The following is a 112,914-nucleotide window of genomic DNA, read 5'->3' as shown; positions in this document are numbered from 1 at the left end:
GAGGCCCGCGGCGATCATGGCGGCGGTGCCGCCGCTCGATCCGCCGGTGGTGAGCCCGGGATGCGCGGGGTTCGCGATGCGGCCCCAGTGCGTGTTCTCGCCCGTGACGCCCCACGCGAACTCGTCGAGGTTCGCCTTGCCCACCACGCGGGCTCCGGCCGCGACGAGCGCCGTGACGACGGAGGCGCTGGTCGGAGCGGGTGCGGGGTCGTAGGCGCGGGAGCCGTAGGTGGTGATGTAGCCGGCGACGTCGATGTTGTCCTTCACGACGAGGCGCGCGCCGGCGAGGGCGCCGCTCGGCTCGGTGTCTGCGGCCGGGTCGAGCCCGCCGCTCGCGAGGGGCGGTTCGCTGATGGTCATGTTGCCGGGAGCCCGGCGCTGGCCGGGCAGGGCGATGGCGAGGTCACGCATGGATCGGGCTCCCCTGATGGCTGCGGACGAGGGCTTCGGCGGCGAGCGTCAGCGGGTCGAGCACGGGCAGACCCGCGAACTCGGCGCCGAGCACCGAGGGCAGCTCGGTGCAGGCTGCGAGCAGTGCTCCGGCGCCGGTCTCGCGCAGCTCCGCCGCGGCGCCGAGGAGCAGTGCGGTCGCGGCGTCGAGGTCGCCGGCCTTCACTGCGCGGATCGCCTGCATGATGCGCGGCTGCACCGGCTCCGGCGGCACGAACGCGGGCACGCCCGCGGCGGCGAAGGCCTCCTGGTAGACGCCGGAGGCGATGGTGCCGTCGGTGGCGAGGATCGCGACGCCCTCGCCTCCGACTCCGCGCTCCGCGGCGACGCGCACGGTTTCGTCGACGAGGCTGAGGAGGGGCACGTCGATGCCCGCCAGGGCGCGGTCAAGGAAGATGTGCGCGGTGTTGCAGGCGACCACGAGCTGCTCGGCGCCCGCGGCGACGAGGGCGAGCGCGGCGGAGCGGATCGCCTCGGTCGGGTCGGCCCCGCCGGCGGTGAGGGCGTCGCTGCGGTCGGGGATGCGGGGGTCGCCCCAGATGATGAGGGGCAGGTGGTCCTGGTCGCGCGAGGCCGGGCTCGCGGCGATGATGTCCCGGTAGAAGTCGGCGGTCGCGAGCGGCCCCATGCCGCCGATGACGCCCACGAGCCCGGTGCCCGACGGCGTCGGGGTGCCGGGGGAGGTGCGACTGGTCATGCTCGCCTCCTTGCGATCACGGAAACCAATATATCGGATTCAATGTATTGAATCTTGGCAGACTCCGAGCGTCGTCGCAAGCGGGCGGGCGAACTGCGTTACATTAAGGCACCATGGAGCAGTTGCGAACCGTCGAACGCCGCCGTCTGAGCGACGTGGCCTTCGAGCGTCTGCTCGACGCGATCATCCGCGAAGACCTGCCTCCGGGCGCGCGCATCCGCGACGCCGAACTGGCCTCCCAGCTGGGTCTCTCGCGCACCCCGGTGCGGGAAGCGGTGAACCGTCTCGTCGATCTCGGGCTCGCCGAATCGAAGCCGAGCGCGCACACGCGCGTCACCGTGCTCACGGCGCGATCGGTCGAGCGCACGCTCGAGATCCTGCAGTCGCTCGACCGGCTCGCCGTCGAGCAGGCGGTGGCGAACATCGGGCCGGGCGAGCTCGCCGAACTGCAGCGGATGAACGACCGCTTCGCGGAGGCCATCCGATCGGGGTCGGCCGCAGCGGTGCTCGAGGCCGACGTCACCTTCCACCAGGCCCTGCGCGAGTACGCCGAGAACCCCGTGCTCATGCGCGTGATGTCGCAGCTCGACCCGCACGTGCAGCGCATCCTCTTCCGCAAGTTCAGCTCCCGCCTCGGCGCGCCGAATACGGTGCACCACCATGTGGCGCTGCTCGATCTCATCGCCGCGGGCGACGCCGCAGGCGCTGCCTCGTCGTCGGCTCAGCAGTGGCGCGAGCTGGGCGGCCAGATCGGCGAACTCTTCGCCGACTGACTGCCGGCAGGCTTCGCCGCGGCCCGGTTCAGCGCAGTTCACACCGTGGATCACAGCTCAGGCGGAGGAAATCCGTGATTTCCTCCGCCTGAGCTGCGATCCACGCCCTGAGCTGCGGCCGTGGTCAGGGCCGCAGGGCGCTGCAGCGCAGGGGTGCGCTCAGTCGAAGATGTCGCCGAGGAAGTCGAAGGGCTTCTTCTTCTTGTAGCGCGGATCGCGGTGGCGGTCGTCGACCCGACGGTCGCCGTACGAGGAGTCGTAGCGCGGGGTGTCGTAGCGGGGCGCGTCGTAGCGCGGTGCATCGTGCCGGGGCGCACCGTATCCGGGATCCGGCGCGACCTGAGGCTGCTGCGGATACCCCGGCTGCTGCGGTGCCGCAGCGGGCGCCGACGAGGCGAGCAGCGCCTCGGCCTCGGCCTGCGCCCGCTCGAGGATCTTGTCGAGCTCGCCGCGGTCGAGCCAGACCCCGCGGCACTGGGGGCAGTAGTCGATCTCCACGCCCTGACGCTCGCTCATGAGCAGGGTGGTTCCGTCGCTGGGGCAGTTCATGCTCCGACAGTACTGGCGATCGCGGGCCGTCGCCTCGCTGCGGGCCCGACTCGCGGCAGATTCAGAGGTGGTGGGACGCTCGGGGCACGGTTTCCCTGCAGCCGGCTTCGGCGGGCTGCCAGCCCGAACCCGTATTCTCTCGGTATGTCCGACCCCTACGCCGGCGACGCGGAGCGCGCCAGACGGCTGAGCAAGCGCTTCGGACGCTTCATGGAGCGGTGGCGCGCGATCATCCGCCGTAACCCCTGGCTGAACACCACCTACAAGGTCATCGTCACCGTGCTGGGCGTGCTCGTCGTGATCGTGGGACTGATCCTCGTGCCGTTGCCCGGCCCCGGCTGGCTCATCGTGTTCATCGGCCTCACCATCCTCGGCACCGAGTACCACTGGGCGCGCCGACTGCTCGGGTGGCTGCGCAGGACCCTCGCGCGCTTCTGGGAGCGCTGGAACGCGTGGAGGGCGGCCCGCCGGGCCCGCAAGGCCGAAGCCCGCGAATCCGGTGGACCGCCCTCCGAGGCGACGCCGCTTACTTGACGAATGCGATGTTGAAGATGAACGGCGGCTGCTCGTTGCGGCGGTAGGCCTCGGGGGCCTTCGCCGCAGCGATGATGTGGAACACGAAGAACACGATCTGCGCGATCCACGCGAGCGGCACCACGATGAAGTTCAGGTACGGGATCCACGCGCAGATGATGGCGATGGCGTAGATGCCGGTGCGGATCAGCGAGAAGTTCAGGTTGTCGCGGTGGAACGCGTAAGCCTTCGCATCGCCCTTGTCCTTCTCGATGAGGAAGAAGATGAGCGCCGGGATCCAGGTGAAGAACACCGACAGCCAGTAGTTCAGCGTGACGTTGTTCAGCGGATCCGCGACCGGCTGCTGATAAGCCGGGCCCGGCTGCTGGTAGCCGCCGGGCGGCGGTGCCTGACCTGCTGCCGGCGGTGCCTGGTACTGGGGCTGCGGCGGAGCGTACTGCGGCGCCGGAGGCGGCTGCGGCGCCTCGTACTGCGGCGACGCCGACTCGGCGGGGTTCGCAGGGGGTGCGGGCGGGGCCGTCGGGGGCTCGCCCGGGGCGCCGGTCGGCGGGATGCTCGTGGGTTCGCCGCCGGTGGGCTGCTCGCCCTGACCTTCGGGAGGAAGCGTGGACATAGTCGGTTTCTCCTTCGAACTGCGGGTGTGTAACGACGTTACCGCAGGCCGACCCGCGGCGGGAAGCATCGGAGCGCGCGGATGCGTGCGGGTCTCGCGATCGGCAGCGGGCTTTCAGGGGCCTTGGCGGCTCGCGCCGGGCTCAGAACGCGTCGGGGCTCGGCGCCGCGGTGTGCAGGATCGAGACGTCCGCGTGACGGTCGAAGCGGTAGCCGGTGCCGCGCACCGTGCGCACGATGTCCTGGTACTGAGCCAGCTTCACCCGCAGGCGCCGCACGTGCACGTCGATGGTGCGCTCGCTCGGCACCTCGGCGGCGGGGGCGTCGCTCCAGAGTCCGGTGATGAGCTCCTCGCGGCTGATGGTGCGGCCTTCGCGCAGCACAAGGTACTGCAGCAGCTCGAACTCGCGGAAGGTGAGGGCGGCGGGCACGTTGTCGAGCAGCACCCGCTTGCGGGAGAGATCGAGCACGACGCCGGCGGCGACGCGGTCCTCGGTGTCGGCCTCGTGCTGCTTCTGGCGGGCGTGCGCGGCCGGATCGCCCAGGGCGAGCCGCACCACGTCGACGTCGCGGCCGCCCGTGCCCACGGGTGCGAGCGCCACCGCGGCGTAGGTGTCGGCCGCCGGGGCGAGCTCGGCGACGAGCTGCTTGATGCGGGTGACGATGGCGCCGAGCCGGGGATCGCCGTCGGCGATCTTGTCGTCAGCGAGGCCCACGTACAGGGCGAAGCCCCGCACCTCGGTGCCCTCGGGCACGTTGCGCTCGGGCGCGGCCTGCACGGGGAGGTCGGCGGTGAGATCGGGGCGGGCCGAGCGGAGGGTCTGGGCGGTGGTGGCGTTCATGATGATGTCCTTCGAGGCTGTCGTGCCGCGCGCGGGTGAGCGGTGCTCGGGAGTGGAGCGCGGCGGTGCGGCCCGTGGGCCGCGAGGTGCGATGCTGCGAGCCGGCCGTGGGGCGCGGTGCTCGCGGGGTGCGAATCGAGCAGCGGATCCGGGGATCGACGCGGGGCTCGTGGATTCACGCGGGTGCCGGACGGACCGGCGGGGCGAACGAGGTTCAGCAGTCGTTCACATGCACATTCGACAGCGCATGACACCGCGACCGGCCATCATCATGCCGGTCAGCCCAAAGTTCACCTCGAAGGCGGACTGGGTGCGAATGGTCTCATGCATGAGGCACAGTTAAGCAAAGTGCGACCCTGTGTGTCAAGACATGACGCCAGGTTACGGGAGACATTCGGTGGCGCACGGAGTGCGAAGCGACCGCGCGGCCCTGTCGGGACTCGCGCGGTCGCCGCTACTGCAGCGCCGAGGTGAGTCGCATCGCGGACTCGGTGTAGCGTCTCGCGAGCGAGCGCGAGCCCCAGCTCTCGAGGTCGAGCTCGGTGCTCTGGGCGGCGTAGCCGTCGATGAGATCGCGAACCTGCGTGACAAGGTCGCCGCCGGTCGCGAGCAGGCTGATCTCGTAGTTCAGCCCGAAGGAGCGCATGTCCATGTTCGACGAGCCGAGCACGGCGCACTCGTCGTCGACGAGGAAGCACTTCGTGTGGAGCACCGCCGGGGCCGGGTAGCGGAGGATCCGCACGCCGGCGTCGAGGAGGGTGGCGTAGTACGACGACTGCGCGCGATCCACCATGAACTGATCGGCGGCCTCGCTGACGTAGAGCTCGACGTCGACGCCGCGCTGCGCGGCCGTGGTGATCGCGGCGAGCAGCGATTCGTCGGGCACGAAGTACGGGCTGACGATCGCGAGTCTGCGCTTCGCGAGGTACATGAGCGAGGTGAAGACGCGGAGGTTCGGCTCGGTGCGGAAGCCCGGCCCCGAGGGGACGAGCTGCACCGCGTTCACCGGGCCGCCGATCTCGCCCGCGGTCTCGTGCACGGAGGGGAGGAGTCGCGGATGCGTGGCGTCGTGGGCGCCGCGGTAGGCGTGCACCTCGATGTACTCGCCGCTCTCCGTGTACCAGTCGACCGCGAACACCGCTTCGAGCGACGACACGATCTCCCCGCTGAGCTCGACGGTGATGTCGTGCCAGAGCCGCCCGGCGGCGAGGTTCTTCGGCGAGCCGTAGTGCGCCTCGATCATGTTCTGCGAGCCCATGACGGCCCTGACGCCGTCGACGACGAGCAGCTTGCGGTGGTTGCGGAGGTCGATGCGCCGCATCCGCCGTTCGAGCGGGAGGAAGGGCAGCATGAGGTGCCACTCGATGCCGGCCTCGGTCATGCGGGCGAGCATGCGGCGGAAGCCGGCGTACTTCCGGGAACCGATGTGGTCGAGGAGCACCCGCACCTGCACGCCTCGCGCAGCGGCGGCTTCGAGTGCGCGGAAGAACCCCTCCGTCGTCTCGTCCCGCGCCATGATGTAGATCTCGACGTGCACCGATTCCGTCGCCGACTCGACGAGGTCGGTCATGCGGTCGATGCTCTCCCGGTAGTCCGTGAGCACGCCGTGGTTTACGCCGGTGACCATCGGCAGCGCGGTGAGCACGCGCGAAAGCTCGACGACTGCGGCGAGCGGCTCCGAGACCGTCGCCGACTCCGGCACGCGCGGCACGCGCTCGGTGCCCTCGGCGAGGAGCAGATTGGCCTGGGCCTGGATGCGGGCCCGGCGGCCGCCGACGTACGGGCTGCCGATGATGAGGAAGAGCGGCACGCCAACGAGCGGCACGAAGAGGATGAGCAGCAGCCACGCGGTCGAGGAGGACGGCTTCCGGTTCGTGGGCACGACGCCGATGGCGACGACCTTCACGATGTACTCGACGATGACGAACGCCGTGGTCGCGATTGCCAGCGCGCTCATGCGTGCAGCGCTCCGAGAGAGTTGGACCGCAATGCTCTATCCCTTCGTTCCGGCCGCGGCGCCGGAGTGCAGCCGTGCGGGGATCTGCTCATCAATATACCGAGGTCGCAGTCTCCGAGACCGGGCACGGGTGCGGCATCCCGCGTGCCCGCCGCCCGCATAGCGATATCGTAGATGCGCGGTGCCAGCGCGATCGCGAGACGACCGGGCTCGCGACGCCGGGCGGCACGACGATGTGACCGCAGCGCAGGGAGCAGAGCCATGGCCGACAAGACCGAGCGGACGGACTCCGGGCTGCTGCAGCAGCTCGCGGCGGCGGAGGCCGAGAACCGGGCGCTCCGCGCGCGACTCGACGCGGCGGAGCACGTTGCCGAGCACCCTGCCGATGCCGCCAGCGGCACCGCTGCGGCCGAAGCGGCACCGCCGCGCACCGCTCGCTTCTGGCGCGCCTTCGTCTCGGGCTCCTCATCGTCATCGCCGCGATCCTCGCGCCGATCGCGGTGGTCGGCGCCTCCGCGCACGCGCAGCTCACCGACACCGAGGTCTTCGTCGCCAGGTACGCACCGCTCGCCGAGGACCCCGAAGTGCAGGCGCTCGTCACCGACCAGCTCGTGGCGGCGATCGAGCGCGAGATCGACATCCCGGCGCTGACCGCCTCGCTCATCGACGGCATCGCGTCGCTCGACGTGAACGACCGAGCTGTCGCGGCGCTGCGCCTGTTCGAAGCACCGATCAACGCGGGGCTCTCGAACCTGGTGCGCACCACGGTGACTGACCTCGTCGAGTCGCAGGCCTTCATCAACCTCTGGCGTTCGGCGCTGCGCCTCACCCACTCCGAACTCGTCAGGACCCTCGCCGGCGAGGAGGGAGCGTCGCTCACCATCGGGCGCGACGGATCGCTCGGCGTGCATCTCGCGCCCGTGCTCGCCGAGGTGAAGCGCGCGCTGCTCGCCCAGGGCTTCTCGCTCGCGGCGCAGATCCCGGAGGTGGACGTGGTCGTGCCGATCGCCGCCGACGTCGACCTCCGCAACGCCCAACTCGGCTATCGCGCTGCGGTCACCGGCACCGCCTGGCTGCCCTGGGCGGCCATCGCACTGCTCGCAACCGGGGTGCTCGTCGCCCGCAACCGGCGCCGCGCGGTGCTCGGCGCGGCACTCGGGCTCACGATCGGCATGGGCGTCCTCCTCACCGGCTTCGGTGCAACGGGGGTGCTCCTCCCCGCGGCGACCGAGCTGTCGTCGGGTGCGGTCGGCGCGGTAGTGACCGCCGTCCTCGATCCGATCTCCCAGATCGCCGTCGCGGTGCTCACGGTCGCGATCTCGCTCATCGTCGTGAGCTGGTTCGCCGGTCCGGGCGGCCTGCCGACGAAGCTGCGGGGGCTCGCCGTCTCCGGCGCGGGGGCGGCGCGCGGCGTCGCTGCCCGTCACGCCCTCACCACGGGGCGGTTCGGGGTCTGGGTCGAGCGCTGGCAGCAGGCGCTGCGCTGGGGTGTGGCGCTGGCCGCCGGGCTCGTCGTGTGCCTGGTGCGCCCGCTCACGACCGGAGTCGTCGTCGCTGCGCTCGTCGGCGGGCTCGCCGTGCTGCTCGTGATCGAGCTCGTGCGGCGCCCCGAAGCTGCAGTCGACTGAGCGCCCCGGTTGCGCGGTCGCGCGGGCTGATGCTGTTGGTGCGCGGGGCCGGATCCGGGTAGCGGCCGAACCGGCCGCGCCACCGACCCGCTAGTGGTCGACGGTGCCGTAGAGGCGGTCACCGGCGTCGCCGAGACCGGGCACGATGTAGGCGTGCTCATCGAGGCCCTCGTCGAGTGCGCCCAGCACGAGCGTCACCTGACGGTCGCCCGCGGCCTTGCGGATCACCTCGACCCCCTCGGGGGTGCCGAGCACGCAGATCGCCGTCACATCGTCGGCGCCGCGCTCGAACAGGAACTCGATCGCGGCGGCGAGCGATCCGCCCGTCGCCAGCATGGGATCGAGCACGAAGCACTGGCGGCCCGCGAGCGACTCGGGCAGGCGCTCGGCGTAGGTGGTGGGCTCGAGCGTCTGCTCATCGCGCACCATGCCTAGGAAGCCGACTTCGGCCGTGGGCACGAGCTTCACCATGCCCTCGAGCATGCCGAGGCCGGCGCGCAGGATGGGCACGATGAGAGGTAGCGGCTCGCTGAGGCGCACGCCCGTGGTCGGGGAGACGGGGGTCTCGATCGCGTGCGGTTCGACGCGCACCTCGCGGGTCGCCTCGTACGCGAGCAGCGTCATCAGCTCCTCGATGAGCAGCCGGAAGGTGGGCTGCGGAGTGTTCTTGTCGCGCAGCACCGTCAGCTTGTGGGTGATCAGGGGGTGGTCCGCAACGAAGACTCGCATGCGCCTATTCTATTGCCGTGACCACCATCCCTCCATCACAGCGCGACGTCGCCACGATGGATCTCGCGCTCGCCGAGGCGCGGCGCGCGGCCGACGCCGGCGAGATCCCGGTGGGAGCGGTGGTGCTGGACGCGGACGGCGCGGTGCTCGCCACGGGCCGCAACGCCCGCGAGAGCGATCCGGATCCGACGGGCCACGCCGAGATCATTGCCATCCGCGAGGCCGCGCGCCTGCGCGGCGACCGGATGCTCGACGGCTGCACGCTCGTGGTCACGCTCGAACCCTGCGCGATGTGCGCGGGCGTGATCCTCGCCGCGCGCGTGCCGCGCGTCGTGTTCGGCGCGTGGGACGAGAAGGCGGGCGCCGCGGGCAGCGTCTACGATCTGCTGCGCGACGGCCGCCTGCCGCACCCGGTGCCGGAGGTTGTCGCGGGGGTACGGGCCGAGCAGAGCGTCGCGCTGCTGCGCGGCTTCTTCGAGCAGCGCCGGTGAGGGATCCGGCTCCGGTGCGACCGCGGAGTTCCGAGGTCGCACCGGAGCCGCACCCGCACCGCGGGCGCGCGGCGCATCGATCAGCTCCGCGGCGCCACCGTCACGGGCTCCGCGGCGAACGACACCCGCACCCGGTCGCCCGCCCCGTAGGCCGCCTCGGCGCCGTGCTGCACTGCGAGCGTGTCACCGTCTGCGAACTGCACGATGGTGCGGCGGATCGGCCCGAGGAATCCGCTCGACACCACCACTGCGTCGAGCTGCCCCGCGCCCCGCTGGGAGCCGGCCCCGAGCCGCACGTGCTCCGGGCGCACGTAGACCCGCACCTCGGCGCCGCCGGTCGCGGGCGTCCCCACGACGGGGAGTTCGGCGCCGCGCACGATCACCCGGTCGCCCTCGAGCCGGCCGTCGACCTGGTTCGAGAGCCCCACGAAGTCGGCCACGAAGGGCGACGCGGGGCGGCGGTAGAGCTCTTCGGGCGTGCCGAGCTGCGCGATCCGACCGCCCTCCATCACGGCGACCCGGTCCGAGACGGCGAGCGCCTCCTCCTGATCGTGGGTGACGAACACGGTCGTGATGCCGAGCTCGGTCTGGATGAGCCGGATCTGCTCGCGCAGCCGCACGCGCACCTTGGCGTCGAGCGCCGAGAGCGGCTCATCGAGCAGCAGGGCCCGCGGCCGGGTGACGAGTGCGCGGGCGAGCGCCACGCGCTGCTGCTGGCCGCCCGACAGCTCATGCGGAAAGCGCTCGGCGAGGTGCGAGAGGCCCACGATGTCGAGCATGTCGGCGCTGCGCGCCGACCGCTCGGCCCTCGGTACGCGCCGCATCTCAAGGCCGAATTCGACGTTGCGCGCCACCGTGAGGTGGGGGAAGAGCGAGTACTGCTGGAAGACCATGCCGATGTCGCGGCGGTTCACGGGCACCCCCGTGACGTCGTCGTCGCCGATGAGCACACGGCCGCCCGAGACCGACTCGAGCCCGGCGATGCAGCGAAGCGCGGTCGTCTTGCCGCAGCCCGAGGGGCCGAGCAGGCAGATCAGCTCGCCGGGGGCGAGCTCGAGGTCGACGCCGTGCAGCACCGTGGTGGAACCGTAGGACTTGGCGACCCGCTCCAGGCGGACCGAGGAACCGGTGTTCGAGGGATCGGTGGGCACGTCAGGACTCCTTGGCGGTGGCGGAAACTGGGGCTGGCGCGGCCAGGGCGCCGGGTGCGGCGAGCGCGCCCGCGACGGGGCCGCCGACGCGTCGCGCGCGTCGCCGCGTCGCCGAGCCGGTGCTGCTCACCGCGAGCAGCACGGCGAAGGCGCCGATGAGCGAGAGCAGCGAGACGATGACGGCCGCGAACGGGTCGGACTTCGACACCTGCAGCAGCGCGACCTGCAGGGTCGTGCGGTTGAGCAGCGACGAGACGGTGAACTCGCCGAGCACGATCGCGATGGTGAGCAGCGATGCCGCGAGCAGGCCTCGCCGCACCCCCGGCGCGATGACCCGCACGAGCACGGTGCCCCAGCCCGCGCCGAGCGACCGCGCGGCCTCGGCGCGGGTGCGGGCGTCCATGCCCTGCAGATCGGCCACGATGGCGCGGTACGCGAACGGCAGCACGAGCACGCCGTAGGCGAGGCCCAGCGTCCAGACCCCCGACCCGAGCAGCTGCCCGATCACCCGGTAGACGGGTGCGAAACCCACGACGAGCACGATCGCGGGGATCGCGATCGGCAGCACGGTGAGCAGGTCGAGCGCGCGCTCGAGGCGCGGGAAGCGCAGGTGCACCAGCACGATCGTGGGGAAGAACAGCACGAGCACGATCATGAGTGCGATGGCTGCGAGCGCGAAGGAGTTGCCGATGCCCTGAAACAGCGTGCGGTACCTGCGCGCGTTCTCGGGATCGAACAGCGCCGCCCAGTGCTCGAGGCCGTAGCCGCCGGCGGTCTGCCGCAGGGTGAACTCGAGCATGGCGACCAGCGGGATCAGGAAGAGGCCGCCGACGACCGCGACGACGATGCGGGCGGCGACGGGCGAGGGGCGCCCGGGCACTCGCGCGCTCATCGCTGCCACCTCGCGGCGCGCGCCATAAGCCGCCCGTAGACGAGCATCACCGCGGTCATCACGACGATCATGCCGAGCGCGAGGGCGCCCGCCGTGCTCGCGCTGCTGCCGCCGGTCTCGCCGATGAGGGCGGCGCGGATCTGCAGCGGCACGATCTGCGAGCCCTGGCTGATGAGCGCCGCCGCGGTCGCGTACGACGAGAACGCGTTGGCGAACAGCAGCAGCAGCGAGCCGAGGAACGCGGGCGCGAGCACCGGCAGGCCGACCCGCAGCCAGTACGCGCCGCTCGATCCGCCCAGGGTGGCGACCGCCTCCGCCCAACCCGGCCGCAGTGCGCTGACGGCGGGCAGGAAGGTGATGACCATGAGGGGCACCTGGAAGTAGAGATAGGGCAGGATGAGGCCGGGCAACTCGTAGAGCCAGACGCCGCCCGAATAGATGTCGACCCCGCCCCGCTCGCGCAGCAGCACCGTGACGATGCCCTGGATGCCGATGGTCGCGATGAACGCGAACGCGAGCATGACGCCGCCGAACTGCGCCAGCACGGAGCTGGCGGAGTCGACGACCCGGCGCAGCGGCCCCGTCTCGGGCAGAGCCGCGAGGGCCCAGCAGAGCACCGCTCCCACGACCGCGCCGATGGCGGCGGTGAGGGCGCTCACCCAGATGCTGGCGCCGAACGCCTCGAGCGTGGCGGGGGCGAGCAGCGCGCCCAGGTTGTCGAGGGTGAACCCCTCGTCGTCGAAGAACCCGCTGCCGATGGCGAGCAGCGTGGGCACGGCGAGGAACAGCAGCACGTAGGCCGCGAACGGGGCGAGCCCGAGTGCCGGGAGGATGAGCGACTTCATGAGGGAAGCGGAGCGGCGCCCCGCGCGACCCGGCTCGACCGGGAGGTGCGGGGCGCCGCGAGCCGTCACTTGATCGTCGCGGCCCAGCGCTCGGCGAGCACCGCGTTCGCGGCCTCGGTCTGCGCCTGGTCGGGCGAGATCCAGTCGTCGCCCTCCGTTCCGAAGGTCGCGGCCTCGATGAGACCCTCGTCGGCGGCGCCCGAGGCCTTCAGGGCGTCGACGCGCACGGGCACGGCGTTCCCCTCGAGGAACAGGGCCTGCGCCTCGTCAGAGAAGATCCACTCCTGCCAGAGGCGGGCGGCCGCCGGGTGCGGGGCGTCGGCATTGATGGCCTCGTTGTAGAAGCTGACGTACGCGGCGCCGGGGATGACCGTGGTCTTCCAGCTCGGCTTGTCGGCCGCGGCCGCGACGTTGTTGAACGACCAGTCGAACACGGCCGGGGTCTCGCCCGACGCGATGGTCGCGGGAGTGGGGTCGAGGGTGAGGAAGTTCCCCGCTCCGCGCAGCTGCCCCACGAAGTCGATGCCGGGGCCGAAGTCGTCGACGCCGCCGCCGTTCAGCGCCGCGATCCAGCCCACCGCGGCGAACGCCGCACCGGCCTGCGTCGGGTCGCCGTTCAGCGCGACCGCACCGCGGTAGTCGTCGCTCAGCAGATCGTCGAGCGAGGTGGGCTCGGGCAGTTTGTCGCTGTCGTAGCCGATCGACATGACGCCCGAGTAGTTGTTCACCCACAGCCCTTCGGGGTGCTTGTTCTCGTCGGGGATGTCGTCCCAGGTCTCGACCTTGTAGGGCGCGAACTTGTCGGTGTTCTCGAGCGCGACGGCCGCGCCGAGGTCGAAGACGTCGGGGGCGGTGTCCTGGCCCTTGAGGTTCTCGGCGGCCTGGATCTCCTCGGCGCTCGACGCGTCGGGCGACGCGGAGTTGACCGTGATGCCGTACTCCTCCTCGAAGCCGGCGATGATCGCGCCGTAGTTGGCCCAGTCCTCGGGCAGCGCGATCACGTTGAGCTCGCCCTCGGCCTGAGCGGCCGCGACGAGCGCGTCGAAGCCGCCGAGATCGGCTGCGCTGGTGGAGGTCGAGGCGTCGACGACGTTCCCCGAAGCGGTGTCGTCGCCGCCGTTCGAGGAGCAGGCCGCGAGGGTGCCGCCCAGCAGGAGGGCGGTGGTGACCAGGGCTGCGGAGCGCAGGAGTGCGCGAGAATTCACGTGGATTCCCTTTCGTGACGTGGGTGCGGATCGCCGGGTCGGCGCTCGCGGCACCGCCCGGGGCGGTGCCGATCCGACACCACGCTAGGGAGCGCGGATGTCCTCGTGGGGCTCGGCGCGTGACGCGCCGGTGAACTCTCGGTGCGCGATGGGTCAGTCGTACGACAGCGTGACGATGGAGCTGGTCGACGGCGTCGCCGCGTTCGGGTCGAGGTAGACGTCGGGCTCGAGGTAGATCACGGCGACCTCGGCGACCGCGGCCTGCACCCGGCGCTTGGCCTGGTGCAGCACGAACGAGACCTCGCGCATCGTGAGATCGGGATCGAGGTCCACCTTCGCCGCGACCATGAGTTCGCCGTCGGCCTCTCCGAGGTCGAGGCTGATCACCCGGGAGATCCTCGCGCCGTCCAGCAGCGCCTCTTCGATGTGTGCCCGGTGCTCGCTACCCGCGGTCATCTCGATCCCTTCGTCGCTTGCCCACATTCTACGGGGGAGGCCTCCGGATCGGGTCATAGAAGCGCGACTGCGCGGAGATGCGCGAGTCGGTGCTCGCGCGGCGTGCGACCGTAAGTCGACTTGAAGAGCTTGCTGAAGTGGCTGAGGTCGACGAAGCCCCCGGCCTGCGCGATCTGCAGCACCGTGCGCTCCTGCAGCGCGGAGTCCTCGAGGTCGATGCGGCAGCGCTCGAGGCGCCGCGACCGGATGTAGCCGGAGACGGTGAGCCCCTCCTCCTGGAACAGGTACTGCAGCTGACGGGTGGAGATGAAGTGGGTCTTCGCGATGGAGTCGGTGTTGAGATCGGGATCGCAGAGGTGCGAATCGATGTGCATGCGCACCGACTCGAACGCCACGCCGTGCTCGTCGCGCGTCGACGTCGCCTGGATCTCGGACGAGAGCAGCGCCGTGATGAGCTCGAAGGCGCTGTGCATGATGCGCGAGCCGTTCACGCCCTCGAGCTGGTCGAGGTTCTCGGCCATGTGCTGCATGAAGGGGCAGATCACGCGGCCGATCCCCGTGTCGCCCGCGAGTCGCGCCGCGGTGACCGTGTGCACCATGCTCGCCGAGAGCCCCAGCATGGAGTGGGGAAAGAGCATGACGAGCGATCGCATGGGCCCGCCGTACTCGAGGGTGTAGGGGCGCGACGTGTCGTAGATGGCGGCGTCGCCAGGGTTGAGGTGGGCGCTGCGACCGTCCTGCATCACGAGACCGGTGCCCTCGAGCTGCATGCTCAGCTTGAGGTGGTCGTTCTTGTCGCGGCGGATGGCGTTCGAAAGCCGGTGCACGCTGTGCGAGGACGCGGCGATGTCGGTGACGCAGATGCCGCCGATGGTGCGGGTGCGGATCGTGCCCGTGAAGGTCTCGGGCGAGCCGGTCGACAGTGCGAGCGGTACGAAGCGGTTGCCGACCAGTCGCACCCATTCGTCGAATCCGACCGACTCGTGCGACTCCATCGAATATTGGGGATCGTGCGCCGACATCGGCATGCCTCCTTGCCCGTTGAACATCATCGTCCGTGTGCAAGAGTACGACCAACCGGCCGCCGCTTCCAGCCCGGGCGGCTGGCTGCGCGACGGGCTGCGCGATCTGCCAGCGGGACTGCGGCAGCGGACAAGTGGCGTGCCCGCCGCCTCGGGCACACTGATGAGCAGCGCGGCGACGCGGCCGCGGCGAATCTTCGAAGGAGTGGATCGTGATCCGAGACGAGCTGTACGACGTCGGCCTGCGTCAGCGACGCACCATGTTCGGGCCCGAGGGGGCGGAGGGCCAGGTGGAGCACACCACCGACCTCAACGACAAGCTGCAGGACTTCGTCACCCGGTACTGCTTCGGCGACATCTGGCAGCGCGACGGGCTCTCGTACGCCGAGCGCAGCCGCGTCACGTTCGCGATGCTGATCGCGCAGGGCAAGTCGCATGAGCTGCGGGTGCACGCGCGCGGTGCGCTGGCCAATGGCGTCTCCCCGATCGAGCTGCGCGAGGTCGTTGTGCACTCGATCCTCTACTGCGGCATCCCCGCCGCGGTCGAGGGGCTGCGCGCGCTCGAGGAGATCCTCGAGGAGCGGGGTATCGCGCTGGATCTCGACGGGGAAGCGGAGCGCCCCTAGCGGGCGCGGGAGAGGAGCAACGACATGAACGAGCGGATCACACGGGTCGGCTTCATCGGTCTGGGCACGATGGGCGACCCCATGTCCAGCAACATCGCGGCGTCGGGGGAGTTCGACCTGGCCCTGTTCGACGTCGATCACAACCGTGCGCGAGAGCTCGCGGGCCGCGTCGGCGCGTCGGCCGTGGAGCGCGTCGCGGACCTCGCCGATCGCGAGGTGATCGTCTTGATGCTGCCGACCAGCGCCATCGTGCGCGAGGCACTGCTCGACGGCGACGGCGCCCCCCGCATCCCGGCCCGCCCCGGCACGGTCTTCGTCGACATGAGCTCATCGGATCCGACCGAGACCGTGGAGACGGGCGAGGCGCTGCACCGCGCGGGCTACGCGCTGGTCGACGCCCCCGTGTCGGGTGCGCGGGAACGAGCGGTCGACGGGACCCTCTCGATCATGCTCGGCGCCGACGACGACGCCGCGGCCGAGCGGGCGATCCCCGTGATCGAGACGATGAGCTCGCGCATCTTCCGCACCGGCAGGCTGGGCACCGGGCACGCGATGAAGGCCCTCAACAACTTCGTGGCCGCGGCGGCGTTCACCGCGGCCTCCGAGGCGCTCGCAGCGGGCGCCGACTTCGGCCTCGACCCCGAAGTGATGGTCGAGGTGTTCAACGCCTCGACCGGGCAGAGCTTCGTCACCACCCATGTGCTGCCCGCGCACGTCGTGGGCGAGCAGTACGCGAGCGGCTTCGCGCTGCCGCTCTTCACGAAGGACGTGAGGATCGCGCAGCGGGTGCAGCAGGCCGCCGGCCGCGAGGCGCCCGTCTGCGACGCCGTGACCCGCGTCATGGGCGAGGCGCTGGATGCCCTCGGCAACGTGGACCACACGCGCGCCTTCGAGTTCTGGCGGGACCGCTAGGACGCGCCATGGAGACCTCGGCAGAACCCGGCGGATCGGCCTTCGACCGCTGGCTGAAGCGGTGCAGCGCCGCGCTCGGCGTCATCGCGGCGGGTGCCCTCGTGGTGCTCATGCTCGCGACCGTGATCGACGTGCTCGTGCGCTGGACCACCCGCGCGAGCCTGCCCGGCATGATGGAGATCGCCGAGACGGCGCTCGTCGCGTCGGTGTTCCTCGGCCTCGCGTGGACCTCGATCCAGGGCGGCCACGTAGCCGTCACCATCGTCACCGACCGCCTGAAGCCCGGCCTCGCGCGGGCGGCGTCGGTGCTCATCTGGGCGCTCAACGCCGTGATCCTCGGCTGGATGACCGCCGCCCTCCTCGCGCGCGCAGTGCAGTCGACGAGCATGAGCGAGACCCGCTTCGGCCTCGTGCAGTGGCCGATCTGGCCGCTGCGCTGGATCATCGCGGCCGGCGTGCTGTTCTGGGCGATCGTCGCGCTCGTCAACCTGGTGCGCGTGATCCGCGGCCGCACCGCCTACGGAGAAGACGCGGAGGTGGTGCTCGATGCGTAGCGCCCGCCCCCGTTCCACACCTCGGACAGGAGACCCGTCATGCTCGTCACAGTGATCGTGCTCACGATCGTCGTGCTGCTGCTCGTGCTGCTGATGCTGCGTATGCCGGTCGCCCTTTCGCTCGCCCTCTCGGGTGCGCTGGGCCTCGGCATCCTGCAGGGCACCGGCTACACCACGAACGTGCTCGGCTCCGTGCCCTTCAGTGCGACCGCGAGCTTCTCGTTGACGATCATCCCCATGTTCATACTCATGGGCATGTTCGCCATGCGGGCCCGGATCGCGGAGCACGTGTTCGCGGTCGCGAACCACATGGTCAGCCGCTTCCCGGGAGGCCTCGGCGTCGCCACCGTCATGGCGTGCGCGGGCTTCTCGGCAGTCTCAGGTTCGAGCATCGGCACGGCCGCCACCATGTCGAAGCTGTCAGTCGGGCAGATGCGGGCCTACGGCTACCCCGCGGCGCTCGCGACGGGCATCGTGGCCATCGCCGGCACCCTGGGCGTCGTGATCCCGCCGAGCACCTTCCTCGTGCTGTACGCGATCATGACGGGCGAGTCGGTCGCGCAGATCCTCGCCGCGGGCATCATCCCGGGCGTGCTCTCGGCTCTCGGCTACATCGTGTACATCCTGGTCGTCGGGCACCGGCAGATCGTGCGGCCCGAGGCGACGCTCGCCGATGCGGTCGCGGTCGCGCACTCCGACGCCGCCGAGGCGCGCGGCGCGAGCCGCACCCGCACCGCGGAGCCGACCGCGACCGCCGCCGCGCTGCCTCCGGGCACCCCGGACACGGAGGCCGTGCAGCAGGTCTACGGCCGCACGCTGCGCACCCTGCCGTGGCGGGGGCTTGTGCGCCTGAGCGTGATCTTCCTGATCATCCTCGGAGGCATGTTCTCCGGCGTCTTCACCTCGACCGAGTCGGCCGCGATCGCCGCGTTCGTAGCGCTCCTCATCCTGCTCTGGGAGTTCCGCCGCGACGGCTGGAGCACCATGTGGGGCAACGTGAAGGGCGCGCTGCTCGACACTGCGCAGACCACGTCGATGGTGTTCATGATCCTCGTCGGCTCGAGCGTGTTCTCGACGTTCCTCATCGCAGCCCACGTACCCGACACCGTGACCAACTGGGTCGCGGGGCTCGACGTACCGCCGCTGCTGACGATCGGGCTGCTCCTGCTGCTCCTGCTGCCGCTCGGCACCGCCCTCGACGAGATCTCGGTGCTCATCATCACGATCCCGATCATCTATCCGATCGCGATGGAGCTCGGCTTCGACGGCATCTGGCTCGGCCTCATGATCGTGAAGCTCACGGCGATCGGCATGGTGACGCCACCGGTCGGCATGACGTGCTTCGTCGTCTCCGGGGCCACGGGCTTGCGCACCGAGACGGTGTTCAAGGGCGTGCTGCCGCTCATGCTGATGGATCTCGTGGTCTCGGCGATCCTCTTCTTCGTGCCCGCGATCACGCTCTTCCTGCCGTCGCTCGTCGCTCAGAGCGCCGGCTGAGACTCCTTGCGCGAACGCCTCATCCGTCTGCGCCGCCTGCCAAAGACAGTGCCTGCGCACCGCTGAACAATGAAGTCAACCTCGCTCCGCACGGCAGCGGGACACCCATGAAAGGACAATGATGTTCTCCACCCACCAGCACCCCCGTCGGGTCGGCCGCACCGCCGCCTCGATCGGCCTCATCGCGGTCGCGGGCCTCGTGCTCGCCGGCTGCTCCGGCATCAACAATGCGTCGTCGGGCGGAGACGGCGGAGACGGCGGGGAATCGGTCACCTGGACGCTCGTGACCGGCGCTCAGGCCGACACCCCGAACGCGGCCGTGCAGAACTGGTTCCTCGACCGCGTCGAGGAGGTCACCGAGGGCCGCATCGCCTTCGAGCGCACCGCCACCGAGGCGCTCTGCAAGGCGCCCGAGGTCGCCGACTGCGTGCGCGACGGCCGCGCCCAGATCGGCGTCACGGTGCCCGACTACACGCCCCAGTACTTCCCCTCCACCAGCATGGTGAGCATCCCGTTCCTCAGTCAGAACGCTCAGGCCGCGATGCAGTCCATCTACGACCTGCACGAGGACTACGATCCCGCGAAGGCGATCATGGAGCGCAACGGCCTGCACCACGTCGCGACGTGGCCGGTCGGCCGCTTCCTGATCGGCGGGCACGAGCCGATCACGAGCGTCGCCCAGTTCCAGGGCGCCCAGGTGCGCGTCTCGGGCCCGATCATCCAGCAGGCCATCGGCAACGAGGGCGCGAACATCGTCGCCGTCACGGCGCCGGAGACCTACGAGGCGGTCGAGCGCGGGGTCGTCTCCACGATCGGCGGCGCCATCGACTTCCCGGTGAACTACGGGCTGATGGAACTGCTGCCCGATTGGACCGACCCGGGCATCGGCCAGTACTCGACCTTCGGCATGTGGGTGAACGCGGACGCCTACAACGCGCTCCCCGACGACCTGCGCGAGCAGTTCGACCAGGTGGCCGAGGAGCTGAACACCGGTGAGGGCACCGCGGCGTTCAACGAGGTCGCGGCCGGTCAGTGCCAGCAGATGAAGGATGCCCCGACCGTGAAATCGCTCACGGCGTGGGCCGAGCAGGACACCCAGGCTTGGAAGGACGCGCTCGGCGACTCGGGTCAGGAGATGTGGATCGAGCTCGCCACCGAGCAGGGGCTCGAGGACGCTGAGGGCGTGCTCGAGCAGTACCTCGCCGGGCTGGAGAGCTACGACGACGTGGCCTACGACGATGCGACGAGCGCCTGCGTGGCCTCCTTCGGCGACCGTTGAGTGGTGCGCCGGTACGAGACGAGAGGAAGACTGAGATGACCGACAACACGCTGCTGGACGCGATCTCCGCGACGCAGGAGGAGGGGCGCCCGATTCCGGACGCCGCCACGGGCGAGACCATGGGCTACGCGCCGGTGCACACGACGGCCGATCTCGACGCCGCGGTGGAGGCGGCGCGGGCAGCCCAGCCCGCGTGGGCCGGCCTCGGGCACGAGGAGCGCGCGCGGCTGCTGCGGCTCGCCGCCGACGAGATCGAGGCGAACGCCGAGGACCTCGCGCGGATCATCGCGCGGGAGCAGGGCAAGCCGTTGAACGGCGCCGGGGCGCGGTTCGAGGCCGGCGGCTGCGCCGTCTGGGTGCGCAGCGCGGCCGACACCGCGATCGAGCCCGAGGTGCTGTTCGAGGCGGAGGGCACCCGCTCCGAGCTGCACTACGTGCCGCTCGGCGTGGTGGCCGCGATCGGGCCGTGGAACTGGCCCGCGCTGATCGGCATCTGGCAGATCGCCCCGTCACTGCGCATGGGGAACGCGGTGGTGGTGAAGCCGAGCAGCTACACCCCGCTCAGCGTGCTCGCCGTCGTCGAGCTCATGAACCGGCACCTGCCGGAGGGGGTGCTGACCGTCGTCTCGGGCAACCGGGAGGTGGGGGCGCGCATCGCGAGCCACCCCGGCATCGACAAGGTGATGTTCACCGGGTCGACCGAGACGGGCCGGGAGATCGTGCGCAGCTCGGCCGACAACCTTGCGAGACTCACGCTCGAGCTGGGCGGCAACGACCCGGGGATCGTGCTCCCCGGAGCCGATGCGCGGGCCATCGCCGAGGGGCTCTTCTGGGGCATCTTCATCAACACCGGCCAGACGTGCGCCGCGCTGAAGCGCCTGTACGTGCACGACTCCGTGCACGACGAGGTGGTCGCCGCGCTCGCCGAGCTGGCGGAGTCGATCCCGATGGGGCCCGGGACGGATGAGGGCAGCCTGCTCGGTCCGCTGACGACGCCGCAGCAGTTCGAGATCGTCGCACGCCTCGTCGACGACGCGCGCGCCCGGGGGGCGAGGATCGTGACCGGCGGCGAGCCCGCGGAGGAGCTCGGCGCGCAGTTCTACCGCGCGACGATCGTCACCGACATCGAGGACGGCGCGGCCCTCGTCGACGAGGAACAGTTCGGCCCGGTGATCCCGGTGATCCGCTACTCCGATCTCGACGACGCGATCGCCCGCGCCAACGCCTCCGAGCAGGGTCTCGGGGCCTCGGTCTGGGGGGATCCGGGGGAGGCGCGTCGAGTGGCGGAGCGCATCGAGGCCGGCACGGTCTGGATCAACCAGCACGGCACGCTCAACCCGATGGTGCCGTTCGGAGGGGTCAAGGCCTCGGGCTACGGGCTCGAGTTCGGCGCGCACGGTCTGAAGGCCGTCGCCGCCCCGAAGGTCATCACGGTCTGATCCCCGGGGGAGTACCTACACTGGGGAAGCATGAGCAACTCAACGCAGTCAGCAGCACTTCCGCGCACCGCCATGATCGGCGTCGGCTCCATGGGCGGCGCGATCCTGGCGGGGCTGCGCGCCCCCGAGGTGGAAATCGAGCTCCCGATCGCGGTCACCACCCGGTCGGTCTCGAGCGCCGCGGCGTTCGACGGCGCCGATGACGTGGTCGCCTACGCGGGCGAGAGCGATCCCGACGCCAACCGCCACGCGGTGCGCGGCGCCGGGCTCGTGATCCTCGCGGTGAAGCCGTGGACGGTCGCCGAGGCGGCGCGGGGGATCGCCGACGCCCTCGAGCCGGGGGCGATCGTCGTGAGCGTCGCCGCGGGCGTGCCGAGCAGTGCGATCGAGGCCGAGCTCCCCGAGGGCGTCGCGGTCGTGCGGGCGATGCCGAACACCCCGTCGCACATCGGGCGCGGGGTGACCGGCATCGCCGGCGGGGCCTCGGCGGGCGAGGAGGCCGTCGACACGGTGCGGCGCCTGTTCGAGACCGTCGGCGAGGTGCTGGAGGTGCGCGAGGATCAGATCAACGACGTCGCCGCCGTCTCGGGATCTGGCCCGGCCTACGTCTACCTCTACGCCGAGCACATGATCGCGGCGGCCCGGAGGCTCGGTTTCGACGCGGATCAGGCCCGCCTGCTCGTGCAGCAGACGATCGCGGGCGCGGCCGAGTTGATGGTGCGCAGCGACGATGAGCCCGAGCAGCTGCGCCGCAACGTGACGAGCCCGAAGGGCACCACCGAGCGGGCCGTCGAGGTGCTGCAGGCGGCAGACTGGGGCGACCTCTTCGACCGGGCGCTCGCCGCGAACGTGCGGCGATCGGAGGAGTTGGAGCGGGGCGAATAGGCCGGCAGCCTCCCGATTCTCCGGTTTCGCAGTATCGATATGCGGTTCAATCCGTTTGATCCGTGTGCAGCTGATGGCCGATGATGTGTGCGGCCCGCGCCGAGGAGGTGCGGGCCGCACCTCTCACCACGGACAAGGGAGACGCCGCGGTCTGAACCGCTGCGCTCACGAGGGCCAGGGGACGCCCCGCGCGAACTCGATCAGGGCCCGGGTTCGCGCGGGGACCGGCCGGTCCGGAGCCCAGATCATGTCGATCGCGACCGGGCGCACCGGCGGAACGATCGTCTTCGTGACGAGCGGCAGGCCCTCGTAGCTCTCGGGGTTGGCGACCCGCGTCACCAGGACGCCGTACCCGAGGCCGCGGGCCACGAGCGTGCGCACCACCTCGTAGCTCGCCGTGCGATGCCTGATGCGCGGGTGCAGACCGCGCTCGGCGAACACGGAGAGGGTGTGCTCGCTCGAGGGCGGCGCATCGAGCAGGATCAGGTCGTCGCCCACGAGCTCGTCGAGCCGCACGCTCGCCCGCCCCGCGAGCGGGTGGTCGGCGGCGAGCAGCGCGTGCGCCTGCAGCTCGTAGAGCCTGGCGCGCTCGGTATCGCCGGGCACCAGCATGTCGTAGACGAATGCCACGTCGATGCGGCCCGACGCGAGATCCTCGGCCAGCCGATCTTGCGTCGCCTCGCGGATCGAGAGCTCGATGTGCGGGTGCAGCTCGGCGAAGTCCTGCAGCAGCGGCGGCAGGACGGTCGGCGCGAGCGTCGGATAGCAGCCGATTACGACGGGGCCGGACAGCTGCCCGCCGCCCCCGATGGAGCGGCGCAGCTCCTCGGCCTCGGCGAGCATGAGCCGCGCGTGGCGCACGAGCTGAGCCCCCGCGGGTGTGAGTGTGAGCCCGTGGGCCCGGCGGCGCACGCACAGCCGCTCGCGCATGACCGATTCGAGCTCGGTGATGGCGTCGGACATCGCCGAGGGTGAGACGCGCAGCACCTCGGCGGCGGCCGTAATGGTGCCCTCGTCGGCGGCCGCGACGAAGTAGGCCAGCTGGCGCAGGGTGAAGCCGGGCAGGGGCGCGTCGAGCGGTTCAGCCACGCGCTACCACCACCGGGTCGTCGAGCTCGGTGCCGTCGGCGTAGGGACCCGAGGCGAAGAGGTCGGCACCCGCCGCGGTGAGGCGGGTGCCGTTCGCTGCGCCGCCGCCGGCAGCGTCGAGTTCGAGGCGCTCGATGGCGGCGAAGGTCAGGCGCGATCCCGGTTCGTAGGGGTCTGCGATCGTGAGCTCCCACGCCTGGCCGCGGCCTGCGCCGGGCACCAGCCAGGGGTCCTCGAACACGAGCCTCAGCATGCCGCTGTGCCCGCTGAGCGTCACCGTTCCGGCGAAGCGGAGCGTTCGGTCGGAGACGCCGGCGGCACGGGGATCGGTGGTCCGAGCGGGGTCCGCCGCCGGGAAGCGGAACCCCTCGCGGGCCACCCGTGCGGGAGGGAGCACGCTGGCCGAGCCGTCGGGCATGCCGATCACGTACTGCACGAGGGATCGCTTGATGCCCCACTCGAGCGCGGGGCCTTCGGACGGCGTGCGGATCATGCCGCCCATTGTTGCACGTCGTCGAATAAACAATGCAGATAATTCCGCTTTTGTTTCGTTTATGCGCCGAGCATACTCGAAGGCGTACGGCAGTTCAGAACGACGAGGTGCGCCATGACGAGCAACGAGGCTCCGGTCGCAGACTGGGTGACCATTCCCGATCTCTATCGCGATCCATTCCCCATCTACGAGCGGCTGCGCGCCGAGGGCGGCGTGCACTGGTTGCCGCAGGTCGGCCGCTACCTCATCACCTCATACGAGGCCGTGCACGAGACCGAGCTCGACCAGCAGATCTTCTCGGCCGATGAGCAGGGGTCGCTGCAGATCCGCGCGATGGGCCACTCGATGCTGCGCAGGGACGACCCCGAGCACTACATCGAGCGAAAGGCCTGGCAGCCGGCGCTGCGCCCGGGCGCCGTGCAGCGAGTCTGGAAGTCGAAATTCCAGCGCAATGCCGAGCGCTACCTCGAGGAGTTCATCGCGAAGGGCCCAGGCGCAGACCTGATCTGGGACTTCTCGGCCCCCTTCGCCGCAGAGAGCCTGCGCGAGCTCATCGGTCTGCACAACGCCACCCAGCAGGATCTGCAGCGCTGGTCGCAGACGATGATCGACGCCACCGGCAACTACGCCGACGACCCCGAGGTGTGGGCGCTCGGCAAGCAGTCGTTCGACGAGGTCGACGCAGCGCTCGACGAGATGCTCGCGTGGCACGCCGCCAACCCGAACGAGTCGCTGCTCTCGCAGCTGCTGCGCATTCCCGACTACGAGATGCCGCTCGACCGCATCCGGGCCAACGTGAAGATGACGATCGGCGGCGGCCTCAACGAGCCCCGCGACGCCCTCGGCGTCGCCGCCTGGGGGCTGCTCACCCACCCCGATCAGCGCGCCGCCGTCGAGAGCGACCCCTCGCTGTGGCAGGCCGTCTTCGACGAGACGATCCGGTGGGTGGCGCCCATCGGCCTCTACTCGCGCCAGGTGACGCGCGACACCGACCTCGTCGGCGTGCGGCTGCCCGCGGGCGCCCGCCTCGGCATCTGCATCCTCTCCGCCAACCGCGACGAGCGGGTCTGGGACGATCCCGCATCGTTCGACATCCGCCGCGAGTCCAAGCCGCACCTCGCCTTCGGCAAAGGAGTGCACGTGTGCCTCGGCGCCTGGGCCGCCCGGGCCGAGGTCGCCGAGGTCGCGCTGCCGCTTCTCTTCTCATCGCTCGACGGCCTCTCGCTCGTGGAAGACGATCCGGCCGAGATCGGCGGGTGGGTGTTCCGGGGCATGACGAAGCTGCCCGTCGCCTGGAACGGCCGCCGCTCGTCCCGCCCCGCTGCTGCCGCAGCGGGCGAGGCGCCGCCGGCGCCGCGCGTCGCGATCGTCGGATCCGGCCCCGCGGGCAGCTTCACCGCCCAGGCGCTGCGGCGCAGCTTCCCCGCCGCGCCGGTCGAGGTGTTCGACGAGCTGCCCACGCCCTACGGTCTCGTGCGCTACGGGGTCGCCGCCGATCATCAGGGCACGAAGGCCGTGGCCCGGCAGTTCGATCGGCTCTTCGCCGAGGAGGGCGTGCGATTCCGCGGCAGCTGCCGCGTCGGCGCCGACGTCTCGCTCGAAGACCTGCGCGGAGCGTACGACGCGGTGGTGCTCGCGACCGGCATGCACCGCGACGCGCGGCTCCCCGTTCCCGGCGCAGACCTCGTCGGCGTGCGCGGGGCGGGCGCGGTGACCCGCTTCCTCAACTGCCACCCCGACGAGCCCGTGCCCGATCCGCTCGGGGAGCGCGTCGCCGTCATCGGCCACGGCAACGTGGCCATGGACATCGTGCGGCTCATCGCGCGCGACGCCGCAGGCTTCGAGGGATCCGACATCGACGACGCCTCGCACCGGCGCTTCACCGAGCGCGTGCGCACCGTGCACGTGGTGGGCCGCAGCGGTCCGGCGACCGCGCGCTTCGACCCGGTCATGGTGCGTGAGCTCGCGGGCCTGGCGGGCGTGCGGCACGTCGTGCACGGGGCGGGCGAGCTCGCCGACGACGGCCGCGACGCGCGCATCGACGCCGTGCGGGCGCTCGCCGCGCGGGGCGCGGGTGCGGGCGGCGCTGGCGGCGCGGGTGCCGCGGGACCCGGGGCACCCGCGGGCGAAGCCGAGCCGCGCATCACGATCGAGTGGTGGTTCGGGCTCGCGCCCGAGCGCCTCGAGGGCGAGGGGCGCGTAGAGACCGCGGTGTTCCGGAGCGGTGAAGGCGAGACGAGGATCGTCGTCGACGACGTCATCACGGCGATCGGCTTCGCGGCCGACGAGAACAGCCCGCTCGAGCCGGGGGCGCACCCCGACGGACGGGTGGAGCCCGGCCTCTACGCGGCGGGGTGGCTGCGCCGCGGCCCGCGGGGCACGATCCCGGACCAGCGCGCCGACGCCCGCGATCTCGCCCGCATCATCGCGGCCGACCTCCAGTCGGGAGCGGTGACCGTGTCGGCCGCCGGGCTGCCCCCGATCGCTGGCGAGACCGACTTCGACGGCTGGCGCCGCATCGACCTGCGCGAGCGCCTGACAGCCGCGCCCGGTCGCGAACGCGCGAAGCTGCCCACTCGCGAGGCGCAGCTCGAGGCCGCAGCCGACACCGGCCTCGAACTGCCGCCGCTCGAGACGGGGACGGCGTCGGGCATCGGCCCGGCGGCGCCCACCACGATCCTCTTCGGCACCGAGTCCGGCGGGGCCGAGCTCGTGGCCGACGAGCTCGCCCGCGCGTTCGGCGAGGCAGCGGACCTGGTGGTGCGCGATCTCGCCGAGGTGCGCGCGGCCGACCTCGACCCGTCGCGCATGCACCTCGTGATCTGCTCCACCTACGGCGACGGCGAGGTGCCGAGCGCGGCGCAGCCCTTCGTGCGGCAGCTGACGGACGAGCGGCCGAGGCTCGCGGGCGTGCGCTACGCCGTCTTCGGCATGGGCGACCGCAGCTACGAGCGCACCTACTCGCGAGGCAGCGAGCTCGTCGACGAGGCGCTGCAGGCGTGCGGCGCGACGCGGGTGGGAGAGTACGGGCGGCACGACGCCGGCGGCTCGATTCCGGCCGCCGAGGCGGCGCGCGACTGGGCGGCGGGGGTCTTCGCCGAGGTCGCCGCGGCCGTGGCCGGCTGACGGCGCCGTCGATCCGCGCCCGCGATCCCGAGCTCAGCCGATCGCGGCGAAGCGCTCCACATCGGCCGCGGTGCCGCTCACGATGATGAGATCGTGCGGTGACACGACGGTGTCCTGCGTGGCGTGCGTGAACGGCTGACCGGGGGTCTTCACGCCGACCACGGTGACGCGGTACCGGGTGCGCACGCCGCTGTCCGAGAGGGAGCGACCCCGGATCGAGCGCGGCGGGTACATCTTCGCGATGACGTAGTTGTCGTCGAACTGGATGAAGTCGAGCATGCTGCCGCTCAGCAGGTGGGCGACGCGCTCGCCCGCCTCCCGCTCGGGGTAGATGACGTGGTTCACGCCGATTCGCTCGAGGATCTTGCCGTGCGAGAGCGAGATCGCCTTCGCCCAGATCTGGGGGATGCCGAGATCGACGAGGTTCGCCGCGATGAGCACGCTCGACTCGATCGAGGCGCCGGTCGCGACGACCGCGATCTGGAACTCGTCGGCGCCGATCTGGCGCAGCGCCTCCATCGAGCGGGCGTCGGCCTGTACGGCGTGGGTCACGCGATCCGCCCACTTCTGCACGAGCTGGGGGTCGGTGTCGACCACCAGCACCTCGCGGTCCTGGCGGTCGAGCTGTCCTGCGGTCGCGGCGCCGAACCGGCCGAGGCCGATCACGATCACCGGAGCGTCACTGCGAATATCAACCAACGATCTACCTTTCGTGAGGTGCTGTCACCGGTGCGGCGGTGATCTCAACGCGAATATCAACCAATGATCTGCCTTCCTCGAGGCGTCGTCGATGGGGCGGCGGCAATCCCTGCGCGAGTATCAGCCAACGATCGGCCTCTCCTCGGGGAGTTTGAAGAGGCGGGACCGGCTCGACGCCGCGACGGCTGCGGCCAGCGTCACCGTGCCTACACGGCCCGCCCACATGGTGGCCGCGAGAATGTACTTCCCGGGGTCGGAGACCTCGCTCGACAGCCCGGTCGACAGCCCGCAGGTGCCGAACGCCGAGATCACTTCGAAGAGCACGACGTCGAGGGGGCGGCCCGTCAGCTGCAGCAGCGCGACCGTCGCGACCAGCACGATCGTCGCACCCCAGATGAGGATCGACACCGACACGCGCAGCACCTCGTTCGGGATGCGCCGGTCGAACACCTGGATGTCGCGGTAGCCGCGAGCCTCGGCGTAGGCGGCGAGGAAGAGCACGGCGAGCGTGGTGACTTTGATGCCGCCCGCCGTCGACGCCGATCCGCCGCCCACGAACATGAGCATGTCCATGACCAGCAGGGTCGAGCCGTTCATGTCGATGGGGTCGATGATTCCGAGCCCGCCCGAGCGGGTCATCACCGACATGTACCCCGAGCTCAGCAGCGTCTCCCAGAAGCCCTGGCCGCCGAGCGTCGCCGGGTTGGCGAACTCGAGCCCGGCGATGGCGACCCAGCCCACGACCACGAAGATGAGGGTCGTGGAGAGGGTGAGCTTCGCGTGCAGGCCGAGGCGCTTGTGCGCGCGCCAGCCGCCGCCCGTGACGTAGCGGTAGAGCGCGAAGATGACGGGGAAGCCGATGGCGCCGAGGAACACGCCGACCGCGAGCACGCTCAGCAGGTAGAGGTCGGTGTTGAAGGGCTCGAGCCCGCCCGGCAGCGGTACGAAGCCGGTGTTGGTGAACGCCGATGCGGCGAGGTAGAAGCCGTTCCAGAGGGCGTGCCAGAAGTCGTAGCCGGCGGCCATGAGCCGGGGGGTGATGAGCGCGGTGAGCGCGACCTCGATGACCACGAGACTCGTCGCCACGGCCACGAGCAGGCCGCCGATCTCGCCGAGGCCCACGGCCTGGCTCTCCGACACGTCGCGGCCCATGCGCATGGGATTGGTGTCGCCCGCGGCGAGCAGGCGCTGCCGCAGCCCCAGGCGGCGGGTGACGGTGAGACCCAGGATGCTGGCGAGGGTGAGCACGCCGATGCCGCCGATCTGCAGGCCGGCGAGGATCACCAGTTCGCCGAACAGCGACCAGTGCGCCGACATGTCGACGGTCGACAGCCCGGTCACGCAGATCGCCGAGACCGCCGTGAAGAGCGCGTCGGCCAGCGGGGTCACATTGCCGGAGGTGCTCGCGAACGGGAGTGAGAGCAGCGCGGTCCACAGCAGGATCAGGCTGGTGAAGACGAGCAGGGCGAAGCGCGGCGGGGAGGAGTGGATCATGGCGTTGATCCACGATTTCCCTGAGAGCGGGGCGGAGGCCCGACGGCTCACGGCGCGTGCCCTCACGGCTCCTTCTTCCCCTGCGGCAGTGCGAGACCGGAGGCCCGGTTCGCTCGATAGCAGTCATGCTACACACGCGGAGCGGATCAGGCACGACGGGCGGTGGGGCGAGAAACGCGTCGGCCGACTAACCTTGAGAGCATGCCAGATATTTTCGGGGTCATCGCCGACGCGACCCGACGCGACATTCTCCGCGTGCTGCTCGAGCGTCACCAGCAGGACGCCGAGATGAGCGTCTCCGAGATCGTCGGGCAGCTCGAGATCAGCCAGCCCACGGTGTCGAAGCACCTGAAGGTGCTGCGCGAGGCCGAACTGGTGACCGTGCGCGAGGAGGGGCAGCACCGGTTCTACGCGCTCGATCCGGAACCGCTCGAGATGGTCGAGGACTTCGTGATCCCGTTCCTCTCGGCCGGCTTCGACACGGAGGTGACGGTCGAGTACCTCTCCGAGGACGGCGATCGGGTGCCGGGCCCCGACGGCGACGACCCCTTCGGCAACCCGCTCGAAGACGACGAAGTGCTCTCCGAGGAGACCGCCGCCGCCGCCGAGCGGATCGGCCGTGCCGCGGCGCGCGCCGAGCACCGGGTGAAGGAACTGGTGGCCCGGTTCAAGCTGCGCACGTAGCACGATTTCCGCGATCCGCTTCGCTCCCGTTTCGCGCTCGTCGCCGAGAGCGAGTAATATAAGTGTTTTGTGGGCCGCGATACCTTCGGCCCGAGAGACGTTGTGAGGTAACCGTGGGTTCAGTAATCAAGAAGCGCCGCAAGCGCATGTCCAAGAAGAAGCACCGCAAACTGCTGCGCAAGACGCGTCACCAGCGTCGCAACAAGAAGTAATCGCGCCGAGGGCGCCGTTCGCGGCGTCACCGGAATTGCGAGACGCGGGAGGGCGTCGGGCCGAGGCTCGACGCCCTCCCGTCATTCCGGCGGGCTACACTGGTCGATCGTGACGACCGTGCAGCTCACCCTCATCGGCAAGCCCGGCTGCCACCTCTGCGACGACGCCCGCGGCGTCATCGCGGCGGTGTGCGAGGAGCTGGGGCAGCGCGGGATCCGCACCGAGCTCACCGAGCTCGACATCCTGCAGGATGAAGAGCTCGCGCGCCGCCACGCCGAGGAGATCCCGGTGGTGCGGATCAACGGGCGCCGCCACGCGATCTGGCGGGTCGACCCGGCCCGGCTCGCCGCCGCAGTCGAGAAGGCCGCGCGCGGCCCGCGACTGTTCTCGCGGACCTGACCACGCCCCACCCACCCGAAGGAGCCCCATGACCCTGCGCCACATCGTGAGCTGGAAGTTCGCCGGAGAGACCCGCGAGGAGCGCGACGCCCAGGCGGCGGAGGCGATCGCCCGCATCGCACCGCTGCGCGAGCGGGTGGCCTCGGTGCGCGCGCTCACCCTGCACCGCAACGAGCTGTTCGACGGCGCCAACTACGACCTGACGCTCATCGCCGATTTCGATGACGCCGAGGGCCTGGCCGAGTACGCCGAGCACCCCGAGCACCTGCCCGTGGTCGCCTACATGAAGACCGTCACCGCGGCCCGCGCCGCAAGCGACTTCACCGTCTGAGCGGCGGATGAGCGATCAGACCGGACTCACCGCAGGGGAGTTCCTCGACCACGCCGACCACACCCTGCTCGCGAGCGACACGACCGCCGAGCAGCTGGCCGGCTTCATCGCCGGCGCCGAGGCGCTGGGTGTGAAGCGCGTCTGCGTGCTGCCCTCGCTGCTGCCCGTCGAGAAGCGGGGTCGTGAGATCGTGACGGTGGTCGGCTTCCCGACGGGGGCGCACGCGAGCGAGGTGAAGGCGGCGGAGACGCGCCGGGCGGTGGCCGACGGCGCCGACGAAATCGACGTCGTGGTGAACCTGGGCCTCGTACGGTCCGGCGACTGGCGCGCCGTCGAGGCGGATCTGCGCGCGGTGCGCGAGGCCTGCCCCGGGCTGGTGCTCAAGGTGATCCTCGAAACGGCGGCGCTGAGCGACGACGAGATCGTGGCGGGCTGCCGGGCCGCGGAGGCCGCCGGCGCGGACATGGTGAAGACCTCGACCGGGTTCCACCCCGCCGGCGGCGCGAGCCTGCATGCGGTGCGGCTGATGGCGCAGACGGTGGGAGGCCGCCTCGGTGTGAAGGCCTCCGGCGGGATCCGCAGCGCGGCGGTCGCCCGCGAGCTCTGGGCTGCGGGCGCGACGCGGTTCGGCGTCTCCGCGACTGCGAGCATTCTCGCGTCGTGGGACGACGACGAGCGTCCGGAGGCCGCCGACGCCTCCTACTGAGGGGGCTCAGTCTGCCGCGCGCTCCCGGTACTCGCTCGGGGTGACCCCGAGCAGTCGCTTGAAGTCGGTCGTGAAGTGGGCGTGGTCGGCGTAGCCGAGTTCGCTCGCGAGCGCCGCGATCGTGAGGTCCGCGTGCTCGCGCAGCAGCTCGGCGCCCTCCTGGATGCGCCGGCGGCGGATCATCGAGTGCAGCGACAATCCGAAGCAGCGATCCGCTAACCGTTGCAGTGTGCGCGTCGAAGCGTGCAAACGCTCCGGCAGCTGGTCGACGCGCACGACACCGGGATGGGCGAGTGCGTCGGCGAGACGGTTCGCGAGCGCCCCGTCGCGATCCTCGGGCGAACCGGGCTCCGGCACGCGCGCCGCGATCCATTCCGAGAGCAGCGCGGCGGCCCGGGCGCGCCGTTCGTCCCCGGGCGAGGCGGTGTCGGTGATGGCGCGGGTCACGGCGGCGTGCAGCCGCGAGTCGTCGACGGGGCGCGCGGCGTCGCGGATCGAGGTGGGGTCGGGGACGAGCGCTGGCACGGCCGCCGGTCGCAGCAGGGCTCCGACGGCCCAGCCGCGGCCCGTCAGCACTCGTTCGGAGCGCCGCGTGGCGGGACCCGCGGCGATGACGCCGGACGGCTCGACGACCAGGTTGCAAGCGGGGAACGGCAGCAGCACCTGCCGCGACTCCTCGCCGGCGGGCAGGTCCCACTCGGGGATCCAGCACCAGCGCACGGCGTGCTCGAGGCCGGGCGACGGCGGCAGCCGGTGGAAGTCGGGCAGGCGCCGCGGGAAGAGCACGCCGCGCCGATCCTCGTTCATGGCATCCCCCGTCGGCTGCGGCGGCGCGTGCCGCCGCGAGAAGCTGGCGCGAATCTGCAAGCCGCGCCTTCGGGGCCGATCCTACGCTGAGGGCATGAACGCACACGAGACGCGCGCCGCGAACGGCGCCCACACCACCGCAGGCATGCCCCACGGCGCGACGAGCCTCACGCCCTTCCTCGCGATCCCCAAGGCCGCCGAGGCGATCGAGTTCTACCGCGACGTCTTCGGCGCGCGCGTGATCGACGCCACCGAGATGGGCGGGGCCGTGGTGCACGCCGACCTCGACTTCGGCACGGGCCATCTGCAGCTGGGCGAGCCGATGCCCGACTACCACCTCGTCGCGGCCCCTGCCGGCGATGACGACTGCTACTCGATGGGGCTGTACGTGCCCGATGTCGACGCGGTCGTCGAGCGGGCGGTCGCCGCGGGCGCCACGGTGCGCGAGGCCCCGTCCGACTTCGTGTCGGGCGACCGCTTCGCGAGCATCCGCGACCCTTTCGGTGTGCGCTGGTCGGTGATGACCCGGGTCGAGGATCTCTCCGAGGAGGAGAGCGTCGCCCGCGTGCGCGAGTGGGCCAAGACCTTCGAGGGGTGAGCGCGCGCCGCCGCTACTCGGCCTCGGCCTCGCTCGTGTGCAGGTGCAGGCGCTCGCCGACGCTGTTGAAGATGCTGATGACCTCGGCGGGCCGGGCGCCTGCGGCGCGCATGCGGTGGGGCACGGCGGTGTCGAACTCGGCGGCCTCGCCGCGGCCGAGCACCAGCTCTTGCTCGCCGAGGGTGAGCTGCAGTCGGCCCGACATCACGTAGAGCCATTCGTGGCCGGGGTGGGTCTGGGGAGCCCGCTCGGGTGCATCCGGGTGGTAGGTGATCTTGAAGGCGCGCACCTCGGATTCCTCACGGGTGAGCGGTGCGATGGTCATCCCCTCCCGGCGGATCGCGCTGCGGTGCACGCGGGGGTCGCGGTCGCGCGGTTCGAGCAGGTCGTCGACGCGGATCCCGAGCTGTCGCGTGAGGGGGAGCAGCAGTTCGAGGCTCGCCTGCCGCTTGCCCGATTCGAGGCGGGAGAGGGTGCTCGCCGACATGCCGGCGCGCGCGGCGAGTTCGTCGAGGGTCCATCCGCGCTCCTGCCGGGCCGCGCGCAGGCGGGGGCCGAGTCGGCGCAGTTCGTCCATCGCGCACCATCCTTGCCATTTCTGCAAACTCAATTGCAAGTATTGCATGGTTGGCGGAGGCTGGTGGCATGAACGATCGAATCTGGGACACCATCGTGATCGGCGGCGGCGCTGCGGGGCTCAGCGCGGCGCAGGCGCTCGGCCGCTCGCTGCGCCGCACCCTCGTCATCGACGCCGGCAGCCCCCGCAACCGCTTCGCCTCGCACATGCACAACGTGCTCGGCCTCGACGGCACCCCGCCCCTCGAACTGCTCGCCCGCGGGCGAGTCGAGGCCGAGCGCTACGGGGTCGAGTTCTGTGCGGCATCGGTGCTAGCGGTGCGCGACGACGGCGGCGGATCGCGGGGCGCCCTGCAGCTCGTGCTCGACGGCGGCGACACGATCGAGGCCCGCTCCGTGGTCGTCGCGACGGGTGTCACCGACGCCCTGCCCGCCATCCCCGGCCTCGCCGAGCACTGGGGCGAGCGCGCCCTGCACTGCCCGTACTGCCACGGCTGGGAGGTGCGCGGGCAGCGCCTCGCCGTCGTGGCCGCCTCGCCGCTGGCGATGCACCAGGCGCGACTGCTGCGGCAGTGGACCGACAGCCTCACCGTCTTCACCGCCGGGCTCGGCGATCTGACGTCCGAGGCGCGCCGCGACTTCGAGGCGCGCGGTGTGCACCTCGTCGCCGACCCGGTCACCGAGATCGTCGGCGATGGATCCCGCATCACGGCCGTGCGCACCGCCCGCGGCGAGGTCGCCGTCGACGCGGTCTTCACCTCTGGCGAGCTCGTGCCGCACGACGGTTTCCTCGCCGAGCTCGGGCTCGACCGATCGGAGACCCCGATGGGCTCGTTCATCGCGGTCGATCCGACGGGGCGCACGAGCCACCCCCGTGTCTGGGCCGCGGGCAACGTCGTGAACCCCGCCGCCTCGGTGCCCATCGTGATGGGCGCGGGAACGCTCGCCGGGGCCGCGGCGAACGCGGCGCTCGTCGACGACGACTTCGCGCTCGCCGTCGCCGGCGGTGCCCCAGCCGCAGACCCCGCAGACCCCGATCCGCCCATCGCCTCCGGCCACCGCGGAGCCGCCCACGGCGGCGACGCCGGCCACCCGCACGCCGACCCCGACGAGGATCCGGTGGCGTTCTGGGAGCGGCGCTACGGCAGCGCCGGCCCCATCTGGTCGGGGCGCGTGAACCGCTCGCTCGCCGACATCGTCGCCGAGTGGGCGCCTGGCCGCTCGCTCGACCTCGGCTGCGGCGAGGGCGGTGACGTGCTGTGGCTCGCCGAGCGGGGCTGGCAGGCCACCGGTGTCGACCTCTCGGAGACCGCCGTCGCGCGCGCCGCCGCAGCCGCCCGCGAGCGGGGCCTCACCGGCGCTCGCTTCACCACGGCCGACCTGGGCGACTGGATCGAGGAGCCGGACGCGATCGACGGCTCGGAGCGCGGCTTCGACCTCGTCACCGCGAGTTTTCTCCCGTCGCCCGTCGAGCTCCCGCGCGAGCGCATCCTGCGCGCCGCAGCCGAGCGTGTTGCGCCGGGCGGCAGCCTCGTGGTGATCTCGCACGGCGCGCCGCCGCCCTGGGCGCAGGGGCACGCCGGGCCCTTTCCCACCCCGGAGAGCGAACTCGCGCTGCTCGACCTCGACGCCGAGCAGTGGCGCATCACCGCCGAGACCCGCACGCGGCCGGCCACCGCCCCGGACGGCTCAGCCTCGCTGCTCGACGACACCGTCGTCGTGGCGACCCGCACGGCCGCGCACCCGCCCGCTCAGTAGGCGGCGCAAGGGCTGCCGGGCTGCGCGGCCCGGGCTGCCGAGCAGCCCGGCCCCACCGAGGCGCGGCCGAGATAGAGGCGCACCCCGTTCGGGCCGAGACCGTCGAGCACGCCCACCCGGATCGCGGCGACCTCGTACCGCCCCGCGGGCGGCGCCGTCGGCTGCCCGGGCGCCCAGTCCGGGGGCGGCGGCCCGCCGGAGGCCGGGGCGTTCTGCGCGTTGACCGTGATCGTCACGATGTTCGACAGGAAGAGACCGGTGTAGAGGCGGGAGACCAGCGAGAGCAGCGTGCCCGTGACACCCGCGAAGCGGGTGGGCAGGGCGGTCACGGCCGGGAGCACTCCCGTGACGACCCCGCCGATCACGCCGCCCGTACCGCCCACCAGCGTGACCAGCAGCAGATCGATCACCGGTTTGAGCACGCCCTTCGTGAGGAGGTCGGTGAGCCCGCTCAGGAGGCCTCCGAGCAGCTGCAGCTCGGCGGTGACCGTGCCGGGTGTGTTCACGCGGAGGTCGGCGAGCGTGCCGCTGACCGTGACGGCGATGTGCCCCACGTCGATGAACGGGGTGATCGAGAGCAGCCGTGCTCGCAGGTTCACCGACAGGGTCGAGGAGATCTGGATGCGATCGACGGCGCTCACCAGGCTGGTCTCGATGTGGCCGAGCCACTCGGTGAGGGCTGTCGTGAGACTCTGGGTCAGCGCGGTGAGGATCGCCGGGTCGGCGAGCAGGTTCGTGTTCGGCGGCAGACCGTTGAGCCCCTCGCCGACGCCCTCCGGGTACGCCTGCTGCAGCAGCGCGCTGGTGTCGATCAACACGGTGCCGTGCCGGGCATCGATCGCCACCACGCCTCCGCTGTCGCTGAAAGGCGTGTTGACGAGCGCGCGGGTGGGAGCCAGATCGATGGTCGCGGTGAGCGTGTTGAGCGTGATCGACCCCAGCGACAGGAGCGGCGTGCTGATCAGACCGTTGAGCAGCGCCGCCACCCCCGACTCGACCCCCGCCTTCACCCCGTTCTGGCCGATGAGACCGCTCGTGACGCTCTGCACCTGCCCCAGCAGCGTATCGAGCCCCTCCGCGAGGGCGCCCGCGGCCAGCGAGGTGAACGTGAGATCGGCCGAGGCCGCCAGATAGCGGCGTTCGAGACCCGCGACGATGTCCTCCGCGGTCGATGCGGCCACCGCCTGCTGAGCCGTCTCCGCGCCCCATGCCTCCGCACAGGCCTCGAGCTCGGCTTCACCGGCGACCGCCCCCACCTCCACCTCCAGGTCGGAGACATCGCTGAGGGTGTTCCCGAGCCCCACGTTCCCGAGCAGCGGCGAGTTCAGCAGATTCGAGAGCTTGAGCGTGGCGAGATGCGGGTACTGGCCGGTCTGCGCGTCGGCGAGGTCGATGCCGCCCGAATCCGTGACGTAGCCCGCGGCCCCGTGCGCCAGCCCGTCGGTGCGGGCCTGACCGAACTGGCCGACCACGCCGGTGCTGTTGTCGGCGAGCAGCTCGAGCAGTCCGCGGTGCCGACCGCGGCGGCGTGCGCCCACTCGGCGTCGTTCCACGTGGCGTCGGTGGTGATCCCGCCCTGCGCCACGAGCGCGGCAGACACGAGCAGCGCGGCGGCGGCCGCGCTCATCCCGCGTCCGCGATGCTGCCGGAGAGCGCGGGTCACCGCCGGGCCCCCGCATCTCGCCGGCGCAGCGCGAGCACCGCGCCGATACCGAGCACACCCACCGCCAGCGACCCGAGGGGCAGTGCATCGGCGCCGGTCAGCGCCAGCGGCGGCGCAGAACCGTCCGCCGAGTGCGACGAGCCGACGAGTGGCGGCTCCGGATCGAGCCCGGCCGGGCCGGGACCGGGCAGCTCGCCCGAGGTGTGCACCCCGAGCCCCACACGGGCCGGTTCCCCCGTGAGCGCGAGGGGATCCGCCATCGCCGGCAGCGACAGCGTCACGAGCAGCTGGCGCGGCTCCGAAGCCCGCAGCTGCGCGAGCTCGACGCGCCGACCGTCTCGCGGCAGCGCCTCGAGGGGCGTCGTGGCGAGCACGCTCACCGCACCGCCCGAGCAGGCGACGCCACCGGTGCTCGCGGGCCCGAGCTCGAAGACGCCCGAGCAGCTGTCCACCCGCGCCGTCAGGCCCCGCAGCTCCTCGGGCACCCTCGCCGCCACCAGCTCGACCGCCAGTGTGCTGCGCGAGGCATCGTGCAGAGCGGCCTCGATGAGCCAGTGCGTCGAATCGCCGGGTGCGAGCTCGGCCCGCAGCGGCGTCGCGCTGTCCACGCTCAGGCGCAGAAAGCCGGGGCGCCCGGTCTCTGCGATCTCCTCGAACACCGCGGCGGCGCGCGAAGCGGTGAGCAGCACCCCCGCGCAGCTCAGCGCCATGAACAGCACCAGCAGGACCGAGGCGGATCGACGGGGGCTCATGCTCCCACCCCCGCCGCATGCCGGCCGCGAGGCCGATCGCCGGCCGCGGGCGACGGCGCGGCATCCGGCGCGGCGCCCGGCGCCGGTCCGGCATCCGGGAGTGGGCCGGCATCCGGAGTCCGGCGGCGCGGCCAGAACGCCCAGGTGACGAGCGCGCCGACGCTGATCACGAGCGCCCCCATCGAGATCGGCGACTGCAGCAGCATGAGCGCACTGCCCAGATGCGGAACGGCGGCCACCACGCGGCGCGCATCCGCCACGACGTAGGGCAGTGCGTCCGGCACCTGGTTGGCGTCGCCCTGCATGACGATCTCGCGGGCTGCGGGATCGGCGCGACCCGGCAGGGTGCGGCCGGGCGCCGCCGCTCGCACATCGAACCCGCCGGCGGGCTGCTCCGACACGTCGCGGATCTCGATGATCCGATGCGTGACGGGCATGGCCTCGTTCGCGCGCTGCACCGTGACGACGTCGCCGACGCGCAGCTCGGCGGCGCGCACCGGCACGGTCACCGCGATCGCGCCCTGCGGCATGGTCGGTGTCATCGACCCGGTGCGGAACGCGATGAGCGTGGCCCCCGACGCCGAGGAGTAGGCGAACCACGTCGCGAGCCCGACCGCGATCGCGACGAGGAGCGTCGTGACCGCGGTGCCGAGAACCCTGCCGATCATGCCCGTCACCCCCTTCCGCGGCTCGATCCGGATACTCCGTGGACCGTGTTCGCGAGGCGCCGCCGAGCAGCGCCTCGCGAATTCTCACTCCGAGGTCGAGCGGAACTCCCACGCCGGTGCGATCGTGCGCCCCTGCAGTTCGTCGATCGTCGTGACGGTGAGGCCCGCCTGGAGCGTCGCCGGCAGGTGCAGCGCGAAGCAGTAGTGCTGGGTCGACCCGGCTTCGGCATCGAGCGCCTGCGTGGTCGAAGCCGCGGTGTCGAGGCTGACGTCGCTGATCAGGGGGGTGCCCCAGCTCGCCGCGCTCGCCGAGGTGCAGGTGTTCGTCGGCCCCGCGGGCGTGGTGCGCTTCTCGGTGTAGACCGTGACGCGGATCGACTTCCAGAGATCCTGGTAGTCGTCCACGACCGTGACCCCGCTGGCCGGCACCGCCTGGCGGAGGGTGACCGAGGCCGCCGACGACTCGGCCGTCGTGCGCAGCGCGACCGGCGCGTAGACGGTGTCGCCGGGCGACAGCGAGATCGCGCCGGCCGTGAAGGTGAGCCCGCCGCCGGAGTTGGTCTCGCGGTCGACCCAGTTGAGCGCCACGTCGGCGAACGGCGAGGTGGTGTTCTGCCGCACCTCGAAGGTGCCGGTGCCCACGCCCGGCACGCCGCCGGCCCCGCCCCAGACCCACTCCGAGTCGTTCCAGGTGGCGAGCGTGTAGGGGGCGCCGATGCCGACCACGAGGGCGCCGGCGGCGATAGCGGCGATCTTCCGGGTGTTCCGGGCGTTCCGCATCTTCCGCGGCGGTGTGTGATGTGTGGACAACGTCGTCCCCTCCCCTGAAGCGGTGGAGCCGGGCCCGCGCGCGGATGACGCGCGGGGCTCCTGATGAACCCGAAACCGTCCGGCGAAGAGCGCGGGAGCGGCTGCGGTGAGCACACACTAACAGCAGAAAAATCCCAGGCCAAACGCATATTCCGAGACCTCAGAGGGGTGATTCGCGGGCCTCAGCGGTGGGTGGATCGGGTCTCAGTAGTGCCCCCGGGAAACGCAGTAGCCCCGCACCTCCGAGGGGGTGCGGGGCTACTCGACGACCGGGCCGCCTACGGCGGCAGGCGGTTCGGGCCGCCTACGGTGGCAGGCGGTCCGGGCCGCCTACGGCAGCAGGCGGTTCGGGCCGCGGAAGAGGTAGGTCACCTCGCGGATCGACGACTGCTGCAGCATGAGCATGAGCACGCGGTTCAGACCCATGCCGAAGCCGCCGTGCGGGGGAACGCCGTAGCGGAAGAAGTCGAGGTAGAAGTCGAGCTCCTTCGGGTCCATGCCCTTCTCGACGGCCTGCGCTTCGAGCACCTCGATGCGGTGCTCGCGCTGCGCGCCCGTGGAGATCTCGGTGCCGCGGTAGATGAGGTCGTAGCTGTTGGTGAGCTCGCCGTCGCCCTCGTGGCGCATGTGGTAGAACGGGCGGATCGACCACGCGTAGTCGGTGAGGAACACGAAGTCGTGACCGTACGTCTTCTTGACGTGCGCGGCGATGCGGCGCTCGCCCTCGGGATCCATGTCGGCGTCGGCGCGGGGGATCTCGTAGCCCTCGGCCTTCACGATCTCCTTCGCCTCGGCGAGGGGGATGCGCGGGAAGGGGCGCGACGGCACCTCGAGCTCGATGCCGAAGAGCTTCTGGATCTCCTCGCCGTGCTTCTCCTTGACGGCGGAGAGGCCCGCGACGATGAGCTCCTCGTGCAGCTCCATGACGTCTTCGTGCGAATCGATCCAGCTCAGCTCGGTGTCGATCGAGGTGAACTCGGTCGCGTGGCGCGAGGTGAACGAGGGATCGGCGCGGAACGCCGGGCCCACCTCGAAGATGCCGCCGAAGCCGGCGGCCTGCGCCATCTGCTTGAAGAACTGGGGGCTCTGCGCGAGGAACGCCTTGCCCTCGAAGTACTCGACCTCGAACAGCTCGGCCCGCGACTCGGACGCCGATGCCATGAGCTTCGGGGTCTGGATCTCGATGAAGCCGCGATCGACCCACACCTGGCGCAGCGCGTGCAGGAACGTGGTCTGCACGCGGAAGACGAGGTTCTGCTCGGGGCGGCGCAGATCGAGGAAGCGCCAGTCGAGGCGCACGTCGATGCCGCTGTCGGCGGCGATCGGGTTGTCGGGCAGCGCCTTCGCGACGACCTCGATCTGATCGATCTGGATCTCGACGCCGCCGAGCTTCACGCGCTCGTTGTGCTGCAGCTCGCCCTCGACGGTGATGAAGCTGCCGTGGGTGAGTTCGCTGATCGTGGTGGTGCGCGGCACGAGGATGTCGGAGCGCGGGTTCTCGGGATCCGGCTCGCGCAGCACGCCGCCGTTCACCAGCTGCACCGCGCCGCTCTCGTCGCGCAGCACGACGAACTGCACGTACCGCTGGTCGCGCACCTTCTCGACCCAGCCGGAAACACGCACGGGGCCGTCTTCACGGGCGGCCAGATCCTTGATCAATACACGCTCAGTCACCCGCACAGTCTACCGGGCCGGGCGCGCCCCCGGCGGCGTCCGAAGCGGGGCGCGGCCGCCCACCGGCCCGGGAACTCCCAGACACGGCGAACGTAGAATGGAGCCGTGAGCGACAAACTGCTGCATCTGGTGCGCCACGCCGAGGTGCACAACCCCGACCGAGTGCTGTACGGCCGCATCCCCGGCTTCCGCCTGTCCGAACTCGGGCACCGCATGGCCGAGGCTGCGGCGCTCGAACTGGCCGGCAGCGACCGCCTCGCCGTGAAGCTGTTCGCCTCGCCGCTCGAGCGGGCCCAGCAGTCAGCGCGGCCCATCGCCAGCGCGCTCGGCCTCGAGATCGTCACCGATGAGCGCATCATCGAGCCGACCAACGTCTTCGAGGGCATGGTGAAGTCGGGCGAGAAGTCGGTCTTCAAGAACCCGCGCTACTGGTACCGCTTCGCGAACCCGCTGCGCCCCAGCTGGGGGGAGCCCTTCCGCGATATCGCCTCCCGCATGCGCGAGGCCATGGACGAGGCGTGGGAGACGACCCGCGGCGGAGACATCGTGATGGTCTCCCATCAGGCCCCCATCTGGGTCGCGCACCTCGACGTGACCGGCAAGCCGCTCGCCCACAATCCGGCGAAGCGCCGCTGCGAGCTGTCGAGCATCACCACCTTCGAGAAGCGCGGCGAGCGCTGGTTCGAGGTCGACTACCGCACGCCGGCCGCCGGGCTCACCGACGGGGCCGTCGACGTGGGGGCCGTATGAGCGCGCGCGTCAAGGGCCGCATCCGTCTCGCGGCGCTCGCCGTGCCGCTCGCGGGGGCGCTGCTGCTCACCGGCTGCGGCAGCGGTGAGAATCTCGCGCAGCAGTGGGAGGATTCGAACGGCAAGAACTACGTGTCGGGAGACGGTTCGTCGCTGAGCATCGCCCCCTCCGAGCGCACCGAACCCGTCGAGTACTCGGGCGAGACCGAGACCGGCGGCACCTTCGGCTCCGCCGATACCCTCGGCAGCGTCACCGTGGTCAACTTCTGGTACGCCGGCTGCGCGCCGTGCCGTGCCGAGGCCCCCGACCTCGTGGCGGCCTACGAGGAGTTCGGGCCGCAGGGCGTGCAGTTCGTGGGCGTCAACACCCGCGACCAGGTCGCGCAGGCGCAGCAGTTCTCCGAGCAGTTCGGCATCGAGTACCCCTCGATCATGGACAATGCGGGCGGCCGCGAGGTGCAGCGCGCGTTCGCGGGCCAGGTGCCCCTCAACGCGGTGCCCACCACGCTCGTGCTCGACGCCGAGGGGCGCGTCGCGCACCGCGTGCTCGGACAACTCGCGGGGGAGTCGCAGCTGCGCACCCTCATCTCCGAGACCCTGGCCGAGACCGGCGACGCGAAGCCCGGCGAGCAGTAGCGGTGGATCTGCAGCACCTTGTAGCCGACGGGCAGCTGCTCGTCGCATCGCTGATCGCGATCGCTGCGGGCCTGCTCTCGTTCCTGTCGCCGTGCGTGCTGCCGCTCGTGCCCGGCTACCTTGCCTACGTAGGGTCGACGGCAGGGTCGGCGCCCGGCGAGCGGCCCGCGCGCGGCCGCATGGTGATCGGGTCGCTGCTCTTCGTCGCTGGGTTCACGGCCGTGCTCGTCGCGTTCCTCGCCGCGGCGGGCACTGTGGGCGTGTGGCTGCTCGAGTGGGAGCAGCTCATCACCCGCATCATGGGCGTCTTCGTGATCGTGATGGGGCTCGTGTTCATCGGGCTGTTCGGGGCGATGCAGAACACGAAGAAACTGCGGATCAAGCCGAAGTTCGGCCTGGTCGGCGCCCCGCTGCTCGGCGCCGTGTTCGCCATCGGCTGGACGCCCTGCATGGGGCCCACGCTCACCGTGATCATGGGCCTGAGCCTGCAGCAGGGGTCGGTCGGCCGATCCGTGATCCTCGCGCTCGCCTACTGCCTCGGCCTCGGCCTGCCGTTCGTCATCGCCGCTTTCGGCTTCGGATGGATGACGCAGACCATGACGTTCTTCAAACGGCACATCCGTGCCGTGAACCTGATCGGCGGCGCGCTGCTGATCCTCATCGGTCTCCTCATGGTGACCGGACTCTGGAGCCGGATGATGTACGCACTGCAGGCGGTGATCGGCGGATATGTCACGCCCCTCTGACTACGATGACGGATCCGGCGCCGGCGGCTCGCTGCGGGCCGAGTCGCCCGAGATCGGCTTCAAGGGCTGGCTGCGCTGGTTCTGGCGTCAGCTCACGAGCATGCGGGTCGCCCTCATCCTGCTGCTGCTGCTCGCGGTCGCCGCGATCCCCGGCTCCCTCGTGCCGCAGCGCAGCGCCGACCCGAACGGCGTGATCCAGTACAAGCAGGACCACCCCGAGCTGTTCCCCATCCTCGACGCCTTCCCCATCCAGGCCTTCGACGTGTACGGCTCGGCGTGGTTCTCGGCGATCTACCTGCTGCTGTTCATCTCGCTGATCGGCTGCGTGCTGCCCCGCATCGCCCACCACTGGAGGGCGTGGCGGGGTCAGCCGCCGAAGACCCCCGCCCGCCTGCAGCGCATGGCCGGGTACACCGAGATCCGCGTCTCCAACCCGGAGGCGAGCGAGGCGGATCGCGCAGCCTTCGCGGAGCGCGCCGTCTCCGAGGCGGCCCGCGTGCTGAAGAAGCTGCGCTACCGGGTGCAGGTGCAGCGCGCCTCCCGCCGCGGCACCGAGGAGATCTCGGTCTCCGCGGAGCGCGGCTACCTGCGCGAGACGGGCAACCTCATCTTCCACGTGTCGCTGCTCGGCGTGCTCATCAGCGTCGGCGTCGGCGGAGTCTTCACCTTCAACGGCCAGAAGGTGGTCATCGAGGGCGAAACCCTCGTCAACCAGCTGATCGACTACGACACCGCCACTTCGGGCCGCTCGTTCGACAGCTCGAGCCTCGAACCGTTCAGCCTGCGCCTCGACTCGCTCGACGTCTCCTACAACACCCCCGACGACGGCAACGTCGACGCGATCGGCCTGGTGAAGGACTACGTCGCGAACGTGACGCTCACCGAGGGCGAGGGGGCGGAGAGCGAGCACACGATCCGCGTCAACCACCCGCTGCGCGTGCACGGCTCGCCCATCTACCTCATCGCGAACGGCTACGCGCCGCAGATCACGATCCGCAACGCCGAGGGCACGGTCGTGTACAGCGAGGCGATGCCGTTCATCCCCCAGGACAACCTCAACATGACGTCGCTCGGCGTGGTGAAGGTGCCGCACGGCCTGGTCGACACCTCCGGGGCGCAGACCCAGCTCGGCCTCCGCGGCTTCTTCTACCCCACGCAGACCGAGCTCGACTCGGGCGCCTACAGCTCGAACTATCCCGACCTCGAGAACCCCGTGCTCACGCTCGACGTGTTCACCGGCGACCTCGGCCTCGACAGCGGGGTGCCGCAGTCGGTGTACGTGCTCGACACCGACGGCATGGAGCAGCTGACCGGCCGAGCCGTCGACCGCGACTCGCTGGAGCTGCGGCCGGGCGACACCGTCGAGCTGCCGAACGGCCTCGGCACGATCTCGCTCGACTCGGTGCCCCGCTACGCGTCGTTCGACGTCATGCAGAACCCCGCGCAGGAGTGGGTGCTGATCTTCGCGCTGCTCGCCCTCGGCGGGCTGCTGTGGTCGCTCTTCGTGCCGCGCCGGCGTATGTGGGTGAAGGCCGTGCCGAGCGAGGACGGCATCGTGCTGCAGTACGCGGGCCTCGCCCGCGGCGACGACCCCGCCCTGGAGCGCGCGGTCGAGGAACTGCGGGAGCGCCACCGCGAGCTGCTGTAGGGCGGGAGCTTCCGGGGAGGGGCTTCTTGCCCCTCCCTGCCTGCCTCCTGCCTCCTCCCTCCCCCCGCACCCCCGCACCCCCGCCGAGAGGCGGATTTCGCAGCTCCGCCCGCGGATCCGCCTGCGAAATGCACCTTTCGCCGGGCCTAAGCCGGCGAGGAAGGCCGGTGAACAGGGATCGCTGATTCGGCCTCGCCCGCGGCGGTCTCGTCGAGAAGCCGTGCGAGGCCCGGGGCGACGCGCCTGGCAGTGTACCCGCTGAAGGAGAGCATGCGGCGCCCGGCCGGAAGCAGCCCGCCGAGCAGGTCTTCTCTGTAGAACACGAGGATTCGCCAGCCGGCGTCGCGGGCGTCCTGGTGTTTGCGAGCGTCCCGCTTGCGTTGGCTGAGCAGGCGCAAGTGCTGCTCGCCGTCGAACTCGAAAAGGCTGCGGCTTTTCACATCGGCTCCGTCGAAACGCCCGATCCAATGGCCAAGCTCATCGTGCAGTTCGAATTGCAGCTCCAGCTCCGGCATCCCCGCCCGCGCATTGGCCAGCCGCATCAGCGTCTCCATGAGCGATTCCGAGCCAACTCTGGCGAGCGCCGCGGCTGCGCGAAACCGCACCACCCCACGACCGGTCGCGGCCTGAGCGAAACGACGCAGCTCGTCGAGCGATACGTGCAGAGAAGGGTCGTAGCGGTGGGCGTCGTATCGCAGGAGGTAGTCGAGGGCGACGACGAGCTCTCTGAACGGCAGCGTCGAGGCGGCCTGCAGCACCGCGCGCAGGGGGGCCGAGGTCGGGATCCAGTCGGGCTGATCGGGCAGGGCGCAGAGATACTCCGTGGTGTCGGGAGAGTGCCGGTGGCCTGCCGCTCCCGCGCAGTTGACGCGGGCAGACCTGGCAGGAGAGGAGACATCGACGGGGGCTCCCTTCGCCACACTGATCGGGCATCCGAGGAGGGCGAGCGCCGTGGCGTGGCTGAATCTGTCACCCGGGCGCAGCCGTGGAACGTACTCGAGCGCCCGCTCCGCGAGGGTGGCCGCCGGTGGTCCGCTGCTGCGTACGCCGCTGAACGGGCCGGGGCGCTGCGGCGAGAGGCGGCGTCGAGAGGCGGAAAACGCAGGAGAAGGTCTCGTGAGGCGTGCGAAATCCGCCTTTCGGCGGGGGTGGGCGCCAGTGGGGCCCGCGCGGGTCTAGAAGCGCCAGACGGCGGCCTGGAAGCCGGCCGGGGGCGCGGGCGTCCAGCTCTCGTTCTTACTGACGAGGCCGGAGCCTCCGGGGTTGTTCGACTCGATGATGGTGAAGGTGCCGTCGTCGTGCACCTCGGTGATGAGCACCGTGTGCACACCCGTCACCCACGAGGTGGGGGAGTCGATGTTCTCGTACTGGATGACGTCGCCCGGAGCCGCGGTGGCGAGGGTGACGCGGGTCGCGTTGTCGTAGTTCGAGACGGGGTTTCCGCCGCCGCCCCAGTTGCCGCCGCCGGCCCTGATCCAGCGCTGCGCCGACATGATGCACTCGCCGGGAGCGCTCCAGCCCGTGGCCCGGCTCGTGCCGATCTCGCTCTCGGCGAGGGCGATCGTGGCGGCCACGTCGAAGTTGTGGGGGACGGTCGCGACCTCCTCGAGCGCCACGACGGCCTCGATCGATGCGCCTGCGAGCACGTCATCGTTCGTGGTGTCGAGCGTCTGGGAGATCTGTGCGGCGGCGGGCTGCACCGCGGCGACGGAGAAGTCCTCGATGGGAGCGGTCGCGACGGCCGGCGCGGCGCCGAAGGCGAACGTGACGGATGAGACCAGGCCGACTACGAATGCCTTGGCGGATACTCTCACGCGTGTACTCCAGGGATTGTCCAAACAAAAAGCGCCGGGCGGTGGCCCGAACGCCTCATCCAGTATGCGTTACCAATCCGTTACTTTCAAGTGCGGGTCTGAGAACGCTCCCAGTTTCGCCGCCGAACGGCCGGTTTCGGATGCGCGACGGGAACCCGCTAGACTGGAGGACGTTGATCGTTTCGGTCGACGAGGAGGATTCGCCTAGCGGCCTATGGCGCACGCCTGGAACGCGTGTTGGGTTCACGCCCTCGGGGGTTCAAATCCCCCATCCTCCGCCAAAACCCCACTGCCATGCAGTGGGGTTTTCGCTTTTCATGGCGGATCATTCCCCCGTCGGGCTCCGAGTGGAACCGGCCCGCACAACGCAGAACCGGCCCGCACAACACCGCGGCGGGACGGCCCGAAGGCCGCCCCGCCGCGGTGTGCCCGAGGGCGTGCGGATCCGCCCCGCTACTTCGCGTCGCCCGCGGCCGATGCCTTCTGGGAGAAGTAGACGGGGATGAGCGACAGCAGGATCATCACGGTGGCGACCACGTTCACCTGGTTCACCTCGTTGGGGCGCGCCATCTGGTTCATGATCCACAGCGGCAGCGTCTCGACGCCGGGCGGGGCCGTGAAGATCGTCACCACGATCTCGTCGAACGACAGCGCGAAGGCGAGCAGACCGCCCGCGATGAAGGCGCTGCGGAACTGCGGGAAGGTCACGAGCCGGAACGTCTGGGCGATGCCGGCGCCGAGATCCATCGACGCCTCCTCGAGGTTCGGATTCATGCGGCGCAGTCGCGCGATCACGTTGTTGAAGACCATCACCACGCAGAAGGTGGCGTGCGCGATGATCATGCCCCAGTAGCCGACGTGGATTCCCATCGGCTTGAGCACCTGGTGGAAGGTGTTCGAGAGCGCGACACCGGTGACGATGCCGGGCAGCGTGATCGGCAGCACGATCAGCAGGTTGACCGTGTGCTGCCCGAAGAACTTGAAGCGCTGCAGCGCGAAGGCGGCGAGCGTGCCGAGCAGCAGCGCGAAGGCCGTTGCGATGGACGCCACCACCACCGAGTTCAGCAGTGCTGCGTGCACGGCCGGGTTGCTGAGCGCCTTCCCCCACCACTCGAGCGAGAAGCCCGGGATCGGCCAGCCGGCGACCCGGCCGGAGTTGAACGAGTTCATGACGATCACGAACAGCGGGATGTACATGAAGCCCATGACGATGAGCGTGATGATCGCGAGGGCGATCTTGGTGCCGCGACTGAGGCGAAGCATGGCGGTTCTCCTTGGATCCTTCTCGGGCGTCTACAGGTTGTTGAGGGCGCCCGTGCGGCGCACGGCGGCGAGGTAGATGACGACCAGCACGATCGGCACGACCGAGAAGGCCGCGGCGAGCGGCGGGTTGAGGTTGATGTTCTGCGCGATGATGCTGCCGATCATCTGCGTGGACCCGCCCACGTACATGGCGGCGATGTAGTCGCCGAGGCTGAGCGAGAAGGTGAAGATGGAGCCCGCGATGAGCGAGGGCAGCAGCAGCGGCGCGACGACGGTGCGGATCGTGCGGAAGCCGCCGGCCCCGAGATCCGACGAGGCGTCGAAGAGGTTCGTGGGGATCTGCGCGACGGCCGCGTAGACCGGGATCGCCATGTACGGGAACCAGAGATAGACCAGCGTGAGGATCACCGTGAGAACCCCGAGGCCGGGCCCCTCGATCCCGAGCGGCGAGAGCGACCAGTTGAAGAAGCCGTTCTCGGTCCACACGAGGCGCATGCCGATGATCTTCACGAGGTAGCCGGCCCACAGCGGCAGCGTGACGAGCACCGCGAGCACGGCGCGCAGTCGCGGCCCGGCAACCTTCGCCATGAACACCGCGAGCGGCACCGAGAAGAGCGCGCAGATCGCGGTCACGGCGAGGGCGATGCCGAGCGTGCGCAGGGCGGTGTCGCGGAAAGCCGGCACCGTGACGACCTGCTGGAAGTTCTCGAGCGTGAAGCCGGGCTTGACGCGAGACGTGAAGGGGTCCGTCGTCCAGAACGCGGTGACGAGCAGCAGCGCGAGCGACAGGATGTAGACCCCGATGAGCCAGGTCATCGGCAGGGTCAGCAGCGAGGCCAGCCGGCCTTTGGGGTGCCGGTAGAGCGCAGTCGAGATCGGCTTGGGGCGGCGTTCGAGCAGGTTCTGGGAGCTCATGGGGGTCCTCGCTGACGGTGGAGCTGGGGTGGAGCTGGGGTGGAGCTGGAGCGATGGGATCGCGGATCGTTGGAGGGGTTCGCCGGTCGGGCGAGGGGCGTCGCCCGACCGGCGGTGGCGGATCGTCAGGATCCGCGGACGGCGGAGGGGGTCAGCCCTTCACCGTGGCCCAGGCGCTGGTCCAGTCCTGGTAGTTGGTGCACTGCACGTCCTTGCGGCCGTCGAGGCACTGGTCGATGGGGGTGGTCCAGAACCACACGTTCGAGTAGTAGTCCTCGTCGGTGGCGTTGTAGTAGTCGCAGTGTTCCTTGGCCTCGTCGCTGGTCTCGCAGAACGCGGCGTTCGCGGGGGCCATGCCGAAGTTCATCGCGATCTGGCCGTTGACGTCGGGTGCGCTGGTGTAATCCATCCAGGCGTAGCCGCAGTTCGGGTTCTTGGCCTCGGCGGCGAGCATCCACGCGTCCGACCAGCCGGTCGAGCCTTCCTCGGGCAGCACGCTCTTGAACTTCTCGTCCTGCGTCGCCTTGCGCAGCACCTCCCACGAGGTGCCGACGACGGAGTTGCCGCCGGTGAACGACGTCACGTTCGTGGCGGGCGACCAGTACTCCGACACCATCTTGTTCTGCTGCTTGAGCAGCTCGGTGGCGGCGGCGAGCTGATCCTCGTCGAGCGCGTAGGGGTTCGTGATGCCGAGGTCCGGCTCGTGCTCCATCAGGTAGATGGCGGCGTCGGCGATGTAGATGGGGCTGTCGTAGGCGGCGATCTTGCCGGCGTAGGGGCTGTCGGCCTCCCACACCACGTCCCAGCTGGTGGGCGCTTCGGTGACGACCTCGCTGTTGTACTCGAGGATGTTGGCGCCGCGGCCGATCGGGATGCCGTAGACGTTGCCGTTGAGCGTGTCGTAGAGCTGGCCCTTCATGCCCTCGACGATGTCGTCGCCGAAGTTGGGGATGAGCTCGGTGTTGAGCGGCTGCACGTTGCCGTCGACGATGAGGCGAAGGCTCGCGTCGCCCGAGGCGGAGACGAGATCGTACTCGCCGGTGCGCATGAGCTGCACGGCCTCGTCGCTCGTCGCGAAGACCTTGCGGTTGACCTTGCAGCCGGTGTCGGCGGTGAACTGATCGGCCCAGGCCGGCTCGACGAAGCCCGACCAGGCGAGGATGTTCACCTCGTTCTCCATGTCGCCGAGCTTCTCCATCATGGGGACGTCGGGCACGTCGATCTGCAGGCCGCCGGCGGTGTCGCCGCCGGCGTCGCTGCTCGCGCAGCCGGAGAGTGCGAGGCCCACGGCAGCCAGCAGGGCTGCGGGGGCGAGCAGTTTCTTGTTCATCAGTACTCCTTTGTAGTGAGTGGTGGTGCTGGAGGTTCGGGGTGGCCGGGCGGATCCGGATCCGTGATCCGGGTCGGCGATCAGGCCGCGGCGGGGGCGGTTTCCGTGCTGGGGGCGGCAGTCGCCTCACCGGGCACGGTGACCGCGTGATCCGCCGCGAAGCGCAGGCTCACCGCATCGCCGCGGCGGATGGAGGGCTCGGTGCGGGGGGTCTGGTTGTTCTGCTTCTCGGCGATGAAACGCGTGCCGAGCTCGGTCTCGACGAGGTAGCGCGTGTGGGCGCCGGCGTAGACGGCTTCGACCACGCTGCCCGCGAGTGCGACGGTGCCGGGCTCGGGGCTCGTCGTCGGGTCCGCCAGGTGGATGCGCTCGGGGCGCACGCTGTGGGGCAGCTCGCTGCCGAAGATCCGCTGCGCCTGTTCGCCCGTGATGAGGTTCGTGATGCCGAGGAAGCTCGCGACGAACTCGGTGCGGGGGAATTCGTAGACCTCGCGGGGGCTGCCCACCTGCTCGATCTTGCCGTTGTTGAACACGGCGACTCTGTCGGAGAGGGTGAGGGCCTCCTCCTGGTCGTGCGTGACGAACACGAAGGTGACGCCGACCTCGCGCTGGATCTGCTTGAGCTCGAACTGCATCTGCTCGCGCAGCTGCTTGTCGAGGGCGCCGAGGGGCTCGTCGAGCAGCAGCACCTTGGGGCGCAGGATCAGGGCGCGGGCGAGGGCGATGCGCTGGCGCTGGCCGCCGGAGAGCTGGGAGGGGCGGCGCTCGGCGACGTGGGAGAGGCGCACCTGTTCGAGGGCTTCGCCGACGAGCTTCGCGCGATCCGCCTTCGACATACCGCGCACCTTCAGGCCGTAGGCGACGTTCTCGGCGATGGTGAGGTGCGGGAAGAGGGCGTAGTCCTGGAAGACGGTGTTGACCTCGCGGTCGAAGGGTGCCGCGCGGGTGACGTCGGTGCCGTGGAGGAGGATCTTGCCGGCGGTGGGCTCCTCGAAGCCGGCGATCATGCGGAGCACCGTGGTCTTGCCGGAGCCGGAGGGGCCGAGCATGGAGAAGAACTCTCCGGCGCGAATGTCGATGTCGAGGTCTTTGACCGCGACGAGATCGCCGAACTGCTTGTGGACGCCCTGGACGGAGACGGCGATGTCGCCGTGCTCTGCGGGGGAAGTGGTGTGTCGCATGGGGGCGATGCTCCTCAACGTCGTTGTCGAACCGGGCCCTGGTGGGCCGATGTCTAGAAAGATAACATATGGGTTTATAGGTTTGGAGACGAAGGCGATCCGGGTACGTTACGTTTTGATCACGTTGCGGCTCAGGCAATCCCCACTCGAACCGTGGGAAACTCGTCAGGATCCGCAGAAAGACCGGAGGTCGTCGGTGAACAGTTCGCTCGTGCAGTCGCCTCCGAGTCGCCTGCGCACCGCCGCCTTCGCGCCGATCGGCGAAGAAGGGCGCACCGAGCAGGTGGTCTCCCGCATCGTGCAGGCCATCTCGGTCGGGGCCTTCACCGAGGGCGAGCGGCTGCCGAGCGAAACGGAGCTCTCCGGCCTGCTGGGCGTCGCCGTCGTGACCGTGCGCGAAGCGCTCGGAGCGCTGCGGCACCGCGGGCTCATCGAGACGAGGCGAGGCCGCCACGGCGGCAGCTTCGTGCGGTCGAGCCATGGCGCCGTCGAAGAGGTCAACGCGCGCGCGCTCATGGAGATGCCCCGCGTCGCGCTCGCCGACCTGGGCGTGCACTACGAGGTGATCGTGGGCGCCTGCGCCGACTACGCCTGCCTCCGGGCCACGCCCGACGAGCTCGACGTGGTGCGCGGCATCCTCGACACCGCCCGCGCGCTGCCGCCCGAGCTCTGGCGCCGCCGCATCACCGAGGTGCAGCTCGAACTCGCCGCGCTCAGCCAGTCGGTGCGACTCACGAACGAGCACGTGCGCGTGCAGACCGAGTTCACGCCGCTGCTCGGCCTGCAGGACGTCGACACGGGCGAGCGGCTGCACACCCACGACGCGCTCGCCGCCCAGATCGAGGCGACCCGCGCCGGCGACGCCGCCGCCGCCCGCGCCGTGGTGCGCGAGAGCGTTCGCAACTCGGTGCGCTGGCTCGTGGCCTTCCGCGCCGAGCTCCTCGCCGATCCGCGGGACGAGGCGTTTCGTGCCACACTTGACTCACGCCGGAGCAACCGGTGACGGCTCGAAGGGGAGTGACTGAGGTGGGGAAGGCAGCGGATCGAGCGCTCTCTGACGGGATCGCAGCGGTCGACGAGTTCTTCGACGGCGTCTTCGCGCCGCTCGACAGCTGGGCGCCTCGCCTCGCCGCGCAACTGCAGGAGCAGCTGAGCGACGGCCCCCTGAGCGGGCATCAGCTCGCGGCGATCGTCGAGCCGGAAGCCCACGCGATCCTCGACGTCGCCGACCGGCCGCTCTACGGCGCGGGCTACTGCGCCAGTGAGGCCGTCGTCTCCGAGGGCAACCCGCTCGCCTGGTGGCAGGGGCCCGAGCGCAGTCTGCTCGCGTCATCAACTTTCGGGCCGGGTCAGGCCGCCATCGACCTCGTGCGTCTCGAGTGGTACCGGGTGCCCCAGGCCACCGGCGAGCGCCACATCGCCGGCCCCTTCGTCGACTATCTCTGCTCGAACGAGATCACCATCACCTCGTCGATCCCGGTGCTGCTCGACGGCCGCTTCTCGGGCGTCGTCTGCGCCGACGTGCTCGTCTCCTCGCTCGAGGGCGTGCTGCTGCCGAGCGTCGCAGAGCTGCCGGAGGCGACGCTCGTGAACACGGCCGGCCGCGTCGTCGTGTCGAGCGACCCGGGCTACGAGACGGGCGACCGCTTCGCCGGCGGCGACATCGCGTCCCTCGACGACTCGAAGCGGGTCGCCCGATCCGCGCGCTACCCCTTCGCGCTCGTCGCGCCGTGCTAGTCGGCGCCGTTCCTCGTCTCTGATCGCGGCTGCGAGTCGCGGGATCGCGGCGTTGCGGCGCTCCTGCTGCCGCCCGGAGCCGTGCGCTGCGGCCCGGCCGCCCGCTGCGGCCCGCGCCGCGCGCGCCGCGCGAGGCGCGCTCGACCGCGCGTCCGCGTGCTCGCCACTCGGATTCTGCGACCCGACTCGGGAGCGTGCCGGGCGCCGCTTGACGAGCGCTCCGAATCGTCCTACTATTCGTAATTGTTCATAGTTGTCCACGTACAAAGAAGTTCGGTGCGAATCAATGAAGATTGCGGTAGTCGGAAGCTACGGCGTCGGCCTCACGATGCGGGTGCCTCGCTTCCCCTCGGCGGGTGAGACGGTCAGCGGCGGCTCCTTCGCGAGCGAGCACGGCGGCAAAGGATCCAACCAGGCGATCGGCGCCGCGCGCCTCGGCGCGCGCGTCAGTTTCCTGACCGCGATCGGAGACGACGCCCACGGCAGCGCTGCCCGCGAGCTCTGGACCCGGGAGGGCGTCGACGCCGAGCGCGTCCTCACCGCGCAGGGGCCGACGATGGTCGGCTTCATCGAGGTCGACCCCTCGGGCGAGAACCGCATCGCGATCGCCCCCGGCGCCCTGGACGAGCTCGACGCCGACGCCGTCGAGGCCTTCCGCCCCGAGATCGAGGGGGCCGACGTGCTCGTGGTGTCGATGGAGATCCCCCGTGCGGCGGTCGCCGCAGCGCTGCGCATCGGCCGCCTCTGCGGCACCCGTACGCTGCTCAACCCCGCCCCCGCCAGGCGGCTCCCCGACGAGGTCTGGGCCGACATCGACGTGATCACCCCGAACCAGACCGAGGCGCCGGTGCTCCTCGGCCTGGTCGCCGACCACGGGCTCGACGACGTGGCGCTCGCGACCATGCTGCAGCAGCGCACGGGCGGGTGCGCGATCCTCACCCGCGGTGGCCACGGCGCGCTCATCGCCGACGCCGAGGGGGTGCGACCGGTGCAGGCGCACGCGGTCGCCAACGTGGTCGACACGACCGGCGCCGGCGACTCCTTCACGGCGGCCCTGGCTGTCGGGCTGGCCACCGGCCGCTCGATCGACGCCGCCGCCGAGCTGGCCGCGGCCGCCGGCGCGCACGCCGTGACCGTCGCCGGCGTCATCCCCTCACTGCCCACCGCCGAACAGCTCGGCCTGCCCCGCCCCACCCAGAACGGAGAAGCCCGATGACCACCACCGCTGCGCTTCCGCAGAAGAAGTTCGACGTCCGCGCCTTCGTGCACGCGCGCGAGGCGGGGGTGCTCGCGGCGCTCGTGCTGCTGTTCATCCTCGGTGCGGTGCTCTCGCCCAACTTCGTGCAGGCCGACAACCTGCTCTCGGTCGGTCAGCAGATCGCGCAGATCGGCATCATGGCCATCGGGGCGACGTTCGTGATCGTCAACGGGGAGATCGACCTCTCGGTGGGCTCCATCTACGCCCTCGCGGCGATCAGCACCGGAATGGTGATCGCCGCCGGCGTCGCCTGGCCGGTGGCCGTGCTCGTGGGCCTGGCCGTCGGCGTGCTCGCCGGGCTCCTCAACGGCCTGGCCGTCGTGCTGCTCGGGGTGCCCTCCTTCATCGTGACCCTCGGCACGCTGAGCGTGTTCCGGGGCGCCACGCTGCTCATCTCGGACGGCGCCCCCATCTCGCTGAGCTCGTCGCAGCCCGGAGTAGCCGAGTTCACCCTGCTCGGGCAGGGGCGGCTGTTCGGGGTCGTGCCGATGCAGCTCATCTTCTTCGCCGTCATCGCGGCCATCGGCGTCGTGCTGCTCTCGCGCTCGCGCTTCGGCTTCAACACCTACGCGGTCGGCGGCAACCAGGAGGCCGCCCGTCTCGTCGGCATCAACGTCAAGCGGGTGAAGGTGGGCGCCTTCGTGCTCTCCGGCCTGACCGCGGCCATGGCCGGCGTGCTCGGCCTCTCGTTCCTGTCGTACGTGCAGGGCGTCACGGGCACCGGTCTCGAGCTGACCGTGATCTCGGCGGTGATCATCGGAGGCGCGGCGCTCTTCGGGGGCAGCGGCACGATGCTCGGCACCGTGATCGGGGTCGCGTTCATCGGGCTGCTGCAGAACATCCTCAACATCAACGGCATCTCGTCGTTCTGGCAGACGGTCGTCACCGGCCTCGTGATCATCGCGGCCGTCGCCGCCGACACCTGGCAGCGCAAGCGCAAGACGCGGGCCTGAGCACTTCACCATCACCAACGGACACACCAGCACAAAGGAGTCATCGATGTCCCTCGTATCAGCTGCCAGGAAGGCGGCCGTCGCAGGAATCGCGGCGGCGGCACTCGCACTCGGGATGACCGGCTGCGGCGCCATCACCACGGGCAATGAGGCCGTCTCAGCGGACGGCTTCCAGCTCGCCGACTACATCCAGAAGCGGATCGACGATGGCGAGGAGCTGCGCATCAAGCTCAGCTACCACGACCCGTCGCTCGCCTTCGCCACCCCCATCACCGCGGGCATGGAGCGCGCCGGCGAGGAGCTCGGCGTCGACGTCCAGTTGATCGGTCCCACCGGCGGCGACGCCGCGAAGCAGGTCGCCGAGCTGCAGACCGCGATCCAGCAGAAGTCGGTCGACGGCCTCGCCGTCTCCTCCGCCTCGAGCGACGCCCTGAAGCCCGTGATCGAGCAGGCGTACAACGCCGGCATCCCGATCATCTCGTTCAACACCGACAACCCCGACTCGCAGCAGATGGGCTTCGTGGGCCAGGATCTCAAGGCCTCGGGTCAGGCCCAGGCCGAGGAGCTGGTCTCGGTGCTCGGCGAGGAGGCGAGCGGCAAGGTCGTGGTCTTCTCGCTCGACACCGGCGCCGGTTGGTCGCACGACCGCTTCGGCGGGTTCGAGGAGGGCCTCTCGGGCACAGACCTCGAGATCGTCGGCCCGGTGAACGTCGGCAATGAGCCCAACGCGGCCTACAACACCGTCGAGTCGACCATGGCCGGCCAGTCGGACGTCGTGGCGATCGCGGGTCTCGACTGCTGCTCGACGACCGCGGCGGCCCAGTGGGTCGAGCAGTCCGGCAACACCGGCAAGATCAGCATGGTCGGCTTCGACCTGCTGCCCCAGACGGCCGAGTTCCTCCAGAAGGGCGTCGTCACGTTCACCATCAGCCAGAACCCCGAGGAGCAGGGCTACCAGGCGGTCAAGACGCTCGTCGACTTCCTCACCGAGGGCACCGAGATCACCGGCGTCGACACCGGGGCCCAGTTCATCACCAAGGACAACCTGGGCGAGGCGACGGTCGAGGGCTGACCTCGGCCGGCGGGTCGCAGACGGAGAGACAGGAAGACGAACATGGCACACATCGAGCCGGCGGTCCGGGTGCGCGAGCTGAGCCGCGCCTTCGGGCCGGTGCGCGCCCTCGACGGCGTGAGCTTCGACATCCCCGAGGGTGAGATCACGGCCCTGCTGGGCGAGAACGGGGCCGGCAAGTCGACTCTGCTCAAGATCCTCGCCGGCCTGCAGCCGCCGAGCAGCGGCACCGTCACGGTGTTCGGGGAGGAGGTCGCGTCCTTCGACCCGAACACCGTGCTCACCCGGCACAGCGTGGCCATCGTGCCGCAGGAGCTCTCCCTGCTGCCCGACCGCACGGTGGCCGAGAACGTGCTCGCGGGCGTCGAGCCCGGCAACCGCTGGTTCCCCTCGAAAACCGGCATGCGGCGGCGCACCGCCGAACTGCTGGCCGAGCTCGATCTCGACATCGACCCGGGCACCGTCGTGCGCGAACTGGATCTCGCGACGCAGCAGCTCGTGGTGGTCGCCCGGTCGATCGCGCGCGGCTGCCGCGTGCTGATCCTCGACGAGCCCACCGCGATGCTCACCCCCGCGGAGGCCGCCCGGCTCTTCGCCCTGATGGGCCGGCTCAAGCAGGCCGGCACGACCATGATCTACGTCTCGCACCGCATGCCCGAGGTGTTCGAGCTGTGCGATCAGCTCGAGGTGCTGCGCGACGGCCGGCACGTCGCCTCGTGGCGGCGCGACGAGACGACGCCTGAGCAGGCCGTGGCGGCGATGGTCGGTCGCGAGCTCGGCCAGTTCGCCACCCGTGCCGAGCAGGCCTCCTCCGTTCGCGAGTCCGCGCCGCCCGTGCTCGAGGTCGAGCAGCTCGGCGGGCGGCGCCACGCCGACGTGAGCTTCACGGTTCGACCGGGCGAGATCCTGGGCGTCGCCGGGCTGCCCGACTCGGGGCGGGTCGAACTGCTGCAGAACATCTTCGGCGCGCAGCCGGGAGGTCACGGCTCCGTCCGCGTGCTCGGCGAGGACTACGCCTCCCGCTCGCCGATCGCGAGTGTCGAGCGGAGGCTCGCCTTCGTGCCGGGCGAGCGTCGAGCCCAGGGCCTGCTGACGACCATGAGCGTCGCCGACAACATCGGCGCTCTCACAGCTCGGTCGCTCACGAGGTTCGGCCTGATCCGCCGCCGCGAGTTCGACCGACGGGCCCGGGATCAGGCGGGGCGCCTGCGGGTCAAGACCGCGACCATGGGGCAGGGGATCACCTCGCTGTCGGGCGGGAACCAGCAGAAGGCGATGCTCGGCCGGTGGCTCGCCATCGATCCGGGCGTCATCATGCTCGACGAGCCCACCCGCGGCGTCGACGTCGGCGCGAAGGCCGAGATCTACGAGCTGCTGTTCGACCTCGCCGCTCAGGGCGTCGGGATCCTGTGCTCCTCGTCGGACCTGCCCGAACTGCTCACCATCACCGACCGCATCGCGGTGATGCGCGAGGGACGGCTCGCCGCCGTGATCGACAGCGGCGCCGCGACCGAAGAATCCATCATGGCGCTGGCGACCGGCGCCACCGCATCCGTCGCCTAGGCGACCGAGAGGAAGACTCATGAAGAAGTCAGGAATTCTGAACGACAAGCTCAGCGCCGCGCTCGCGACGCTCGGCCACACCGACCTGATCCTCGTCGTCGACGCGGGGTTCCCGATCCCGCGCGATGCCGACCGCATCGATCTCGCCATCACCGAGAACCTGCCCGATCTGCGCACCGTTCTCGGTCTCATCTCGCAGGAGCTCGTGGTGGAGGGGGTCGTGCGCGCCGAAGACGTGGTCTCGAACAACCCGCGGCTCGACGAGTGGCTGCAGCAGACCTTCGCGGGAGCCGAGTTCACCACCCGCAGCCACACGGACATGCTCGGCGAGCTCGCCCGGCAGGCGAAGGTGATCGTGCGCACGGGCGCGTTCGAGCCGTGGGGCAACATCGGCCTCGTCTGCGGCGTCGACGTGCCGAAGTGGTTCGGCGGCGACGGCGTCGTCGTTCCCGACTACTACGCCGACAAGCTCTGACCTCTCCGCGTACGCGGATCCACCGAAACAAGAAAAGAGAACTGACATTGTCTAGTGCAGAGGAACTCACGCTCGCACCCGCCGAGCTCGCACCCTACGTGCAGCACACGCTCATCGAGACGGGCATCACGAAGGAGCGGATGGTCGCGCACGCGCGCGAGGCGGTGGAGCACGGCTTCAACGCGGCGATGGTCCCCGCGTCGTGGGTGCCGCTCGTCGCCTCCGAGCTGGCGGGCACGGGCGTCGAGCTCGCGTCGGCCCTCGACTTCCCCAACGTCGGCGTCATGACCAGCGCGGGCAAGGCCGCGGAGGCGGCGGAGATCGCGCGGCTCGGAGCGACCCAGCTCGACATCGGCGTGCAGATCGGCTGGCTGAAGAGCGGCATGTACGACGAGTTCCGCGAGGACATCGCAGGTGTGGTGCGGGCGAGCGGCATCCCGGTCAAGGTGATGCTGGAGCTGCCGCTCCTCACGGAGGCGGAGCGCGAGGCCGCGGTCGAACTGTCGCAGGAGGCGGGCGCCGCGTTCTTGAAGAACGCGAGCAGCGGTCAGATCGAGACCGCGAACCCCGAGAGCGTGCGCTATCTCGTGGAGCGCGCGCGCGACGGCGTGCAGGTGAAGGCCTCGGGCTCGATCAAGACCTACGCCCAGGCGCTGTCCCTGCTGCGCGCGGGCGCCGTGCTGCTCGGCACGAGCGCCGGGCTCAAGATCATCACCGACACCGGCGACGAGAGCACCGTCAGCTACTGAGATCATCCGCCGCCCCGGTTGGACACGCCACCCGGGGCGGTGGTATCCAGGGAGCACGCACCGAGCCGGCGACAGATGATGGGAGGCGAGCGTGAGCACAATCGATCGTGACGCTCCGGTGGCGATTCACACGCAGATCTCCGACCGGATCCGTCTGAAGATCGCCTCCGGCGAGTGGCCTCCGCACTATCGGCTCAAGAGCGAACCCGAGCTGGCCCATGAGCTCGGCGTGAGCCGGGGGACGCTCAGGCGGGCCCTGTCGACGCTGATCGAGGAGGGGCTGCTGCGCCAGGTGCGCGGTCGCGGCACCTTCGTCACCTCGACGATCATCGAACCGGCGATCGCCCAGAAGCTGTCGACCCTCACCGAGGACTTCGCGCGTCAGGGGGTGGTGACGGAGACCGCGGTGATCGCCTGCGAGCTCATGGACCCGCCGAAGCCCGTGGCCGCGTTGCTCGAGGCCGGCATCGGAAGCCGCGTGCTGCGGCTGGTGCGGGTGCGCAGCACCGAGCAGGGGCCGGTGGCGCTGCTGCACAACTACGTGCGCGCCGACATCGCGCCCGGCATCGAGCAACAGGACTTCGGGGTGCAGAGCCTCTTCGGGGTGCTCGAGCAGACCTACCGGCTGAAGATCGCCTCGGCTCGGCGCACCTTCAGCGCCGAGCCGGCCTCCGACGAGGTCTCGGCCGCGCTCGGGCTCCCGGAGGGGGCGCCCGTGCAGTATCTGCAGCAGGTGACCTACCTCGACGACGACCGCCCGGTCGAGTACTCGGACGTCTGGATCCACAGCGGGCGCCTGCAGGTGACCTCGCTGCTCTCGCGCCGCTGAGGCGTCGCGGCCATCGCCGCGCCGGCCGGCTAGGCCAGGTGCCGGCTAGAGCAGATGGCCGCCGCCGGCCACCTTCATGCGGTTGACGAGGTTCTTGACGTCCTGCGCGCGGCTCTTCGTGGTGACGAGCAGCACGTCGGCGGTGTCCACCACCACCACGTCGTCCACGCCAACGAGCGCGACGAGGCGCTCGCTCTCCGAGACGACGATGCCGCTCGACGCGTCCGACAGCACCTGCGCGCCGTCGCCGAGCACGGCGAGGTCGCTGCCGCGGCCGCGGGTGAGCAGGTTGGCGACCGAGGCGAAGTCGCCCACGTCGTCCCAGTCGAAGTGAGCGGCGATGCAGACCATCTTGCCCGCGGCGGCTGCGGGCTCCGCCACCGTGTAGTCGATCGCGATCTTCGGCAGCGTCGGCCACAGCCGCTCGCGCACGTCGGCACCGCGCTCGGTGTCCCAGCTGGCGGCGATCTCGCGCAGCGCGCTCACGAGTTCGGGGTCGGAGAGGGCCATCTGGTCGAGCAGCACGGTGGCGCGCGCGATGAACATGCCCGCGTTCCAGAGGTATCCGCCGTGGGCGAGGTACTCCTCGGCCTTCTCGGCGTCGGGCTTCTCGACGAACTCCGACACGTCGTAGACGTCGAAGGGGGCGAGGTCGCCGCGGGCGTCGCCGCAGGAGATGTAGCCGAAGCCGGTCGCCGGGTGCGAGGGGTGGATGCCGATGGTGGCGATGTAGCCGCGGTCGGCCGCCTGCACCGCGGTGGTGACGGCGCGCTGGAAGAGCACGTCGCCGCGGATCACGTGGTCGGCGGCGAAGGATCCGAGGATCGCGTCGGGGTCGCGCAGTTCGAGCAGCGCGGCCGCGAGCCCGATCGCTGCCGAGGAGTCCTTCGGCTCGCTCTCGGTGATGAGATTCTGCGGCAGCAGCTCGGGCAGCTGCTGCATGACCGAGTCGCGATGCGAGACGCCGGTCACGACCATCACCCGCTCGGTGGGGGCGATAGGGGCGAGGCGGTCCCAGGTCGCGCGCAGCAGAGAGTCGCCCGAGCCCGTGAGATCGAGCAGGAACTTCGGAGCGTTCGCCCGCGACAGGGGCCAGAGGCGGGACCCGACGCCTCCGGCGGGAATCACGCAGGTGAGTCTCTCGATGGCGGGGCGCAGGACGGTGGCGTCAGACATGGCTCCAGCCTAGAGGTCGCGCGATGGCAGCGGCCAGGATCCGCGTATTCATCAGATGAATCGACGTCTCTCCGCGCCGGGCCGGGCGTGCGGGGGAGGCGCTGAAATGGTGTCATAATGGGGGCGCAGCGGATTCTCGGTTTGGAGAGACTATCGGGTGCGCCCGCGCTCGCCGAGACCGCGCTGTCAGCCGCCGAGCCGTGCTCGGCGAAGCAGGACCAAGGAGGAAGCCCGTGTCAGCCCAAACGGCAGAGGCCGCACCCGCGGCGAAGAAGAAGAGTCGCCCGGGCGGCACGCTCTACCGCGGCAACGAGGGCATGTGGTCCTGGGTGCTGCACCGCATCACCGGCGTCGCCATCTTCTTCTTCCTCCTCGTGCACGTGCTCGACACCGCCCTCGTGCGTGTCAGCCCCGAGGCCTACAACGCGGTCATGAGCGTCTACAAGACCCCCATCATGGGGCTCGGCGAGGCCGCGCTCGTGGGCGCGATCGTGTTCCACGCCTACAACGGCATCCGCATCATCCTCGTCGACTACTGGCGCAAGGGCGCCCAGTACCAGCGCGTGATGTTCTGGATCGTGATCGCCGCCTGGGCGATCACGATGGCCGGCTTCCTGCCGCGCCACCTGATGAACGTGTTCGGGCACTAGGCGAGGAGAGACAGACATGACGATGACCATCGAATCCCCCCGCTCGCAGGCGTCCGCCAAGAAGCGCACCAACTGGGAGAAGTGGGGCTGGATCTACATGCGCGTCTCGGGCGTTCTGCTCGTGGTGCTCGTGTTCGGCCACCTCTTCTCGAACCTCATCGCCACGCCGGGCGGCGTGCACGCGATCGACTTCGGCTTCGTCGGGGGCAAGCTCGCCAACCCGTTCTGGCAGGTGTGGGACGTGCTGCTGCTGTGGCTCGCCCTCATCCACGGCGCCAACGGCATGCGCACCATCGTGAACGACTACGTCACCCGCCCCGGCCTCGCGAAGACCTTCAAGGTGCTGCTGTTTCTCTCGGCCGCGCTGCTGATCCTGCTCGGCACCTTCGTGGTGTTCACGCTCGATCCCTGCCCCGCGGGAGCCGACCCGTCGCTCGTGGCGTCGTTCTGCAACGCGTCGTAGCGATCCCGGCAGCTCAGGCTTACAGATTCGAAGAATAGGACTCACGTGACCACAGACACCCATCAGGGCGAGGAAGTCACCGTCAAGGACGGTGTCACCTATCATCAGTTCGACGTCGTGATCGTCGGTGCCGGCGGAGCGGGCATGCGCGCCGCGATCGAGGCCGGCCCGAAGGCGAAGACCGCGGTCATCACCAAGCTGTACCCCACCCGTTCGCACACCGGTGCGGCGCAGGGCGGCATGGCCGCGGCGCTCGCGAACGTCGAGGACGACAACTGGGAGTGGCACACCTTCGACACCGTCAAGGGCGGCGACTACCTCGTCGACCAGGACGCGGCCGAGATCCTCGCGAAGGAGGCCATCGACGCGGTCATCGACCTCGAGAACATGGGCCTGCCCTTCAACCGCACGCCCGAGGGCAAGATCGATCAGCGCCGCTTCGGCGGTCACACTCGTGATCACGGCAAGGCCCCCGTGCGCCGTGCCTGCTACGCGGCCGACCGCACCGGTCACATGATCCTGCAGACGCTGTTCCAGAACTGCGTCAAGCTGGGCGTCAACTTCTTCAACGAGTTCTACGTGCTCGACCTCGTCATGACGGGCGAGGGCAAGGAGCGCCGCCCCGCCGGCGTCGTCGCCTACGAGCTCGCGACCGGCGAACTGCACGTCTTCCAGGCCAAGTCGATTGTCTTCGCGACCGGCGGCTTCGGCAAGATCTTCAAGACCACCTCGAACGCGCACACCCTCACGGGCGACGGCGTCGGCATCATCTGGCGCAAGGGCCTGCCGCTCGAGGACATGGAGTTCTACCAGTTCCACCCGACGGGCCTCGCGGGCCTCGGCATCCTCCTCACCGAGGGCGCCCGAGGAGAGGGAGCGATCCTGCGCAACGCGAGTGGCGAGCGCTTCATGGAGCGCTACGCCCCCACGATCAAGGACCTCGCCCCCCGCGACATCGTCGCGCGCTGCATGGTGCAGGAGGTGCTCGACGGCCGCGGTGCCGGCCCGCACAAGGACTACGTCTACCTCGACTGCACCCACCTGGGCGCCGAGGTGCTGGAGACCAAGCTCCCCGACATCACCGAGTTCGCGCGCACCTACCTGGGCGTCGATCCGGTGACGGAGCCCGTGCCGGTGTTCCCCACGGCGCACTACGCGATGGGCGGCATTCCCACGAACAACGCGGCCGAGGTCCTCATGGACAACGACACCGTCGTGCCCGGTCTCTACGCCGCCGGCGAGTGCGCCTGCGTCTCGGTGCACGGCGCGAACCGCCTCGGCACCAACTCGCTGCTCGACATCAACGTCTTCGGCAAGCGCTCCGGCAACAACGCGGCCGACTACGCGCAGACCGCCAGCTTCGTCGACCTGCCCGCCGACCCGGCGAAGGAGATCCGCGAGCTCGTCGACCGCTTCCGCACGGGCACCGGCACCGAGCGCGTCGCCGACATCCGCCGCGAGCTGCAGGAGGCGATGGACCGCGGTGCCCAGGTGTTCCGCACCGAGGAGTCGCTCACCGAGGTGCTCGGCGTGATCCACGATCTGCGCGTGCGCTACATGAACGTGGGCGTGCAGGATCGCGGCCGCCGCTACAACACCGACCTGCTCGAGGCGATCGAGCTGGGCTTCCTGCTCGACCTCGCGGAGGTGCTCGCCTACACGGCGCGCAACCGCAAGGAGAGCCGCGGCGGCCACATGCGCGACGACTACCCGAACCGCGACGATGAGAACTACATGCAGCACACCATGGCGTATCTCTCGGGCGACCCCCACTCGGCCGATCCCGACGATCACATCCGGCTCGACTGGAAGCCCGTCGTGTTCACGAAGAACGAGCAGGGTGAGTTGAACTACCCGCCCATGGAGAGGAAGTACTAGGCCATGAGCACCGCTACCGCTGAAGCGACCGCCGTCGACTCCACCCAGGCCTCGGCCTCGGGCAGCGCGCCCGACGCGCCGAAGCCGTTCACCGTCACCCTGCTGGTGCGCCGCTACAACCCGGAGTCGGGTCGTGACGCGTACTGGGAGGACTTCGACGTCGAGATGTACCCGACGGATCGCATCCTCGACGCGCTGCACCGCATCAAGTGGGATCAGGACGGCACGCTCGCGTTCCGTCGCTCCTGCGCCCACGGCATCTGCGGCTCGGATGCGATGCGCATCAACGGCCGCAACCGTCTCGCGTGCAAGACCCTCATCAAGGATCTCGACATCTCGAAGCCGATCTACGTCGAGGCGATCAAGGGTCTGCCGCTCGAGAAGGATCTGATCGTCGACATGGAGCCGTTCTTCGCGGCCTACCGCGCGGTCAACCCGTTCCTCATGCCGAATGCGGCCCCCGCGGAGCCTGGCAAGGAGCGCCTGCAGACCATCGAGGATCGCGAGCGCTTCGACGACACCACCAAGTGCATCCTGTGCGCCGCGTGCACCACGAGCTGCCCGGTGTTCTGGACCGACGGCCAGTACTTCGGCCCGGCCGCCATCGTCAACGCGCACCGCTTCATCTTCGACTCGCGCGACGACAACGCCCAGGTGCGTCTCGACGTGCTGAACGACACCGAGGGCGTGTGGCGCTGCCGCACCACCTTCAACTGCACCGACGCGTGCCCGCGCGGCATCCAGGTCACCAAGGCTATCGCCGAGGTGAAGGCTGCGATCCGCACCGGCAAGACGAAGTAGCGCCCGCGCCCAGCGCCGGGTGGCTGCACTCGACGGCATGACGACGCCCCGCGATCCGGAGCCCTCGCAGGAGGGCCGGGATCGCGGGGCGTCGCGCGTCTCGGCGGTGGGTCGCGAGCTGGTCGGCCGGGGCGAGAGCATCTGGTCGCGGCTGCGCGACTCGCGCCCGTTCCGCGCCTTCTTCCACTTCACCGACGTCGGTGGATCGGTGCTTGCCGCCGGGATGAGCTATCAGGCGGTGTTCGCGGTGTTCGCGGCGCTGTGGATCGGCTTCAGCGTGTTCGGCATCATGCTGCGCGGGCGCCCGGAGCTGCTCGAATCGCTGATCATGCAGCTCAACCTGTTCGTGCCGGGCCTCGTGGGCACCGACGACGATGGGGCCGTGTCGCTGGCCGCGCTGCTGCAGAGCCGCACCCTCGACTGGAGCAGCGCGATCGCGGGTGTCGCGCTGGTGTACGTGGCCGTGGCGTGGTTCACGGGGACGCGCCGTTCGATCCGCATCATCTTCGGGCTCGAGGTGCGCCAGTACCGCAATGTGGTGCTGCTGAAACTGCGCGATCTGCTGCTGGCGCTGTGCTTCCTGCTGGCGATCCTGGTGTCGGCGGCGCTCACGGTGCTCAGCTCGAACCTGACCGATCTGCTCGTGTCGTGGTTGGGTGGCGATCCCGACGGCTGGTTGCTGGGCGGCCTGGGTACGATCGCGCGCTACGGTGCGATGTACGTGTTCGATACGCTCGTGCTCATGGCGATCTTCCGGCTGCTCGCCGAGGTGCGGTTGCCGCTGTGGAGCCTGCTGCGGGGCTGCGCTCTCGGCAGTGCGGCTCTGTTCGGTATGAAGGTGCTGGGTTCCTCGCTGCTCGGGGGTGTGTCGCACAACCCGCTGCTGGCGTCGTTCGCGGTGCTCGTCGGCCTGCTGGTCTGGTTCAACGTGATCTGCCGCATCCTGCTGCTGACGGGGTGCTGGATCGCGGCGGGGCAGGACCGGGCGCTGGGGCGGCCGGATCCTGCGCGCTCGCGCGTGCTCGACGTGTTCTGAGCGCTTCGAGGGTCTCTCTTCCCCTCCGTATGGGATCTGCCGTTCGTATGGGATCTGCCATCCATATGCCGGATTGGGCCGATTTCGGCATACGATCGGTGGATCCCATACCGACGGCGACGATTGAAGAGCGGGGCGCGGGGCGCCGCCGTAGGGTGGAGGTATGGAGCAGCTCCGGGATCCCGAACCCTTCGACGTCGTCGATCTGATCACGCGCAAGCGCTTCGCGGGCGCCCTCGACCGCGCCGAGATCGACTGGGTGGTCGATGCCTTCACGCGCGGCGCGGTGGCGCCGGAGCAGATGAGTGCGCTGCTCATGGCGATCGTGATTCAAGGCATGGGGCGGGAGGAGATCCGTGATCTGACCGCCGCGATGATCGCGAGCGGTGAGCGTCTGGGCTTCTCGGGGCTCGGCCGGCCCGCGATCGACAAGCACTCGACGGGCGGCGTGGGCGACAAGATCACGCTGCCGCTGGTGCCGCTTCTGGCCTCTCTCGGGGTGGCGGTGCCGCAGCTGTCGGGGCGGGGCCTCGGGCACACGGGCGGCACGCTTGACAAGCTCGAGTCGATCTCCGGCTGGCGCGCGGCGCTGTCGAACGACGAGATGGAGCGGATGCTGCGCGAGGTGGGCGGGGTGATCTGCGCGGCCGGTTCGGGGCTCGCGCCGGCGGATCGCGCGATGTACGCCCTGCGCGACGTGACGGGCACGGTGGCGTCGGTGCCGCTCATCGCCTCGTCGATCATGAGCAAGAAGATCGCGGAGGGCGCCGACGGCCTGGTGCTCGACGTGAAGTTCGGTTCGGGCGCCTTCCTGCCCGACGCCGCGGATGCGCGCGAGCTCGCGACGACGATGACGCGGCTGGGCGCCGATTCGGGGCTGCGCACGGTGGCGCTCATCACGGACATGGACGCGCCGCTGGGGCGCGCGGTCGGCAACGCGAACGAGGTGCGCGAGTCGGTCGAGGTGCTGGCGGGCGGCGGGCCAGACGACGTGGTGGAGTTGACGCTCGCGCTGGCTCGGGAGATGCTTGCGCTCACCGGGCGCGATGATGTCGATCCCGCTGATGCGCTGGCCGACGGCCGGGCGATGGACGCGTGGCGGCGCCTCATCGCGGGGCAGGGCGGCGACCCGGATGCCCCGCTGCCCGTGGCGCGCGACACCGAGACGGTGCGTGCTGCTGCCGACGGCGTGGTGCAGCGCGTGGACGCCCGAGCTGTGGGGGTGGGCGCCTGGCGTCTCGGCGCTGGGCGGGCGCGGCCCGGCGATCCTGTGGATCACGCGGCGGGGGTGGAGGTGCTGGTGCGGCCCGGCGACCGGGTGCGGGCCGGCGATCCGCTCTTCGAGGTGGCCTGCGATTCGCCCGGCCGGCTGGTGCGCGGCCTGGAGTCGCTGGCGGGGGCTGTGGAGCTCGGAGATGCGGATCCGGATCCCCGACCGCTCATCGTCGACCGCGTGACCGCCGACTGAGGCGAGCGCCCTTCGCCTGCCGGCTACGGCGGCTGACCGGGCGCCCGCTCAGCTGAGCGTCGCGAAGGCCTCCGGGATCGCATCGGCGACGTCGAGCGCGGTGATCGGACGGCCGGCGGCGCGAGCCTCGGCGTCTCCAGAGGCGATTCTGGCCGCGGTGTCGTGCAGCAGGGCCGCCGTCGCGCCGAGGCGGCCGAGCACGGCGGGGGATTCCCGCACCTGCTCGGCGTGGGCAGCGACGAGCGCGCCGAGGATGCCGGCGAGCACGTCGCCGGTGCCGGCGGTCGCGAGCCACGGGGTGGCGGGGCCCACTCGCAGGATCTGGCCGTCGGGCGCGGCGCACACCGTGAGCGAGCCCTTGAGCAGCACGGTGGTGCCGAGGCGCTCGGCCAGACGGGATGCGGCGCGGGCGCGCCCGATCTGCGCGATGTCGTCGTCGGCGTCGCCGCTGCGCGGCGCCCAGTCGTCGGGTAGTTCGCCGAGGCCCGCCGCGCGCCAGAGGCGCTCGAACTCGCCGCCGTGCGGGGTGAGGATCGCCGGGGCGCCGCCCGGGAGAGACGCGGCGGTGCTGTCGGCATCGGTCTCGGCGGTCACGGCGAGGTCCAGCGCGCCGGCGTCGATCACGAGCGGGGCGCTGCCGCGCCGCAGCTGCCGCAGCGCGGACTGCTCCGCCGAGGAGCGGTCGGCCGGGTCGGTGCCTGATCCGAGCACCCAGGCGTCGCAGGCACGGGATCCGGGCTCCCCGAACACGGTCTCCGGATGCGCCGCGAGTACTGCGGCCGCGGGCGACGGCAGCCCGTGGGGCGAGGCGTCGTCGTCCAGCGGGGGCACGTAGCGCAGCAGGCCGACCCCGGTGCGCCAGGCGGCGGAGACGCCCAGCACCGCGGCCCCGGGATACTGGGCCGACCCCGTGCGCACGCCGAGCACGCCGCGCCGGTACTTGTTGTCGCGCGCGCCCGGTCGACACAGCCACTCGGCTGCGTGCTCCCGGGACCAGCGCGTGATCATTCCTCGCCGTCCTCCGCGAGCCGGTCGAGGTAGTCGCGCACCGCGCGCTCCAGATCGGTGAGCGAACGCTCGGCGGCGGTGCGCCGGGCCCGGGCCGAGCCCTCGTCGCTGAAAGTGTCGAGATAGATCTTGAGCTTGGGCTCGGTGCCGCTCGGGCGGATCATCACGCGGGAGCCGTCGGCGAGGTCGTAGCGCAGCACATCGGCTGGCACCTCGGCCAGGCCCGGCACCAGCAGATCCTGCGAGGAGGCCACCTCGGCGTCGCCGAAGGCGGTCGGCGGATCCTGGCGCACCCGCGCGGCGAGCGCCGACGCCGCCGCCATGGATGGAAGCCGCAGCGTGATCTGACCGCTCGCGAAGTGCCCGAAGCGCTCGCTCGCGTCGTCGAGCAGATCCCACAGCGTGCGCCCCTCGGACGCCGCCTCGCGGGCCATCGCGATCGCATCGGCCGCGGCCGAGATGCCGTCCTTGTCGCGCACGATCTCGGGGTGGGTGAGGTAGCCGAGCGCCTCCTCGAAGCCGAACACGAGCCCGGGCACCCGCGACACCCACTTGAAGCCCGACAGCGTCTCGGCATAGTCGAGACCGTACTCGCGGGCGACCGCACCCAGCGCGGGCGAGGAGACGATGGTGCAGGCGAGCGCGCCCGAGGAGGGAGTGCCGGCGGTCGCAGCGCGCACCCGTTCGCGCTCGGCGGCACGCCAGCCGAGCAGCAGCCCGAGCTCGTTGCCCGTGAGACGGCGGTAGCCGGATTCCTCGTCGGGGTGCGGCAGCGCGATCGCGAGACGGTCGGCATCCGGGTCGTGCGCCACCACGAGGTCGGCGTCGATGCCGCGGGCGGTGCGGAATGCGAGATCGAGCGCCCCCGGCTCCTCCGGGTTCGGGAACGCGACCGTGGGGAAGGCCCCGTCAGGCCGGTCCTGCTCGCGCACCGGCACCACCGAGGGCAGCCCGGTCGAGGCGAACACGCGTCGCGCGAGGTCGGAGCCGACGCCGTGCATCGCGGTGTAGGCGACCCGCAGCCCGGTGTCGGCGCCGACGGCGACCCCCGGAGCCTCGGGGCGCTGCGGCAGTCCGCCGAGCAGCGCGGCCGCGGTCTCGGAGATGTAGGCGTCCGCGACGCCGCCCCCCAGCACGGTGTAGTCGGTGGATCGGGGAAGCTGAGAGACGGCGGCCTGCGCGACCCGTTCGATGTGGGCCGCGATCTCGGCGTCGGCAGGGGGAACGATCTGCGATCCGCCGTCATCGTCGCCGAGATACACCTTGTAGCCGTTGTCGCGGGGCGGATTGTGGCTCGCGGTCACCATCACCCCGGCCGACACCCCGAGATGCCGCACCGCGAAAGCGGTGAGCGGCGTCGGGCCCGCCTCGGGCAGCAGGAAGACGCGCACCCCGGCGCCCGCCATCACCTCGGCGGTGTCGCGCGCGAACACGGCGGAGCCGACGCGGCCGTCGAAGCCGACCACGATCGACGGCGGTGCGGCGGTGCGGCCGGCGGCGGCGCGCTCCAGGAGATAGGCCGCGAAGCCGGCGCTCGTCTGCGACACCACCGTGCGGTTCATGCGCCGCGGGCCCGCGCCGAGCCTGCCGCGCAGGCCGGCCGTGCCGAAGGCGAGCCTGCCGCCGAACGCCTCGCTCAGCTCGGTCGCCGCCTCGGCGTCGCCGTTGAGCGTCGCGGTGATGAGGCGCCTCGTCTCGGCCTGGGTCTCGGGATCGATGTCCTGCTCGGCCCAGGCGCTCGCCTCGGTGATGCGGTCGAGCAGCACTTCCTCGAAGCGCTCGGATCCGCCATTCCCCTGCGTTGCCTCATCGGGCAGTGCCATCGCGGTTCTCCCTTCCCGCCACGAGTGTCGCGGTCGTTTCAAGCTACCATTCCGGCGGCGGGGCGGGCGTTCAGCCGGCCTCGTCGGGCAGCCCGGCGGGCGCCGCGGCCACCGGTTCGGAGGGTTCGAGATCGCCGCAGCCGATCGCGGCCTGCACCGCCAGCCAGCACTCGGCGGTGTCCTCGATCGAGGAGAGGTCGCGGTCGATGATCTTCTCGATGCGCGAGATGCGCGCGATGAGCGTCTGCCGGTGCACGAAGAGACGCTCGGCGGCGCGCACCCAGCTGCGGTTCTCCTCCAGGAACACGCGCAGCGTCTGCGTGAGCGACGTGCCGCGCTGCATGTCGTAGGTGCGCAGCGGGCCCAGCACCTGATTCGCGATGCGGCGCAGCTGCTCGGCGCTGCTGGGGAGGAACAACGAGGTGCTCTCGTGCTCGCCGAAGTGCAGCACGCCGCTCGCGAGATGATTGCGGATGAGCGCGCTGCGGGCCTGCTGCAGAGCCGTCAGCAGCTCGCCGAGATCCTCGAAGGGGGTGCTCGCCCCGATGCGGGTGCCGGCCACGGCGACCGCATCGAGCGCCTGCGCGAGCGGCTCGCCGGCCTCGGCGAGGAGCACGAGCTGATCGCCCTCCGCGACGGTGAGCACGGGCAGGTGCTGCGCGGCGAAGGCGTCCCGGATCTGCTGCTGCACCGCCCGTCCGCCGGCCCCCTGCGCGACGGCGACCAGCGAGGGCTGCCGGATACCGTGCGGTTCGAGCAGGCGTGCGGCTGCGGGACCGGGGATCGCGCCGGTGCAGAGCTCCGCGAGCAGTAGCGCGCCGTAGCGCTGCTCAGTCTGCTGCACCAGCTTGTCCCGGCTGCGCTGCACGGCCTCCGCGACCGACATCGCGAGCGTGATGTAGCGCACCTCGTGCTCGGTCGACAGCACCGGGAAGCCGATGTGGGCAGCGTAGGCGAGTGCGGGCTCCGTGAACGAGCCGCCCATCATGTGCTCGTCGACCGTCACCGCGGCGATCCCGACCGCCTGCATGCCGCGCAGGTAGGCGCACTGCTCGTCGGTCGTGCGCGGCACGCCGATCCCGGTCGTCATCACCAGCGCCCCGTCACCCAGCCAGCGCCACGGATCGGGCTGCTCGCACACGTGCGCCCAGGTGATGGCGCGCTCCTCCCCGATGCCCGGTGTCAGCGACACCGTGCGAGCGGCGGGAAGGTCGAGAAGCGACCTCACGGTGAAGGTCATGAGTCAAGCGTACATTTGCCGGGGCGCGTCATGACCGGAGAGCGCGCTCGATCGCTGCGGCCGCCCGGTAGCCCGAGTCGACGGCGCCCGAGAGCGACTGGGCGAGCCCCGTGTGCTCGCCGGCGATGGCGACGCGGCCGGCGGGCTGCTCGAAGACGCGGGCGTCCGCCGCCTCCCAGTCGAGACCGGGCGCGGTGTACGAGCCGCGGGTCCACGGATCGTCCGCCCAGGTGGTGAGCAGCACCTCGCCGTCGATCTCGAGCTCGGGCCGCATCTGCCGGAGCGCGGCGACCCAGCCGTCGGCGCCGTCGGCGGCCCCCAGCGCGTCGAGCGCGAACGGCCCGCCGGCGAACGACGACAGCGCCGAGATGCGATGCTCGCCGTCGATCGACAGCGAGCGCCACGACCACCAGGTGTGATCGGGGTTCTGCAGCGCGATGTCGTCGTCGACGCGCGAGAGGGGCACGCCGAGCTTCGCAGCGACCCCCATGAATCGGTGGTCGAGAGCGCGCTGCTGCTCGTCCGGCAGCGCGAAGCCCAAATCGAGTTCCCGCAGGATCGGCAGCGGCACCGCCAGCACCGCCGCGTCGGCGTCGAGGCGCGTGCCGTCGACGAGCGTCACCTGCACCGCGGTCTCCGACTGCTCGATCGCCGCGATCGGATGCTCGAGCCGCACGCGGTCGCCGAGGCGCCGCGCGAGCTCGAGCGAGAGCGCCTGATTGCCGCCGACGAAGCGCCCGCCGTCCTCGACGTAGCCGCCGGCGGTCGAGGACTCGTGCAGCAGCACCGCCTCAGCGCTGACGAGAGCGGGATCGGCCGCCGCCGAGGTGGTCGTGCGCCGGTAGACGGGGTCGAGGCGGTAGCCGGCGCCGAGCGCTTCGGCGAAGGCGCGCTCCAGCGACACCCCGCGCTCGCCGTCGGCGATCATCCGGGCGAGCGTGTCGCGCACGAGCGCGGTCGTCTCGCCGAGCTCCGCGAAGGAGATCACGCGCCCGTTCACGGTGCGGCGTCCGTAGCGCACGTTGTGCGACATGATCGGCACGCCCACCTCGGCCGCGAGTCGGCGGATCGGGAACTCGGTGGGGAAGACGTACTCGCCCCCGCGCTCGGTCACCTCGCCGTTGCCGAGGCGCTGCGACCAGGTGCGGCCCCCGACGCGATCCCGCGCTTCGAGCACGGTGCATCGATGGCCGGCCTTCTCCAGCTCCCACGCGGCGGTGAGGCCGGCGAGACCGGCTCCGATGACGACGATGTCCATTGCGTTCCTCCTCGAACGATGAGCGGTGCCCGAACACCCATGCTAAGGACCGAGGCGGGTCGCCGAGCCCTCCGCGGGCATACTCGGAGGCGAAACCTTATGTTCGTACTACCGTCGCCGGGCCCGCCATACGAAGCTATGAAAGATCTCCCGCAGCGGTAACGAAGGGGTAACGGGGCGGGGCGGGCTTCGATTCCGGCAGCTAGGTTCGGGAAGCGGCAGGGCGGACCACCCGCCCGACCGCAGCGCAGCCCGGAGCCGCCCACGCAGCCCGGAGCCGCGCGACCATCACGATGAAGTGAGGAAGTTCATGTCAATTCTCAGAGACCCGAAGACTCGTCGCGGCGTTTCGCTCGTCGCCGGTTCGGCGGCGCTCGCGCTCGCGCTGGTCGGGTGCAGCGGCGGAGGCGGCAACGAGGAGCCCGCGCCCGAGCGCGACCTCGGCACCCCGGTGGCGGGCCAGATCAAGGAGGGCGCCCTCGACGGCGTCACGCTCACCTTCGCCGGATCCGGCGGCGTCTTCCAGGACGGCCAGACCGAGGCGCTGTGGAACCCGTTCGCCGAGGCGTCGGGCGCGAAGTTCAACCAGGACGCCTTCGACGCGGGCAAGCTGAAGGCCATGGTCGACAGCGGCAACGTCAGCTGGGACATCGTCAACACCACCCAGTTCGACACCGCGCGCGGCTGCGGCACCCTCTACGAGAAGTACGACTACTCGCAGATCGACACCTCGAAGATCCCCGAGGGCACCATCACCGACGAGTGCATGGTCCCGCAGATCCTCTACGGCCTCGTGGTCGTGTACAACACCGATAAGTTCGGCGACAACCCGCCGACGAGCGCCGCCGACTTCTTCGACACCGAGAAGTTCCCCGGCAAGCGCACGGTGAGCCAGTCCACCTACGTCGACCCGCAGACGGTCGAGTTCGCCCTCACCGCGCAGGGCAAGGACGTGAAGAAGCTGAAGCCCGAGGACATCGAGGGCGCCTTCGACATGTACCGCGACCTCGGCAACGACGTGATCGGCTGGACCACCGGAGCGCAGGCGCAGCAGCAGCTCGAAGCCGGCGAGGCCGTGATGGGCCTCGTGTGGTCGGGCCGCGGCTACGGCGCCGCCAACGCGGGCGCCCCCGTCGCCCCGATGTGGGACCAGTGGATGATCATGGTCGACTCGAACGGCATCCCGAAGGGCGTGAAGGACAAGCAGGCCGCCTTCGCCGCCGTGAACTACTCGATCGGCGCCGAGCAGCAGGCGAAGATGACCGAGCTCACCTCCTACGGCGGGGTGAACGTCGACGCGAAGCCGCAGATGGACGAACTGCTCACCGAGTGGATGACGACCGAGCACCTCGACACGGGAATCGCCCCGAACGTCGACTTCTGGGTCGAGAACTACGACGCGCTGTCGGCCGCCTGGGCCGGATGGGCGACCGGGAACTAAATCATGAGCGAAGGCACTGTCACCGAGACCATCGCGGTCTCAGGTGCGGATGCCGGACGGCGGAAGCGGGGGCCGAGGAATTGGCGCCCGCTTCTGCTGCTCGTCCCGGCATTCGTGATCGTTTCACTGTTCTTCCTGGCGCCGCTGGTGGATGTGTTCATCCGCTCGGTCACCGACCCGCAGCCGGGAGTGCAGAACTACGTCTGGCTGGTCACCACCCCGGCGAACCTCAATGTGGTGCTGCGCACCTTCGGCACCGCGATCCTGGTGACGATCGTGTGCCTGCTGCTCGCGTACCCGTACGCCTACCTGATGACCATCGTCTCGGATCGCACCCGCAACCTCATGCAGCTCTTCATCATGATGCCGTTGTGGACCTCGATCCTCGTGCGCACGCTCGCCTGGATGGTGCTGCTGCAGGACACCGGCCCCATCAACGGTCTGCTCGCCGCATGGTTCGGGATCGGTCCGATCCCGCTGATCCGCACCACCTTCGGCGTGGCTCTCGGCATGTCGCAGGTGCTGCTCCCCTTCATGGTGCTGCCCCTGTACTCGTCGATGGCGAAGATCGACAAGCGGCTGCTGCCCGCGGCCTCGAACCTGGGCGCGAACCCGGTGACCGCGTTCTTCACGGTCTACCTGCCGCTGTCGAAGCCGGGCATCTTCTCGGGCGGGGTCACCGTGTTCATCCTCGGCCTCGGCTTCTACATCATCCCGGCGCTGCTGGGATCCTCGAAGGAGATCATGATCTCGGCGCTGATCCAGCAGCAGATCAGCGTGTTCCTGATGTGGGGTCAGGGCACCGCGCTCGGCATCTTCCTGCTCGTCTGCACGGTGCTGATCCTCGTGATCGTGTCGCGGCTCAACCGCGGCGGCAGCCTCTTCCCGGGGGTGAACCGCTGATGACCTCGAAGCGCATCCTCGGCGTCTTCGCGACGCTGATCGTGCTGTGGCTGATCGTGCCCACCCTCATCATCATCCCGATGTCGTTCAACGAGGCCTCCTCGTTCAACTTCCCGCCGAAGGGCTTCTCGACCCGCTGGTACGAGAACTTCTTCACCGACCCGTCCTGGCTGCAGGCGCTCGGCTCGTCGCTGCAGGTCGCGATCCTCACGATGATCGTGGCGACCGCGGTCGGCGTGCTCGCGGCGCTCGGGCTCTCGAAGGTGCGGTTCCGGGGCAAGGGCCTCATGGAGGGGTACTTCCTGCTGCCGCTCATCGTGCCCGGCATCGTGCTCGCGGTGGGCCTGTACTCGCTGTTCCTGCGCATGGATCTGCTCGGCACGCTGCCCGGCTTCGTGCTGGCGCACACGATCGTGTCGATGCCGCTCGTGATCACCAACGTGATGGCGTCGCTGCAGGGACTCGACCCCCGGCTGGAGCAGGCCTCGGCCTCGCTCGGCGCTGGCAAGGTGCGCACCTTCTTCAGCATCACCCTGCCGCTCATCGCGCCGGGTGTGACGGCGGGCGCGCTGTTCGCGTTCGTCACCTCGTTCGACGAGGTGATCCTCTCGCTGTTCATCCAGTCCCCCTCCCTGCAGACGCTGCCCGTGAAGATCTTCAACAGCGTCACCCAGACCAATGACCCCACGGTGGCTGCCGTGGCGGTGATCACGATGCTCACCTCGGTGATCGTGATGCTCATCGCCCAGTTCGCCACGCGGAAGAGAAAGCGACCGGTAGCGTGAACGCTATGACTCACAACGAGATCCCCGTGCCCGACGGGCACGAGCAGGAGCTGCGCGCCGAGGGGCTGAACACCTCGGCGATCCACCAGATCGGCGAGGCCGGCATCAGCCTCAGCCAGGTGACGAAGCGCTACGGCGAGAGCACCGTGGTCGACGAGATCGACCTCGTGATCGAGCCCGGCGAGTTCATGACCTTCCTCGGCCCGTCGGGATCCGGCAAGACGACCACGCTGAACATGATCGCCGGCTTCACCTCGGTCACCGAGGGGCACCTGCACATCTACGGCAAGCCCGTCGCGAAGCTGCCCCCGCACAAGCGCGACATCGGCATGGTGTTCCAGAACTATGCGCTGTTCCCGCACAAGACGGTGGCCGAGAACATCGCCTACCCGCTGCAGCGCCGCAAGATCGGCAAGGAGCAGCAGAAGCAGATGGTCGCCGACGCCCTCGGGATGGTGCGCATGGGCGACTACGGCGACCGCTACCCGTCGGAGCTGTCGGGCGGCCAGCAGCAGCGCGTCGCCCTGGCGCGCGCCCTCGTCTACGAGCCGCGCGTGCTGCTCATGGACGAGCCGCTGGGCGCGCTCGACAAGAAGCTGCGCGAGTGGCTGCAGGGCGAGATCAAGCGGATCCACCGCGAGGTCGGATCCACCTTCGTCTACGTGACGCACGACCAGGAGGAGGCACTGTCGATGTCGGATCGCATCGCCGTCTTCAACAACGGCCGCATCGAGCAGGTCGGCACCTCGGAGGATCTCTACGAGGCGCCGCAGACCCTGTTCGTGGGGCGCTTCCTCGGCGAGTCCACGGTGCTGCTCGGCAAGGGCGTGCGGGACGGGGATCGCCGCACCGCGATCGAGGTGGCCGGTCACCGCGTCGTGGCGGACGGCCAGTCGACGCATGAGGACCTTGCGATCCTGATCCGCCCCGAGAACCTGCGACTCGAGACGGCGGGCACGCCCGCGGGCGAGCACGAGAACTCGATCCCGGTCACCATCACCGACGTCACCTACCTCGGGGCGTCGCGCCGCTACACGGTGCGCCTGCCCGACGGCACGGAGGGGGCGGTGCGGCTCGGACAGGACGCCCGCATCCACAACCGCGGCGACGAGGTCGCCATGATGTGGAGCATCCCCTCGGGCGTGCTGCTCGTAAACACCGGCGAAGCGGGCGAGTCGACGACCTGAGGTCGTTGCAGACGTCGAAAGGCGGATTCCGCAGGCGAACCGGGAGGTTCAGCTGCGAAATCCGCCTTTCGGCGTCTATGGGGGAGGGGAGACCCAGGGGAGGGTCCAGGGGCGCCCCCAGGAGGCCCTACGCCTCCATGTCGATGTCCTTGGTCTCGGGGGCGAGGATCAGGGAGATCAGGGTGAGCACTGCGGCGCCGGTCAGGTAGATGCCCACGAAGACGGGGCTGCCGTCGGCGAGGCCCCACAGCCACACCGCGATGATCGGCGCGAGGGCCGCGCCGAGGATCGACGACACGTTGTAGGCCACCGCCGATCCCGTGTAGCGCACGTTGGTGGGGAACATCTCCGGCAGGAACGCGCCCATCGGCCCGAAGGTGAGGCCCATGAGGGTGAAGCCGAGCGCGAGGAAGAACATCACCGCCGCGGTGCCGCCGCCGAGCAGCGGCACGAAGGTGAAGCCGAAGAGGGCGATCGCCGCGGTCACCGCGATGAGCGTGCGGCGGCGGCCGAAGCGGTCGGCGAGCGGACCGGAGACGAGTGTGAAGATGCCGAAGAAGATCACGCCGAACACGAGCATCAGGATGAACTCGTTGTAGCTGTACCCGAGGCCGGGCACGTAGGCGGCCGCGTCGAAGGGCGCTCCCGCAGCCTCGGCGGCGGTCTGCGCGGCCTCGAGGCCCGGGCGGGTGCCGAAGGTGAGCGTGTACGACGTCATCAGGTAGAACAGCACGTAGGTCGCGAGCATCGCGAAGGTGCCGAGGATCAGCGCTTTCCAGTGGTGCTTGAACGCCACGGCGAGCGGCATGCGCGTCACCTTGCCGCCCTGCTTGGCGTTCTCGAAGGCGCTCGACTCGACCAGCTTCAGGCGCACCCAGAGGCCGACGATCACCATGACGGCCGAGAACAGGAACGGCACGCGCCAACCCCAGTCGAGGAACGCTTCGGAGGCGACGCCGGGGTGCTCGGGATCGGCCAGCGCGTTGTTGATCACGAAGAAGAGCATGTTGGCGATGATGAAGCCGAGCGGGGCTCCCAGCTGCGGGAAGGTGCCGTACCAGGCGCGCTTGCCCGCGGGGGCGTTCTCGGTGGCGACGAGTGCGGCGCCCGACCACTCGCCGCCGATCGCGAAGCCCTGCGCGAGGCGCAGCACGAGCAGCAGCACCGCCGCCCAGACGCCGATGTTCTCGTGGGTGGGCAGCAGCCCGATCAGGAATGTCGCGATGCCCATCGTGAGCAGCGATGCGACGAGGGTGGTCTTGCGGCCGAGGCGGTCGCCGAGGTGCCCGAAGAACACGGCGCCGATGGGCCGCGCGAGCATCGCCGCGCCGAAGGTCGCGAAGGACGCGATCAGGGCGGTGGTGTCGTTGCCGGTGGGGAAGAAGAGCACGGGGAAGACGAGCACGGCCGCGGTGGCGTAGACGTAGAAGTCGTAGAACTCGATGGTCGTGCCGATGAGGCTCGCGAGGATCACGCGCGACGGCGAGTTGCGGGGCGCGTCGACCCGGCTGGCGGAGGTGGCGGAGGTGGCGGACAAGATTGGAGCAGCTTTCGATCGCGGTGATGCGCCGGCCACGCAACGTCGTTGGAGTGTCGATGGCTCAGCGCCATTGACTGGGCAGCTCCCTCGTGAGGAACTGCACACCAGTGTACGCCCGCGCCCAGCCGCTCCGCGGGCGGCCGGGCGACTCCAGCCGCTTGCGCCGACGCCGGCGCTGATGTACGTTGTGAAAAGAATACTGAACGCATTGTTCAGTGATCAGGCGGCTCCGGCCGCGGCATCGAGGAGGAGCCATGGGCGCGGCACCGCGCGACACCCCGGGGGATGACGCCCTCGGCCGTCGCGTCGCATCGTTCCGCCAGCTGCGCGGCATGAGTCTGCGGGCCCTCGCCGCGGCCGCCGGCGTCAGCTCCAGCTTCCTCAGCCAGCTCGAGAACGGGCACACGAACGCGAGCGTCGCCTCGCTGCGCAAAGTCGCCGCGGCCCTCGGCGTCGCGCCGGCCCAGCTGCTCGACGACACCGCCGCCCACACGCGCGGCGTGCTGCGCGCCGCGGACCGGCCCACCCTGCCGCTCGCCGGTGCGGAGAAGCACGTGGTCGCCCTGCCTCCGCTGCGCAACCTCGAGATCTACGCCGGTCGCTTCCCACCGGGCGGCTCGACCGGACCCGACGCCTACACCCACGGCAACTCGCAGGAGTTCGTCGTGGTCACCGAGGGGCGGGTGGTGCTCGAGCTCGACGGCACTCGCTACGAACTCGACACCGACGACTCCATCGAGTTCCTGAGCTCGGTGCCGCACCGGGTCGTCAACGAATCCGACGCCCCCGCCGCGATCCTCTGGATCAACAGCCCACCCACTCCGGACGAGGCCCCGCACACGCCGACGTCCGACGAGACACGCATCACCCGACAACGAAGGAACCTCGCATGATCAACGGCAACGTGTCCCACTGGTGGCAGCAGATCGGCGCGCCCAAGCCGCGCCCCGAGCTGCCCGGGAACCTCACCGCCGACGTCGCGATCGTGGGGGCCGGCTACACCGGCCTCTGGACCGCCTACTACCTGAAGCAGGCCCGCCCCGAACTGCGCGTGGTGATCCTCGAGCAGCGCCACGTCGGCTACGGCGCCTCGGGCCGCAACGGCGGCTGGCTGACCGCCGCGATCACGGGCGGCCGGGAGCAGTACGAGGCCACGCACGGCCGCGACGCCGCCGAGCGATTCCAGCGCGCCATGAACGACACCGTCGACGAGGTGATCCGGGTCGCCGCGGCCGAGGGGATCGACGCCGACATCAAGAAGGGCGGCGAGTTCAACGTCGCCTACACCCCGGCCCAGGAGGCGCGCATCCGCGCCTTCGCCGCCGCCGAGCAGGCGTGGCGGTACACCGACCTCGAACTCCTCGAAGCCGACGCGGCGAAGGCGAAGATCAATGTCGCCGACACGCGGGCAGCGGTGTGGCACCCCCACGCGGCGCGGATCCAGCCCGCCAAGCTCGCAGCCGGCCTCGCCGACGCCGTCGAGCGGCTCGGCGTCGAGATCTACGAGCGCACCCGCGTCGTCGAGATCGCGCCCCACCGGGTGACCACCACCCACGGCACGGTGTCGGCCGAGTACGTCGTGCGCGCCACCGAGGGGTTCACCGCGAACCTCAAGGGCCTGCACCGGCTCTGGCTGCCCATGAACTCGTCGCTCATCGCGACCGAGCCGCTCGCTCCCGAGGTGTGGGACGAGCTGAACTGGAACCAGGGCGAGGTGCTCGGCGACTTCGCGCACGTCTACATGTACGCGCAGCGCACCGCCGACGACCGCATCGCGATCGGCGGGCGCGGGGTGCCCTACAAGTTCGGGTCGAAGACCGACACCGACGGCCAGACCCCGCCCGTCACCGTCGACACGCTGAGCGAGATCCTGCACCGCTTCTTCCCCGCCACCCGGGGCGCCGGCGTCGACCACGTCTGGTCGGGCGTGCTCGGCGTACCCCGCGACTGGGCCGCGACCGTGGGCCTCGACCGCCAGACCGGCATCGCGTGGGGCGGCGGCTACGTCGGCACCGGCGTCACCTCGACCAACCTGGCCGGCCGCACCATCACCGATCTCATCCTCGGCAACGACACCGAGATCGCCGGGCTGCCCTGGGTGAACCACCGGGTGCGCAAGTGGGAGCCCGAGCCGCTGCGCTGGATCGCGACCAAGGGCCTGTACGCGGCCTACGGCGTCGCCGACCGGGCGGAGCTCGCCGGCCGCGCCACGACCTCGCCCATCGCCCATATCGCTGACGTGGTCACCGGACGCCACTGATCCGCCGCCGTCGCGACCCGACCGTTGAGAATAAGGACACCGATGAACGACATCATCCGCACCCACGCCACCCACGGCACCGCCGCCGTCGAGCTCGGCCCCCACGCCCCCAAGCCGACCGCGCTCACCGAGGGCCTCACCGAGGTCTCGGCATCGACCTGGTCGAACGGCCGCATCGACACCGGCCTGTGGGAGTGCACCCCCGGCGACTTCACCGCCGAACGCAACGGCTACACCGAGATCTGCACCATCCTCTCCGGGCGGGTCACCATCGAGGTGGAGGGCCAGCAGCCCGAGGAGTTCGGCCCCGGCGACGTGATGGTCATGCCCTCCGGGTGGAAGGGCGTCTGGCGCGTGCACGAGCCGCTGCGCAAGCACTACACCGTCATCGACGACTAGGACGGCGCCGTGGGCATGCGCGCGATCGTGATCGGCGGGGGCGCCTGGGGCCTGCCCGCCGCGCTGCGACTGCAGGATCTCGGCTGGAGCGTCACCCTGCTCGAACGCTTCGCGCCGGGCGGGCCGTTCGCATCGAGCGGCGGCACCTCGCGGCTCTGGCGCCTCGCCGACACGCAGCTCTGGCGCGCACGCGCGATGCTCGGCACCCTCGCCGCCATGGAGCGGCTGAGCGACCGGCTCGGCGCCCCCGTGTTCCGTCGCACCGGGCTGCTCTGGCGCGATGACCTCTCGCTCCCGGCCGTGGCCGAAGCGCTCGCCGCGATCGACCAGCCGGTCGAGCGGGTGGCCGCGGATCGGGTGGGCGAGGTCTTCGCAGGGTTGCGCCCCGACGGCCGCGACGCCCTGTTCGTCCAACAGGGCGGCGTGGTGCTCGCCGACCGTCTGCTGCGGAGCGCGCTCGCCGCTTTCGTCGCCGCCGGCGGAGACTACCGCCCCGATACGCGAGTCGTGGGCATCACCCCGGGTGACGTCTCGGTGCGGATCGCGACCGCCGACGGCGAGACCTTCGAAGCCGATCAGGCGCTCGTCGCCGCCGGGCCGGGCACCCGCGAGCTGCTGTCAGGGCTCGACCTCTCGCTGCCGCTCACGCCCTACATCGAGCAGGTGGTGCACCTCGGCGATCCGCACTGCTCACCGCCCGCCCCCGATCTGCCCGGCCTCGTCGACTGCCCCAGCGACGACGAGCCCGGTGTCTACGCGATGCCGGACGGCGCCGCCGGGTACAAGGTGGGGCTCGACGAGCCGCTGCGGCGACTCGCCGCCGGCACCCTCGGCGACGACCTCGACCGTGCGGAGCAGCCCGAGCGCACCGAGCGGATCCGCGCCCGCGTCGCACGCGACCTCACCGCGATCGTGCCGCGGGTGCTCGCGACCCAGGTCTGCACCTGGACCGACTCCGGCGACGGAGACTTCATCATCGGCCGCACCCACCCGAGCGTCGTGCTCGCCTGCGGCGACTCGGGCGAGGGCTTCAAGTACGCCGCCTTCATGGGCGAGTACCTCGCCGAGCTCGTCGCCGGCGGGACCGGGGATCCGCAGTTCCAGGAGCACTGGGATCCCCGCCGCTTCGGCGACATGGCGCCCCGCGAGCGCTTCGACGCCATCGGCCGGCACTGACCCCGCACGCCCCACCCACACCGAAGGAGCCCCATGCACACCACCACCGGAGGAGACCTCGCCGTCATCGGGGCGCGACTGCGCACCAACACCGACCGCGATGCCGCCGACACAGCCGTCACCGCGGTGCTCATCCGCGACGGCCGCATCGCCGCGCTCGGCGACGACGACACGATCCGCGCCGCCGCTGAGGAGCACGGCATCGAGGTGCGCGACGTCGCCGGAGCCACCGTCACCCCCGGCCTCTTCGACGGGCACACCCACCCCCACTGGGCGGCCGAGGTGACCGCCGGGATCGACCTCGGAGGCCTCGGCACCCTCGACGAGCTGCGCGCCGCCATCGCCGCCGAGCATGAGCGCTTGCCCGAGGGCGCCTGGCTGCGCGGCTGGAACCTCGAGTACGAGCCCTTCGAGCACGCGGCCCACGACACCGGCGGCCCCGGCGGCCTGCGAGGCGCCCTGCTCGAAGACGCGGCACCCGGCCGGCCCGTCGCCCTCATCTGCTACGACCTGCACACCGCCCTCGGCACGGCCCCCGCGCTCGCCGCAGCCGGCATCACCGGGGCCCGCGACTTCGACGACGCGAGCGAGATCGTGGTCGACGCCGACGGCACCCCCACCGGGGAGCTGCGCGAGCCCACCGCCTACAATCTGCTCTTCGCGGCCGCTCCGCAGGCCTCGCCCGACGCGGAGCGCGACGCCCTGCGCGACATGTTCCGGCGCCTGGCCGCCACAGGCCTCACGGGCGGCGCCATCATGGACGGCAAGGAACGCACGGTCGAGCTGCTGGGCGAACTCGAAGCGCGGGGCGAGCTCGACCACCGCGTCACCGTGCATCACTGGCACGCCGTCGGCGACACCGACGATGATGTGGCGCGCGTCATCGCCGCCAAGGATCGTCGCGGCCGGCTCTGGCAGACGGGCGCCATCAAGCTGTTCAGCGACGGCGTGATCGACACCGGCACCGCCTGGCTGCACACCCCCGACAGCTGCGGCGACGGCCGCTCGGCATTCTGGCCCTCCTGGGAGCGCTTCGCGGAGGTGGTGCGGGCCTACCACGACGCCGGGATGCTCATCGCGACGCACGCGGTGGGCGACTACGCCGTCAGCCGGGTGCTCGACGTGTACGCCTCGCTGCCCGCGCGCGCGAGTCTGCCGTTCCACTCCATCGAGCACCTCGAAGTGCTCTCGGACGCCGACGTCGAGCAGCTGCGCGACTGCGCGGCGAGCGGGGATGCAGGCACGGTCGCCCGCGTCACGGCGTCGATGCAGCCGCTCCACATGCAGTGGCGCGCCGCCGACCACAGCGACGGCTGGGCGGCCCGACTCGGCGAGGGCCGCGACGAGACCGGGTACCGGGTGCGCGATGTGATCGAGGCGGGCGTCACCCTGGTGCTGGGCTCGGACTGGCCCGTCGCCCAGTACGATCCGCGCATCGGCATGGCGTGGGCGCGCGGGCGGCACACCCCGGGCGACGCGTCGGCGCACGTGTTCGAGCCGTCGCAGCGGCTGAGCGGCGAGGAGGCTCTGCTGGCCTACACGCTGTGGCCGGCGCGCGCCCGCGGGCATGCGGATCGCGGCGTGCTCGCCGAGGGCGCGGTGGCAGACCTCACCGTGTGGGGCGCCGACCCGGTCGCGGTCTCGCCCGATGAGCTGCCCGAGGTGCCGATCCGCCTCACCGTGGTCGACGGCCGGGTCGTCTTCGAGGGGTAGGGGGCGGGTCGGGCTCGCCGATGTTGCGGAGCTCAGCCGTGTTTCGGATCGATTCCCACGTCTCCGTCCGAAACATCGGTGAGCGCCGCAACTCGCGGCTCAGCGCGGAGCGAGCGCTTCGGCGATCCGGCGGGCCTCCCGCAGTCCGCTCTCGATGGCGCCGTCGATGAAGCCGCCCCAGAGGTTCGCGTTGTCGGTCGTGGCGAAGTGCACGACGCCGTCGGGCTGCTGCAGCTCGGCGAGGTCGCGGGTGAGCTGGCCGGGGCGGTGGGTCATCCAGGTGTTGCGGGCGAGCGGGTCGGTCATCCAGTCGTGCGCTGTGGCTTCCACGACCGTGACGCCCGGACGGCAGGCGTCGACGGCCGCCTGAATGCCCGCCAGATCGTCGAGGTCGATGCGGGTGTGGTCGGGGCCGAAGCCGACGAGGATCGTGGAGTCGCCATGCTCGTCGCTGCAGTAGAACTCGGCCTTGAGCACCGAGATGGGGTCGTGCTGGCTGGCGTATGCGAAGAAGCGGGGCAGGTGGCCCTGGGCGCGGATCCACACCTTCGTGCCCTGCGAGGCGACGGTCTCGGTGTTCTGGCGCTGCCACACCTCGGGGAGGGGCGGATCGAAGCGGATCCCGGCGATCGCGTTGACGGGCAGGGTGGTCACGACGCGGCGGGCGCGGATCTGCTCACCGTCGGCCGTCTCGACGATCGCGTGCGCGTCGGCGCCGTCACCCTGACGGGTCACCGAGGCGACGGTGGTGTTCAGGCGGATCTCGCCGGGCACGTCGGCTGCGACGCGATTCGTGAAGCCCCGCATGCCGTCGACCACCCGGAAGGTGGCCGACGCCTCGTGCATGAGCTGCCAGTGGCCGCCGGTGGCGGACACCCAGCGCAGCGCGCTCGACAGGCCGACCTGGTCGAGGGGCGCATTGACGTGCCCCACCCATACCGACTCGTTGGCGGCGCGCGCCTCGGGGTCGAGGTCGAGCGCGTCGAAGCGATCCTGGAGACTCAGCGCGTCGAGCTCCTGAATGCGGCCCGTCGTGGGCTCGGTGCCGCGCGGCATCGCCTCGCGCACGTCGTCGATCACCAGTTGCTGGCCCTCGTCGATGAGCGCCATGAACTCGGCGAGGCCGCCCTTGCGGGGCGTGCCGTCGGCGCCGCGCCAGTACGCCTCTTCGGCGGCGGGGCTGCGCACGATCTCGCGGCCGTAGCGGGTGGCCTCGGCCCAGACGTGCGGCTGCACCCAGTGGATCCAGTTGGCGCCCATCTCGAGGTCGTGGCCGAGGCGGTGGTCGGTCCAGGTGCGGCCGCCGATCCGGTCGCGCGCTTCGAGCGTCACCACCTCGAATCCTGCTCGGCCGAGTTCTCGCGAGGCCACGAGGCCCGCGAACCCGGCGCCGATGACCACGACGTCGACCGACTGCATATGCTCTCCTCTGAGTGGCGACTCTGCCTGCAACGCTGTTCAGCCTAGCCGCCGGGCGCGCCCCGACGCCCCAGACGTTCCCACCGAAAACGGGGCTCGGATCGTACGAACGTATGCGATCCGCCCCCCGCCGCGTTTACAGCCGGGCGACGACGCGGGAGAGCAGCTCGGCGAGGCGCGGCTCGGCGGCCTTGCCCTCGGCGAGCACCTCTTCGTGGCTCAGCGGATCGCCCATGCCGGCGGCGGGGTTGGTGATGAGCGAGAGCCCGAGCACCTCCATGCCTGCCTGTCGGGCGGCGATCGCTTCGAGTGCGGTCGACATGCCCACGATCTGGCCGCCGATGACGCGCAGGTAGTGGATCTCGGCGGGCGTCTCGTAGTGCGGGCCGGGCAGCTGGACGTAGACGCCCTGCTGCAGCGCCGGCTCCGCCTCGCGGGCGAGGTCGCGCAGCCGCGACGCGTAGAGGTCGGTGAGATCGACGAAGTTCGCGCCCTCGATCGGCGATGCGGCGGTGAGATTGAGGTGATCCGAGATGAGCACCGGCTCGCCCGCCCGGAAGGCGGGGTCGATGCCGCCGGCACCGTTGGTGAGGATCATGGTCGTCGCGCCGGCGGCCGCCGCGGTGCGCACGCCGTGCACCACGGCGCGCACGCCGCGGCCCTCGTAGAAGTGGGTGCGGGCGCCGATCACGAGCGCGTGCTTGCCGCTCGCGAGGCGGATCGAGCGCAGCGTGCCTGAGTGCCCGGGCACGCCCGAGACGTGGAAGCCGGGCACCTGCTCGGCGGGGATCACGGCGACGGTCTCGCCGATCACGTCGGCGGCCTTGCCCCAGCCGCTGCCGAGGGTGAGACCGATATCGTGCCGATCGACCCCCGTCAGGCGGGCGATGGCGGCGGCGGCCTCGGCCGCGAGAGCCGCGGGGTCGTCGATGGAGGCTGCGTGATCCTGCGCGTCGTTCATGCCCACCAGCCTATTCGGCGCGCAGCACGCGGTAGCCGCGCCGCGGGTCGTAGCCGTGGATCTCGCGGGTGTCGAGCACGGCCATGAAGTCGAGCACCTCGGCGGTGATGATCTGGCCTGGCACGAGCACGGGGAAGCCGGGCGGGTACGGTGTGACGAAGCCCGCCGACACCGGCTGCTCGCCGCGCCCCACCCGCTCGCGCAGCTCGCCGGGCATCACATGCTCGATGTGGCGGCGCTGCTGGCCGCGGAAGAACGCGGTGCGCACGTCGCCGTCGGGCAGTCCGGGTGCGTCGTAGCCCGGCGCGAAGGCGCTGAAGTCGGGCAGCGGGGGCATCGGGGCCTCCGCTGCGAGCGCGGCCTCGGCGAGTTCGGGATCGCGCTGCGCCCGATCCTCCTCGAAGCGCTCCGCGAGCTTCACGAGCACCTCGATGAGGTAGGCGATCGCGCTGCGCGTGGTGCCGATGTTCGTCATGAAGAGCACGGTGTTGCGGCTGGTCTTGTTGACCTGGATGCCGTATCGGTTCATGAGGTGCTCGTGCTTGAACGTGTCGCCGTCGACACCGGTGCGCGTGATCTCGACGGTCACGCGCGAGGGGTCGATCACGAACTCGTCGGCCGCCCACGCCTGCCACATCGAGGCGAGACCGTCTCGCAGCGGCATGGGTCGCCGCGTCTCGCGGTGCGCTGCCGGGATGAGCTCGTTCGCGGTGAGCACGCGATAGGTGCGGCGCAGCAGCGGGTGCCGCGCGATCGCCTGCGAGAGGCTGGTGGCGAGGTCGAGCTGCTGCTGCACCAGCGTGAAGCCCTCGAGCTCCACCTGCCGCCGCCCGAGGTCGAGCGACGCCAGGATCTGATAGTTCGGCGAGGTGGAGGTGTGGGTCATGAAGGCCTCGTGGAAGGGCTCTTCGGCCTCGCGCACCCAGTCCTGGTCGTAGATGTGGATCATGGACCCCTGCCGCAGCGCGGTGAGCGTCTTGTGGGTGGAGTGGGTGGCGTACACGCGGATGCGGGCGTCGGGGCTCGGGACCAGCCGCTCCTCGAGCCACACCTCGTCGGGCGCCGGCGTGCCGTCGGCGCTGTGGAGGCGCTGCTGCTGGGCCCGGTACGCGGCCGCGTGGGCGGAGGTCTTCAGACGCTCTTCGAGGTTCTTGGCCGATGCCATCGCGGTGCGGCGGCGGGTCACCGGGTGGAACGCGGCGAACGCGAACCAGGCCTCGTCCCAGAGGAACACGAGGTCGGGCTTGATCGCGAGGCACTCCGCCATGACCCGCTCGGGGTCGTAGACGATGCCGTCGAAGGTGCAGTTGGTGAGGGTCACCATGCGCACCTCGTCGAGGCGGCCGGCGGCGCGGTAGTCGAGCAGCAGCTGCTTGATGCGGTCGAGGGGCACGGCGCCGTAGAACGCGAAGTCGTTGAGCGGGTAGGCCTCGAGGTAGGCGGCGCGGCCGCCGGTGAGCATCATGGCGTGGTGGTGCGACTTGTGGCAGTTGCGATCCACCAGCACCACGTCGCCGGGGCTGACGAGTGCCTGGTGCACGATCTTGTTCGCGGTCGAGGTGCCGTTGGTGACGAAGAAGGTGTGCTTCGCCCCGAAGGCGCGTGCGGCGAGATCCTGCGCCTTCTTGATGGCTCCCGTGGGGGCGAGCAGCGAGTCGAGGCCGCCGGAGGTGGCGCTCGTCTCGGCGAGCAGCAGATTGAGGCCGTAGAAGTCGGCGAGGTCGCGGATCCACTTCGAGTTGACCACTGAGCCGCCGCGGGCGATCGGGAGGGCGTGGAAGACGCCGACCGGGCGGCGCGCGTGATCCTGGATCGCCGAGAAGAACGGGGTGTCGTAGAGGTGAGACACGCGGCGCAGCAGCGAGAGGTGCAGTTCGAGCTGATCCTCGCGGCGGAACACCCGGCGGAAGCGGCGCGTGAGCGCCCCCGCGAGGTCTTCGATGTGCGCGCCCGCCATGAGGTAGAGGTCGAGTTCGGGGCGGATCGCGGCGAGGGTGTCGGCGAGCCCCAGCACCCGCTGCACCGAGGCGAGCGACGATCGTTCGGAGGTGCGGCCCGTGGTCACCTCGGAGCGGGCCAGCCTGATCGTCTCGGTGAGATCGCGGCTCAGGCGCTGCCGGGTGCGGTCGCTGAAGCCCGGCCGCACCACGCAGGCGAGGATGTTGGGGTTCGTGAGCACCGCCGCCACGGCATCGTCGGCGGAGGGCACCACCACGAACTCGTAGGTGAAGGCGTCGGCGGATCCGCGCAGCCGCAGCGCTTCGGAGCGCATGAGGTCGCGGTCGGCGGGCGTCGTCTCGTCGACGACGAGCACTTCGAAGCGGGGGCGGGCGTCGGTGTCCGCTGCGACCTCGGCCCGCTCCTGCTCGTCGAGGTGCTCGTCGCGCGGCTCGTCGGGTACGGTGTCGCCGCGCAGGCGGTTCACGACGCGGCCGATGCGGTCGAGGGCGGTGCGGTAGTCGCCGGCATCGAGCAGTTCGCCGATGCCGCGCACGTAGCGCTGCCCGAAGCCGGCCCAGTACATCTCCATGGTCTCGAGGGCTCGCAGGCTGCGGTGGATCTCGCTGTCGCCGGCGAGCGCCTCGGCGTCTTCGCCACCGATCGCGAGCCGCTTCACCGCGAAGCGCAGGTACTCCCACGCGTCGCTCCGCAACCGCCAAGTGCTGGGCGGCATGCCGGGATCGCGTTCGAGGGCGGCGGATCCGGTGCTGCGGGGTGGTCGCGGGGCGCTGAGGCTCTGGTCCGGCGTCTCGGCGAAGGGGATCCCGTGCTCGATCCTCGTCATGTGCAGTCGTCCTTCCCAACTTCATCGTTCAACCGGCGCCCACTCGCGATGCCGAGATCGATCCTAGAGCGTTGCGAATGCCCCGACAGGTACTCGGAGGCGAACGGAAGTGAACAGCGTCATCTGCAACGATTTCCCCTGTTTTTCGGCGGATTGCCTCACTATTCCGCAGGCGGCTTCCGGCCCGTCCGGAAACGCCCGTCGCGGTGCGCAGCGCCTAGGATGGAAGACATGGCGAAAGCGTATGAACGGAAGCATCGGATCGCCGTGCTCGGCGGCGGCCCCGGCGGATACGAGGCGGCGCTCGCGGGCGCCCAGCTCGGCGCCGAAGTCACCCTGATCGAGCGCGCCGGCGTGGGCGGGGCCGCAGTGCTCACCGACGTCGTGCCCTCGAAGAGCCTCATCGCGACCGCCGGAGGCGTGCAGGCCGTGCGCGACTCCGGGCGTCTCGGCGTGCAGGCCTTCGTGCCTGGCGGCGACGGCAAGCCCGTGCGGCCCGAGATCGCCGTCAACCTCGCCGCGGTGAACAAGCGCCTGCTCGCGATGGCCGGTGCGCAGTCCGTCGACATGCTGCACAGCCTCGAGAACGCCGGCGTGCGCGTCGTGCAGGGGGAGGGGCGCCTCGACGGCCCCGGCGCGGTGCTCGTCTCCACGGCCGCCGGCGACGGGGGCACCGACTTCGACAGGGTCGAGGCCGACACGATCGTCGTCGCGGTGGGATCCAGCCCCCGCGAGCTCGACTCGGCGAAGCCCGACGGCGAACGCATCCTCACCTGGAAGCAGCTCTACAACCTGCCCGCCATCCCCGAGCACCTCATCGTGGTCGGCTCGGGCGTGACGGGGGCCGAGTTCGCCAACGCCTACCGCACCCTCGGGGCCGAGGTCACGCTCGTCTCCAGCCGCGAGCAGGTGCTGCCCGGAGAGGACCCGGACGCCGCCGCCGTGATCGAGCGCGAGTTCAAGCGCCTCGGCATGAACGTGATGTCGAAGTCGCGCGCCGACTCCGTCGTGCGCAGCGACGACGGCGTGCTCGTGACCCTCTCCGACGGCCGCACCATCGAGGGCTCGCACTGCCTCATGGCGGTCGGTTCGATCCCGAACACCCGCGGTCTCGGCCTCGAGGAGGCGGGCGTGCAGCTCACCGACAGCGGGCACATCCGGGTCAACAAGGTCGCCCGCACGGGGGTGCCCTCGATCTACGCCGCCGGCGACTGCACCGATTTCTTCCCGCTGGCCTCGGTCGCGTCCATGCAGGGCCGCACCGCGATCATGCACGCGCTCGGCGACTTCGTGCGACCGATCGACCTTCGCAACGTGGCCGCCAACGTCTTCACCTATCCCGAGATCGCGACTGTGGGCTGGAACGAGCGCACCCTTGCCGACTCCGAGGGGCTCGCCCAGCACGTCACCCACACGGTGCCGCTCAGCGTGAACCCGCGCGCGAAGATGATCGGCTTCACCGACGGCTTCGTGAAGCTCTTCGCCTGGAAGGCCTCGGGAACGGTGATCGGCGGCGTCATCGTGGCCCACCGCGCCAGCGAGCTCATCTTCTCGCTCGCGCTCGCCGTCGAGCACCGTCTCACCGTCGACCAGGTCGCCTCGGCGTTCGCCGTGTACCCGTCGATGACGGGGGCCATCACCGACGCCGCCCGCGCCCTGCATCGTCACTGAGTCGCGACGGCGCAACGGCGTTCCGCCGTCGCGCCGCGTCTCCGTCCGCGCCCGTTTTCCAACCCCAGGAGTTGCACCGTGTTCCGTGAAACCTCAGAGATCACCCGCCGCGCCATGATGCTCGGCGCGCTCGGCGCGGGATCGCTCGTCGGCCTGACGGCGTGCTCCGCGTCGAAGCCGGCTGCGGTGCCGTCGGACGACGTCGAGACCGACGTCGTGGTGCACGTCATCGACAACCGCTATGTGCCGGCCGAGATCGACATCTCGGCCGGTACCGCGGTGCGCTGGGTGTTCGAGGGCACCGCCGAGCACGACGTCGTCGCCGCCGACGGCAGCTTCGTGAGCGAGCTCATCACCGAGGGCAGCTACACCCACCTCTTCGAGGAGGCCGGCGACTTCGACTACGACTGCTCCGTGCACCCCGAGATGACGGGCGTCGTGCGGGTCAGCGCGCAGTAGCCGCCTCCCGCACGGCTCTCCTCCCAGGCAGCCCGCCCCGCGCCGTCGAACCGCCCCTGGCGGCCGAACCGGCGGGGGCGCGAACGCCCCCGCGCCGCTATGCGCGCTGGAAGGTCGCCAGGCTCTCGAAGTGGTGCGTGTGCGGGAAGATGTCGAACGCGCGCAGGCCCGTCAGCTCGTAGCCGGACTCCCGCAGCGTCTTCGTGTCGCGGGCGAGCGCCACCGGGTCGCACGCGACGTAGACGATGTTCGCCGGGGCGAGCTCGACGAGCTGGCCGGTCACGCCGCCGCCCGCGCCGGAGCGGGGCGGATCGAGCACCACTGTGCCGCGACGCAGCCGGTCGCGCACCGGGGCCGAGGCCCGCAGCAGCTCGGCCAGATGCCGATCCACGCGGGCGGTGAGCGCGAGCGCGCCCACCAGCTCCGACAGGTTCTCGGCGGCGTCGTCGGTCGCGCCGGGCTCCGACTCGACCGTGGTCACCTTGAGGCCGGGCCCCGCGGCCTCCGCCATCGCGGCGGCCAGCAGACCGGCGCCGCCGTAGAGATCGAGGTTACCGGCTGCGGGATCGAAACGGCCGTCGTCGATGAGGTCGGCGATCGCGTCGCGCACCGCCGTGAACAGCACCGCGGGCGCTTCGCGGTGCACCTGCCAGAATCCGCCGGCGCGCACGAGGAAGCCACGATCCTCGACCAGTTCGTGGATCGTGTCGTTCTCGCCGGCCCGCGTCTTCTCGCCTGCGAGGCCGATCAGCATGCGCGAGTCGGCGGCGGCAGGATCGATGAGATCCACAGTGGCGACGCCCGGCATCGCCTCGCCGAGCGGGGCGATCTGCGCGATGCCCTCGCTGGCGAGCGGCAGCGACTTGACCGGGATCACGCGGCGGCTGCGCGCCGCGTAGGGGCCGACCGCGCCCGTCTCGGGATCGACGTGGAGGCGCACGCGCGTGCGGTAGCCGAGGCCGTTGTTCTCGTCGTCGCCCGGTGCGGGCTCGACGAGCTCGGCGAGCGCCTCGGCGAGATCCTCGCCCTCCTCGGCTGCGAGCTCGACGTCGCCGAAGCGCCGCATCGCGTCGGTCAGCACCTCGGCCTTGAGCGCGCGCTGGCGATCGAGGGAGATGTGGCCGAACTCGGCACCGCCTGCCCGATCCTCGGGATCGCGGTCGAGCGCGGCCTCGGCCCACACGTGGTCGCGCCGATCCGCGGAGGCGTCGAGCACCTCGACGGTCGTCGCGCGCGCGAACGACTTCTTCTTCGCGTCGGTCACCCGGGCGCGCACCCGCTCACCCGGGATCGCGTCCGAGACGAACACGACGCGCCCCTCATGGCGGGCGACGCTCACCCCGCCGTGGGCGATCCCGGTGACGTCGAGCTCGATCGTCTCGCCGATCTCGAGCGGCGTGTGTGCGGAGTGTTCGCGTGAAGACATGGTCACCATTCTCCCATCCCGGCCGGCCGCTCAATGCAACGCGTCAGCGTTGCGCGGTCACGCCGCCGGAATACGCAGAAGGCCCGCCGAAGCGGGCCTTCTGAAGTGGAGGGAAGGGAGATCTTCTCCTCCGCAAGTGGAGGGACCGACGGGAATCGAACCCGCGTTCTCAGCTTGGGAAGCTGATGTCTTACCATTAGACGACGATCCCAGGGCGATAGCGCCGCACCAACTATAGCAGTGCGCGGGCCGGTCGCCGGTCGCCGGCTACTCGGTGGCTTCGCCCTCGGGCGGGGCCTGGCAGATGGCTGCTGCTGCGAGGAGTTCGGCCTGTTGTGCGGCGGTCCACGTCAGCTCGGGTCCGGCGCCCGCCTCGGTCGCGAGCGCGGCGAGCTCGAAGGCGAGCGTCTTCACGAAGGCGGCTCCGGCGGAGGAGTTGTTGAGCGCCACGACCACCGAGAACCCGGACTCGGGATCGTGGTAGGCGGCCGTCAGGGTGCCGGTGATCGCGCCGCTGCGTCCGAAGAACGGGCCGATCTTCTCAGTGCCGAACGCCCACTCGCCGGCTGCGGCGTCGGGTTCGCTGGTGGGGTTGCCGTCCGCGTCGCGCTCGGGGTTCTGCAGCGGCACGGTCTCGGTGACCCGCTGCGCGGACTTGCCGCCGAAGGTGCCGTCGAAGTAGTGCTCGTAGAAGTTCTTGAGGTCGGTCACCGTGGTGACGGTGGCGCCCGCGCCGCCGAGCATGGAGGGCGAAACATCGGGCTTCTCGGCGACACCGGCCTCGCAGACGGGCGCGCCGCCGCTCGACGGGTAGGCGAGGCCGGAGAGCGTGTCGCCGCTGATGGAGGTGCTGGTGAGGCCGGGGAAGTAGCTCGAACCCATGCCGGCAGGCTCGAAGACGCGGGCCTTGAGCAGATCGGAGATGGCCTCGCCGGTCTTCACGTGCAGGGCGCGGGAGAGCACGAGCGCGTTGGTGTCGGAGACGTTCACGTCGCGTCCGGGCCACGGGAGCGGCGAGCCTGCGAGGCCCTGCGCGATGAGCTCCTGCTCGGGCCAGGGGCGGGTGGGGTTGTTGACGAAGACGTCGGCGATGGTCGCCTTGTAGTCGGCGAGCCCGGAGGTCATGCCGCAGAGCTGATCGTAGGTGACCTCGTCGATGCCCGACTGGCGGGTGAGGTCTTTCTCGACGAGGCGGTCGAGCGTGACGGTGCCGTCTGCGACGAAGTCGAGCAGCAGCGCGCACATCACCGGCTGGGTGGCCTGCGCGCCGCGGATCAGGCTGCTGCCGTCGACGCCGTCGCCGTAGCCGTGCACGTAGGCGTTGTCGCCGGACCAGACGCCCACGACGGCCTGGGTGGAGCCGCTCTGCTGCATGGCGGTGGCGATGGCGTCGTCGATGCTGGTGGAGAGGCCCTGGTCGAGGGTCGCCACGTCGCCTGACGGGGCGGCCGCGGATCCGCCGGTGCACGCGGTGAGGCCGAGTGCGGCTGTCGCGAGGAGCGCGACGGCCGCGAAGCGGGTGCGCTGTGCAAGTCTCGGGATCAAACTCGACCGCCAATCTCGGCTCGGAACACGAAGAACACACGAGATTCTAGTGCGCGCGGCTGGGAGTGCGGCGGCCGGGCTTACCAGGTAAGGCTTGCCTGAGTAAGATGGGACGGTGATGAGCTTTGCAGATGACGTGATCGCCGCAGTGACCGGACACATGAACGGCGACCATCCGGAGGACAATCTGCTGATCGTCCGTGCGTTCGGCGCCCCCGATGCGGTGTCGAGCCGGATGGTGGGCGTGACGGGCGAGGCGGGCGTCTGGCTCGTGGCGGACGCCGCGGGCGAGCGCGAGGTGTCGATCCCGTGGCCCGGCGGCTCGATCTCGGAGCGGCCGCAGATCCGCCGCGAGGTCGTGGCCCTCTACAACGCCGCCTGCGAGAAGCTCGGCGTGCCCGCGCGCGAGGAGCACGGCAGCGCTTCGACCCACGGCGACGCGCACGGCCACGGCGACGCCCACCCGCACGGCGCCCCGAAGGGCCGGCATGCCGCGGCGGAGTCCGAGGCGTCGGGCGAGAAGCCGTTCTCCGCGGTGATCCGTGAGAGCTCCTGGTCGGATCACTCCGACAGCGAAGGGGCCACCTTCATGGAGGACATCATGCGCGGCAAGGGCACACTGCAGGACTACATCGACCTCGTGGCGCAGCACTACTACATGTACGAGGCTCTCGAGGAGAGCGCCGACCGCCTCGCCGCCGATCCGGCGTTCGCGCCGTTCCACGTGGCGGGCCTCGTGCGCATGCCCGCCCTCGAAGCCGATCTGCGCCACCTCGTCGGCGACGACTGGCGCGACCGTATCGTGCCGGTGCCGGCGACCGTGGCCTACGCGGCCCGCATGCGCGAGATCGCCGAGGAGGGGTGGGCCGCGGGTCTCGTCGCCCACCACTACACGCGCTACCTGGGCGACCTGTCGGGCGGTCAGATGATCGCGAAGCGCGTCGCCAAGCAGCACGGGCTGGATCGCGACGGCATCGCCTTCTACGACTTTGAGGCGCTGGGCTCGCTCGTCGACTTCAAGAACGAGTACCGGGCCTCGCTCGACGCGTTGGGCGCCGATCTCGACGAGCAGGAGCAGTCGCGCATGCTCGACGAGGTGCGGGCCGCCTACGCCTTCAACACGGCCGTCTTCATCGACCTCGGCAAGGCGCGCGACACCGTCGCGGCCTGACCCCAGGGCCCGGGTGCTCCCGGCCCGCCCGCGCCGGGAGCACCCGGCCCTGGCGGCTCTCGGCTGCGCCGGCGGCCGCGACGCGCGGTGGATCCGGGATCCGGATCCGCACCCTGTCAGGAAGCCGCGCCCTTGTCTGCGCCGCGCTCCGCGAAGAAGCGCACCACGTTGGGGTCGACGATCACGTCGCGCGGCTGCAGCGGTCGCCTGAGGAACAGCCCGTCGAGGGAGCGCACCCGGCTGAGCGCCACGTAGGTCTGCCCCGCGCTGAAGGCGCGCGGGCCGAGGTCGACCACGGCGGCGTCGTAGGTGTGGCCCTGCGACTTGTGCACGGTCACGGCCCAGGCGAGGCGCAGCGGGAACTGCTCGAACTCGGCCACGACCTCTTTCTCGAGCTTCTTCGTCTCGGCGTCGTAGCGGTAGCGGTAGCGCTCCCAGGTCGTCGGTTCGACCTCGAACTCCTCGCGATCCACCTCCACCCAGACGGTGCCGTCGACCCGTGACACGGTGCCGATGGTGCCGTTCACCCAGCGCCCGTCCGGGTCGTTGCGCAGGAACATGACCTGCGCGCCCGGTTTGAGTTCGAGCACCTCGTCGGCGGGATAGGTGTTCTCCCGGAACTCGCCGTTGACCTCGGCGACGGCGCGCAGCGACGAGCCGCGAATCTCGGCGAGCCGTTCGGCGTTGATGCGGTTGACGGTCGCGTTGGTCGTGGCGAGGGTGATCACGTCGCGGGGAGCGGGGCGTGCGCCGGCGGCGTTGAGCTCGTTCGCCTGATCCTCGGCCACGACGCCGTGCCGCACCGCGCCCAGGATCTGCTTGAAGCGGTCGTCGCGCTGCCGGTGCACCTCGTTGAGCTCGATCACCGACATGGGCGTCGTCGCCCACACCTTGGCGTCGAAGAACCACAGCGAGCGGTAGGTGTCGGCGAAGTAGGCGCGCTCGTGGGGGTCGCGGGGAGGCACGGGCGGCAGCTGGAACGGGTCGCCGAACATGATGATCTGCGCCCCGCCGAAGGGGTCGTGCTTCTTGCCGCGGGCGAGCCTGAGGGAGCGGTCGATGGCGTCCATGAGGTCGGCGGAGACCATCGAGATCTCGTCGATGACGAGGGTGTCGATGGAGGCGAGCATCTTCTTGAGCTCGGCGGGCTGGTCGAGGTCGTGGTCGGCGATGATGCCGGTGGGCAGGCGCAGCAACGAGTGGATCGTCTGGCCGCCCACGTTGAGCGCGGCGACGCCAGTCGGGGCGCAGACCGCGATGATCTTGCTCGTATTCCAGGAGAGGTGGCCGAGGATCGTCGACTTGCCCGTTCCCGCGCGGCCGGTCACGAAGATGTGCTCGCGGGTGTGCTCGATGCGCTCGTATACGGCGAGCTGCTCGGGGGAGAGGTCGGGGCGTGCCACCGGTCCAGGGTACCGCTGCTGCGGCCGTGGCGCTGTTCGCCGCTGCGGCCGGTGGCGCGCGGGTTCAGGCGGTCGGCACCCGCACCGGAATGAGGACCGCCAGGCCGACGAGCAGCACGAGGGCGATGCCGATGATGCCGAAGATCGTCGACCCGCCGAGGGCGACGGCGACGGTGAAGGCGAGCGGTGCGAGGAAGGAGACTGCGCGGCCCGTCGTGGCGTAGAGGCCGAACATCTCGCCCTCCTTGCCGGGCGGGGTGAGGCGGGCGAGGAAGCTGCGGCTCGATGACTGCACGGGGCCCACGAAGATCGTCGCGAAGAGGCCCACGGTCCAGAACGCGGGGGCGCCGAGCGGTGCGAGGGCGAACATCAGGATGAGGGCGATCACGAGCAGCACGAGCGACACCGTCATGACGTTCTTGGCGCCGAAGCGATCCTCGACCACTCCGCCGAGGATGGTGGCGAGGCCCGAGATCACGTTCGCCGCGATCGCGAACATGATGACGGTGGCGGGATCGAAACCGAAGGACAGTGAGGCGACGATGCCGGTGAAGGTGAAGATGCCGGCGAGGCCGTCGCGGAAGATCGCACTCGCGATGAGGAAGAACAGGGTGTGGCGGGAGGAGCGCCAGAGCTGGCCGATGCTGCGGAAGATCGCGCGATAGCCCGCGACCACGCCCACGACCCGGCGGTTGCGGTCGGCCGAGACCTCGGGCACTGCGAAGAAGGTGGGGATCGCGAAGACGGCGAACCAGAGCGCGCACACCACCATGGCGACGCGCACGTTCCAGCCGCCGTCGCTGGTGACGCCGAACCAGCCGGTGTCGGGGAGGATGAAGCCGACGAGCACGATCGTGAGCAGCACGATGCCGCCGAGGTAGCCCATGCCCCAGCCGAAGCCGGAGACGCGGCCCACGTTGCGGGTCGTCGACAGCTGGGTGAGCATCGAGTAGTAGTTGACGCTCGCGAACTCGAAGGCGATGTTGCCGACCGCGAGCAGCACGAGCCCGAGCACGAAGTACTCCGGCGCCGGAGCCACGAGCACCATGAGGGCGGTGCAGGCGACGACGATGCCCGTCGTGACGGCGAGGGAGTGCTTGCGGTGGCCGGTGGCGTCGGTGAGCCGGCCGAAGAGCGGTGCGAAGAGCGCGACGGCGATGCCCGCGATCGAGAGCGTGGCGCCGAGGGCGACCGAGGTCTGCTCCTCGGGGCCGAACGAGGCCGAGGTGATGTAGACGGTGAAGACGAACGTCGTGACCACGGCCTGGAAGGCGGCGGATCCCCAGTCCCAGAGCGACCAGGCGAAGATCGTGCGTTTCTTGACGCGCGGGGCCGCGGGGTCGTGCAGGTGATTCTCGTGCAGCGCGGAATCCGACGCGGTCTCGGTCATGGGGTCACTGTACTCGATCGCGGAGAACGCGAGGGGGGCCTCAGGTGAACCCTGGGAGTTGAGTGTGTTCGACTCAAGTTTGCTCGATCCAGCTTGACTGTCGCGCGCCGCCGAGTAAACTTGAGTGCATCAGGCTCAAGGTCTCCCCGTTCGGGCGGCACGAGCATCAGGACCGCGGATGCCGCCCCGCATCGGGCAGCGGATCCGGAACAGCACCCATAGAAGGAGAACACATGTCACGTGCAGTAGGCATCGATCTCGGCACCACCAACTCGGTCGTCGCCGTGCTCGAGGGCGGCGAGCCCACCGTTATCGCGAACGCCGAAGGGTTCCGCACGACCCCGTCGATCGTCGCGTTCACCAAGGATGGCGAGGTGCTCGTCGGCGAGACCGCGAAGCGCCAGGCCGTCACCAACGTCGACCGCACCATCGCCTCCGTCAAGCGCCACATGGGCACCGACTGGAAGAGCGACGAGATCGACGGCAAGCGCTACACCGCGCAGGAGATCAGCGCTCGCACGCTCATGAAGCTCAAGCGCGACGCGGAGACCTACCTCGGCGACAAGGTCACCGATGCGGTCATCACCGTCCCCGCTTACTTCAACGACGCCGAGCGCCAGGCCACCAAGGAGGCCGGTGAGATCGCGGGCCTCAACGTGCTCCGCATCATCAACGAGCCCACCGCGGCCGCGCTGGCCTACGGCCTCGACAAGGGCAAGGAAGACGAGCTCATCCTCGTCTTCGACCTCGGCGGCGGCACCTTCGACGTCTCCCTGCTCGAGGTGGGCAAGGATGACGACTTCTCGACCATCCAGGTGCGCTCCACCGCGGGCGACAACCGTCTCGGCGGCGACGACTGGGATCAGCGCGTCGTGAGCTGGCTCGCGGATCAGTTCAAGGCCTCGACCGGCGTCGACGTCGCGAACGACAAGATCGCGCTGCAGCGCCTCAAGGAGGCCGCGGAGCAGGCCAAGAAGGAGCTCTCGAACTCGACGAGCACCCAGATCCAGCTGCCCTACCTCTCGCTCACCGAGAACGGCCCCGCCAACCTCGACGAGACGCTCACCCGCGCCAAGTTCGAAGACCTCACCAAGGATCTGCTCGAGCGCACCCGCAAGCCCTTCGAAGACGTGATCAAGGAGGCCGGCGTCAAGGTCTCCGACATCGCCCACGTGGTGCTCGTCGGCGGCTCGACCCGCATGCCCGCCGTCACCGAGCTCGTGAAGAAGCTCACCGGCGGCAAGGAGCCCAACAAGGGCGTCAACCCTGATGAGGTCGTCGCCGTGGGCGCCGCCCTGCAGGCCGGCGTGCTGAAGGGCGAGCGCAAGGACGTGCTGCTCATCGACGTGACCCCCCTGAGCCTCGGCATCGAGACCAAGGGCGGCATCATGACGAAGCTGATCGAGCGCAACACCGCGATCCCCACGAAGCGCAGCGAGACCTTCACCACGGCCGAGGACAACCAGCCCTCCGTCGCGATCCAGGTCTTCCAGGGCGAGCGCGAGTTCACCCGCGACAACAAGAACCTGGGCACCTTCGAGCTCACCGGCATCGCCCCGGCCCCCCGCGGCATCCCGCAGATCGAGGTCACCTTCGACATCGACGCCAACGGCATCGTGCAGGTCTCGGCGAAGGACAAGGGCACCGGCAAGGAGCAGACCATCACCATCTCCGGTGGTTCGACGCTCTCCAAGGAGGACATCGAGCGCATGGTGCGCGAGGCCGAGGAGCACGCCGCCGAGGACAAGAAGCGCCGCGAGTCGGCCGAGCAGCGCAACAACGCCGAGCAGCTCGCCTACTCGGTCGAGAAGCTCATCTCGGAGAACGAGGACAAGCTGCCCGAGGACGTCAAGACCGAGGTGCAGGGCGATCTGGACGCGCTCAAGCAGGCGCTCGCCGGCGATGACGACGAGGCCGTGAAGTCGGCGGCCGAGAAGCTCGGCCAGAGCCAGACGAAGCTCGGCGAGGCGATCTACGCGGCCGCTCAGGCCGAGCAGCCCGCCGCCGACGCCGACGCCGCAGGATCGAACGACGACGACGTGGTGGACGCCGAGGTCGTCGAAGACGAGGAGCAGAAGTAACCATGGCAGCACAGGGACAGCGCACGCCGGGCGAAGAGCCGAACAGCGACGATGTTCCTGCGACGACGGGGCCGGAGGCGAACGCCTCCGGCCCCGTGCCGCAGGAAGACGGGTTCACCGTCGATGACATCCTGAACGCAGACCAGAACACGGACGCCAAGGCCGCCGACGAGGTCGCCGCGAAGGCCGCCGACGCCGAGGAGAACCCGTACCTCGAAGATCTGCGCCGCCTCACCGCGGAGTACGCGAACTACCGCAAGCGCACCGAGGCCAACGCGCAGCTCGACAAGCAGCGCGCCGTGGCCGCCGCGGTCACCCCGCTGCTCACGGTGCTCGACGATCTCGACCGGGCCGAGCAGCACGGCGATCTCGTCGAGGGATCCGCCTTCTTCACGATCGCGCAGAAGATCCGCGGCACCATGGAGCGTCTCGGCGTCGAGAGCTACGGCGAGAAGGGCGAGCCCTTCGACCCGCAGCTGCACGAGGCCATCGCGCAGGTGCCGGTGCCCGGCACCGAGCAGCAGACCGTTCTGGACGTGATCGAGCGGGGGTACCGCGTCGGCGACGTCGAGCTGCGCCCCGCCAAGGTAGCGGTGGCGGTGGGGGCAGATGGCTAGTCAGGATTGGCTCGAAAAGGACTTCTACGCGATCCTCGGCGTCTCGAAAGACGCGAGCGAGGCCGAACTGAAGAAGACGTATCGCAAGCTCGCCCGCAAGCACCACCCCGACTCCAACCCCGGTGACGCCGTCGCCGAGGCGAAGTTCAAGGAGATCAGCGAGGCCTACTCGGTGCTCTCCGACAAGGAGCAGCGGGCCGAGTACGACCAGATCCGCGCCATGGGCGCCGGCGGCGCCCGCTTCACCTCGGGCGGGGGCGGCGGCCAGGGCTTCGAGGACATCTTCGGCGGCATGTTCGGTGGTGCTCGCGGCGGCGGCAACTTCAGCTACCAGGGCGGTTTCCCGCAGGGTGGTCAGAGCTACGAGGACATCTTCAACCTGTTCGGCGGCGGCCCCAGCGGTCCGCAGCCGGGGCGCGACATCCAGGCCACGACCACGCTCGACTTCGAGACCGCGGTGCAGGGCAAGACCGTCACGCTGCAGACCCCCAACGGGTCGGTGAAGGTCAAGATCCCGGCCGGCGTCTCGGACGGGCAGAAGATCAAGGTGCGCGGCAAGGGCGATCCCAGCCCGAACGGCGGGCCGGCGGGCGATATCATCCTGACGGTGAGCGTTCGTAAGCATCCCGTGTTCGAGCGCGACGGTCAGAACCTGCGCCTCAAGCTGCCGATCACCTTCTCGGAGGCCGCGCTCGGGGCGACCGTCGAGGTGCCGACCCTCGGCGGCGACCCCGTGCGCCTCAAGGTGCAGCCGGGTACGCCGAGCGGGCGCGTGCTGCGGGTCAAGGGTCGCGGCGTGCAGAGCTCCAAGGGCACCGGCGATCTGCTCGCCGAGGTGCAGGTCGTTGTACCGTCGCACCTCTCCGAGGAGGCCCGCGAGGCCCTCGAGGCCTTCCGCGAGGTGGAGCCCCGGGAGAACCCGCGCGAGGATCTCCTGTCGCGCGCCCGCGGCTGAGAGCGGTGAATCCCATGGCCGAACCTCAGATGGATCGCTACACGCCCGTGTTCGCGATCGCCGCCGCCGCGGAGCTCGCCGAGATGCACCCGCAGACCCTGCGGCAGTACGACAGGATCGGGCTCGTGTCGCCGCAGCGCACGCGCGGCAACACTCGCCGGTATTCGCTGCACGATGTGGCGCGACTGCGCGAGGTATCGCGGCTCTCCGCCGAGGGCCTCAGCCTTGAGGGGATCCGCCAGGTGCTGCGCCTGGAGGATCGTGTGCGTGAGCTCGAAGGCCGCGTGCACGACCTCGAGCACGCTCTCGCCGAGGAGCGGTTGCAGCGGCCCGAGCGGCGCGTGTTCGCCGCCGGTGCCGCGGGCGGGGAGGTCATCACCCTGCGCCGCGGCACCCGCGTGCGGCGCAACGCCGAGGTCGTCGTGTGGAAGCCGTAGCGGCGCTCTTCGCGCGGCTCTCGCGCGAGCCCGACTTCGACGCTCCCGAGCTGCAGGCGCACGACTCCGCCGACGAGCTGATCCTCGACACCGCGGCAGACGAACTGCGCCGCGTCGGCGAGGGCGAGATCGTCGTGATCGGCGACCGCCACGGTGCGCTCACTCTCGGCGCGGCCGCTCTCGGTGCGCGCGGGATCCGCGTGCATCAGGATCCGCTGCTCGGCGAGCGCGCGCTCACCGCGAACGCGGAACGCCTCGGGCTCGCGGGTCTGCACGCCTCGCACCCGCTCGGCGAACCGCTGCTGAGCGGCGCGCGGCTCGTGCTGCTGCAGCTGCCGCGCGGCCTCGATGCGCTCGACGAGATCGCCTGGTCGATCGCGCGCTGGGCGCACCCCGAGGTGCGGGTGGTTGCCGGCGGGCGCGTGAAGCACATGACCCGCACGCAGAACGAGGTGCTGGGCCGCTACTTCGGCGAGGTCTCGGCGGGGCTCGGGCGTCGCAAGGCCCGCGTGCTGAGCGCGAGCGAACCGCGCGAAGCAGGCCCCGCGCCGTTTCCCCGCTGGGGGGCGGATCCGGCGCTCGCGTTCCGCGTCGCGGCGTTCGGGGCGACTTTCGGGGGTGCGACGCTCGACCACGGCAGCCGCCTGCTGCTCGCCGGGCTCGGGGATCCCGGGATGCGTGCGCCCGGCCGCGTCGTCGACCTCGGCTGCGGCAACGGCGTGCTCGCCGTCTCTGCGGCGCGGCGCTGGCCCGCCGCCGAGATCATCGCGACCGACCAGTCGGCCGCGGCGGTCGCCGCCGCCCGGCTCACCGCCGCGGAGGCGGGTGTGGAGGGCCGAGTCGTGATCCACCGCGCCGATGCGCTCGAGACCGTGCCAGACGGGTGGGCGGAGCTGATCCTGCTCAATCCGCCGTTCCACACGGGGTCGACGGTGCACGCGGGAGTGGCGCACCGTCTGATCCGTGCGTGCCGCCGCGCGCTCGCGCCCGGCGGTGAGCTGCGTCTCGTCTTCAACTCGCACCTGCGATACCGGCCGCTCGTGGAGCGCGAGATCGGCCCGGTGCGCGAGGTGGCCCGCGATCGCACCTTCACGGTGCTGTCGGCGACGCGTCGCTGAGGCGCTGGCTGGGCTTCCGGGCGGATGGGTTGAACGCCGGATCGGCGGTCAGGCCTTGCGCCGCCGCCGCTGGCCGCCCTGCTCGGCGCGCGCCCGGATGAGATCGCGGGCCGAGAGCTGGTGCAGGCGCACGCCGTAGTCGTCGGCGGTGAGCCCGGTGAGGAAGCTGCCGGGGTCGACTTCGAGCGCGGTGGCGAGGCGCACAAGGGTCTCGGCCGTCGGGCTGGAGACCCCGCGCTCGATCTTGCCGATGCTGGTCCAGCTGATCTCGGAGAGCTCGCCGAGATCTTCGAGCGAGATGCCGAGGTGCTGACGGATCTCCCGCACGCGGCGACCGATCTTCAGCGCGGCTTCCGAGTGAATGTTGGGCACCGAACCAGCGTGCTCGACTCATGTCTCCAGCACCAGGCCCTAAGGACGCTGGCTGAAAACACCTAGTGCGCCGAGGCTGCACCGTGAGAGGCGCGCGGCCGCCGCGGGCGTACCCTGGAGTCGACATGTCGAACGCCACACGGGATCTGCTGCTGCGTCTCGCCCCGAGCATCTACGGGCCGACGATCCTGTTCACCCTCGGCGCCTACGCGATGCTGCCCATCGTCCCCGTCATCGCGGTGTCGCAGGGCGCGGGTCTGGGCCTCTCCGGGGTGATCGCCTCGGCCGCGGTCGTCGGCCGCCTGCTCGGCAACCTGCCGGCGAGCTGGCTCGTGGCGCGGGCGGGAGAGCGGATCGCCATGCTCATCGCCTCGGGCGTCGCCTTCGCGGGCGCGCTCGGCGTCGCGCTCGCCCCCGGCCTCGCCGTGCTCGGCACCTCGGTCTTCGTGATCGGCTTCGCCGAGTCGGCGTTCGGGCTCGCGCGCCACTCGCTCATGACCACCCGCGTCCCCGTCTCGTTCCGCGCGCGGGCGCTGTCGCTGATCGGCGGATCGCACCGCTTCGGACGGTTCGCGGGGCCGTTTCTCGCGGCCGGCCTGCTCGGACTCACGGGAGACGAGCAGGCGCCTGTCTGGGCGTTCGTGGTCTGCCTCGCCCTCACCGCGCTGCTCGTGGGGTTCGCGCCGGATCCCGAGCGGCTGCTCTCCGACCGCCCCGGCGGCGGTACGGTCCCCGGTCGGGGAGCCGAGGCCGCGCGAGGATCGGACGGCATGCTCGCCGCGATCCGCATCGGCCGCGCCCCGCTGCTGCGCATCGGCGGCTCCGCCGCGATCCTGTCGGGGCTGCGCTCCGTGAAGGATGTGCTGCTGCCGCTGTGGGGCGTCTCGATCGGTCTCGACGCGACGGGCGTCGCGCTCGTGGTCGGCATCGCGGGCACGATCGACTTCGCGCTGTTCTACGCCAGCGGCCAGGTCATGGACCGTTTCGGGCGGCTCTGGGCGGCGTTGCCGGCCACTGTCGCGATGGCGCTCAGCTTCCTGGTGCTCGCCACCACGCACCATCTCCCCGGCGCGGTCTGGTGGCTGATGGGCTGCGCGGTCGTGATCGGGATCGGCAACGGCCTGTCGAGCGGCATCCTGCTCACTCTCGGCGCAGATCTCGCCCCGCGCGAGAACCCCGCGCCCTACCTCGCCGCGTGGCGCACGCTCACCGATTTCGGGGGTGCCACGGCGCCGCTCGCGGTCTCCGCGATCGCCGCGGTGTCGCTGCCGCTCGCGAGCGCTGTCACGGGGATGCTCGCGGTCGCCGGCGCGGTGGGATTCGCGCGGTGGATCCCGCGCTACATTCCGCGTCTGCGGTGGGAGGCCGGCCGCGATCCCGATGCGGATCCCGATCCGTCCGGGCCCCGCACCCCGTCGGCGGGCTGATCCGCTCTGGTCCCGGCCCGCGTCGTCCGCGGCCCGCGCCGGTGCGCCGACTCGGGGCCCTGCTGCGTCGATTCGGAGGCGACGCTGCATACACTTGAGTGCGTTCGCCCACCGGCAACGCCTCATCGACCGAAGGACTCCCGCACACCGTGAGCACCACCGATCGCCAGCAGCCGCTCCGAGTCCTCATCGGATGCGACACCTTCACGCCCGACGTCAACGGGGCGGCGCGCTTCGCCGAGCGCCTCGCGGCGGGGCTCGTACAGCGCGGGCACGACGTGCACGTGGCGGCGCCCTCGAAGCGGGCGAACCGCACCGGCAGCTTCACGGAGACGGTCGAGGGCGAGCGCATGACGGTGCACCGGTGGACCAGCTGGCGGTGGTATCCGCACGACTGGCTGCGCTTCGTGCTGCCCTGGCGGGCCCGCTCCTACGCCCGCAAACTGCTCGACGCCGCGCGGCCCGACGTCATCCACATCCAGTCGCACATCGTCGTGGGGCGCGCCCTCGCGAAGGAGGGCGCCAAGCGCGGCATCCGCATCGTCGCCACCAATCACGTCATGCCCGAGAACGTGCTCGACTTCACGCTGCTGCCCGAGCGGGCGAAGCGGGTCTTCGTGCGCTGGGGCTGGAACGACGCCGACCGTGTGCTCACCCGGGCCGCCGCCGTCACCACGCCCACGCGCCGCGCCGCCGACTTCCTGGAGCGCAACACCCACCGCCGTGGCGTGCTGCCCGTCAGCTGCGGCCTGCGCGCCTCCGACTACACCGCCGACCTCGAACCGCGCACCGCGAACCGGCTCGTGTTCGTCGGCCGGGTCACGCTGGAGAAGGAGATCGACGTGATCCTGCGCGCGATCCCGCGCATCGATCCCGCGCTCGAGGTGAGCTTCACCGTCGTCGGCGACGGAGACCAGCGCAAGAACCTCGAGAAGCTCGCCACCGAGCTCGGCATCGCGGATCGCGTGCGCTTCACCGGCCGGGTGAGCGACCAGCAGCTGCGCGCCCACCTCACCGAGGCGAGCGTGTTCGTGATCGCCTCGATCGCCGAACTGCAGTCGATCGCGACGATGGAGGCAATGGCCTCCGGGCTGCCGATCGTCGCCGCCAACGCGATGGCCCTGCCGCACCTCGTGCAGGAGGGCGAGAACGGTCACCTCTTCCAGGCCGGCAACGACCGCGAGCTCGCCGAGCAGATCGAGGCGGTGCTGCGGCTCGCGCCCGAGCAGTTCCAGCGCATGCAGCGGGCGTCGCTGGCCGCCGTGCAGGTGCACGACATCGACCGCACCCTCGACACCTTCGAGGCGCTGTACCGGGGCGACGCCTGACCATGCACGTGCTCGTCGTCACCGATCAGCACGCCGACTCGCTCGGTGGCGTGCAGGTGGCGATCCGCCTGCAGCGGCGATACCTCGAACGGCTGGGGCACCGCGTCACCATCGCTGCGCCCGCGCTGCACCGACAGGGCTACACGCCGAGTGACAGCGCATACGTCGATCTGCCCTCTCGGCCGATCACCCGCGACCGCGAGTACGGCATCGCCTGGCCGGGCCGGCGCACCGACCGTGCGCTCGCCGCAGCGCTCGCGCAGCTGCCGCCCGTCGACCTCGTGCACGTGCAGGGCGACTTCTGGGGGGCGATGATCGGGCTGCGCGCCGCCCGCGGGCTCGGCGCCGCCCGGGGCCTGCCCGGGGCGCTGCCGGTGGTGCACACGATGCACAACCACGTCGATGAGGGCACCCGCGCCGTCACACCGCTCGCCCCGCTCGCCTTCGGGGGGCTGCGGGTGTGGCGGCGACTCGTGCTCGGCCGGGTGCGAGGGGCGGTCGCGGGCCGCGCGAGGGGCGCCTGGCGCTACCTCGCCGAGCTCGCCGCCGAGGCGACGGTCGTCACCGCCCCGTCGCGCCACTTCGCCGACGAGCTGGAGCGGCACGGCGTGGCCGCCGAGGTGCGCGTGACGCGCGGCGGCGTCGACGACGAGGCCATCGCCGAGGTGCGCGAGGCGCCGCGTTCGCCGCGCAGCCGGCCGCGCCTCGTGTGGCTCGGGCGCATGAGCCACGAGAAGCGGGTGCTCGAGTTCATCGACGCCATCGCCCTGGCCGAGATCGACGCGGACGTCGTGCTGCACGGCGCCGGACTGCTGCTGCCCCGCGTGCGGGAACGCATCGCACGCGCCGGCCTCGCGGACCGCGTCACCGTCGCCGGACCCGTGCCCTACCGCGACGCGCTCGCCGCGTTGCGCGACGCCGACGCGCTGGTGCAGACCTCGATGGGCTTCGAGACGCAGGGGCTCACCCCCTTCGAGGCGGCCGCGCTCGGCACGCCCACCATCTTCTGCGACCCTGAGATCGCCGACGACGTCGACGCCTCGGTCGAGTGGCGGGTCGCCGATGCGAGCGTGGAGGCGCTCGCAGATACGCTGCGGCTCGCGGTCTGCGAGCTGGCGGTCGGGGTTCGGTCCGGCGCTGGCGAGCGGGGCGCGGAGGGAATCGGGACCGCGGATCCCGATCCGCTGCGCGTGCCCGAAGCCGAGGGGCGCCGATTCCTGCAGTCGGCCCAGACCGTCCGCATGGTCGAGGTCTACGAGCGCGCGCTGCGCTCGGCGGATGGGCGCTGAACCCAGGCGATTTCCGATGGGCCGGATCGTCCGGTTAGAATGGGTGACGTTGTTCGCGTATGGAGACGTGCCGGAGCGGCCGAACGGACTTCACTGCTAATGAAGGGTCGGGGTTAAACTCGACCGGGGGTTCAAATCCCCCCGTCTCCGCCAGTCGAACAACACATAGAACCCCCGAACATCGTTGAGAAATCAACGGAGTTCCGGGGGTTCTTTTGTTTTACCCGCGAGCTTCTGGCAACAAACTGGCAACACCTTGCGAAGCGATCGCAGCGTCAAGGCGCTCAGTGAGCGCTTCGAGGTCGTCATCGAACAGGTCTGAGTACACGTCGAGGGTCATCGCAGCGGACGCGTGCCCGAGCATTCTTTGGACCGCTTTGACGTTCGCACCAGCACTCACAGCGAGTGATGCCGCAGTGTGGCGCAGGTCGTGCAGCACTAACCGTTCAACGCCGGCGTCATCCAGAGCGGTCTTCCACCAAGACTTCGACCCCTCGCTCGCCCGGACCCGCTTCATGTGTCCGCCGTACCCGTTGTCGAAGATGATGTCGGACGGCTGCTTCGTTTTGCACCGATGTTCGAGCCTCGTGAGCACTTCAGCAGGGACTGGGACTCTTCTCGCCTCATGCGTCTTCGGGGTCCCAAGGTGAAACTCTCCATCGACCTCCACCACATTGCGCGTTACGTTGATTCGACCCTTAATGAAATCGATATCCGACTTGCGGAGGCCGATCAGCTCACCCCAGCGAAGGCCGCAGTATCCGAGCGTGAGCACCAGAGCCTCATGCTGTTTCGCGGCACGGGCCACAGCCCAGAGCTCCTGGTGTGTGAGGTATCGACGCGTCTTCTGGGACACTTTGCGGGGGAGTGCCACACCGCGAGCGGCGTTGCTCGCCACGCGGCGATCACGCTCAGCAGTATCGAGAATGCTCGCCAGAATGCCGTAGGCGCGTGCGACTACAGTGGCACTCTTGCCGATCCCCGAAACCCAACTCTGCACCTCTGAGTGGCGGATGCTCGTCACGGCCCGATGTCCCCATTGTGGGGCCACGTAGTTCTTCCAGGAAGCCTCAAGCGATGCGAAGCTAGATGGTTTCAGTACGCCCTGTTTGGAGGTGAGCCAGGTGGCCCCGAGCTCGTCGATACTCACGCGACCGTCGCTGTGGGTAATGTACTCGCCGCGAGCCTTGGTGACCTCAACTTCGGCGAGCCGAAGCTCGGCGTCTCGTTTCCGCCTGAATCCCCGCTCCTGTGTCTGCTTATTGTCTGGTCGTCGGTAGATGATGCGATACAGCCGCTGTCCCGCAGCGTTTTCATACGAGTGGATGCTGCCCATCAGAGGTTGTAGCGGCCCCCCTCGACCGTGATGATCATCTCGTTGATCGTTGATTTCTCGAGCGCGTCGAGCGCGCGTGCAATTCGGAGTTCGGCGTCTTCGTGAGCGTCAGGATCTTGAACGATTGCACGATCTATGAGTTGTGTCGTAAGTCGTTCTCGCTGCGCGTCGGACGTTGCGGCATCTTCCTGGAGATCAAATGCGTCCAATAGGATTCGACGGAGTTGGCGCATCTGTTCCCAATGCTCGTGGAGCGACTTCATGGCGCCTCTTCGAGATGTCTCCAGAGCTCGCAACGTCGCCAGGCCATCAGCGATTATTTCGTCAATCTTGTCTGAGCTGAGTAATTCCTCAAGTGTCGTTTGAAGCGCCGAAGCGTATACGAGAGCTTCTCCGACGGTGAGCGCGCGCTCACCTTTCTCGATTCGAGACATAGCGGTTTGGCTCATTCGTATGCCCGCGTCGGATATGAGAGTCGCAACTTCCGTTTGCGAAAGACCCAAACGTTCGCGACGCTCTCTGAGTTTTTGCGCGAGTGTGAAGTCCTCAGCAGCGACGTTAGCGCGATTGCTCATAAGTGCTTGTCACCTTTTCAAGATAGGCCGTTGCGTAAATCATAACAGCGAATACCCGAATATAACTACCCGCGTGTATGCTTCTGGATCACCACCTCTGAAAAGTGGAATCTGCGAATGGAAAGAGAACGAAAATGACCACAGCGCTTACTCCGGAATACATCACGCCGGCTCAGGTGTGTGAACTTATTCCCGGGATGACGAAAGCGAAACTCGCGCAACTGCGCCTTGTTGAATCTAAGGGTCCTCGGTTCTACAAGCCAACCGACCGCACTGTCTGCTACGAGCGCGGTGAGGTTCTGGCCTGGATCGCGGGCTCTGCAATGACGGGGACAGCGGTGCGCAAATGACTGACACTCTGAGAATTGAAGACCCCGGCATCGCGCCAACGAACACCGGGGTCACGATCAGCCGCCTTGCAAGCACACCAATCCATTCCGAGGTTACACGTCGTGTCGTAGCGCCCGAAGGGCTCCTCGGGGAAATGGTGGATTTACGCTGTGGTCCGTGTCTAAGTCGGCGATGACATGGACGACCTCGCACATCATCTTGCGCCAGTTGACCGATGTAGAAGCCGAGTCTTGGGCACGCCACAGGCAGAGGCTTGATCGACGCGTCCCTGCGCTCAAACCGCTGACACCAAGCGAGAAAGCCCTGCTTCATTTCTTCGCATTGCGCGAGTCAACCAAACACGGTTATGCGTTTCCCGGTCGCGCTCATACGGCCGAGAGGCTGGGGTGCACGGTGCGGACTATTGATCGAAAAATCTCAGTGCTTGAGAATGCGAAGCTCGTCGCCGTGACCCGTCGCGGCGGGCATCACAGTAGTACCAACGAATACCGCTTGCTCGTTCCCTGCGAGATTCGGCATCGCGATCGTGAATGGATGAGCCGCCATCCTTGCCCGGTTTGCGGGCAAGTTGAGCGCACCAACTGAGGGAATTCTGTGTCGAGGTAGTGCGGTTTTTGTCGCCCGTTGCCGGTCGTGACGGGCGACAGAAACCGCACCCCAGGGGCGACAAAAACCGCGCCCCAGGGGCGACATAAACCGCACCTGACGGGCGACATAAACCGCCCCCTATAGATAAGTGAGAGATCAATGAATGAATCAGAGAAAGACGGCGCGACTGCGCGAAGTGGCAAGGGGATTCGAAATGAATGAAGAAGAGAAATTTGCTTACGAAGGTGTGAGCGCGGTCGAAAGTGGTCGGTTTCGAAAGGTCAAGAAGTCGGTGCGTGTGCTGTTCATGGAGGTCGACGCCGTCTTCCCGCAACTCGAATCAGAACCACTGCTGAACCGTATCGACTACGAAATCGTCAAGGAGGCCATGGGTTGGGAGCACGGTGACGGCTATCAGGCGCTCAACGGATGGCGTCGGCGCGTGAGTGAGAGGTGTGCTGGGTACGACTTCGCGTATGTGTTTTCATACGCTCTGGATCGACGCGCGGAAATTCTGAGAAGCGAGCTGTCGATGCATTTCCCGGGTGCGGGGGCATCTATCTGGACGCTTCGCGAATGGGGTTATGGTGTGGAATCCGACTACTTTGTTGAGACGTTTGCGGACTGCCTCCGCTCGATTCAGCGCACAGAGTACAAGGTGTCCAGTCTGCAAGTGTATCTAAATCGAGATGCTCATTTCGTTGACGAAGTGCTTCGCGGTTTATCGGTTCGTTGCCCTCCTCTCCCAGTGAATATTGAGTCAGTACACCCACAACTCGGCATATTTGCGAGGGGGCTTCCGATGCCAGAAGAATTTCAGGCTGTCGACGATTGGCTGGACGCGAGAGAACCACTACCCGGGGAGGTGAAGCGGCTGAAGATCAAGTAAGAACAACGGACCGTCTCCAACGCCATCCGCGCTGTTGCCTGCTTTTCACTTGGCTGCTTGCGCTTTCCAGCCGGCCCAACCTTCTCAATCTGCTGTTGGCCGCTCGGCTCACTGCAATCCTGCCGACCGACTGTTTCTCCGTACACCACTGGCATTCGAGGTTGTCTGCGAGTGCATCTTCCGTAAAGGAGCTATATGAAGACCCGAAGCCAGAGCGAATTTGAAGCTCGAATCAGAGCAAAGATCCGCGCCGAACGGGCGAAGAAGCATAAGGGCGCAAACGATTCGCCTGACTCCGATCCGTTAGAACGCTGTACGGCATGGAAATCATCCGCGGAGGAGCGCTGGGTCAATGAGCGCAGCCAGGCGATTCGACAACGAGTGGATGAGAACGGGAATCGAATTCCTTCGGGTGCGTATCGTTCAGCAGCAGAACACCACTTTGCGTACCGTGAGTTTCGAAGAGAGCGTCACCCACGCAATGCGCTTGCCCATGCTGCCATGCCGATAGATGAGTCAAATCTCTACACGAGATCTTGCGAGCTGGAACGGTGCGGAAGAGTTTTTGTCACCTCCGCTCGTCAACGGAGATTCTGCTCGGAGAAATGCGTACGAAAAGATCAGCGAAAGCAGGCAGCAGAAGCGCGGAAGCGATACGAAGCCGCAACTATGAAGTGCTCCCGGAGTGAGTGCGCCGAGCGCTTCTTTCGACTTAGACAGGATCACCGATTTTGCTCCGCAAAGTGCAGGACTCGAGCCTGCCAACGGAGCCGCGTGATGCATCAGGAGCGCCCTTGCGAAGCTTGCAACGCGATGTTTACGCCCAGGAACAGTCGTGCAAAATTTTGTTCGGACCGTTGCAGGGTGCGTTCCTGGTCGCGTAGCAAGGGGACTGGGAGTAGCGACCACTCGATCTAAGGTCACCCCAAAGTGCGAGCAGTACGCGGGTAGTCGCCCTCAAGTGCCAAGCGTTTACGAAGAAGTCGGAACGTGAGTGGGAATGCGCGGTGAGTCAGTCATTGATGGTGGGAACTGATAGTGCCGCCGAGGCTAGATTGATGATCAATCTGAGAGGCGGGCTGAGTGGTCCAAGTGCCCGAAGCGAAGATTGAGGTCGAGCGACTCCTCAATTTCTCAACGATAGAACGGGGTACGCGTCTCCTAACCTCACACGTGAGAAATCAAGCACGATCGAACGACGCAAGGAGAAACTGACGAACATCACTTCCACCGCATTCCGGTGGAAACACTGTCGGGAGGTCGGGGCCGATGAGTGGTGCCCCATAAAGTGGTGTAGCTCGCGGTGGCCAGGCTCGTCGTTCACGACGTAAGCGCGGTCACCGTGTGATCCTTCGAGAAAGCTCTCTACTTCTCACTCGAATGGAGTCATCACGATGACCGCTCCTCATATTGTCGACCCTGCCGGCGTGCTCAGCGAAGCATTGTTGGACGCGTCGCCTGATCTGATGCGCAGCTTGCTGCAAACGATGATCAACGCGTTGCTGTCCGCTGACGCGGACGCCGTGGTCGGCGCGGAATGGGGCAAACCCAGCCCTGACCGCCTCGCCCAGCGCAACGGCTACCGCCACCGCGACCTGGACACCCGCGTCGGCACCATCGACGTCGCTGTCCC

At 70.1% G+C, this 112,914-nt stretch carries 108 protein-coding genes and 3 tRNA genes (1 of these 111 only partly in view); 64 read left to right on the top strand and 47 right to left on the bottom strand.

Annotated elements, in window-relative coordinates:
• Both H629_RS14440 and cuyB read right to left on the bottom strand, forming a co-directional pair.
• Nucleotides 1–411: the 5' portion of an amidase gene (locus H629_RS14440; RefSeq protein ID WP_024356119.1), read on the bottom strand. It extends 777 nt beyond the left edge of the window; the window shows 411 of its 1,188 coding nt (coding positions 1–411); it begins with the start codon at nt 409–411; its stop codon lies off the left edge, out of view.
• Complete coding sequence (cuyB, locus tag H629_RS0104320; protein WP_024356118.1) at nt 404–1,147, bottom strand: cysteate racemase; 744 nt, start codon at nt 1,145–1,147, stop codon at nt 404–406. The genes H629_RS14440 and cuyB overlap by 8 nt, the downstream gene beginning before the upstream one ends.
• Before the next feature lie 113 nt (nt 1,148–1,260).
• Here cuyB and H629_RS0104315 point away from each other — a divergent pair, with 113 nt between their 5' ends.
• Nucleotides 1,261–1,920, top strand: coding sequence for a GntR family transcriptional regulator (locus H629_RS0104315; RefSeq protein ID WP_024356117.1), 660 nt, complete (start codon nt 1,261–1,263; stop codon nt 1,918–1,920).
• A gap of 159 nt (nt 1,921–2,079) precedes the next feature.
• Here H629_RS0104315 and H629_RS0104310 read toward each other — a convergent pair whose 3' ends face one another.
• On the bottom strand, nt 2,080–2,469 hold the full coding sequence (locus H629_RS0104310; protein ID WP_024356116.1) for a TFIIB-type zinc ribbon-containing protein: 390 nt from the start codon (nt 2,467–2,469) through the stop codon (nt 2,080–2,082).
• A 144-nt stretch (nt 2,470–2,613) separates the two neighbouring features.
• Here H629_RS0104310 and H629_RS0104305 point away from each other — a divergent pair, with 144 nt between their 5' ends.
• A complete protein-coding gene (locus H629_RS0104305) occupies nt 2,614–3,003 on the top strand; it encodes a TIGR02611 family protein (protein ID WP_024356115.1) in 390 nt (129 codons plus the stop codon).
• Here H629_RS0104305 and H629_RS0104300 read toward each other — a convergent pair.
• The 3 genes from H629_RS0104300 to cls form a co-directional block, all read right to left on the bottom strand.
• Nucleotides 2,996–3,616 (bottom strand): DUF4870 domain-containing protein, encoded by a 621-nt coding sequence (locus H629_RS0104300; protein WP_024356114.1) that lies wholly within the window; start codon nt 3,614–3,616, stop codon nt 2,996–2,998. The genes H629_RS0104305 and H629_RS0104300 overlap by 8 nt on opposite strands.
• Nucleotides 3,617–3,758: 142 nt before the next feature.
• On the bottom strand, nt 3,759–4,457 hold the full coding sequence (locus H629_RS0104295; RefSeq protein WP_024356113.1) for a winged helix-turn-helix domain-containing protein: 699 nt from the start codon (nt 4,455–4,457) through the stop codon (nt 3,759–3,761).
• Between the two features lie 454 nt (nt 4,458–4,911).
• Nucleotides 4,912–6,414, bottom strand: a complete 1,503-nt coding sequence (gene cls / locus H629_RS0104285; protein ID WP_024356112.1) for a cardiolipin synthase — start codon at nt 6,412–6,414, stop codon at nt 4,912–4,914.
• A 500-nt stretch (nt 6,415–6,914) separates the two neighbouring features.
• On the opposite strand from cls, the gene H629_RS13960 reads away from it, so the two are divergent.
• Complete coding sequence (locus H629_RS13960; RefSeq protein ID WP_051137799.1) at nt 6,915–8,042, top strand: hypothetical protein; 1,128 nt, start codon at nt 6,915–6,917, stop codon at nt 8,040–8,042.
• Between the two features lie 90 nt (nt 8,043–8,132).
• Here the strand turns inward: H629_RS13960 and upp are convergent, their stop codons facing one another.
• Complete coding sequence (gene upp, locus H629_RS0104275) at nt 8,133–8,771, bottom strand: uracil phosphoribosyltransferase (RefSeq protein WP_024356111.1); 639 nt, start codon at nt 8,769–8,771, stop codon at nt 8,133–8,135.
• Between the two features lie 17 nt (nt 8,772–8,788).
• On the opposite strand from upp, the gene H629_RS0104270 reads away from it, so the two are divergent.
• Nucleotides 8,789–9,262, top strand: coding sequence for a nucleoside deaminase (locus tag H629_RS0104270; protein ID WP_338034112.1), 474 nt, complete (start codon nt 8,789–8,791; stop codon nt 9,260–9,262).
• A gap of 80 nt (nt 9,263–9,342) precedes the next feature.
• Here H629_RS0104270 and H629_RS0104265 read toward each other — a convergent pair whose 3' ends face one another.
• From H629_RS0104265 to H629_RS0104240, 6 genes are all read right to left on the bottom strand, one after another.
• On the bottom strand, nt 9,343–10,413 hold the full coding sequence (locus tag H629_RS0104265; protein ID WP_024356109.1) for an ABC transporter ATP-binding protein: 1,071 nt from the start codon (nt 10,411–10,413) through the stop codon (nt 9,343–9,345).
• Between the two features lies 1 nt (nt 10,414).
• A complete protein-coding gene (locus H629_RS0104260; RefSeq protein ID WP_084705344.1) occupies nt 10,415–11,305 on the bottom strand; it encodes an ABC transporter permease in 891 nt (296 codons plus the stop codon).
• On the bottom strand, nt 11,302–12,150 hold the full coding sequence (locus tag H629_RS0104255) for an ABC transporter permease (RefSeq protein WP_024356107.1): 849 nt from the start codon (nt 12,148–12,150) through the stop codon (nt 11,302–11,304). The genes H629_RS0104260 and H629_RS0104255 overlap by 4 nt, the downstream gene beginning before the upstream one ends.
• Nucleotides 12,151–12,215: 65 nt before the next feature.
• Entirely contained in the window at nt 12,216–13,355 is a 1,140-nt protein-coding gene (locus H629_RS0104250) for an ABC transporter substrate-binding protein (RefSeq protein ID WP_024356106.1), read from the bottom strand.
• Between the two features lie 153 nt (nt 13,356–13,508).
• Nucleotides 13,509–13,811, bottom strand: coding sequence for a hypothetical protein (locus H629_RS0104245; protein ID WP_017882622.1), 303 nt, complete (start codon nt 13,809–13,811; stop codon nt 13,509–13,511).
• A gap of 53 nt (nt 13,812–13,864) precedes the next feature.
• A complete protein-coding gene (locus tag H629_RS0104240; protein ID WP_051137798.1) occupies nt 13,865–14,833 on the bottom strand; it encodes an AraC-like ligand-binding domain-containing protein in 969 nt (322 codons plus the stop codon).
• Between the two features lie 212 nt (nt 14,834–15,045).
• Between H629_RS0104240 and H629_RS0104235 the strand changes: the two genes are divergently transcribed.
• The 7 genes from H629_RS0104235 to proC all read left to right on the top strand — a co-directional run bounded on the left by H629_RS0104235 (nt 15,046) and on the right by proC (nt 22,025).
• Entirely contained in the window at nt 15,046–15,459 is a 414-nt protein-coding gene (locus tag H629_RS0104235; protein WP_024356104.1) for a carboxymuconolactone decarboxylase family protein, read from the top strand.
• 24 nt (nt 15,460–15,483) lie between these two features.
• Nucleotides 15,484–16,371 carry an NAD(P)-dependent oxidoreductase gene (locus tag H629_RS0104230; RefSeq protein ID WP_024356103.1) on the top strand — a complete coding sequence of 296 codons (888 nt, stop codon included), beginning with the start codon at nt 15,484–15,486 and terminating at the stop codon, nt 16,369–16,371.
• An 8-nt stretch (nt 16,372–16,379) separates the two neighbouring features.
• The gene (locus tag H629_RS0104225) at nt 16,380–16,925 is read left to right on the top strand and encodes a TRAP transporter small permease (RefSeq protein WP_024356102.1); all 546 of its coding nucleotides are present in this window, start codon (nt 16,380–16,382) and stop codon (nt 16,923–16,925) included.
• 39 nt (nt 16,926–16,964) lie between these two features.
• The gene (locus H629_RS0104220; RefSeq protein ID WP_024356101.1) at nt 16,965–18,422 is read left to right on the top strand and encodes a TRAP transporter large permease; all 1,458 of its coding nucleotides are present in this window, start codon (nt 16,965–16,967) and stop codon (nt 18,420–18,422) included.
• Between the two features lie 121 nt (nt 18,423–18,543).
• Nucleotides 18,544–19,701: a TRAP transporter substrate-binding protein DctP gene (gene dctP / locus H629_RS0104215; RefSeq protein WP_161607976.1), complete on the top strand. Its 1,158-nt coding sequence runs from the start codon at nt 18,544–18,546 to the stop codon at nt 19,699–19,701.
• Nucleotides 19,702–19,736: 35 nt separating this feature from the next.
• Complete coding sequence (locus H629_RS0104210) at nt 19,737–21,140, top strand: aldehyde dehydrogenase family protein (RefSeq protein ID WP_024356099.1); 1,404 nt, start codon at nt 19,737–19,739, stop codon at nt 21,138–21,140.
• 30 nt (nt 21,141–21,170) lie between these two features.
• A complete protein-coding gene (gene proC, locus H629_RS0104205; RefSeq protein ID WP_029746557.1) occupies nt 21,171–22,025 on the top strand; it encodes a pyrroline-5-carboxylate reductase in 855 nt (284 codons plus the stop codon).
• Between the two features lie 165 nt (nt 22,026–22,190).
• On the opposite strand, the gene H629_RS0104200 is transcribed toward proC, so the two are convergent.
• A complete protein-coding gene (locus H629_RS0104200) occupies nt 22,191–23,114 on the bottom strand; it encodes a LysR family transcriptional regulator (RefSeq protein WP_024356097.1) in 924 nt (307 codons plus the stop codon).
• Nucleotides 23,107–23,607 (bottom strand): HtaA domain-containing protein, encoded by a 501-nt coding sequence (locus tag H629_RS0104195; protein WP_024356096.1) that lies wholly within the window; start codon nt 23,605–23,607, stop codon nt 23,107–23,109. The genes H629_RS0104200 and H629_RS0104195 overlap by 8 nt, the downstream gene beginning before the upstream one ends.
• A gap of 114 nt (nt 23,608–23,721) precedes the next feature.
• On the opposite strand from H629_RS0104195, the gene H629_RS0104190 reads away from it, so the two are divergent.
• Nucleotides 23,722–26,733 (top strand): cytochrome P450, encoded by a 3,012-nt coding sequence (locus H629_RS0104190; protein WP_024356095.1) that lies wholly within the window; start codon nt 23,722–23,724, stop codon nt 26,731–26,733.
• 33 nt (nt 26,734–26,766) lie between these two features.
• On the opposite strand, the gene H629_RS0104185 is transcribed toward H629_RS0104190, so the two are convergent.
• Together H629_RS0104185 and H629_RS0104180 are read right to left on the bottom strand one after the other, a co-directional pair.
• On the bottom strand, nt 26,767–27,432 hold the full coding sequence (locus H629_RS0104185; protein WP_024356094.1) for a potassium channel family protein: 666 nt from the start codon (nt 27,430–27,432) through the stop codon (nt 26,767–26,769).
• Nucleotides 27,433–27,552: 120 nt separating this feature from the next.
• Nucleotides 27,553–28,926: a TrkH family potassium uptake protein gene (locus tag H629_RS0104180; protein ID WP_024356093.1), complete on the bottom strand. Its 1,374-nt coding sequence runs from the start codon at nt 28,924–28,926 to the stop codon at nt 27,553–27,555.
• 201 nt (nt 28,927–29,127) lie between these two features.
• Here H629_RS0104180 and H629_RS0104175 point away from each other — a divergent pair, with 201 nt between their 5' ends.
• From H629_RS0104175 to deoC (H629_RS0104155), 5 genes are all read left to right on the top strand, one after another.
• Nucleotides 29,128–29,610 carry an ArsR/SmtB family transcription factor gene (locus tag H629_RS0104175; RefSeq protein WP_024356092.1) on the top strand — a complete coding sequence of 161 codons (483 nt, stop codon included), beginning with the start codon at nt 29,128–29,130 and terminating at the stop codon, nt 29,608–29,610.
• 113 nt (nt 29,611–29,723) lie between these two features.
• Nucleotides 29,724–29,822 carry a 30S ribosomal protein bS22 gene (locus tag H629_RS14755; protein ID WP_005504750.1) on the top strand — a complete coding sequence of 33 codons (99 nt, stop codon included), beginning with the start codon at nt 29,724–29,726 and terminating at the stop codon, nt 29,820–29,822.
• 109 nt (nt 29,823–29,931) lie between these two features.
• Nucleotides 29,932–30,222 (top strand): glutaredoxin family protein, encoded by a 291-nt coding sequence (locus H629_RS0104165; protein WP_024356091.1) that lies wholly within the window; start codon nt 29,932–29,934, stop codon nt 30,220–30,222.
• Between the two features lie 28 nt (nt 30,223–30,250).
• Nucleotides 30,251–30,553, top strand: a complete 303-nt coding sequence (locus H629_RS0104160) for a Dabb family protein (RefSeq protein WP_024356090.1) — start codon at nt 30,251–30,253, stop codon at nt 30,551–30,553.
• Nucleotides 30,554–30,560: 7 nt separating this feature from the next.
• The gene (deoC, locus tag H629_RS0104155) at nt 30,561–31,259 is read left to right on the top strand and encodes a deoxyribose-phosphate aldolase (RefSeq protein ID WP_024356089.1); all 699 of its coding nucleotides are present in this window, start codon (nt 30,561–30,563) and stop codon (nt 31,257–31,259) included.
• 6 nt (nt 31,260–31,265) lie between these two features.
• On the opposite strand, the gene H629_RS0104150 is transcribed toward deoC (H629_RS0104155), so the two are convergent.
• On the bottom strand, nt 31,266–32,126 hold the full coding sequence (locus H629_RS0104150; RefSeq protein ID WP_240471036.1) for a helix-turn-helix domain-containing protein: 861 nt from the start codon (nt 32,124–32,126) through the stop codon (nt 31,266–31,268).
• 34 nt (nt 32,127–32,160) lie between these two features.
• On the opposite strand from H629_RS0104150, the gene H629_RS0104145 reads away from it, so the two are divergent.
• Nucleotides 32,161–32,664 (top strand): VOC family protein, encoded by a 504-nt coding sequence (locus tag H629_RS0104145; protein ID WP_024356087.1) that lies wholly within the window; start codon nt 32,161–32,163, stop codon nt 32,662–32,664.
• Between the two features lie 13 nt (nt 32,665–32,677).
• On the opposite strand, the gene H629_RS0104140 is transcribed toward H629_RS0104145, so the two are convergent.
• Nucleotides 32,678–33,241, bottom strand: a complete 564-nt coding sequence (locus H629_RS0104140) for a helix-turn-helix domain-containing protein (protein ID WP_024356086.1) — start codon at nt 33,239–33,241, stop codon at nt 32,678–32,680.
• Nucleotides 33,242–33,309: 68 nt separating this feature from the next.
• On the opposite strand from H629_RS0104140, the gene H629_RS0104135 reads away from it, so the two are divergent.
• Complete coding sequence (locus H629_RS0104135) at nt 33,310–34,998, top strand: FAD-dependent oxidoreductase (RefSeq protein ID WP_024356085.1); 1,689 nt, start codon at nt 33,310–33,312, stop codon at nt 34,996–34,998.
• Here H629_RS0104135 and H629_RS0104130 read toward each other — a convergent pair.
• From H629_RS0104130 to aspS, 5 genes are all read right to left on the bottom strand, one after another.
• Nucleotides 34,992–36,551: a choice-of-anchor G family protein gene (locus tag H629_RS0104130; protein ID WP_161607974.1), complete on the bottom strand. Its 1,560-nt coding sequence runs from the start codon at nt 36,549–36,551 to the stop codon at nt 34,992–34,994. The two genes, H629_RS0104135 and H629_RS0104130, sit on opposite strands and share 7 nt — an antisense overlap.
• Nucleotides 36,552–36,657: 106 nt before the next feature.
• The gene (locus H629_RS13955) at nt 36,658–37,413 is read right to left on the bottom strand and encodes a hypothetical protein (protein WP_024356083.1); all 756 of its coding nucleotides are present in this window, start codon (nt 37,411–37,413) and stop codon (nt 36,658–36,660) included.
• Nucleotides 37,410–38,081: a S24/S26 family peptidase gene (locus H629_RS0104120; protein WP_024356082.1), complete on the bottom strand. Its 672-nt coding sequence runs from the start codon at nt 38,079–38,081 to the stop codon at nt 37,410–37,412. Before H629_RS0104120 ends, H629_RS13955 begins: the two co-directional genes overlap by 4 nt.
• An 84-nt stretch (nt 38,082–38,165) precedes the next feature.
• Nucleotides 38,166–38,861, bottom strand: a complete 696-nt coding sequence (locus tag H629_RS0104115) for a hypothetical protein (RefSeq protein ID WP_024356081.1) — start codon at nt 38,859–38,861, stop codon at nt 38,166–38,168.
• A 360-nt stretch (nt 38,862–39,221) separates the two neighbouring features.
• Complete coding sequence (gene aspS / locus H629_RS0104110; protein ID WP_240471034.1) at nt 39,222–40,565, bottom strand: aspartate--tRNA(Asn) ligase; 1,344 nt, start codon at nt 40,563–40,565, stop codon at nt 39,222–39,224.
• A gap of 105 nt (nt 40,566–40,670) precedes the next feature.
• On the opposite strand from aspS, the gene H629_RS0104105 reads away from it, so the two are divergent.
• Genes H629_RS0104105 through resB form a run of 4 tightly spaced genes read left to right on the top strand, consistent with a single transcriptional unit; the run spans nt 40,671 to nt 44,344 of the window.
• Nucleotides 40,671–41,315, top strand: a complete 645-nt coding sequence (locus H629_RS0104105; protein WP_024356079.1) for a histidine phosphatase family protein — start codon at nt 40,671–40,673, stop codon at nt 41,313–41,315.
• Nucleotides 41,312–41,950: a TlpA family protein disulfide reductase gene (locus tag H629_RS0104100; protein ID WP_024356078.1), complete on the top strand. Its 639-nt coding sequence runs from the start codon at nt 41,312–41,314 to the stop codon at nt 41,948–41,950. Before H629_RS0104105 ends, H629_RS0104100 begins: the two co-directional genes overlap by 4 nt.
• 2 nt (nt 41,951–41,952) lie before the next feature.
• Nucleotides 41,953–42,696, top strand: a complete 744-nt coding sequence (locus H629_RS0104095; protein ID WP_024356077.1) for a cytochrome c biogenesis CcdA family protein — start codon at nt 41,953–41,955, stop codon at nt 42,694–42,696.
• Nucleotides 42,680–44,344: a cytochrome c biogenesis protein ResB gene (gene resB / locus H629_RS0104090; protein WP_024356076.1), complete on the top strand. Its 1,665-nt coding sequence runs from the start codon at nt 42,680–42,682 to the stop codon at nt 44,342–44,344. Before H629_RS0104095 ends, resB begins: the two co-directional genes overlap by 17 nt.
• A gap of 146 nt (nt 44,345–44,490) precedes the next feature.
• Here resB and H629_RS0104085 read toward each other — a convergent pair whose 3' ends face one another.
• Together H629_RS0104085 and H629_RS0104080 are read right to left on the bottom strand one after the other, a co-directional pair.
• The gene (locus H629_RS0104085) at nt 44,491–45,264 is read right to left on the bottom strand and encodes a hypothetical protein (RefSeq protein ID WP_152485641.1); all 774 of its coding nucleotides are present in this window, start codon (nt 45,262–45,264) and stop codon (nt 44,491–44,493) included.
• A 255-nt stretch (nt 45,265–45,519) separates the two neighbouring features.
• Nucleotides 45,520–46,158, bottom strand: coding sequence for a CHAP domain-containing protein (locus tag H629_RS0104080; RefSeq protein ID WP_024356074.1), 639 nt, complete (start codon nt 46,156–46,158; stop codon nt 45,520–45,522).
• A gap of 193 nt (nt 46,159–46,351) precedes the next feature.
• Between H629_RS0104080 and H629_RS0104075 the strand changes: the two genes are divergently transcribed.
• Nucleotides 46,352–46,439, top strand: a tRNA-Ser gene (locus H629_RS0104075).
• A 172-nt stretch (nt 46,440–46,611) separates the two neighbouring features.
• Here the strand turns inward: H629_RS0104075 and H629_RS0104070 are convergent.
• The 4 genes from H629_RS0104070 to H629_RS0104055 form a co-directional block, all read right to left on the bottom strand.
• Nucleotides 46,612–47,421, bottom strand: a complete 810-nt coding sequence (locus H629_RS0104070; protein WP_024356073.1) for an ABC transporter permease — start codon at nt 47,419–47,421, stop codon at nt 46,612–46,614.
• A gap of 30 nt (nt 47,422–47,451) precedes the next feature.
• Nucleotides 47,452–48,336 carry an ABC transporter permease gene (locus H629_RS0104065; RefSeq protein ID WP_024356072.1) on the bottom strand — a complete coding sequence of 295 codons (885 nt, stop codon included), beginning with the start codon at nt 48,334–48,336 and terminating at the stop codon, nt 47,452–47,454.
• 151 nt (nt 48,337–48,487) lie between these two features.
• Entirely contained in the window at nt 48,488–49,666 is a 1,179-nt protein-coding gene (locus H629_RS0104060) for an extracellular solute-binding protein (RefSeq protein ID WP_024356071.1), read from the bottom strand.
• Between the two features lie 80 nt (nt 49,667–49,746).
• On the bottom strand, nt 49,747–50,847 hold the full coding sequence (locus H629_RS0104055; protein ID WP_024356070.1) for an ABC transporter ATP-binding protein: 1,101 nt from the start codon (nt 50,845–50,847) through the stop codon (nt 49,747–49,749).
• A 196-nt stretch (nt 50,848–51,043) separates the two neighbouring features.
• On the opposite strand from H629_RS0104055, the gene H629_RS13950 reads away from it, so the two are divergent.
• The 9 genes from H629_RS13950 (at nt 51,044) to H629_RS0104010 (ending at nt 59,483) form a co-directional block, all read left to right on the top strand.
• Nucleotides 51,044–51,850: a FadR/GntR family transcriptional regulator gene (locus tag H629_RS13950; protein ID WP_024356069.1), complete on the top strand. Its 807-nt coding sequence runs from the start codon at nt 51,044–51,046 to the stop codon at nt 51,848–51,850.
• A 23-nt stretch (nt 51,851–51,873) separates the two neighbouring features.
• Complete coding sequence (locus H629_RS0104045; RefSeq protein ID WP_024356068.1) at nt 51,874–52,584, top strand: cache domain-containing protein; 711 nt, start codon at nt 51,874–51,876, stop codon at nt 52,582–52,584.
• Nucleotides 52,585–52,870: 286 nt separating this feature from the next.
• A complete protein-coding gene (locus tag H629_RS0104040) occupies nt 52,871–53,800 on the top strand; it encodes a ribokinase (RefSeq protein ID WP_024356067.1) in 930 nt (309 codons plus the stop codon).
• Nucleotides 53,797–54,795, top strand: coding sequence for an ABC transporter permease (locus H629_RS0104035; RefSeq protein WP_024356066.1), 999 nt, complete (start codon nt 53,797–53,799; stop codon nt 54,793–54,795). Before H629_RS0104040 ends, H629_RS0104035 begins: the two co-directional genes overlap by 4 nt.
• A gap of 46 nt (nt 54,796–54,841) precedes the next feature.
• On the top strand, nt 54,842–55,867 hold the full coding sequence (locus tag H629_RS0104030; protein WP_024356065.1) for a sugar ABC transporter substrate-binding protein: 1,026 nt from the start codon (nt 54,842–54,844) through the stop codon (nt 55,865–55,867).
• Nucleotides 55,868–55,909: 42 nt separating this feature from the next.
• On the top strand, nt 55,910–57,430 hold the full coding sequence (locus H629_RS0104025; RefSeq protein ID WP_024356064.1) for a sugar ABC transporter ATP-binding protein: 1,521 nt from the start codon (nt 55,910–55,912) through the stop codon (nt 57,428–57,430).
• Between the two features lie 19 nt (nt 57,431–57,449).
• Nucleotides 57,450–57,905, top strand: a complete 456-nt coding sequence (gene rbsD, locus H629_RS0104020; RefSeq protein ID WP_024356063.1) for a D-ribose pyranase — start codon at nt 57,450–57,452, stop codon at nt 57,903–57,905.
• A gap of 47 nt (nt 57,906–57,952) precedes the next feature.
• Nucleotides 57,953–58,654, top strand: a complete 702-nt coding sequence (gene deoC / locus H629_RS0104015) for a deoxyribose-phosphate aldolase (RefSeq protein WP_024356062.1) — start codon at nt 57,953–57,955, stop codon at nt 58,652–58,654.
• A gap of 91 nt (nt 58,655–58,745) precedes the next feature.
• Nucleotides 58,746–59,483, top strand: coding sequence for a GntR family transcriptional regulator (locus tag H629_RS0104010; RefSeq protein ID WP_029746552.1), 738 nt, complete (start codon nt 58,746–58,748; stop codon nt 59,481–59,483).
• Nucleotides 59,484–59,528: 45 nt separating this feature from the next.
• Here H629_RS0104010 and H629_RS0104005 read toward each other — a convergent pair whose 3' ends face one another.
• Nucleotides 59,529–60,659: a mannose-1-phosphate guanylyltransferase gene (locus H629_RS0104005; RefSeq protein ID WP_024356060.1), complete on the bottom strand. Its 1,131-nt coding sequence runs from the start codon at nt 60,657–60,659 to the stop codon at nt 59,529–59,531.
• A gap of 233 nt (nt 60,660–60,892) precedes the next feature.
• On the opposite strand from H629_RS0104005, the gene sdhC reads away from it, so the two are divergent.
• From sdhC to H629_RS0103975, 6 genes are all read left to right on the top strand, one after another.
• On the top strand, nt 60,893–61,309 hold the full coding sequence (gene sdhC, locus H629_RS0104000) for a succinate dehydrogenase, cytochrome b556 subunit (RefSeq protein ID WP_076623914.1): 417 nt from the start codon (nt 60,893–60,895) through the stop codon (nt 61,307–61,309).
• Nucleotides 61,310–61,325: 16 nt separating this feature from the next.
• Nucleotides 61,326–61,772, top strand: coding sequence for a succinate dehydrogenase hydrophobic membrane anchor subunit (locus H629_RS0103995; RefSeq protein ID WP_024356058.1), 447 nt, complete (start codon nt 61,326–61,328; stop codon nt 61,770–61,772).
• 45 nt (nt 61,773–61,817) lie between these two features.
• Nucleotides 61,818–63,650 carry a succinate dehydrogenase flavoprotein subunit gene (gene sdhA / locus H629_RS0103990; RefSeq protein WP_024356057.1) on the top strand — a complete coding sequence of 611 codons (1,833 nt, stop codon included), beginning with the start codon at nt 61,818–61,820 and terminating at the stop codon, nt 63,648–63,650.
• 3 nt (nt 63,651–63,653) lie between these two features.
• Nucleotides 63,654–64,451 (top strand): succinate dehydrogenase iron-sulfur subunit, encoded by a 798-nt coding sequence (locus tag H629_RS0103985; RefSeq protein ID WP_024356056.1) that lies wholly within the window; start codon nt 63,654–63,656, stop codon nt 64,449–64,451.
• Nucleotides 64,452–64,488: 37 nt separating this feature from the next.
• Nucleotides 64,489–65,487: a YihY/virulence factor BrkB family protein gene (locus H629_RS0103980; RefSeq protein WP_240471032.1), complete on the top strand. Its 999-nt coding sequence runs from the start codon at nt 64,489–64,491 to the stop codon at nt 65,485–65,487.
• Between the two features lie 163 nt (nt 65,488–65,650).
• A complete protein-coding gene (locus tag H629_RS0103975) occupies nt 65,651–66,955 on the top strand; it encodes a thymidine phosphorylase (RefSeq protein WP_024356054.1) in 1,305 nt (434 codons plus the stop codon).
• 48 nt (nt 66,956–67,003) lie between these two features.
• Here the strand turns inward: H629_RS0103975 and H629_RS0103970 are convergent, their stop codons facing one another.
• The 4 genes from H629_RS0103970 to H629_RS0103955 form a co-directional block, all read right to left on the bottom strand.
• Nucleotides 67,004–67,963, bottom strand: coding sequence for an ADP-dependent NAD(P)H-hydrate dehydratase (locus H629_RS0103970; protein ID WP_024356053.1), 960 nt, complete (start codon nt 67,961–67,963; stop codon nt 67,004–67,006).
• Nucleotides 67,960–69,786 (bottom strand): phospho-sugar mutase, encoded by a 1,827-nt coding sequence (locus tag H629_RS0103965; RefSeq protein ID WP_029746551.1) that lies wholly within the window; start codon nt 69,784–69,786, stop codon nt 67,960–67,962. Before H629_RS0103965 ends, H629_RS0103970 begins: the two co-directional genes overlap by 4 nt.
• Nucleotides 69,787–69,856: 70 nt before the next feature.
• Entirely contained in the window at nt 69,857–71,026 is a 1,170-nt protein-coding gene (locus tag H629_RS0103960; RefSeq protein WP_024356051.1) for a PucR family transcriptional regulator, read from the bottom strand.
• A 28-nt stretch (nt 71,027–71,054) separates the two neighbouring features.
• Entirely contained in the window at nt 71,055–72,284 is a 1,230-nt protein-coding gene (locus tag H629_RS0103955) for a flavin monoamine oxidase family protein (RefSeq protein WP_024356050.1), read from the bottom strand.
• A gap of 310 nt (nt 72,285–72,594) precedes the next feature.
• Between H629_RS0103955 and H629_RS0103950 the strand changes: the two genes are divergently transcribed.
• Genes H629_RS0103950 through H629_RS0103935 form a run of 4 tightly spaced genes read left to right on the top strand, consistent with a single transcriptional unit; the run spans nt 72,595 to nt 76,600 of the window.
• Nucleotides 72,595–73,725, top strand: a complete 1,131-nt coding sequence (locus tag H629_RS0103950; RefSeq protein ID WP_024356049.1) for an extracellular solute-binding protein — start codon at nt 72,595–72,597, stop codon at nt 73,723–73,725.
• A gap of 3 nt (nt 73,726–73,728) precedes the next feature.
• Entirely contained in the window at nt 73,729–74,628 is a 900-nt protein-coding gene (locus tag H629_RS0103945; RefSeq protein ID WP_024356048.1) for an ABC transporter permease, read from the top strand.
• Nucleotides 74,628–75,413 carry an ABC transporter permease gene (locus H629_RS0103940; protein WP_024356047.1) on the top strand — a complete coding sequence of 262 codons (786 nt, stop codon included), beginning with the start codon at nt 74,628–74,630 and terminating at the stop codon, nt 75,411–75,413. The genes H629_RS0103945 and H629_RS0103940 overlap by 1 nt, the downstream gene beginning before the upstream one ends.
• 5 nt (nt 75,414–75,418) lie before the next feature.
• Nucleotides 75,419–76,600: an ABC transporter ATP-binding protein gene (locus H629_RS0103935; protein WP_024356046.1), complete on the top strand. Its 1,182-nt coding sequence runs from the start codon at nt 75,419–75,421 to the stop codon at nt 76,598–76,600.
• 127 nt (nt 76,601–76,727) lie between these two features.
• On the opposite strand, the gene H629_RS0103930 is transcribed toward H629_RS0103935, so the two are convergent.
• Nucleotides 76,728–78,137 (bottom strand): MFS transporter, encoded by a 1,410-nt coding sequence (locus H629_RS0103930; RefSeq protein WP_024356045.1) that lies wholly within the window; start codon nt 78,135–78,137, stop codon nt 76,728–76,730.
• 257 nt (nt 78,138–78,394) lie between these two features.
• Here H629_RS0103930 and H629_RS0103925 point away from each other — a divergent pair, with 257 nt between their 5' ends.
• Genes H629_RS0103925 through H629_RS0103905 form a run of 5 tightly spaced genes read left to right on the top strand, consistent with a single transcriptional unit; the run spans nt 78,395 to nt 83,688 of the window.
• Nucleotides 78,395–79,033 (top strand): helix-turn-helix domain-containing protein, encoded by a 639-nt coding sequence (locus H629_RS0103925; RefSeq protein WP_024356044.1) that lies wholly within the window; start codon nt 78,395–78,397, stop codon nt 79,031–79,033.
• The gene (locus H629_RS0103920) at nt 79,030–80,400 is read left to right on the top strand and encodes an NAD(P)/FAD-dependent oxidoreductase (protein WP_024356043.1); all 1,371 of its coding nucleotides are present in this window, start codon (nt 79,030–79,032) and stop codon (nt 80,398–80,400) included. Before H629_RS0103925 ends, H629_RS0103920 begins: the two co-directional genes overlap by 4 nt.
• A 42-nt stretch (nt 80,401–80,442) precedes the next feature.
• Nucleotides 80,443–80,799: a cupin domain-containing protein gene (locus H629_RS0103915; protein WP_024356042.1), complete on the top strand. Its 357-nt coding sequence runs from the start codon at nt 80,443–80,445 to the stop codon at nt 80,797–80,799.
• A gap of 15 nt (nt 80,800–80,814) precedes the next feature.
• Complete coding sequence (locus H629_RS0103910) at nt 80,815–81,975, top strand: NAD(P)/FAD-dependent oxidoreductase (protein ID WP_029746549.1); 1,161 nt, start codon at nt 80,815–80,817, stop codon at nt 81,973–81,975.
• Between the two features lie 33 nt (nt 81,976–82,008).
• Nucleotides 82,009–83,688, top strand: coding sequence for an amidohydrolase (locus tag H629_RS0103905; RefSeq protein WP_024356040.1), 1,680 nt, complete (start codon nt 82,009–82,011; stop codon nt 83,686–83,688).
• A gap of 99 nt (nt 83,689–83,787) precedes the next feature.
• Here H629_RS0103905 and H629_RS0103900 read toward each other — a convergent pair whose 3' ends face one another.
• From H629_RS0103900 to H629_RS0103890, 3 genes are all read right to left on the bottom strand, one after another.
• Nucleotides 83,788–85,107 carry a flavin monoamine oxidase family protein gene (locus H629_RS0103900; RefSeq protein WP_024356039.1) on the bottom strand — a complete coding sequence of 440 codons (1,320 nt, stop codon included), beginning with the start codon at nt 85,105–85,107 and terminating at the stop codon, nt 83,788–83,790.
• A gap of 136 nt (nt 85,108–85,243) precedes the next feature.
• Entirely contained in the window at nt 85,244–86,068 is an 825-nt protein-coding gene (locus H629_RS0103895; protein WP_029746548.1) for a purine-nucleoside phosphorylase, read from the bottom strand.
• A 10-nt stretch (nt 86,069–86,078) separates the two neighbouring features.
• Nucleotides 86,079–88,853 (bottom strand): aminotransferase class I/II-fold pyridoxal phosphate-dependent enzyme, encoded by a 2,775-nt coding sequence (locus H629_RS0103890; protein WP_024356037.1) that lies wholly within the window; start codon nt 88,851–88,853, stop codon nt 86,079–86,081.
• A gap of 231 nt (nt 88,854–89,084) precedes the next feature.
• Here H629_RS0103890 and H629_RS0103885 point away from each other — a divergent pair, with 231 nt between their 5' ends.
• Together H629_RS0103885 and H629_RS0103880 are read left to right on the top strand one after the other, a co-directional pair.
• Nucleotides 89,085–90,524 carry an NAD(P)H-quinone dehydrogenase gene (locus tag H629_RS0103885; protein ID WP_024356036.1) on the top strand — a complete coding sequence of 480 codons (1,440 nt, stop codon included), beginning with the start codon at nt 89,085–89,087 and terminating at the stop codon, nt 90,522–90,524.
• A 78-nt stretch (nt 90,525–90,602) separates the two neighbouring features.
• Nucleotides 90,603–90,983 (top strand): cupredoxin domain-containing protein, encoded by a 381-nt coding sequence (locus H629_RS0103880; protein ID WP_024356035.1) that lies wholly within the window; start codon nt 90,603–90,605, stop codon nt 90,981–90,983.
• A 97-nt stretch (nt 90,984–91,080) separates the two neighbouring features.
• On the opposite strand, the gene H629_RS0103875 is transcribed toward H629_RS0103880, so the two are convergent.
• From H629_RS0103875 to H629_RS0103865, 3 genes are all read right to left on the bottom strand, one after another.
• On the bottom strand, nt 91,081–92,418 hold the full coding sequence (locus tag H629_RS0103875) for a class I SAM-dependent RNA methyltransferase (protein ID WP_024356034.1): 1,338 nt from the start codon (nt 92,416–92,418) through the stop codon (nt 91,081–91,083).
• 128 nt (nt 92,419–92,546) lie between these two features.
• Nucleotides 92,547–92,620, bottom strand: a tRNA-Gly gene (locus tag H629_RS0103870).
• Between the two features lie 56 nt (nt 92,621–92,676).
• Nucleotides 92,677–93,954, bottom strand: a complete 1,278-nt coding sequence (locus tag H629_RS0103865) for a serine hydrolase domain-containing protein (RefSeq protein ID WP_024356033.1) — start codon at nt 93,952–93,954, stop codon at nt 92,677–92,679.
• 118 nt (nt 93,955–94,072) lie between these two features.
• Between H629_RS0103865 and H629_RS14750 the strand changes: the two genes are divergently transcribed.
• Complete coding sequence (locus H629_RS14750) at nt 94,073–95,125, top strand: biliverdin-producing heme oxygenase (RefSeq protein WP_169447466.1); 1,053 nt, start codon at nt 94,073–94,075, stop codon at nt 95,123–95,125.
• A gap of 116 nt (nt 95,126–95,241) precedes the next feature.
• On the opposite strand, the gene H629_RS0103855 is transcribed toward H629_RS14750, so the two are convergent.
• Both H629_RS0103855 and H629_RS0103850 read right to left on the bottom strand, forming a co-directional pair.
• A complete protein-coding gene (locus tag H629_RS0103855) occupies nt 95,242–96,528 on the bottom strand; it encodes an ATP-dependent DNA helicase (RefSeq protein ID WP_024356031.1) in 1,287 nt (428 codons plus the stop codon).
• Nucleotides 96,529–96,592: 64 nt separating this feature from the next.
• Nucleotides 96,593–97,918 carry an MFS transporter gene (locus tag H629_RS0103850; protein WP_024356030.1) on the bottom strand — a complete coding sequence of 442 codons (1,326 nt, stop codon included), beginning with the start codon at nt 97,916–97,918 and terminating at the stop codon, nt 96,593–96,595.
• Between the two features lie 233 nt (nt 97,919–98,151).
• Here H629_RS0103850 and dnaK point away from each other — a divergent pair, with 233 nt between their 5' ends.
• Genes dnaK through H629_RS0103825 form a run of 5 tightly spaced genes read left to right on the top strand, consistent with a single transcriptional unit; the run spans nt 98,152 to nt 103,126 of the window.
• Nucleotides 98,152–99,999 carry a molecular chaperone DnaK gene (gene dnaK, locus H629_RS0103845; protein WP_024356029.1) on the top strand — a complete coding sequence of 616 codons (1,848 nt, stop codon included), beginning with the start codon at nt 98,152–98,154 and terminating at the stop codon, nt 99,997–99,999.
• Nucleotides 100,000–100,001: 2 nt separating this feature from the next.
• A complete protein-coding gene (locus H629_RS0103840; RefSeq protein ID WP_024356028.1) occupies nt 100,002–100,616 on the top strand; it encodes a nucleotide exchange factor GrpE in 615 nt (204 codons plus the stop codon).
• The gene (locus H629_RS0103835; protein WP_024356027.1) at nt 100,609–101,571 is read left to right on the top strand and encodes a DnaJ C-terminal domain-containing protein; all 963 of its coding nucleotides are present in this window, start codon (nt 100,609–100,611) and stop codon (nt 101,569–101,571) included. The genes H629_RS0103840 and H629_RS0103835 overlap by 8 nt, the downstream gene beginning before the upstream one ends.
• Before the next feature lie 14 nt (nt 101,572–101,585).
• Nucleotides 101,586–102,008 carry a heat shock protein transcriptional repressor HspR gene (locus tag H629_RS0103830; protein WP_240471029.1) on the top strand — a complete coding sequence of 141 codons (423 nt, stop codon included), beginning with the start codon at nt 101,586–101,588 and terminating at the stop codon, nt 102,006–102,008.
• Nucleotides 101,996–103,126 carry a class I SAM-dependent methyltransferase gene (locus H629_RS0103825; protein ID WP_024356025.1) on the top strand — a complete coding sequence of 377 codons (1,131 nt, stop codon included), beginning with the start codon at nt 101,996–101,998 and terminating at the stop codon, nt 103,124–103,126. Before H629_RS0103830 ends, H629_RS0103825 begins: the two co-directional genes overlap by 13 nt.
• Nucleotides 103,127–103,174: 48 nt before the next feature.
• Here the strand turns inward: H629_RS0103825 and H629_RS0103820 are convergent, their stop codons facing one another.
• Nucleotides 103,175–103,498, bottom strand: coding sequence for a helix-turn-helix domain-containing protein (locus H629_RS0103820; RefSeq protein WP_024356024.1), 324 nt, complete (start codon nt 103,496–103,498; stop codon nt 103,175–103,177).
• A 125-nt stretch (nt 103,499–103,623) separates the two neighbouring features.
• Here H629_RS0103820 and H629_RS0103815 point away from each other — a divergent pair, with 125 nt between their 5' ends.
• From H629_RS0103815 to H629_RS0103800, 4 genes are all read left to right on the top strand, one after another.
• Nucleotides 103,624–104,925, top strand: coding sequence for an MFS transporter (locus H629_RS0103815; RefSeq protein ID WP_024356023.1), 1,302 nt, complete (start codon nt 103,624–103,626; stop codon nt 104,923–104,925).
• A gap of 149 nt (nt 104,926–105,074) precedes the next feature.
• Nucleotides 105,075–106,253, top strand: a complete 1,179-nt coding sequence (locus H629_RS0103810; RefSeq protein WP_029746545.1) for a glycosyltransferase — start codon at nt 105,075–105,077, stop codon at nt 106,251–106,253.
• Between the two features lie 2 nt (nt 106,254–106,255).
• Nucleotides 106,256–107,542, top strand: coding sequence for a glycosyltransferase (locus tag H629_RS0103805; protein WP_024356022.1), 1,287 nt, complete (start codon nt 106,256–106,258; stop codon nt 107,540–107,542).
• 61 nt (nt 107,543–107,603) lie between these two features.
• Nucleotides 107,604–107,695: transfer RNA gene (locus H629_RS0103800), tRNA-Ser, on the top strand.
• Between the two features lie 67 nt (nt 107,696–107,762).
• On the opposite strand, the gene H629_RS0103795 is transcribed toward H629_RS0103800, so the two are convergent.
• Together H629_RS0103795 and H629_RS14745 are read right to left on the bottom strand one after the other, a co-directional pair.
• On the bottom strand, nt 107,763–108,878 hold the full coding sequence (locus H629_RS0103795) for a tyrosine-type recombinase/integrase (RefSeq protein ID WP_024356021.1): 1,116 nt from the start codon (nt 108,876–108,878) through the stop codon (nt 107,763–107,765).
• The gene (locus H629_RS14745; RefSeq protein ID WP_076623911.1) at nt 108,878–109,453 is read right to left on the bottom strand and encodes a helix-turn-helix transcriptional regulator; all 576 of its coding nucleotides are present in this window, start codon (nt 109,451–109,453) and stop codon (nt 108,878–108,880) included. The genes H629_RS0103795 and H629_RS14745 overlap by 1 nt, the downstream gene beginning before the upstream one ends.
• Before the next feature lie 134 nt (nt 109,454–109,587).
• Here H629_RS14745 and H629_RS14740 point away from each other — a divergent pair, with 134 nt between their 5' ends.
• From H629_RS14740 to H629_RS0103785, 4 genes are all read left to right on the top strand, one after another.
• Nucleotides 109,588–109,803: a helix-turn-helix transcriptional regulator gene (locus tag H629_RS14740; RefSeq protein WP_076623909.1), complete on the top strand. Its 216-nt coding sequence runs from the start codon at nt 109,588–109,590 to the stop codon at nt 109,801–109,803.
• A 157-nt stretch (nt 109,804–109,960) separates the two neighbouring features.
• On the top strand, nt 109,961–110,389 hold the full coding sequence (locus H629_RS15095) for a helix-turn-helix domain-containing protein (protein ID WP_152485640.1): 429 nt from the start codon (nt 109,961–109,963) through the stop codon (nt 110,387–110,389).
• Between the two features lie 166 nt (nt 110,390–110,555).
• A complete protein-coding gene (locus H629_RS15090; protein WP_161607972.1) occupies nt 110,556–111,281 on the top strand; it encodes a hypothetical protein in 726 nt (241 codons plus the stop codon).
• 1,394 nt (nt 111,282–112,675) lie between these two features.
• A partial coding sequence (locus H629_RS0103785) for a transposase (protein ID WP_024356019.1) occupies nt 112,676–112,914 on the top strand: 239 nt, incomplete at its 3' end.

Source organism: Leucobacter chironomi DSM 19883 (genome assembly GCF_000421845.1).
In the GTDB taxonomy this organism is placed as follows: domain Bacteria; phylum Actinomycetota; class Actinomycetes; order Actinomycetales; family Microbacteriaceae; genus Leucobacter; species Leucobacter chironomi.
The sequence above is the reverse complement of the archived record's forward strand: the minus strand, read 5'-3'. Positions and strand labels throughout refer to the sequence as shown.

Excerpts from the sequence above, each read along its gene's own strand:
- cuyB (WP_024356118.1), bottom strand. The coding sequence starts at position 1,147 with ATGACCAGTCGCACCTCCCCCGGCACCCCGACGCCGTCGGGCACCGGG.
- H629_RS0104315 (WP_024356117.1), top strand. The coding sequence starts at position 1,261 with ATGGAGCAGTTGCGAACCGTCGAACGCCGCCGTCTGAGCGACGTGGCC.
- H629_RS0104310 (WP_024356116.1), bottom strand. The coding sequence starts at position 2,469 with ATGAACTGCCCCAGCGACGGAACCACCCTGCTCATGAGCGAGCGTCAG.
- H629_RS0104305 (WP_024356115.1), top strand. The coding sequence starts at position 2,614 with ATGTCCGACCCCTACGCCGGCGACGCGGAGCGCGCCAGACGGCTGAGC.
- H629_RS0104300 (WP_024356114.1), bottom strand. The coding sequence starts at position 3,616 with ATGTCCACGCTTCCTCCCGAAGGTCAGGGCGAGCAGCCCACCGGCGGC.
- H629_RS0104295 (WP_024356113.1), bottom strand. The coding sequence starts at position 4,457 with ATGAACGCCACCACCGCCCAGACCCTCCGCTCGGCCCGCCCCGATCTC.
- cls (WP_024356112.1), bottom strand. The coding sequence starts at position 6,414 with ATGAGCGCGCTGGCAATCGCGACCACGGCGTTCGTCATCGTCGAGTAC.
- upp (WP_024356111.1), bottom strand. The coding sequence starts at position 8,771 with ATGCGAGTCTTCGTTGCGGACCACCCCCTGATCACCCACAAGCTGACG.
- H629_RS0104260 (WP_084705344.1), bottom strand. The coding sequence starts at position 11,305 with ATGAGCGCGCGAGTGCCCGGGCGCCCCTCGCCCGTCGCCGCCCGCATC.
- H629_RS0104255 (WP_024356107.1), bottom strand. The coding sequence starts at position 12,150 with ATGAAGTCGCTCATCCTCCCGGCACTCGGGCTCGCCCCGTTCGCGGCC.
- H629_RS0104245 (WP_017882622.1), bottom strand. The coding sequence starts at position 13,811 with ATGACCGCGGGTAGCGAGCACCGGGCACACATCGAAGAGGCGCTGCTG.
- H629_RS0104240 (WP_051137798.1), bottom strand. The coding sequence starts at position 14,833 with ATGTCGGCGCACGATCCCCAATATTCGATGGAGTCGCACGAGTCGGTC.
- H629_RS0104230 (WP_024356103.1), top strand. The coding sequence starts at position 15,484 with ATGAACGAGCGGATCACACGGGTCGGCTTCATCGGTCTGGGCACGATG.
- H629_RS0104225 (WP_024356102.1), top strand. The coding sequence starts at position 16,380 with ATGGAGACCTCGGCAGAACCCGGCGGATCGGCCTTCGACCGCTGGCTG.
- H629_RS0104220 (WP_024356101.1), top strand. The coding sequence starts at position 16,965 with ATGCTCGTCACAGTGATCGTGCTCACGATCGTCGTGCTGCTGCTCGTG.
- dctP (WP_161607976.1), top strand. The coding sequence starts at position 18,544 with ATGTTCTCCACCCACCAGCACCCCCGTCGGGTCGGCCGCACCGCCGCC.
- H629_RS0104210 (WP_024356099.1), top strand. The coding sequence starts at position 19,737 with ATGACCGACAACACGCTGCTGGACGCGATCTCCGCGACGCAGGAGGAG.
- proC (WP_029746557.1), top strand. The coding sequence starts at position 21,171 with ATGAGCAACTCAACGCAGTCAGCAGCACTTCCGCGCACCGCCATGATC.
- H629_RS0104195 (WP_024356096.1), bottom strand. The coding sequence starts at position 23,607 with ATGATCCGCACGCCGTCCGAAGGCCCCGCGCTCGAGTGGGGCATCAAG.
- H629_RS0104190 (WP_024356095.1), top strand. The coding sequence starts at position 23,722 with ATGACGAGCAACGAGGCTCCGGTCGCAGACTGGGTGACCATTCCCGAT.
- H629_RS0104180 (WP_024356093.1), bottom strand. The coding sequence starts at position 28,926 with ATGATCCACTCCTCCCCGCCGCGCTTCGCCCTGCTCGTCTTCACCAGC.
- H629_RS0104175 (WP_024356092.1), top strand. The coding sequence starts at position 29,128 with ATGCCAGATATTTTCGGGGTCATCGCCGACGCGACCCGACGCGACATT.
- H629_RS0104160 (WP_024356090.1), top strand. The coding sequence starts at position 30,251 with ATGACCCTGCGCCACATCGTGAGCTGGAAGTTCGCCGGAGAGACCCGC.
- deoC (WP_024356089.1), top strand. The coding sequence starts at position 30,561 with ATGAGCGATCAGACCGGACTCACCGCAGGGGAGTTCCTCGACCACGCC.
- H629_RS0104145 (WP_024356087.1), top strand. The coding sequence starts at position 32,161 with ATGAACGCACACGAGACGCGCGCCGCGAACGGCGCCCACACCACCGCA.
- H629_RS0104140 (WP_024356086.1), bottom strand. The coding sequence starts at position 33,241 with ATGGACGAACTGCGCCGACTCGGCCCCCGCCTGCGCGCGGCCCGGCAG.
- H629_RS0104135 (WP_024356085.1), top strand. The coding sequence starts at position 33,310 with ATGAACGATCGAATCTGGGACACCATCGTGATCGGCGGCGGCGCTGCG.
- H629_RS13955 (WP_024356083.1), bottom strand. The coding sequence starts at position 37,413 with ATGAGCCCCCGTCGATCCGCCTCGGTCCTGCTGGTGCTGTTCATGGCG.
- H629_RS0104120 (WP_024356082.1), bottom strand. The coding sequence starts at position 38,081 with ATGATCGGCAGGGTTCTCGGCACCGCGGTCACGACGCTCCTCGTCGCG.
- H629_RS0104115 (WP_024356081.1), bottom strand. The coding sequence starts at position 38,861 with ATGCGGAACGCCCGGAACACCCGGAAGATCGCCGCTATCGCCGCCGGC.
- H629_RS0104100 (WP_024356078.1), top strand. The coding sequence starts at position 41,312 with ATGAGCGCGCGCGTCAAGGGCCGCATCCGTCTCGCGGCGCTCGCCGTG.
- resB (WP_024356076.1), top strand. The coding sequence starts at position 42,680 with ATGTCACGCCCCTCTGACTACGATGACGGATCCGGCGCCGGCGGCTCG.
- H629_RS0104070 (WP_024356073.1), bottom strand. The coding sequence starts at position 47,421 with ATGCTTCGCCTCAGTCGCGGCACCAAGATCGCCCTCGCGATCATCACG.
- H629_RS0104065 (WP_024356072.1), bottom strand. The coding sequence starts at position 48,336 with ATGAGCTCCCAGAACCTGCTCGAACGCCGCCCCAAGCCGATCTCGACT.
- H629_RS0104060 (WP_024356071.1), bottom strand. The coding sequence starts at position 49,666 with ATGAACAAGAAACTGCTCGCCCCCGCAGCCCTGCTGGCTGCCGTGGGC.
- H629_RS0104055 (WP_024356070.1), bottom strand. The coding sequence starts at position 50,847 with ATGCGACACACCACTTCCCCCGCAGAGCACGGCGACATCGCCGTCTCC.
- H629_RS0104040 (WP_024356067.1), top strand. The coding sequence starts at position 52,871 with ATGAAGATTGCGGTAGTCGGAAGCTACGGCGTCGGCCTCACGATGCGG.
- H629_RS0104035 (WP_024356066.1), top strand. The coding sequence starts at position 53,797 with ATGACCACCACCGCTGCGCTTCCGCAGAAGAAGTTCGACGTCCGCGCC.
- H629_RS0104030 (WP_024356065.1), top strand. The coding sequence starts at position 54,842 with ATGTCCCTCGTATCAGCTGCCAGGAAGGCGGCCGTCGCAGGAATCGCG.
- H629_RS0104025 (WP_024356064.1), top strand. The coding sequence starts at position 55,910 with ATGGCACACATCGAGCCGGCGGTCCGGGTGCGCGAGCTGAGCCGCGCC.
- rbsD (WP_024356063.1), top strand. The coding sequence starts at position 57,450 with ATGAAGAAGTCAGGAATTCTGAACGACAAGCTCAGCGCCGCGCTCGCG.
- H629_RS0104005 (WP_024356060.1), bottom strand. The coding sequence starts at position 60,659 with ATGTCTGACGCCACCGTCCTGCGCCCCGCCATCGAGAGACTCACCTGC.
- H629_RS0103995 (WP_024356058.1), top strand. The coding sequence starts at position 61,326 with ATGACGATGACCATCGAATCCCCCCGCTCGCAGGCGTCCGCCAAGAAG.
- H629_RS0103985 (WP_024356056.1), top strand. The coding sequence starts at position 63,654 with ATGAGCACCGCTACCGCTGAAGCGACCGCCGTCGACTCCACCCAGGCC.
- H629_RS0103980 (WP_240471032.1), top strand. The coding sequence starts at position 64,489 with ATGACGACGCCCCGCGATCCGGAGCCCTCGCAGGAGGGCCGGGATCGC.
- H629_RS0103975 (WP_024356054.1), top strand. The coding sequence starts at position 65,651 with ATGGAGCAGCTCCGGGATCCCGAACCCTTCGACGTCGTCGATCTGATC.
- H629_RS0103970 (WP_024356053.1), bottom strand. The coding sequence starts at position 67,963 with ATGATCACGCGCTGGTCCCGGGAGCACGCAGCCGAGTGGCTGTGTCGA.
- H629_RS0103965 (WP_029746551.1), bottom strand. The coding sequence starts at position 69,786 with ATGGCACTGCCCGATGAGGCAACGCAGGGGAATGGCGGATCCGAGCGC.
- H629_RS0103960 (WP_024356051.1), bottom strand. The coding sequence starts at position 71,026 with ATGACCTTCACCGTGAGGTCGCTTCTCGACCTTCCCGCCGCTCGCACG.
- H629_RS0103955 (WP_024356050.1), bottom strand. The coding sequence starts at position 72,284 with ATGGACATCGTCGTCATCGGAGCCGGTCTCGCCGGCCTCACCGCCGCG.
- H629_RS0103950 (WP_024356049.1), top strand. The coding sequence starts at position 72,595 with ATGTCAATTCTCAGAGACCCGAAGACTCGTCGCGGCGTTTCGCTCGTC.
- H629_RS0103945 (WP_024356048.1), top strand. The coding sequence starts at position 73,729 with ATGAGCGAAGGCACTGTCACCGAGACCATCGCGGTCTCAGGTGCGGAT.
- H629_RS0103940 (WP_024356047.1), top strand. The coding sequence starts at position 74,628 with ATGACCTCGAAGCGCATCCTCGGCGTCTTCGCGACGCTGATCGTGCTG.
- H629_RS0103935 (WP_024356046.1), top strand. The coding sequence starts at position 75,419 with ATGACTCACAACGAGATCCCCGTGCCCGACGGGCACGAGCAGGAGCTG.
- H629_RS0103925 (WP_024356044.1), top strand. The coding sequence starts at position 78,395 with ATGGGCGCGGCACCGCGCGACACCCCGGGGGATGACGCCCTCGGCCGT.
- H629_RS0103920 (WP_024356043.1), top strand. The coding sequence starts at position 79,030 with ATGATCAACGGCAACGTGTCCCACTGGTGGCAGCAGATCGGCGCGCCC.
- H629_RS0103915 (WP_024356042.1), top strand. The coding sequence starts at position 80,443 with ATGAACGACATCATCCGCACCCACGCCACCCACGGCACCGCCGCCGTC.
- H629_RS0103910 (WP_029746549.1), top strand. The coding sequence starts at position 80,815 with ATGCGCGCGATCGTGATCGGCGGGGGCGCCTGGGGCCTGCCCGCCGCG.
- H629_RS0103905 (WP_024356040.1), top strand. The coding sequence starts at position 82,009 with ATGCACACCACCACCGGAGGAGACCTCGCCGTCATCGGGGCGCGACTG.
- H629_RS0103900 (WP_024356039.1), bottom strand. The coding sequence starts at position 85,107 with ATGCAGTCGGTCGACGTCGTGGTCATCGGCGCCGGGTTCGCGGGCCTC.
- H629_RS0103895 (WP_029746548.1), bottom strand. The coding sequence starts at position 86,068 with ATGAACGACGCGCAGGATCACGCAGCCTCCATCGACGACCCCGCGGCT.
- H629_RS0103890 (WP_024356037.1), bottom strand. The coding sequence starts at position 88,853 with ATGACGAGGATCGAGCACGGGATCCCCTTCGCCGAGACGCCGGACCAG.
- H629_RS0103885 (WP_024356036.1), top strand. The coding sequence starts at position 89,085 with ATGGCGAAAGCGTATGAACGGAAGCATCGGATCGCCGTGCTCGGCGGC.
- H629_RS0103875 (WP_024356034.1), bottom strand. The coding sequence starts at position 92,418 with ATGGTGACCATGTCTTCACGCGAACACTCCGCACACACGCCGCTCGAG.
- H629_RS14750 (WP_169447466.1), top strand. The coding sequence starts at position 94,073 with ATGAGCTTTGCAGATGACGTGATCGCCGCAGTGACCGGACACATGAAC.
- H629_RS0103850 (WP_024356030.1), bottom strand. The coding sequence starts at position 97,918 with ATGACCGAGACCGCGTCGGATTCCGCGCTGCACGAGAATCACCTGCAC.
- dnaK (WP_024356029.1), top strand. The coding sequence starts at position 98,152 with ATGTCACGTGCAGTAGGCATCGATCTCGGCACCACCAACTCGGTCGTC.
- H629_RS0103840 (WP_024356028.1), top strand. The coding sequence starts at position 100,002 with ATGGCAGCACAGGGACAGCGCACGCCGGGCGAAGAGCCGAACAGCGAC.
- H629_RS0103835 (WP_024356027.1), top strand. The coding sequence starts at position 100,609 with ATGGCTAGTCAGGATTGGCTCGAAAAGGACTTCTACGCGATCCTCGGC.
- H629_RS0103830 (WP_240471029.1), top strand. The coding sequence starts at position 101,586 with ATGGCCGAACCTCAGATGGATCGCTACACGCCCGTGTTCGCGATCGCC.
- H629_RS0103815 (WP_024356023.1), top strand. The coding sequence starts at position 103,624 with ATGTCGAACGCCACACGGGATCTGCTGCTGCGTCTCGCCCCGAGCATC.
- H629_RS0103805 (WP_024356022.1), top strand. The coding sequence starts at position 106,256 with ATGCACGTGCTCGTCGTCACCGATCAGCACGCCGACTCGCTCGGTGGC.
- H629_RS0103795 (WP_024356021.1), bottom strand. The coding sequence starts at position 108,878 with ATGGGCAGCATCCACTCGTATGAAAACGCTGCGGGACAGCGGCTGTAT.
- H629_RS14745 (WP_076623911.1), bottom strand. The coding sequence starts at position 109,453 with ATGAGCAATCGCGCTAACGTCGCTGCTGAGGACTTCACACTCGCGCAA.
- H629_RS14740 (WP_076623909.1), top strand. The coding sequence starts at position 109,588 with ATGACCACAGCGCTTACTCCGGAATACATCACGCCGGCTCAGGTGTGT.
- H629_RS15090 (WP_161607972.1), top strand. The coding sequence starts at position 110,556 with ATGAATCAGAGAAAGACGGCGCGACTGCGCGAAGTGGCAAGGGGATTC.